Genomic DNA, 115,343 nt, shown 5'->3' with positions numbered 1-115,343 from the left:
ATGAAAAGTATTCTTTCACAAAATTCTTTGTAAAACTTTCAACTCCAGAAGTATTTATTACTTTTTCTTTTACAACCATTTTTACGTGAGTTGTATGCTGATCAATGGCGGTGAAATTTTTGTAGATACCAAAAGCAAGACTACATGACAGTAAAAGCCAAAGGGCAAGCACCATTTTTCGATGCTTGCCCACTGAAATTGTCCGCTCTTTTTTCTTTTTTGACATCTTTTCCTTTTGAATCCGTTCAATTTTTATCTTCATTATTTTTCCTCTTTTCTCTTAATTGTATCGGCCGGCTCCAATCAGATGCTGCTGCCAATAGCTTTCTGTAAGATTCGTCCAACCCACTGGATTTCCTGCGTGAAACATGCGATTCTCTCCTGCATAAATACCTACATGAGTCACATAAGTACCGGCATCATAGGTTGAGTGAAAGAAAATTAAATCACCAGGTTTGGCATCTTTTAAGTCAATATGAGTCATGACATCATACTGATCTTGAGCCACCCGGGGAAGTTTCAGACCAACTTTGGCATAACACCACTGGGTCAATCCACTACAATCAAAACCCGTTGCGGGACTCGAACCGCCAAATACGTAGGCAGTACCTTCATACTTAAAAGCCTCGTCAAAAATCCCTTGGACTGTTTTATCATCAAACTGTGTCGTGGTCAGGTATTGCTTCACTAATAGGCAATAAAACATATTGCCATAGTTATAGCGCCACCCGCCATTTTCTTTAATAGCTATGGGATTGGGATAATCGACTTTTTGACCACCCGATTTTTCCTTTGAAAATGATTCGGCTAAAGTAAAACTATGCTTCTTCCCGTTTTTTGCGACATAATCCAAATAGCCGCCACCATAGTTATAGGCTTGAATAATACTATCTTGATCACACCCTAGTTCTTTGGAGCTCTTAACCAAGGAAGCAAAATAAATACATCCCTGCTTGATAGATGCTTCGGTACTTAATGAATTTGGTGGTAAACCCGCAGACTCAGAACTTTGCATGACGTCCTCCATTGTGCCACCAGATTCGACTTGGATGATTGCCAAAAGAATTGGTACATAGTCTAATATGTCCGATTCTTTAGCATATTTTTCAACCATTGAGCGATGTTTCAAGACTTCTTCTGAGACACTATTTCCACCAGGAGAAATACCAGAAGTACCACTCCCCTCACTATCTTCCCCAAACAATAAGCTCACACACATCAAGATGCCCATAAAAGAGAGCATCAACATGGTTAACGAAATGACACTCAATTCTTTTAAATTCATTTTTTATCACCCGACTTTGGTTTTGGACGAGCCTTCATTATTCTTTGTACTTTTTGATTGGCTCTCTTCGGAAGAGTAGATCGTTGCTTAACTTGCTGGAAAGAATTTTTCTTACTTAATAGTTGGTTATTCTCTCTCGCAACCAAATTCTGTTTAACAAGTCTTCTCCTTACCTCAGAATTCGGTTTTACCATCACAATCCGTTTTGGAAGTTCATTTTTCAGTATCCTATCCTTCTGAGGTTTTGGATCCTCTTTTATCGAAACATTACTTCTTCTTTTTCCATGACGGTCTGTTACTTCGCCCAAGTTTTTTCGCTTTTCATCCATTTTCTCATCTCTGCGTTGTCGTTGTTTGTCTCGCAGCTTCTCTCGATCTGCTTTTTCTTGAACAAGCCCTCGCTTAAATTCTTTCGGTGCTTTTTTCGTCTTTTCCAGACCTTTATGGAGGATGTATTTTAAGTTGGTCGGCGTATTCCGTACCTGATCCTTTACTTGTTTTGTCTTATCTTTCACCAAAGCCTGGGTATCCAGAACTTTGCCGATTTTTCTCCCGGCCAAGTTCATTCGAGATTGTTTCTTATTATTTGAAATTGGATTTTCCTTATTCAAGTCAGATGGTAGCTCGTGATCGGTAGGTAATCGTGAATTCTTTCGTAGAGCAGAACCGGATGGCTTAAATTTGGATTTTGATTGTTCCTTTGCCAACTTATTTCCGACTGCTGCACCACCACCAAAAGCCAAAGTTCGTCCCACATTTCGACTGAGTTGCCGCAATTTACGGTTCATCAACATTTGCGGTTTTCGCATAACCCGTCTTCCCATTGACTGGCTATCATTACTTTGGAGATTGAACATACTCATGATGTCCCCCAATTTGAAATAGATACCGGCAAAAGTCACAATTTGTAGAAAAGCTACCATAAAGAAGGGATAGGTAGCCGAAATATTGAAAAACATGGTAGAAATACTAAAAGCAGTTGTAATCACCAAGGTCACTCCCGCTCGCATCATAATCGTATTAAACAAGCGAATAATCACCTTCTTTCCTAAACTTTCATAAGTCGGCAACATGGACAATAAGAAACTGATAGGAAGAAACATCGCAAAGATAATGAAGAGAATTTGCGAGAACAACATAATCCCAGTCAGAAGAAAGACAAAAAAGGATATGCCAATATTGAACAACACCAAAAAGACCACGGTCCCTAAGCGGTTCATGGTCTTGGTAATACTTAGATTCGCATTATCATTGTCTTCAATCTCGGCTTTGACCGCTTCTTCCCGATCTTTGCCTTTATTTTCATCCGGACTCACGGATAGAATCTTATTGATCCGATCTTCGCCAATTTCTTCTATGTTTGAATCATCAAATTGCAAGAGTAACCAAGGTTGTTGGACTTGAATCGAAAACAAACTATCCCGAATCAAATCCACACTATCTTTTCCTTGGCTTTCCGAATTCGGTACAACAATCTCGGTCCCAAGGCTAAGAGCCGCTTCACTAACGTCTGAGCTAAAATCATTGATTTTTGTGATATAGGTAGGCGCATACGCAATAAAAGAACCCGAAAGTAGAAAAATCATCACAAAATTAATCACGGCTCTGACTGCCTTTGTAGTTTCTCGTTTGAGTAGGCCTGTATACACCATATAAACTCCTAGAGCTAAAATCATCAATAATAGAAACCCAAAGTAGAAGCCTGAAGTCTGTAGTCCATTTTCGGTAATGCCTGCCAAGGTTTGGATATTTTTCCCAATACTTTCAGCCGTATCTGAAATAAAATCTAACTTGTAAGCCTCTTGAACCACATAGCCCGTGGCATTTGATAAGTAGAGACTAACCGTCCAAATAAAATTGGTAATGGCATAAAGACCATACATCACACTCTTCCCTAAGCCATCCCCCCAATTCCAAGGCAACCAATCCCAGGAGCTATCTACAAAGAAATCCAACTGATAGTTACCAAGAGAATATTGGGAATAGAGATTTCCTGATTCAACTGTATCATCTACCAGACCTGTTGCCTCAGCTACCGTACCGACTAAACTCAATAGAACTGTCAGAGTGATGATGCTAATAAAAACGACTCCCACAATCCGAAAAAGTTTCTTTTTCATCTCCTCACTCCATTCTCTCTTGAACAGGTGGACGGGTATCAAAGGCATGGAAGAGTTCTTCAAATACAGGGTGAACTTGTACAACACCTACTCGACCATACAAATCTTGCATCAAGCATTGCCCATTTTCCAAATCTCGCAAGCGTTTTTGATTGCTTTCATCTTCTTGATCTAAGCCAAAGAATTCCAAAGTCTTCTTGATTTCATGAATATCGGTACTGCGAAACGCAAACTTCAACCCGATATTATTCTTCAAGCGTTCATCCAGTAAATCGTCACTGTTTTGCGTGACAAAATAAACACCGGCATTCATGGCCCGACCAGCACGCACTAATTTATTCGATAAAGTCTTTCCTTGCGCTACTTGAAGAAAACTCCACGCCTCATCCAGGTCCACAATCTTGAAGATTTCTCGATTACTATGGATAAAGTCCAAGGCAAAAGTCGAAATGACAATTAGCATGGAAACACTAAGCAATTCCATGGTGGTGTATTCTTCAAAAGTCGTTTCTGCATCTGGTAAAACCAGATCCGCCACTTGAATGATATTTAATTGTTTATCTAAACTAATCGACTGGGTAATCGAACCGTCTGAGAAAAGCAAATGGGCAAAATCATAATCAGTAAAGGATTCAATATGATTGGCGATGTTTTCCGCGACTGGCGAGCCCTCTTTACGCAATTCAACGATTACTTGTAACAACCCTCGCTGATCACTTTGGGTAACAGTCCGAATGGCTTTGCGCAAAACAGGAAACTTCTCTCCATCTCGACTAGAAATTCCTGTTAAAAAGGTCAGAATATCAATCGCTAGACTTTCCGAGTCCTTCTTTTTCTTCATGATGACATATGGATCAAGTAAGCCTTGATTTTCTGGCTTACTAGTTAAGTTGAGAATATTAATCTCCTCCGCAATTTCTGGCAAGGTTTCTTTCCAGCCACCTCGCTCACCTTTTGGATCGACAATCACAGCTTGACCACCAAAAAGGACAGCATAATAGACTAAGAGATTGTTACTAAAGGATTTCCCACCACCTAGTGAACCAAGGAAAGCTGCGGCAAGTGCATTGGTAACTGAACCCTTGACTCCTTGTGAAGCCAAAGCCGGCTTGAGATAAACATTACGACCCGTATCTACATTGTAGCCAAAGTAAATGCCTTCTAATTCTCCTAGCATCTGAGTAGCCCCAAAACCAAGTCCCGCCAAAAAGTCAGACGTAAATAGCGATAGGTAACCCTTTGAAGTTATCTCTAGGTTTTCCCCCGCTCCACACCGTACGTGCAACTTTCATCGCATACGGCGTTCCAACTTGTTCGTATTTCTTTAGTGAAATTCAGTTAAATTACATTCTAAACGATATTTGTTTAACTTCTTCATTTGCTTATTTGTTAGTTGAAGAAGTTGTAGATACTCTTTAATCGTTTGTTTTGGCATGGATGAGTCTGTGTACCCATTTATGGATAATAACTAGGTTATCAAACTCATCTGTACCCCCAAATTTACGAGGAATAATATGATGACAATGAACATCTTGCGTTCTTAGAAAAATCCCTGTAACGGAACATTTTCCATTTTGCATAGAATATCTTGACAGTCGATTGTCTAAGTATTCAAGACTTTCATCTGTTTCCATCGTACTAAGGGTAACCAATTCAGAATAAACCGAAGGTTTTAATTTCCTCAGTTTAGCCAATCGTCCATCTTGCGTATAGTTGTTGATGTGAGGTTTGAAAAATTCTAACCTTTTCCATTTCACGCTATCTAATGGAAATAAATAATTCTTCCTAACACAAAACGTTCTTTTTGTGAGAGGATAAAACTTTTTATACGTAATGGGTGGGCTTCTAGGGATTTCATATTTTCCGAATGGTTTTAAACGATTATATAGTGCTGGTAAGCAGGAATAGTAGATAGAAGAAAAGTCATGGTTAATCAAGGTGGCTTTTTGATAATAATTCTGAATACCTCGTACATACTGGTTGTATTGGTTAACAGTTTTTCTAGTAGGAGATTTCTGAATTGCTTTTATCTTTTCTCTGATTTCCTTCTTAATTCTACTTTTTGATTTCTTTGAGACTCTCGAAACAGTAACATATTGTTGTTTCTTTTGTTTTATGACCTTTAGCTCGAATCCTAGAAATTCTGAATAATTTCTTCTAAGATTTGTAATTTTTGATTTGTCTGGTGAAATATCTAGGTTCAACCGTTGTTTAATATATCCCTTGACCGCATGATAGATTTTTACTGCATGTTTATGATTTGTTGTAAAGATTTTAAAATCATCACAATAACGTACGATGTGCATTTTCTTTAATTTCGACTTTACCAAAGCATGGTGCATATTATCTACACTGCTATATTTTCTTTTTGTTTGAAATGTTTCCCATTGATTGGCAATCCACCAATCTAAGTCATTTAGAACAACATTCGATAATAATGTAGATAACACGCCACCTTGTGGGACGCCAGAAGTGGAAGTGCCTTGTCCTGCTACTGTCACTTTTAACATTTTAGAGATTATTGCTAATACGCGTCGATCTTTTATACCGATGGTATAAAGCTGTTTGATTAACTTTCCATGATGGACGTTATCAAAGAATCCCTTAATGTCGACATCTACCACATGATGACATTTGCATTTATGTGCAATAAAATTACATCTTGCTATTGCATGTTCTGTAGAGCGATTAGGTCGGAACCCATAGGAATGTTTGAAAAATTTTGCTTCACATATGGGTTCTAACACTTGTTTAAACATTTGTTGTATCAAGCGGTCTTTCATAGTGGGAATGCCTAGAGGACGAGTTTTCCCATTACTTTTTGGAATGTTGACTCGTCTAACTGGCTGCGGCTGATAATTTTCAATTGTTTTTCGAATATCATTTACAAACTTTTGTTTGTTTTGAAATTTGAAATCACTGATTGTTTGATTATCTATCCCAGATGTTTTAGAACCAGTATTTGATTTAATAATTCTATATGCTAGTAGGATATTTTCCTCTGACATAATTATTTTATAAAGGTCAATACCTTTTGTTGCTTGTTTGCTACTTCTTTCATAGAGCCAATCAAAAGTTTCTTGCATTTGATAGTATTCATAATATCGTAATTCTGTACTCACTGATGGATTATTTCTCCTAACTTTAAAATTAGTCCCATCCTCTTACCAGATCTTGTGAGTTTCATTTAACTGTATTCACTTTTCAAAGAACAAGTCTTGGGGCTATCCCTCCACGTTGATTAGACGCTTCACAGGTACTGTGCCCCTACTCTCGCAGAAATTAAGGATTTTCGACTATTAGTCTTATATCCAACGCTCCAATAACAGTTGTTGAATAAGTGTTTTCTGTTTTCCTCGTTCCAGTTATTCTAGCCATACATCTATCCTTAGGTGCTTACTTTGAGCCTGAATATTATATAAGGTCATTGTTCCTTATCCCGAATTTCATAAATACGACTCTTACTTTTCGGTAATATTCGTTGCTTTTGCAACCCAATTATCTTTCGATAAAAGTCATCCTTTAGACCCGTACATTCGCAAGTTCGTCAGTTCCGTAGGAACATTCTCACCATAGATAGTTTGTGGCGTCCCGGCATATCCTTTACCATATAAGTTATTACTTACTTAGGTATTGTTCTGCCGACTTTACCTAGCTTCACACGAATATTCACTGTTATGAATATTCGCATGTAGGAGTATCAGACCAGTTGCTTCAACCAACTTGACGGTTTTCATTTCAACTGTGAAATAACTAGTTGTAATTATCTTTAGTTCTTGATAATTCTCCCATTTCATGCCTATGCACTTATAGGGAAACGAGTCGCACCATACTGGATATAGTCATTCATATACCGTTTACTAGCTGGTAGGAATTCTTCATGTAGCCCCATCGTATCGCCAAAGGGCCGGACTAGTTTCACATTGGTATCATCATAAAAATCGAACACTTCATCACAACGGCGTTTTAGTTCATCCACTGATTCTGCACTCACCCGGACCACATAGCTCAATTTGTACATGGATTCTTTTGACTGATCCAAGGTGGTCTCCAATTCATCAACGGAATCCAAAGCATCCAAAACATTGGAATTCGTTTCATTGTCAGATTGGTAAGCGTGGTTGTCTAAATCTTTTAATTCCTTTTTCTTGTTGCGAACGGTAGCTAATGCCTTTTTATTGGTGACAATTTCTACATTCATTGAAGTATCAATCGGAAAAGCAAATTGTTGTTGCTGGTAATAGAAAAGCTCTGAGGAAGGAAACTCCATCTCCCCGACAATGGTATTAATTGTCAAATAGGTTACATAAGACTCATGATTCTCATGTTCAATCCTTAAGTAACGAGGTTTCTCTTCAATCAAACAACGACTGGGACGTAATAAGTCATAGCGTTTCACCAAAGTTTCTGATTTCAATTTTTTCTTTGGTAACTGAAAGGCGTATTCTTCAAACGGTGTACCTTTTTCGCCATAAATATGTTCAATCAAGTAAGTAAGATCACTGGGATTCACTCGTCTGACTTTGAATCTCCGCGCTAATTTACTTTCCATCAGTTTTTCAAGCTTGGTATATCGGCGAATTTCTTCATTTGATAATGAAACAAAATCGCCCATCAAATGATGATTGACCTCATAGATAAACTCTTGAAAGCCGGAAAAGAAGGATTTTTTGAGACTTTTCAAATTCACTTCTTCATCTGTAGCAATCAGTTTGAAACCAATAAAAAAGCGATAATCAATCTGACTATCGCCAATCATGGATACTAATGCGTCTGTCTGTAAATCAATCCGTTGTAATGCTATTTCTTTGAGTCTACCTATAACTTCCTTTTTAGATCGTTCCTGAGTGGCACGAATACTACTTTCTGTCGCAATTTGTAGCGCATGAATCTTACCTTCTCGATTTTGGGCAATCAATTGGCGGAAATTATCATGCACTTGATATTTTTGTTCAGGAGATAAGAAGGAATAGTTATAAGGTATTAACTCATAATAAGCAAAACACTCTCCTTCTTGATTAAAAACAAGATTATTTTCGATATACTTAATCGGGTACATAGTTCACACTCCTCACTAATGTAATGGGTTCATCCCATCGTTTTTTCTGTTCTTTAACTTTTTTTCCTGCAAAAGTGACCTTAAATCGTAAATGATAACTGATAAAGGATCGTAAAAATCCCAATGGTTTCTTGCCATCAAAAGTCTTTTGCGACATAAACCAAGTAATCGCCACCGGGATGCCAAAGTATTTTAAAAATGCCCCCTCTATCACAGATAGTGGAGGCACATGGGCAAATACAATGACAAACAGCAAGGATAAAACAAACCAAGCCATTTGGTTAAAAGTTACAGGAAAAGGCAGATGAAAGTCATTGATTGCGTAAATGACTTTTTCAACTGCCCAGATACTGGTGTAGCTTTTTATTTTTTTCATTAACTCATCTCCAAATATATTGTTTTTTAAATTAAATATTCTGTTATAATTAAAATTAATTAGGGGGTAGATAAGTTTGAAACAAGAAGAGCTTAATCTTAAATTATATGAGTTGCTATTGAAAATCCAAAATGAATCTGACACACTAACAAATGCTGACATTTCAGAATCAGACGCAGATTTTTATGGATATCTTATCTCTAAAGAATTAGTTTATAATTTAAAAATAGAACACTATTACAGCGGTCCAAATATAGATGCTAGCCAAGCAATAATCACAGATAAAGGATATGCATTTATTAATCAAATTGGTGAAGCAGATAAACCTATTAAAATGAATCGTGAGAATCGATACAAACAACTTCAGATATTTCTCAAACGATTAGATGACCATGACGCTGATTTAAGAACTCCAAATTATCGTGTTCAAGAAATTGACTACTACGACTTAATTAAATATGCTATTGATTCAAATTTCGTTAAGGGAATTGCTATTCGATATGCTAGCAATAAACCCCATCTTTTTTTATCTCAATTTGCAAGGGTTACTACAGAGGGATATGATGTATTAGATACTCCCTATCCAAAAAATAATACACCCGGAGCAACCATCAGTAATACATACAATATCTATGGTGGAGATCAAAAGGGTGCGAGTTTTGGCAGTAACAACACAACCAATAATAATTAAAAGGAGAGATTAGTATTGGACTATCGAACCAAAGAAAAGAAGTTAAAGCAGCTCTTAAACTTCATTTATGATGGAACTACAGTTACGTCAGACTTATTGGAGTTATCTCAACAAGAATTCGCATCATTACTGGAAAGCGCAACAAAATCTGGCTACATCCGAGGTGCATCCATAACAAAAACCAAAATGTACCCCATAATTTGGACTGATGATGTCGAACTAACAGAAGAGACTAACTATATAGAGTCAAGTAAAAATTAGCCAAATCAAAAAATATTTTATAACAGATAATTCCGAAAAAAGGGTACAACAAATAAGCTTCTTACCATTAGTTTTTTTGAATGTTCAATAGCTAATCAGAAACAATTATATAAGGCTCGTTTTTAGTCAAAATAGCATGAATCACGTAACAAAGCTTACGAGAAACCGCACCTAAGGCAGTTAGATGATGTTTTCCTTCGGAAACTTTTTTCTGGTAAAACGCACTAAAAACAGGATCACATTGAGAAGCTACTAAAGCCGCCGAAAACAAGGCTTTTCGCAAATATGGAGACCCTCGTTTACTCATAACATTATGCGTTGCCTCATATTGCCCTGATTGTGTCACGGAAGCGTCTATCCCAGCGTAAGCAACGAGTTTTTTCGGGTTAGAAAATTTTTGAATATCTCCGATCTCACCAAGAATAGTCGCACCGTTTATAGGACCAATTCCAGGAATTGTGAGAATAACAGAATTTAAAGTGTCCATTATGTGCTTGATTTCTCTTTCCGTTTCCTTTATTTGGCTTTCAATGAATTTTAATTGTTCAATCATTGAACGTAGTTGGAAGGTGAACGCTTCTTGAGCAAATTTTACTCCAAAGGAGTTAGAAGCTGCTTGCTTCAATTGGTCCGCTTTTTCTGCCTTGATTCGGTTCCTGCTTAACTCAGCTAAGTATTGGGCCAAAGTTTCTGAGGAAATGTTTTCTAAGTCGATCGGGGCACTAAACGCCAGCAATAACTCTTTAGAAGCTTTTCCGAAAACGCCCTGCTTGGTAAAAATCGTCGCGTATTCTGGAAAGACTTGATCCAATACGGCTATAATTTTTCTTTTGAAGTCGCTCGCTGTACCTACTAAATAAGTTCGGTAACGAGAAAGTTGTTTCAAAGAAAAAACATTTTCATCGGATAAGACCGTTTCGACAAATGAGCCATAGCGCATTAAGTCAGCAATCAAAACAGAATCAATAATATCGTTTTTTCGTTTCCGTATTTCTGTACCTTTACGCCATCCGTCTGTTTGAAGGGGATTCACAACGTGAATCAAATAATCTGATTCGTGAAGGTATGAAAAGATGGACAGCCAATAGTGCCCCGTGGCTTCCATCCCTATAACAAAGTCACTGGGTGCTCCGGAATAGTCGACCATTCGCTCAATTAATGACTCTGCTCCTTCAGTGGTGTTAGGAAATGAAAAACCTTTTAGTAATACCTTTCCTTCCTCGTTCATGATAGAAGCAACGTGAGTGCGTTTACCGATATCAATGCCTAAAAAGTACATGTATATCTGACCTTTCAAAAAAAGAATTTTGGATTGAAATCCACTCAACTGAAAAGCGTCACTACCTTGTACGAGATACGGAGTAAAGTAAGGACTTTCAACATCTAACTCATACGCAATCCACTTATCAGAGAGAGGAGCCAGTCTCTCGAGTGCGGGTTCAATGACCCAAGGGGGGAACGGCTTAGCCTCTCAATCCAATAAATATATTATCTCAAAAGAAATGAGTTAATACCAAATTAAAATAACGATGGTTCATAGGGTTATCCAATCAAAACCGGAAGGTTAAAACCCTAACTCTAATATACAAGGGGGCAGAGAAAATTCATCCTTCAGAAAAAAATAGTCAATCGATTCAGACGACAAATACCTTTAATTTTAACTCTTCAGGTGACTATAGAGGAGCGACATTCGGAAACAATAATACCGTTACAAACAATTGGAATAATTCTCTTGATGAATTAAAAGAATATATTGATGCTTTAGCAACAAGTTGGCAAAGAGCTTATCAATATCGTAGAAACTAAAGATTTTAAACCTAACGTTTTAGAAAGATTTTCTGATTTTCTCGAAAAACATCCTAAAATTGTTACTTTAGCAGGTAATGCAATTGTTTGGGCGCTTTCTAACACTGATAAACTTCCACTAATAAATTGAGATATAAGCCATTCAAGTTGAATGGCTTATATTTAGATTGGATATTCAAAAATACCTCGATTAGTAACTAAATAGTTTCCCTCAATCTCCAAGTCGCGAGCAAAAGAGGAATAATTGAAATACCTTACAAAATTTTCTGGAGCATCTCCTAAATACCCCTCATTTACCATTTGATAAGCTAAATCTTCCATATCATTACAATCTGGATAATACACAATATCATCCACATGCTCCACCATTTCCTCGAAAGAATTAAAGAAAGCGTGCTGAATCTCTGAAGCAACCTCACCAATTGGCGTTCCTTCTAATTCCTCCGCTAAGCCACACAATCGATTAATTTCCTCAATTGATGTATACTCATCAATCTCAAAGGGTAGTTCATAATCATGAATCGCATATTCTTCATAATCATCATTTAACCCAATTCGTTCTTTGACTTCATCAAAATCGACAGGTGGAGTAAACCACGCCCCCACCAACTCTCCTTCATTGTATTTTCCAAGGTTCGCAATATAAACACGCATCTGCTCCATCGTGATTCCCCCTTATGCACCAACAATTCGGTTAAATAAATTGAGTAAGACATCCTTCACACCAGAAGCATTAAAGACCAAACCTACCGCAATCAAGGCAATCACCAAAAAGCCAATTAATTTAGAAAACTCCCGCTTAAATCCTAAAAATAAACCAATGACTACAATCGCTAGTAAGACTAAGGATTGAGCATTGGTCAAAAACCATTGATATAAATTTTGTCCAAAATTCATCTCGTCACTTTCCTTTCTTTTCCATTACTCGGTCTGCTGCTGTACTTGCATGCATCAAGCACATCACAGTAACACCAAGCATACTGCCACCAAATACCAATAAAATATCTTTTACAATTCCCATCAAAATTCCTCTTTTCATACAATCAAATTTTCGATTGCCATACTTTGTTGTTCCAAAATTTTTTTATGCTGGTCTGATAACCGTGCATTCCGTACCATATCCTGGATATACGTTGTCTGATTCAGCCGATCCAATTCCTTTGCCATCTTCCACGTAGGGGCGACTTGACGTCCAAGCCAATTCAAGGTTCGTTCAATGGTATAAGGTTTCGGTTCAGAAGTTAATTGAATTTCCTTCCGATTCCGTCCAATAAAGCGACCCCATTGTTCATTCAAGGGCCAGTTGGTTCGCCGTTTGCCTTCCACCTTATCCGCAAATCGCAAGTAACGATTGATAATAGAAAACGTGGTGCTCTCAATGCTACGACCTTTTAACAAATCTTGAATCGCATGATAAGCACGGTCATTTTTCAGTCGAATCTCAAAACGATTTTTCGTCTCAGTCTGGTCTAATGGAATCCCTAACTTGATATATTGCTCGTAATCTTTTTCGTACAAGCAGAAATAAACCTCACTCTTGAGACTGCCGATATATAAGGTATTTCCCATGCCATCCTTTTCATCAGCTTTTAAAAGTTCCCCGGAACGATAACTTTTAAAGGTACGAAACAAGGAGATACATTCTTCCTTCTGACATTTTTTCGTTAAATCAGAAATATCCAGTAGCCCCACTCGATCATTGATTGCCAAGTCCAAGCGTTTCATCACACCACCGGTTTTTAGACAATCTTCGAAAAAGTCGTACCAGCTACGCTTTTGAGCGAGTAAAAAAGTTTCAAACTGCCGGCAACCACGACCCTTTAATTCCAAAAGAACACCTTTATCTTCTTCATGAGACAACATCACTACAATATCTCCCATGACATATTGTTCCTGATAGGAGTAAAAGGCGTAATCTTCATGAAGCATATACTCAAATTTCAGATGGAGAAGCTCTTGAATAATCTTCCGCACATCCGTTGTGGAAAAACGAATCCTTACATAGTCAAACAGTAACGTTAAAGGTAAATCGGGATTAAAACTTTCCAGTTGGTCAAAAATTTTTCTCATGGTTTTTGTAGAGGCAGTTACGCCACCGTTTTCTATCAGATTTAAATAGGTCCGACTAAGCCCACAAGCGATAGCTAATTTATTTTGTGAAACACCATATTCATTACGTCGGTCTTTTAATAATCGATAATCTAAATTCCGTTGTGCCAAGTTCTCACCTCCAAATTCAAGGTGTTAACTTTTTTTAATGAGTTAACACCTATGCAAATTACTTAATATCCTTGCTACACCAATAATTCTTAATGATTACTTGCTCATTTTTTGTGTTTTTGTACCCCCCTGTTAGATACGGGGGGTGAGACATCATGGCCGGCTAACGCCGTCCATGAACAGGCACAGCACCACGGAGGATTTCTGCTTCGCAAATCCCCCGCGGTCAGCGCCTATCAGTGGTTTATCTGGTTGTCACTCCGCGCTAATGCCCTCAATTTCCAACTCTGCTTTTATCTCAAACAAGTACTGACGTATATCCGGTTCTTTCGCAAGGTCCGCAATCCGTTCAAGTTCCGTGATTACTTGATTTAGTTCAATTCGAGCATCGGTTTCCTCGTCCATTACATATGAATCACCAGGGACTTTCACCCCATTTTTGCGAATATCAAAATTGAGCCGGTACAGTTCTTCTTCCAATTCCGGATCTGACTGAATCTTGCCAATCACCCAATAGACTTCCCAAACAACTCATCATAAATCATCTATTTTTACCTCCTTTAATCTTCTGGCAATATCAAAAATGACCGGAACTGTTACAGAGTTTCCGGCCTGCTTATACAACTGACTATCTGAATTGACTTGAGAAGCTCGGTCAAAAGCCCAGTCCGGAAAACCCTGAAGCCGCCAGCATTCTCTAGGTGTTAGCTTCCGAATCTGGTACTGATCTGTGACGACTGCTTGTTGGTCTCCTGTTAGTAAGGTATGCACACTTTGTTTTCCCAAACGGCCTCGACGACTTGTGGAATTAGGAAAAGCCAGGTTCACACTGTCCCCTGGCTTTACCTCTTGATATTCTGTTTTATTTTTCCGAATCATAATCTTCGTTCCCCTTTGTTTCGTTGACAAGGTGGGAGCTGTTCCGGTTACCTCATAGACCCGATTTCCTTGTTCAAAATTCCCCGGCAACATACCCGCTATAGAAATTCCCTCGTTCGTGGGTAAGGCTATTTTGATTCCTTCATCACCAGTTAAGGTGGGCGCTACCCCATCTGAACCATAGACTTGGCCACCCATGCCTCGATTGGAAGGATTGATATTTAACAAGTTTCGGATGTTTTGATCAGATGTTGGAGACGCTCCAATGATAGGAAATACTTGTTCGGTACATGCGTCTCGAGAATGTCCGATAAGGAAGACCCGCTCGCGGCTTTGGGGAACGTAGGCCTTTGAGTTAAGCACTTGCCATTCCACATCATACCCCAGTCCATCCAGCGTTCGGAGGATCGTCTCGAACGTAGCCCCTCCTTCGTGATTGAGCAATCCCCGGACGTTCTCAAGGAATAGAAACTTAGGTTGGAGAAGAGTGGCGAACCGAGCGATTTCAAAGAATAAAGTACCTCGAGTATCGGAAAATCCTTGCCGCTTTCCCGCAATTGAAAAAGCTTGGCACGGAAATCCGCCGCAAAGGATGTCCACTGGTCCGAGGGATTGAACAAACTCGTCTGATACACTTGTGATGTCATGCATTTCCACCTCCTTCCTTGTATCATGAATTGCCTTATAACTCCGCCGAGCAAATTCATCAATTTCACAAAAGCCGATACACTGGTGACCCGCTTGTTCCATACCTAAGCGAAAGCCACCAATCCCGGCGAATAAATCTAAAAATGTCATAAATCACCTCAATAAAAAAGCCTAGAATTATTGATACTCCTAGGCTACATACTATTATTTTCTCTTTCCGTATTAACGCTTAATCCAACAATATCGCTAATTTCCCTCAAGAAATCATACCCTTTTGGTACAAGTGGCGTATAAAACTCACTAATCACACTCCCTCCTGTATCCACATATCCTCGACCTTTGATGCGTTTCATGAAGAAATTTTTATCAACTTCCCCAAACATCATGGAATACCCGAGCTCACTCATACGCCCCAAAGCTACACGAAAGTTGAATTGATCGCGAATCCCATCTCCTAAATATTTCGCATCTGGTCTTTGACAAGCCAAAATCAGAAAGAAACCAGACTGACGACCTAACATCACAATTTGCTTGAGCTTATTCAAAATCACCGCACTTTCCTTTGTTGTTAACATTTATAGCGATAGGTAAGAATTTGATATAATCTCCATCTTTTCCCCCGCTCCACACCGTACGTGAGACTTTCACCTCATACGGCGTTCCATCTATTTATTTTCTATTGAATGTTTTGCAGATTACACATCTTTCGATAAAGGTTGATTTTTGCTATTTGCTCTGGCACCAGTTTCAGTTCATGCACGTAGTGATCGATTATCATTTTATTTGTTGTATGGATCAGAAGATGGATATCCTTATGAATAATTCTCAAGTTATCGAATTTGTCGTCTCCACCAAGACTTTTTGGCAAATAGTGATGACAGTGAACGGCTTTTGCTGGCAAAAATTGTTTTGTAATCTCACACTTGCCTGATTTCATTGAGTAACGAGATATTCTACTATCTAAATACTCAACCGTTCTATTCGGTATTTTCGATTCCATCAATTTTCTTAATTCTTGGAACACAAGAGACTGTAGGCTTTTGTGCTCCAATCTTTGACGACCAAACGGAGTAAACGGTGTATCCTCCGTATTAAATCCGTAAATTGTTTTTGTAGATACGTCGCAAAGAGGGTACAAATAGACTCCAGCTACTTTATACGTTTTCATCGTTGTTGAGTAAAACTTTTTGTAAGTTGGGGAAGCTTTGTTGGGGTAACATCTTGTACTACAATTTGATAATCGGTTGTAAGTAGTGAATGAAAGAACGTAGTTCATCCTATTCAAATCTAAATTAATATGAGTGGCATACCTGAAATAATTATGAACACCGAGCACGAGAGCATTAAACAGGAGAGCATTTTGTGCTGTAGGACTCTTTTGAATATCTTTGATTCTTTGTTTAATCTCTTCTTTAATCTGATCCTTTTTTTTGTTAGAAATACGTGAATTACAAACCCATTTTTTCCCTTTTTGTTTCACGCAAATAGCGAATCCTAAAAATTCCGACTTACATTTACGCAAATTGACGATTTTAGACTTCTCATTGGAAATATCTAATTTAAGTCTGTCTTTTAGGTAAAGCTTGACAGCGTGGAACCATTTTAATGCTGTCGGATAATCATTAGTCATGATTTTAAAGTCATCTGCGTACCTGACAATATAGCCTTGCTTTAGATTTGTATCTCTTAGAGCACGAAATTTATTGTAACCTTTAGTATAGGGATACTTTGTTTCAAAGGTATGCCACTGCTTTGAGACCCAATGGTCTAAGTCGTTTAGAACAACATTAGATAATAGTGGAGAAATGATACCTCCTTGGATCGTTCCTTTGCTCGGGATACCTTCTCCTTGAATGGGTGATTTCAGAGATTTTGAAAGAATAGCTAAGACTTGTTTGTCACAAATTCCTATATTCCATAATTGTTTTATCAGTAAACGGTGGTTTACATTATCAAAGAAACCTTTGATATCAATGTCTACTGCATAGTGCATTTTACTGATGTTTATGAGATACATAATGCGACCTAGAGCATGCTTTGCACTTCTCAATGGTCTGAAACCGTAGCTATGTTCATAAAACTTAGCTTCACATATTGGCTCCAGTATCTGCTTGAACATCTGTTGGATCATTCGATCAATCATGCATGGAATTCCTAATGGGCGTTTCTCACCATTGGGTTTAGGTATCATTACTCGCTTTATGGATTTTGGTTTGTAATTTTCTAAATGACTGAGAATAAGATGGATAAACTCTGCTTGGTTCATTTCCTTATAGTTATCAATTGTGAAGGAATCCGTTCCTGGTGTCGAAGACCCCTTGTTTGCCTTGATAGTACGGTATGCTAAAAGAATATTATTTTCAGAAATGATTAACTCATATAATTGATAAAACTTTTTCCCGTTTCTACTTTGAGTAAATAGCTGATCGAATGTTTCTTGTAGATCATAATATTCCCAGTAACGTATTTTTGTGTTCAAGCGTGGCACCTCCATAACGGATTTTCCCACGTTCTTACCAGATCCTTGAACTTCATCTGTTTCAACATTCATTGTTATTAAATAGACTTAGGGCTATCCCTCCACATTTGTTAGACGCTTCATCGGTACTGTGCCCTTACTTTCACAGAAACAAAGCAATTTCGTTATTACTTATATGCACCTATCTAGAAGTAGTCATTTAATTGATAGTTTTCTGCTTACATCGTTCCAATGTTTTTAGCTATCATGTATAACCTTAGGTATCTACTATGAGCCTGTGAAATTATAGCTTCTTCGTTAGCTATCCCGATTTTCATATCATGGAACCTTACTTGTCGGTATCTCACCATACGTCCGTATGTTCCTATCTTTCAATAAGATCAGCCTTTTAGACCCGTACATTCGCAGATTCGTCAGTCATTTTCAGACATTCTTACCATAGTTATCTTTTTCAGCCGCCCGCCCTATAGTCAGCCTTATGCTCAAGCACTTAGGCAGATTTCAGACGACTTCACCTAGCTTCATACCAAAACCAATCTACTTCATTGATTAGAGCATGTAGGAGTATTAGCGGGGATGTTTCAGCTCAACTTGAAGGCTTTCATTCCATCTCTCAAAACATTAGTTGTCACTATTGATAATCTCAATAGGCTTCCATTTCACATCTATTCGATGCTTGTAGGAAAACGATTCGCACCCATATAAGCCACGTATTCATCAAAGATTAAAAAGTTGGGCGGAAGTCCGAGATAGGCATAATTCTCTCCTGTTTTGTAGTTGGGCATTTCTTTCATTGACCTACTACGAGCCATCATGCGTTCGTAAAAATCTTCCACACATTTAGAAATTTCTTCTTTTTGAGAATAGACATGAGGCATTACCGTACCTAAATCGGCGAGGTCCGCATTTTTGGGATCGAGGATAAACAATTCTGCATCTGACTTCAATAGTGCTTGAATAATGGTGAGTAAGAAATAGGTCTTCCCACCACCTGTGCCACCAGCGATTAACATATGAGGCAAGGAATCATACGCCCATACTTGATTTTTCATCAATCGCAACGTCCCATTTTCTGCCACTACTTCTTCTATCCCAATTCGATTGGCAATCATATCGTATAACAAGGTGTATTCCACATAGGAGTCTTTGAGTTCCTTTTCTACTAACTCACAATACAGTCCGCTTTCTAACTTCTTTTCCAACTTCAATAGCTGATCTTGATATTTTCCCAGTGAAATTTGAACGCGAATAGACAGTAAGCCATCTTTCATTCGATAATAAACTTTGGGGAAGTAACTGATAGTCTCTTTGGTTCGACTCCTATTCAAATCTTTGAAAAAGCCATCACTTTGAGTTTGCTTCACTTCGTACCAATGGTTTTCTAGAATCATTCTGGCTAGCTTTTGTCGATTCCACAAACTTCGCCAATGATCAGGAAAAAAATGAATATAAAGCAACATCATACTTCCTGAAAGAGCGAGACTTCCAAGCAGACATACTAAATCTTTCATGGACCAAGCGATTTCAATAGTGGAAAATGATACCTTAGAAAGACCAAATTGTCTAAGCTCTGGAAAATAAAAGACGCCCATCCAACCGATGAATAAGGCACTTAGCCAGCCAAGAACAAAGTGATAAATCAAGTGTTGATCTCCTGCGCGTATGCGATGTCCTTTGTACATTTTGATGATTTCTACCTCCAGTCGAAAAAGCCCAATAGGATTTCATTGGGTAATTTCAAAAAGTTATGCTAGTCATTTACTACTACGGGAAGTTGTTTCGTTTCCACCAATTGTTTTAAAAAGCCTTCAATGGCATCCGGCATCTCCACACCGATTTCTTCCAAGACAGACTCTGCCTGTCGACATAAACTTTCATTTACCTCGACAACCATAAAGAAAGACTCTTCTTCTCCTAACCAATCCGGTATATCAAAGTCTTCTTTGGCATCGTTACCTACTTCCAGTAACCCTTGATGCATAATCAGAAACATTTTTTCATCATAGGTTAATGCGTTAGTGAGTTGTTCCTCCGTTAGCTCACCTTTTCCATATTGATCGAGACAATCTAAAATATGTTCAACATTAATTTCCATAATCTTCACCTATTTCTTTCTTTCATTTTGGTTCGTAGGATTTCCTTGATTCGGCTGCCGCTTCAAGACTAAATCATCTGCTTTAATAAACCAATTAACGGTAGTTCCTTCTCGAAAAACATAATTGGCAACGGTATCCACGATTGGATTGACCAACTCTACCTCTGCATCATAAGCAAACTCGCGTAAGGGTACATTAGCCGGGATACTAACTTGAATCATTCGCCCTTGTGCAGAGGATTTTAAATTATAGGTTCGTTCTTTTACCTCATTACCAATTGTTCCATCCTCATTTTGCTTCCGTACTTCTCGGCGTAATGCGGAAAAACGCAACTTCCCAAATGTTAAACCTGAATCTACGACAATACCTTCTGTTAATCTCATCTTCTTTTCCTCCTATGCTTTCACTAAATCATCAACATACAACACGTAATCAGTAAACCCACGATTCTCAATCTCATAGCCTTTGGCAACCAAATGGGGATTCACGGCTTTTAGCGGTTGGTCTTGATCAAAATCCTTTTCACCGGCTTCCGCAGCTACTACCACCTCAATATCATCGGCCCGTTGCTTACTGGAATACAAATGATAACTGCGACCAATCACCGTAGTATTCCGTCCATATCCTTCTGTTAAAACTTCGCCTTCTCCGGCATAACTTAACTTTCCAAAGGTTTCAGCCATATCTGGCACGACAAATTTCAATTCCATCTTCTTTTCCTCTTTTCATTGTTAGTTTTGGATACAAAAATAGCGCGACTACTTTTTTAGGAGGCGGTCGCGCACGTTGGTTCTTAGGATTTACTTGTATCATCTCATCACCTTAGTTCCGGCGATTCCAGAAATAATAGCCCGCCGTCGCAAAAATCAAAGTAAAACCAATGAACAGTAACACATTGGAATTTTTCTCCCCAGTTTGAGGGAATGTCTTCACTGTGAGACTAGATTCTTGAGAGCCACTTGGAACAGTTGGTGTTTCCGGTTGTTTCGGCGTACTTAGTATGGTTGGAACTTCTTTTGGTGTTAAGGTTTGAGATTTTTCTTTCAAATCTTCATTGTGTTTTCCATTGATAGTCCCATCTTTATCGTAATTGATTTCCGCAAAAGTAAACTTGGTTCCTTCTGGATATTTTCCGGTATCTACTTTTTTCGCAAGCACAGTTTTGGTGAATTCTTTATCATTTACTTCATACTCAATCTTGCCAGATTTCCAAATTTCTTTGTTTGTACCATCCGGTAATAAAGCATACAGAATTGTTTCGAAAGCTTCTTTTGAGCCATCCAGTACATCATGAGTAATCGACACATCATCAAACATATCCACCACATCACCGTGAGTAAAGGTCTGAGAACCGTTTTCTAGGTGGGCCTTTGTTTGGATCGAAACATGACGTTCCACCGTACAATTAACAGTTTGGGCTTGATTATTCAAGCTAACATCCTTCGCTACTGGCTTATCGCCTGCTTCAAAAGCTTCCTTATTTTCATACACATAGTTGAATAAGACAATAGTTTTATTTAAAACTTGTTCGGCGGTTAATTTATGCTGAATTTTCCAAGTTCCTGTTTTCTCTTTGTTCGCCAACGTTGCGCTTGTTTCTGCAATCACCACTGGTTTGGCTTTTTCATCTTTTTCTTGGGCAGCTTTTGTCGCATCCACATCAATGGCTTGCGCTACCACATACCAGTCTTCTTTGATTTCATGTAGATTGTAACTCAATTTATCAACTAGCTCGGTAGAATCCAGAGAAGTTAATTCTTTGTTTCCGTCTTTCCAAGTCGCAAGAGAAGTTAAACTATCTTCTTCCTCAGGCAAATCATAGAGCATTAAACGGTTCAAACTAACAGAAAATGCTTTGTTCGTCAGCTTCTCGTAAGGAACGGTCACCGTTTTAATTGGTTGTTTTTGGTCTTGTTCGGTAATGGTAAAGACATACTCACTCTTCACAAAGTCTTCTTTGTTTTCCTTAAAAGTAGAACGGATTTCTAATGGCGTAATCTTTTGAAAACCTTCTGGGGCTTCTACTTCTTCAAGTAAATAATCCCCATAAGGAAGATTTTCAAACTTGCCATAACCATCAAACCCTAATTGCTCGTTATAAGCTGTGGTCGCTTCATCTTCGGCACCTGTGATTTCATTGGTCCCTTCCAATGGCGACACTTTAAAGGTCAGATCATTGAAGCCAGTTTCGGCAGTGCCAGCGGCTGATCCGGCAAATTTGAAGAAATCAAACCCAAAACGAATAATCTGTTCTTTTGCCGTAACATCTCGGGTAATCACGGCATTTTTTTCGTTATCATCTACTTTTTTGATAGAAACAGGATACTTCGTTTCATCCAAGGTATATCCTTCAGGTGCTTTGGTTTCTTGCCAGTAGTACTCGTTGATGGCTAAGTGTTTAACGGCAGCTTGATTCTTTTCATCTAAAGCCAGAGTCACTGTTTCATCAGAAGCTTTCGTTCCCTTTACCATTTCTGGTTTAAAAGCTTCACTCCATTTAACCGCTTTTCCATCCTTAGCAGTAAACAAGGTATATTCAGTCCCCTCAAAGACTGCCTTACCTTGTGCTTTATCCCCAGTATCTTTGTCTTCTTTCGTCAAAGTGGTTTCGCCAGTGACTTCTTGATTTTGCCCTTTTACGTTACTGGTAACAAGGGCTACGGTTTGATTGGCATACTTCAATTCGACTTTTACAGGTTTGAACGTATTCACGAACCCATGACTAGCTTTAGTTTCGGTCACATAATAGGTTCCCAATTCCAACGCATTAGCAATCTCTTTTGGTGTTTCCGCATGACCGTTTTCATCCGTGGTCATTTCTTGAACGATTTCACCGGTTGGACTGTCTTTGCGAATGGCAAACGTATTACCAGCTAAGGAATAATTGTCATTCCAAAGATCACTCCCTGTTTCAACTCCGCTTTTATCCAGAATGATTTGACCTTTTTCCTGTGCGTTTTTTGAAGTCACGTAAATGGTTTCACCTGCTTTAATGGTGGTAGTCATGGGGGTGGTATCAATCGTATAAGGCGCCGGTACTGATTTTTCGGTAATGGTTACCTTTGTACCATGAGGAATCTCATCCAATGTAGCAATGCCTTCTTTGTCAGTAGTCACGTCTTTTGCAGGTAAATTTTTTCCAAAGTCTAAATGGAAAACCGTTCCTGGTACAATAGCACCTGATTCTTTATCAACTTTTTTGATTTTTAAAGAACCCTCGGTTTCTACATCAATTTTGACCGTGTAAGTGTTCGGTTTATCAATCGCCCCAGCCATCAGGGTTTGTTGGCCAACCTTTTTATAGGCGACAGGTGTTCCGGTGCCAGCAGATTTCTTAAGCGTCAGCACACCACTTTCTTTTGAACTCGCATTTGGGGTGATTATCAACTGATTGCCATTCACACGATAATCAATGTTTGCGGTATTTTCCACCACTTCATCAAACTCTGACAAATTCAGATTATTCGTATCCGTCATAGTAGTCGATTGCCCTAATACTATTTTAGCCGTACTATTATGGAAGCTTGGTTTCTTCTGATAATCGGCAATGGCTTGATTGATTTTTGCCTCAATGGCTGCGATATTTACGGCACTACCATTCAATCGTTTGATTGAGTGAAGGGTATACCCATTAACTTCTTGCCAGATCATCTTCTGTGCCACAATATGAGTATCTACATCTGTACCGGCTTTTTTCCATAGAACGGAAACTAGTTTCGCTTTCTCTGGCATATCAGGCAATGGATTTTTCTCATAACCCGGCGTGAACTCATTGTCAATTGGGACTCCTGGCTCAATACAGAAAATATCTTGTTTCACGCCGTTGTACACAGCATAATGTGGAACAGTGACTTCTGACATTGGACGACCGTCACTGAAAGTTCCTTCAACAACATATTGATGCGCTAAATCTAATTCAACCGTCACTGTTTGTGGATGAGTAATTTCATCAGCAAAGACAATCATAGGACCAATCGCTCCTACAATTGTTTGATCCAGACCCAACAAAGCTAAAGCCGCAAACAATCGCCATTTTTTAAATCTCGGTTTTTTCATAAAGTAAAATCTCCTTTCGTTTTTTGCAGTAACACATCCACCCGTGAGAACGGGTGGCTTTTTAACACCTCTAGAAGAGGTCACTACTCGCCTACTCCATAAATGGAGCTTTCTAAAAGACCACCAACCGCTCTTCGCTCGCTACTTTATTTCTTTTTCTTCATTTTGAATGGATCAACGTATTCTCGTTTACTTATACTATCTCGGATTCGATCATCTGATTCTTGCTCTCGTATATATTTTTCAATTGTTTTCTGGTTCAGACCGACTGTGCTCACGTAATACCCCTTTGACCAGAAACTTTTATTTCCATATTTATAGACTAAGTTTCCATGCTGCTCATGGATAAGCGTCGCACTTCTTCCTTTCAAGTAGCCCATGAACTGCGAGATACTTATTTTTGGTGGTACTTTTACCAACATGTGAATATGATCTGGCATTGCGTGTGCTTCGATTATTTCTACCTCTTTCATCTCGCAAAGCTTCCTCAAAATTCTTCCAATATCTTTTCTTAATTCCCCATAGATTACTTTTCTTCTATATTTTGGGGTGAAGACTATGTGATACTTACAATTCCATCTAGTATGTGATAAACTTTTGTCGTCTTTAGACATAGAAAAACTCCTTTCGATAAAATAAGCGGTTGGTAGCCACTTATTAGTATATCGAAAGGAGTTTTTATCGCTAAAGCTATTCCATCCACGCGTAGAAGCGCGCGGTTTTCTTGTTTCGTACGCTCCGCGAACGAAACTGACTAAAGTCATTAAATAAAAAAAGACGTTCAAATTTTTAGTTTTGAACGTCTTTCTTAAATTTGATACTATTAACTTTTCTTTCGAGATAGATTATTTCTTTGTTTATAAATTTTGATTTTACGATAATCAAATCCAATTTCTTCCATTAATTCCTCCCAAGTTTTATTTGTCCTTCTCAATATTGTTATCGCCGAAGGAAGCTTATCCGATTTTGATAGCTTACGAAATTTCGTCATCGATAAATCTTCTTCAAGTCCTAATCGAATAATTTCTTCCCTAAGCTCCATCAATAATTGAAAATTAGTTAACAAATTTTTCTCTTCCTTTTTTCTAAATAGTGGTCGTACATCACCAACTATTTTTTTCAACGTACTTAGAGAAGGGACATCTCTTCCAACTGCTTTTTTTTCGTAATTACGCTGTGACCGAATTTTTTCATCACTTATAAACTTTTCTACTATTTCAATCAATTTGTCATATGGCATCTTAGTCCATTTTCCATAATCATTTTTTTTAAGTCCAATACTATCTAGTAAGTTGTCCCATGATCCATATTTCTGATTAATGAACCAAATACTTGGTGACTCATTGGGGTATTCTGCTAGCTTTTTTTGGTATTGTCTTGTAGATGTAATTCCGTGTTTTTCGATAAAATTATTAATTGTTAAAATCAATTTTAAGTCACTTTGGTTCTTCCAAATAATTCGACCATCAATCTTATCCATTAATGAATCTCCTAAAAAAAATTTAGAGAATATCTATCACAACAACTTTTTATCACCAAAGTATATGTTTTGCCTTTTTTTGAGAACTGACACCTTTTTATCCTAAGGGGTTAAAAACATGATAAATTCGGTAAATGTTTTGGTATTTTTCGTATTATATTTGCAGTCAAGTTGACTACTAAATTTTGTCCTATTTTGACGACACTGTTAGTCAATATCGGACAATCTAGGGGAATATGAGTAAAAAATAGCCCAAAACAGCCAATTCAGGCTTAAAACTGCGATAGAGAAAAAAGAAAAAGCCCTTGATATACAAGGACTTTTCACAGATTTTAGAGATTTCAGGAGTTTTTCCGTTATTATCTTCTAATTTCTTTGATACGAGCTGCTTTTCCGTGTAATGCACGTAGATAGTAAAGTTTTGCACGACGCACTTTACCGTAACGAACAACTTCGATTTTGGCAACACGTGGAGTGTGTAGTGGGAAAGTACGTTCCACACCAACACCGTTAGAGATTTTACGTACTGTGTAAGTTTCGCTGATGCCAGCTCCACGACGTTTGATAACAACGCCTTCGAATAACTGAATACGTTCGCGAGTTCCTTCGACAACTTTCGCGTGAACGCGAACAGTGTCCCCAGGACGGAATGCTGGGATATCAGTACGTAATTGTTCTTGAGTTAGTTCTTGAATCAATGGATTCATCTTTATCATTCTCCTTATTCCAAACATTCATAGGACCACCTGTCCCAGCGGAATATCGTATAATAGATGAGCTTTACACTCACCTGAATATTCTAACAGAGGAACTTCTATCTGTAAAGATAAAATTCTTGTCAGAAGATGATTATTTCAATTTCCGGCGTGTTTTGATGAAGTGATTCTCCGCAAAATCAAAGCTGTCTTCACTAACATCAATTGTCAATCTGCGGGTAAGAAGCTCATTTTGAGTGATATTGATCAAATAATAGATTCCCTTTTCTTTAATTAAATAGTATTTGCTAGGATCACGCCAATGATCCTCCACTTCATGGATACCCGGAAGCAGTAAGAAATCGACAATCTTTTCTTTATTCGACATTTTTCTTTTACGGTATAACTCACAGATTGTTTCCGCGTTCGGAAATTTTTCTAATACGATTTGATCTTCCAACAAAGCATTTCCTTTAGGCTTTGTATAATTCGAGCGATCAATTGATTGTTTGATTAAGTGATTATCAATCGGTTCCTGATCATTAACTAAATAATCAATGCTCACTTGAAAAAGCTGGGCAATTCTCTTTAAATTATCGATATCTGGAATTCCGCGGTTGGTCTCCCATTTGGCAATCGCCTGTCTTGATACCTCTAGTTTTTCTGCCAAATCCTTTTGCGATAACTCTTGCTCTAATCGCAGTCGTCTAATTTTTTCTCCACTAAGCATCTGCTTTCCCCCCACTACCTTTTCTGATTCAATCATACAATTAATCAGTCGGTTATAGGAAGAAACTCTTTGTAGCAAAATAGTTACGTAACGTAACAAGGCTGATTTAATAGCATTTAATCAAACCACTAAAAGAGGGTTCTATAATATTTTGTGTTGGTGGAAAATCGAAGGCGATTTTCTACTAACACTTTTTTCTTCGTTTCAACTCAAAAAGAGACTCACTTTTGGTAAAATTTAGTCGACCAAAACGTCACCCTACCAAAGGAGTCTCTCAATGGATAATCATACTAGAAAATTACTCGGATTAACAGATAAACATTTATTTTTTGATGAAGAATGGCTGATTGAAAAAGAATATAAAGGCGTTCAAGCGCAGTTTATTAAAGGAAAATTGGATGACTCTCCTTCCTGTTGTGAACACTGTCGATCGGTTCGTATTATCCGCAACGGTTCCTATACGACACGCACTCAGATGTTGAAAGTCAAAGAAAAGTTAACTATTTTAGAATTAAAACGTACCCGTTTTCTCTGTCATGATTGTGGAAGGACCTTTTCTGCGAAAACGGACTTAGTTGATGAACATCATCAACTAACAAAGGAACTGAAGCAGGCGATTCTCATGGAACTGTACGAAAATCAATCACGTAAACTAATCGCTAAGAAGTACTTCGTCTCGGATGGGACGGTGACACGGATCTTGCGTGAAGCAACGAAGCATTACCAGCCACGTATGAACTTCCTTCCGACGGTGTTATGCATGGATGAGTTCAAATCAATGAAGTCTGTTTCTGGTTCCATGAGTTTTATTTGTGTTGATGGAACAACCAATCAGCTATTTACGATCCTTGAAGATCGTAGACTTTACAAACTAACTCAATACTTCCTGCGCTTTCCTAGAAAAGCTCGTTTAAAGGTCAAGTACCTAGTGATGGACATGAATGCCAGCTATTGTCAGCTGCTTAAAACGGTCTTTCCAAATGCGGAGATCGTAACTGACCGCTTTCATATTGTCCAACATATCAATCGCAGCTTCAATCAATTGCGTGTCCAGATCATGAATCGTTTTCGAACCTCACACTCTGAAAATCAGAAGAAGTACCGTCGGCTCAAGCGATATTGGAAACTCTTACTCAAAGATTCCACGACATTGGAGCCACTCAAAAGACATTATCACCGACTGTTTAAACGACCGATTAGTCAAACAGAAATCGTCGATGAACTGTTAAGCTACAACGAAGAATTGCGAACAGCGTATCATTTTTGTCAATTATTACGCTATTATTTCGTTAAACGAGATACGGAAGGCTTTCAAGAAACCCTTAAAACAATTTCATCTACGTTACCTCAGTCGTTTAAAAAGAAATTTACGATCTTCCATCGCTACCAATCGGGTATTTCAAATGCCTTTAAGGTGTCCCACTCAAACGGCGTCACTGAGGGGCTGAATAACAAGATCAAGCTGATTAAACGAATTGCGTTTGGTTATCGCAACTTTTATAACTTTCGGGCACGGATCTATTTACAACAAGGTCTGATCTTTGAAAACTAAAAATATGCGGCGCACAGAACGCGCCGCATATCGGACTAAGTTTTATTCAAATTTGTCTTCACCAACACGATTTGACGAAGAGCCTAAAAGAGCCCTTGATATAAAAGGGCTCGACATACACTATTGTTCTTCTTGTTTGATCTCTGCTAAGAATTTTTCCATCTCAGGAGTCAATTCTAATTTTTCCAACATATCTGGTCGACGCAAATAAGTTCGGCGCAATGATTCTTTTAATTGCCATGCCTCAATCAAACGATGATTGCCGTTCATTAAAACTTCTGGAACTTTCATCCCCGCAAATTCAGCTGGTCGCGTATATTGCGGATGCTCCAGCAAACCTGTGGAGTGAGAATCTGTTTTTGCCGAAATCTGATTGCCTAACACTTCTGGTAACAGACGAACAGTTGCATCGATCATTACAACAGCGCCAAGTTCACCGCCAGTTAAAACATAATCGCCTAGTGAAACCTCATCAGTTACTAGCGAGCGAATGCGCTCATCATAGCCTTCATAATGTCCACAAATGAAGACTAATTGCTCCTCCTGTGAAAATTCCTCCGCCATATTTTGATTGAAAGGTTTTCCGGCAGGATCAAGTAAAATAACTCTTTTTTTCTGCTCACCGGTTTCCTCTTCAATCGCCTTTAAATTATCATAGATAGGCTGTACCTTCAGCAGCATACCTGCGCCTCCACCATATGGATAATCGTCGACTTGCATATGTTTATTCCCCGAATACGCTCGAAAATCATGGACATTGATCTCCAGTAACCCTTTCTCAATGGCCTTGCCGATGATCGATTCTCCCAGCGGACCTTCAACCATTTTTGGAAAAAGTGTCAGTACATCAATTCGCATCATCCAACAACCCTTCTGGAATTTCAACATGGACGATTCCTTCCGTTAAATCAATGTCTTTAACGACTGATTCGATGTAAGGAATTAATGCATCTTTTTGCCCTTTACGCTTAACTACCCAGACATCATTGGCTCCAGGAGATAAAATTTCCGTAATCTTGCCGATTTCCTTATCGTCTTCATCTACAACCGTTAATCCGATGATCTCATGGTAGTAATATTCATGTTCATCCAATTCCCTCAGCTGTTTTTCTGAGATTTTCAGAATGCCGTCGCGAAAGGATTCAACATCATTGATATTTGGATAGCCTTCAAAGCTAAGCAAATCAAAATTTTTATGTCGGCGATAACTTGCGATGGTTAGTGGAAGAACATCTTGCTTTTCGCGAAATAAGAAAAGCTGCTCCCCTACTTGGTAACGTTCCTCCGTAAAATCAGTCGTAGAAATCACGCGAACTTCACCGCGAATTCCGTGAGTATTGACGATTTTTCCAACTTTGTAATAATTAGTCACGTAGTTTCCTCTTTCTTTTCATCTATTTTGCCATTGAGACAGCCATTTTCAAGGCACTCATTGAATCGTTATTCATGATTGTGTATACTGTTTGATTGTTTTGCCAAACCACACGATTGGATTGATAATCACCTTTAGCCACACGTAATGAGATCTGGCCAGCATCATACGGAACTGGCAAGAAAGCTTCCTCTAAATATTCAACTGTTTGTTTGGCTAATGGAACAGGATCTTCTTGTTCAAGATTGTTTGCCTGTACAGCCAAGCTCCAATTGCCTTCTTTCCACATAACAAAACTAGACCCGGCACCAGCACTTCGGTAACCTGTGATAGTATGACCTAGATCAACCTGTTGACCATTTGCATCATAAGTCTGACCAACTTCATTTTTGGCAGTTTCCTTTGAGTCAAAGGACTGGCGCTGGAAATAAGCCACGGGTGTCTGATTCTTCAACGATGGATCATTAAAGGGGGTTGCTTCATTTACAATATAAAAATTGATCTTCAAAATACCTTGCTCTTCAGAAGCGCTGATTCCAATCTCCTTCCCGCTGCTGATAGTTGCTGGGTCGGGAAAATTATCATTTGGATAATTTGCCTTTAATTCATCGATTGCCGCCATCCCATGATTGCCGTGAGTGGAATCTGTACCAGAAGAATTCGTTGCTGCCTTTGTACTTGAAATGGTTGACGAATTTTTACTTGAATCACTTTTTTTCGAACTCACTGTGCTGGTATTCTCAGTCGTAGCAACAGTCGATTTCGTCGAGCTATCTTTTGAATCATTATTTCCAGAATTACATGCCGATAAAACAAACAATGCACTTAGCAAAATTAAATATTTTTTCATGATGGAACACCTCCACCCATAGTTTATCGTACTTCTAATGAAAAAACACCCGAATCAAACTGACTCGAGTGTTCTTACTTTATTTACCATCCACGATGTTGAGACGAACTTTTTTCGGTCCATTCGTTCGAACACTGTAAACGATCGTACGAATCGCTTTTGCTACTCGACCTTGTTTTCCGATAATTCTGCCGATATCCTCTGGTGCAACGACTAGGTTGTACTCAAAGAAATCTTTAGATTCTTCAATCTCTAACTTCACTTCTTCAGGCTTTGTCACCAAAGGGTGAACAATAGTCAACACAAGGTTAGTTAAATCTTGCATAATTGATCACCTTACTTCTTAGCGAATTTAGCTTCGTGGTGTTTTTGCATGATGCCTTCTTTAGAAAGAATGTTGCGAACGGTATCAGAAGGTTGTGCACCTTTTTGTAACCAGTTTAAAACATCTTCTTCTTTTAATACGACTTCTGCAGGGTTTTTCAAAGGATTGTAAGTACCCACAGTTTCGATAAAACGTCCATCACGAGGAGAACGAGAATCAGCAACAACGATACGGTAGAAAGGTTTCTTTTTAGAACCCATACGTTTCAAGCGAATTTTAACTGCCATTGTATAACTACACCTCCATATAATTAATCACAAGATGTAGTCTAACACGCTTTTAGTTAGCTGTAAAGAGTTTTTTCTTTACAGGTCTATTTTTCTTTCAAAGCATATTTTTTGCACATTTTACTTATTTTTTGTAAGATAATAAATGTAGATAACAACAGCGATCGTAATGATCGAATTAGGAGGAATTATTATGACAAAAACAATTGGTATTTTAGTCGGCAGTCTGCGCAAGGATTCTTACAATAAGATCGTTGCAAAACAATTTGCAGAATTACTGCCTGACGGCTTTGAAGCAAAATTTATTGAAATTGGCGATCTTCCATTTTACAATGAAGATCTTGAAGTGGAAGGCTCTGTTCCTGAAGCTTGGACACGTTTCCGTAACGATGTAAATAGCGTCGATGGATTATTCTTCGTTACTCCAGAGTATAATCGTTCTGTTCCAGCAGCGTTGAAAAATGCGTTAGATGTTGGTTCTCGTCCAATGGGCAGCAGTGTTTGGGGTGGTAAACCTGGTTTAGTCGTGACTGTATCCCCTGGTGGCCCTGGCGGCTTTGGTGCAAACCACGCATTACGTCAATCATTAGTTTTCTTAGACGTTCCTACTTTGCAACAACCAGAAGCTTACATCGGCGGCATTATGAATCTTGTTGATAATGACGGACATATTGCTGATGGTACGGTTGAATTCTTTAAAACAATCACAGATAAATATATCGAATTCTTCAATAAATTAGTTAAATAATTTCACCAGAAGACTGCGGATACTGTTCTTAAATGAACAATGTCCGCAGTCTTTTTTGATGCACTTATTATGCTATACTCAATTTAGAATTAGATTGGAGGATATCATTTGACTATTACTATTAGACTTGAAGAAGAACGAGATTATCGCAGGGTTGAAGAAATTACTCGCGAAGCTTTTTGGAATTTATATTTACCTGGAGCTGAGGAACATTACCTTGCACACACACTTCGCAAGCATCCGGATTTTATTCCAGAGCTGACCTTTGTCATTGAACTAGATGAAAACATTATTGGCAGCATTTTTTATAGTAAAGCTAAAATCGTTGATGCTGATAACAACGAGTATCCAGTCATTTCCTTTGGTCCCGTTAGTATCGCACCAGAGTATCATCGACAAGGCTATGGTCGAATGCTGAACGAACACTCCATCAATGAAGCAAAACGCTTAGGCTATGAGGCAATCGTACTGGGTGGCTTTCCTTATCACTACCATACATATGGTTTTATTGGCACAAAGAAGTACAACATCTCCATGCCGGATGGAAAATTTTATACTGGTATTATGGCCTTACCGCTAAAGGATGGGGCGCTTGATGCTATTAGCGGCCATATTGTCTTTTCAGAAGGGCTATATCCTGATCCCCAAGGATTAGAGGCTTTTGATCAAACCTTTCCTGAAAAAGAGAAGAAAGTATTGCCTTGTCAAGCAAAGTTTGAAGCAGCTGCAAGCGAAATCGATGAACATGAGTATTAAGACAGAACGCTCCTATTCTTTCCAATTTGAAAAGGAATAGGAGCGTTCGAATTTATTTTATAAAGAAATTTCGATTAAGCTTGCTTTAAATGTAGCTGTGCAAACTGACCGAACTGTTCTGTTTCGATCAACTTTAGTTTTTGTTGGTTGATTTGTGGCAAAAAGAGCGGAACGCCCTCGCCTAATAGTATTGGTACGATTTGAATCCACCACTCTTCAATTAAGCCAGCTTCAATCACTGGTTGCAACAAGGCACCGCCGCCAACAACCCAAATCGTTTTCTCTGATGGTAGATTTTGAATAAACGTTATAGGATCTTCATTAACCACTTGAAGATTGTCATCAACGTCTAAATCCGTGTGACTAAAGACAAAGTTTTCCTTCTCTGGATAAAGAATTTCTAACTGTGCATCACGTTTTACTACTTCATAGGTTCTGCGTCCCATCATCGTATAATCAATCGCTTGATAAAATACATCATAAGGTACTAGTTCGCCACCTTCTTGATGATACAACCAATTTAAACCGTCTTCTTTATCCGCTAAATATCCATCTAAACTCATTGCTCCGTAGAATACTGCGTGTGCCATCTAATCCCACCTCTTTCTTCTATTCATTTTATCAAGTGGCAAGACCAATTCAACTTTATTGCCTATCTTAGTCGTTTTGCTTCATCCCAGTGTTCAGCTCTTCATATCGGAAACATGCCATCTCATGATCGTTTACAATTCCAACTGCCTGTAAAAAAGCATAAATCGTTGTACTGCCGACAAATTTAAAGCCGCGTTTCTTTAAATCTTTGGCAATTCGGTCAGACAGCTCTGTTTTCGCCGGTACTTCTGAAGCATTTTTTATCTTATTATCTACCACTTGATGGTCGGTAAAGCCCCATAAATAATCAGAAAAGCTGACTCCCTCAGCTTGCATCGCTAGTATCTTTTGCGCATTGTTGATCGCCGCTTCGATTTTTCGACGATTGCGAATAATTCCTGCATCCTGCATTAGCGATTCGATCTTTGCTTCATCAAATTCTGCAACCTTTTTAATCTCAAATTGTTCATAGGCGTTGTCAAAATTATCCATTTTATTTAAAATCGTTTGCCAGCTTAATCCAGCTTGGTTCATATCCAAAACTAACTTTCGAAAAAGACGTTGATCATCGTATTCTGGCGTACCCCATACCGTATCATGATACACCTGCATATTTTCATTATTTCCTGACCATTGACACCGATACATCCGCATCACTCCTATTTTCAAATTTAAAAAACGAACATACGCTCCCCTTGAGTATACCAGAAAATGAAAAAAAGTCATTGCCTAACTGAAGTGTACTATGTATACTAGCACACGTAGATACATGGAGGTGAGTGTATGGTTCATATCGATAAAAACAGCAGCCGTGCTTATTACGAGCAATTAGTATTAGGAATCAAAGAAGACATCTTACATGGTATTTTACAGCCCGGAGATAAAATACCATCTGTCAGAGAAATGGCGAAGCAATTGTTAATGAACCCGAATACCATCAGTAAAGCCTATAAGGTATTAGAAACGGAAAAAGTACTTGTTACCGTCAAAGGCAAGGGTACTTTTGTACGCGCGATTGAAGAAACCCCTAGAGATGAGATTCGTATCCAAGAATTAAAAGAACATTTGAATGAACTTGTTATCGAGGCACGACATCTACAAATCTCGCAGAGTGAATTGATTGCTTGGATATATGAAGCAGAAAAAAATTTGGGAGGTCTTACCATATGATTGTAAAAAATTTGAACAAAAAAATTGATCAGCAACCAATACTCACAACGGTTGAGTTTGAATTAGCTGAACATGAGATCGTTGGGCTTGTCGGTCGAAACGGTTCTGGAAAGACCACCTTATTACGCGTAATTGCTGGACAATATTTACCTGATAGAGGAGATATATTGATTGATCAAAGATCGATTTATCAGCGACCAGAATTAAAACAGGAAATCTTTTTTATTGATGAAAAAGAAAATTTTTTCCGTCTCTATACTCTTAAAAAAATTGCGCGATTCTATCAACTAGCCTATCCAAAATTCGATTTTGTCTCCTTTAAAGAATTGGTAGGAATGCATGGGCTTCCATTGAATAAAAATTACCGCCAGCTTTCAAAAGGACAGCAAGCATTGTTCCAAATTATTTTAGCTGTGTGCTCTAATGCGCAGTATTTATTATTAGACGAACCTTTTGATGGGTTAGACATTATCGTGAAAAAAGAAGTGATTGGTTTACTGATGAGCCATTTAAGCGAAAATTCTTGTACGGCATTGATCGCTTCTCACAACTTACTGGAGCTGGAAAATTTGATTGATCGTGTATTGCTGCTAAAAGATCAATCGATCATCAAAGACTACCGTTTGGAAGATATGCGAGAAACAGCGAAAAAACTTCAGTTGGTCTTTAAAACAAAAAAAGTACCTATGGTAATCAAAGAAAATTCTAAAATGCTGGATTTTCAAGGTCGTGTCGTTACTGTTGTATTTGAAAATTTCACAGCAGAATTAGAAACAGCCATCAAAGAATTTGATCCGTTAGTATATGAAGAATTGCCTTTAACTTTAGAAGATCTTTTCGAAGCCAATTTAAAAACACGTAGAAAGGGGATTTTGAGATGATCCGTGCTATTATTTTTGAGCGTTATAAGAAAGTACTGATCGCCGCGTGTCTACTGGTGATTGGTGTGGGTGTATTTAACGCCTTAACTGAAAATAAACAATGGAAAATGATTTATCATGAACCTCATGCCAAAGAAAACTTTGAAAAAAATCGCGCTGGAATCACCTATTGGGATGAAAAAACGGAAAAAAATGTTCACTATACTTCTTATCACCAATTTCAAAAAGCTCAACTGGAATTTTATCACTCCGATTCAGGCGGTTTCGAAACACTTGAAGCCTCAAATTATTCTGAGAAAACTTTTTATTATTCAAATTTTTCAACCTATTTTAATGGTGCTTTATTGCTACTCGTTCCCTTATTAGGATTCTTGCTCTTCTTTATTGATCAGAAAACAGCTTTTAATCACTATCTTTTTTCATTAGGATGCTCACGAAAGATTCTATTTCAGAGTAAAATTCTCTATGTCGCCCTTCCTTTTTTATTGGTAACCCTGATTAGTCAATTTGTGTACGCCTTGCTGATCCATGCGCTGATTCCAGCTCCTTATATGAATGCGACCTTAGGACAATTAGTTACTTCTATAATTAGTCATTCTTCATTACTCTTTTTTTTATTTTGTGCAGGTACTTTTATTGGGTCTATGGTTGGAAATGTATTTTTTGGTCCCTTGACCTTATTTGTATTTCTCTTTTTGAGGAGTTGGCTGCCAAATGCGATCTATTCATTGAGTGACATTATAAACTTAGTAAAAGGATCAAGTCATTCCTCATTACCAAGAACTTTATTTGTTGATTCGGTTGGAAAAAACGGTGGCAATATGTTGGTAAACTGTATTTTGGTTGTCGTTGGTCTGCTTTTAATTTTTTGGACCTATCAAAAATTCCAGTCATTATCATTAGAAAACGATAATGCCTATTTGCTTCATAAAGAATCGCGCTGGCCGATCTGGGGAATGATGACGCTGTTTACTTCCTTTGTTCTCATTTTTAATTTCTTTAATCCTTGGATGATCTTTTTGACTAACCGAATGAGTCGGATCGATACGTCAATTAGCCAACCGATTCTATCGACTGTCCTAGTTACTCTAATCGTCGCCGGAATCTGTGGCCTTATACTGTTTTTCGGCGAAGTGACGAAACATCTAGCAAAGACTCTTAACAAGTTCAATCATCAAATGAGGTGATTCTATGGGTGTTTTAGATATTTTATTTTCTCTTTATCGAATCGGATGTGTCTTTCTACCTTGTCTGATTTATCAATATTTTTCGCTGAGAAAGAAACAGGAGAAAATTTTCATTTCATCAATGCTTTGGCGTTTTATTTTCTTATTTTATCTCTATCTGGTGATTGACGTGACCGGTGTCGGTACGTTGGAAGACCTTTTAAGTTATCCAGAATTGATTCGCCCCGAGGAAATTAATCTGGTTCCCTTTCAATCAGGCGTTGGTCTGTTGAATCTTTTGAATATCATTATGTTTACACCGTTAGGCTTTTTATTGCCGTTAGTTTGGAAACAGTGTCGCAAACCTGTGGTGTCGGTTTTGCTGGGTTTCCAATTTTCATTGATGATCGAATTGCTCCAATTGTTTAATCGTCGGGCAACTGATATTGATGATTTATTGATGAACACGTTAGGTGCATTTGTCGGTTTCCTAATTTGGTTGCTTTATCGCAAATTATTCAATAAAACTCCGAAAGAAATCCAGTCTTTCTCGCAAAGAGAACCACAGATTTATCTCATTTTGAGTCTTGCCGGCGTCTTTTTCCTGTATCATTGGCGTTTCTTTTTAGAGCTAGCTTATTTTTAACTTAGAAAAATTGATTTTCTCTATTATGGAATAAAATCCACAAAATAGCGTCTATCTCAAAAACGAGATAGACGCTGTTTTACATCGTATTTCTAACAAATTTCTTCTATTATTTACGCTTCTTTTTTCTCTTCTTGTTTTTCTTGACCATCCGGTTCATCGCCATCTTACCCATTTTGCCTTTGATACCATTGCCAAACATTTGATCCATCCCAGCAGGCATGCTGCCTTTACTCATTTGCTGCATCATTTTCCGAGATTCTTTGAATTGCTTAATCATGCGATTGACTTCGACAACTGAGTTTCCTGAACCAGCAGCGATCCGCCGACGACGGCTAGGATTTAATAAGTCTGGGTTTTCACGTTCAGCAGGGGTCATGGAGTAAACCATCGCTTTTTTACGTTCAACATCCTTTGGATCAACCTTGACATTTTCTATCCCTGGCATTTGACTCATCCCTGGAATCATCTTCAGTAAATCTTCGATTGGTCCCATGCCCATCACTTGGTCTAGCTGCTCAATGAAATCATTGAAATCAAAGCTGTTTTCCTTCATCTTGCGAGCAAGTTCTTCAGCTTTCTTTTCATCGTAATCTTGCTGTGCTTTTTCGATCAAAGTCAGCATGTCACCCATACCTAAGATTCGGCTAGACATCCGATCTGGATGGAAGACTTCTAGGTCGGTTAGTTTTTCACCTGAACCGATGAACTTGATCGGTGCTCCCGTCACAGCACGGATCGACAGTGCCGCACCACCACGAGTGTCTCCATCTAATTTGGTAATAACGACCCCAGTGATTCCTAATTGTTCATTGAAGCTTTGCGCCACGTTAACCGCATCTTGTCCAGTCATTGCATCAACGACTAATAGAATTTCATTTGGTTGAGCGATTTCTTTGATTTGTTTCAACTCATCCATTAATGCTTCATCAATATGTAGACGACCAGCCGTATCAATTAGAACATAATCATTTTTATTTTCGCGGGCCTTTTCCATCCCTTGACGGACGATTTCAACAGGACTGACATCTGTACCCATATCAAAGACTGGCACGTCTAATTGTTGGCCTAATACTTTTAATTGGTCGATAGCCGCTGGACGGTAAACGTCTCCTGCGATCATTAGAGGACGCGCTTTTTCATTTTTAATCAATTGGTTGGCAAGCTTTCCAGCAAAGGTTGTTTTACCTGCCCCTTGCAAACCTGCCATCATGATTACTGTCGGAATTTTTGGTGATTTCTCAATTCCAACCGCTTCTGATCCCAATGTTTTGGTTAATTCTTCATCAACAATCTTCACGATTTGTTGTGCGGGAGTTAAGCTCTCTAAAACTTCTACGCCCAAAGCACGTGTGCGCACTTCTTTGGTAAATTGCTTTACAACTTGTAAGTTAACATCGGCCTCTAATAAAGCGAGACGAATTTCTCGCATCATTTCAGTAACGTCAGCTTCTGTAACCTTTCCTTTTTTACGTAGTTTCCCCATCGCAGCCTGCAGACGCTGCGTCAAATTTTCAAATGCCATTGCTTATTTTCCTTTCTATTCATCTAAATCTTGTAAGCCGGTAATTGTTTCGGCTAAAAACTCATCCTTGGGATAATGCTCCGTCACATATAACGCCAACTTATCCAGTTGTTCTTCTCTTACGATGTAATCAGAAAACAAATGAAGCTTGCGCTCGTAATCCTCTAAGATTTTTTCTGTTCTTTTGATATTATCATAAACCGCCTGACGACTCACCTGATATTCCTCAGCAATCTCTCCTAGAGAAAAATCATCGGCGTAATACAACTCCATATAATTCATTTGCTTCTCAGTTAAAAGCGTCGCGTAAAATTCAAACAACGCATTCATGCGATTCGTTTTTTCGATCTCCATTACGTTATCCTCATTTCTTGCCAGTTTTCTTCAGAATAAACAGGTAAGCCTTGTCGGATAAAATACGCGGTTGCCACACCCATTCCTTTGATCCGAGTTCCAGAAAAGCTGCCATCATAAATCAAGCTGCTGCCACAAGATGGGCTTCTCTCCTTTAAAACCAGGCCCGTAATCTTCAGCTTTTGTATTTCTTCAAAGGCCTTGATTGCTCCTTGTTTAAATTCCTCTGTCAAATCATTGCCCTCTTTATCTAGAACTTTTGCTAGGCCTTCCCACACAGCGAAACCATCACCGCCCTGTATCTCAGCAGGATGTCTAGGTGTCGGTAAACCGCCTAAAACCTCTGGACAAATCATGATTGCCTGATTCTTCTCAACTAGCTTTTTCAGCTCTGTAATTTCATTTGATCCACCATCATAACGACAAGCTACCCCGCCCAAACAAGCACTGATCCCTAGCATTGTTATTTCTCCCAACAAATTAATAGAAAATAGGTGACAAAACTGCCTTCCCATTATACCATTTATTCAGGTATGGAAATAGTCTTTCACAAATGTTCTTATAAAAAAGGAGACACATATGAAACGTGTATTAGTTGTAGACGATGAGATTTCAATCGTAAAGTTATTGAGCTTTAATTTAGAAAAAGAGGGCTACACTGTCACCACTGCTGAAGATGGAAAAGAAGGCTACGAATTAGCCTTAAATGAAAAATTTGATTTCATTATTTTAGATGTGATGCTGCCGTCAATGGACGGTCTGGAGATTGCAAAAAAACTGCGTCAGGAAAAAGTCGATACCCCGATTTTAATGTTGACCGCTAAGGATGATGCCATTGATCGCATCCTAGGCTTAGAGATCGGCGCTGATGACTACCTGACCAAGCCCTTTTCTCCAAGAGAAGTCCTAGCCCGCATGAAAGCAATCTTTCGTCGTGTAGAGCCGCGCCAAGAACCTGTTGAACACGAGTTTTTAACTGCTGGCGATATTAAAGCGGATTTATCAAATTATCAGGTCACAGTACGAGACAAAAAAATTGAACTGACACCAAAAGAGTTTGAACTTCTAGTCTATTTCATGAAACGTAAAGAACGTGTGATTGATCGTGATACCTTACTTGATCGCATCTGGCAATATGATTTTTCTGGTCAAAGTAGAATTGTCGACGTTCATGTATCACACCTGCGGGAAAAAATCGAGATAGATCCTAAACATCCACAATATCTACAAACCGTTCGCGGCTTTGGCTATAAGTTTCAGGTGCCAGCACAATGAAACGCAAACACTTAGATTATCTTGTCCCTTTATTGCTTATTTGTTTGCTCTTTCTCGGCAGCTGGAAATTAGCCAACCATTTTTATACAAAAGAATTGTTAGAGCAGCAAGAGGAGTTTTTGAGTAGTAATGGTGAACTAATGATCCATCGATTGGATCTTGCTCAACTTGATTCTAACGAGAATAAAAAGGCGATAGAGAGTTTTTCTAGAGAGGCCAATGATCGGATCACTCTGTTAGATGCTAAGGGGAAAATTATTTTTGACAGCTCCGAACCGCAGCTTTCTGGTAGCCGGGAAAATCGACCAGAAGTAAAAATTGTTTTAAACAGTAATATTGTTGGTTCTTCCGTTCGATACAGTGCTACCTTAAAAACTGAATTGCTCTATACTGCTCAACCCATTAGGTCTGGCGATAAAACAGTTGGTATTTTAAGAGTAGCAAAAAGAACCTCCGCCTTTCAGCCGAAAACACGTAACTTCCAGCGAACGATTTTTGTTATCTTACTGCTATTTTATACATTTATCTATTTAATTATTTGCTACTTGACCTATCAACGGAATCGACCAATCGAAACCGTTCTCCCAGTTTTACAGCGGATGTTGAAAGAACCAGAGAAAAGCAATTACGTGATGCAGGATTCGCCGCAATGGCAGGAGCTCTATGTTACTGTGAATCAGATTAGTGAACAGTTGAATGCAACCTATGCTGCCTACACATCGACAGAAGAACAATTCTCCACACTTTTCCATGAACTGACGATTGGTGTCTTCATCATTGATACCGATGGGCGCTTTATCATGATTAATCCGTCTATGGAAGAGCTACTGCAAATCGGCGGGATTAGTCAACAATATTATTGGCAGGTGATTGAGGATCATAAGTTCATCCAATTGATCCAACAGGTATTAGTCGATAAAAATCAAGTCCATCAGGAAATCTCGACTAAACTACCAAGCGCGATGAATTTGGATATTCGTTTACGCTATATTGAAAATGAAGTCGAGGGCGATCAAATTATGGGAACCGTCTACGACTTGACACATGTTCGTCGTTTAGAAAAAATTCAAAAGGATTTCGTTGGAAATGTCTCCCACGAATTGAAAACACCGGTTACCTCGTTACTAGGATTTACAGAAACGCTCTTGGATGGTGCGAAAGATGACCCCGAGCTGACCGCAGAATTTTTGACAATCATGCAAAATGATGCCAAACGATTGCAGCGACTGATTCAGGATATCATCGAATTATCAAAGGATAGCAATGATCTAGCAGAAGATCGGCAAACAATTGAGATAAATTATTTTTTGCACCAGCAAATTGAGTTATATCAGCATCTACTAAGGGAAAAACAGATCACTGTTTCAATTGAGGGCATGGAAAATTGTTTTTACCAGACACGTTTGACTTTCTTTCAACCGATCATAAAGAATCTTTTTGAAAATGCAATTCAATATTCTCCCGAAAAAAGTCAAATTGAAATAGCCTATCATCTAACCGATCAATTAGAAATAACCGTAACAGATCATGGCATCGGTATTTCAAAGGAAGATCAAAAACGAATTTTTGAACGTTTTTACCGTGTAGACAAAGCCCGCGCTCGTCATTCTGGCGGAACCGGATTAGGTCTTGCAATTGTTAAAGAATACAGCGAGATCCTCGGCGGTGAAGTCAAGGTCGAAAGTCACCCTCGCTTAGGCTCCACCTTTACAATTAGATTGCCAAACAAATAATTGACAAGTAACACATCCACCCGTGAGAACGGGTGGCTTTTTAACACCTCTAGAAGAGGTCACTACTCGCCTACTCCATAAATGGAGCTTTCTAAAAGACCACCAACCGCTCTTCGCTCGCTACTTTATTTCTTTTTCTTCATTTTGAATGGATCAACGTATTCTCGTTTACTTATACTATCTCGGATTCGATCATCTGATTCTTGCTCTCGTATATATTTTTCAATTGTTTTCTGGTTCAGACCGACTGTGCTCACGTAATACCCCTTTGACCAGAAACTTTTATTTCCATATTTATAGACTAAGTTTCCATGCTGCTCATGGATAAGCGTCGCACTTCTTCCTTTCAAGTAGCCCATGAACTGCGAGATACTTATTTTTGGTGGTACTTTTACCAACATGTGAATATGATCTGGCATTGCGTGTGCTTCGATTATTTCTACCTCTTTCATCTCGCAAAGCTTCCTCAAAATTCTTCCAATATCTTTTCTTAATTCCCCATAGATTACTTTTCTTCTATATTTTGGGGTGAAGACTATGTGATACTTACAATTCCATCTAGTATGTGATAAACTTTTGTCGTCTTTAGACATAGAAAAACTCCTTTCGATAAAATAAGCGGTTGGTAGCCACTTATTAGTATATCGAAAGGAGTTTTTATCGCTAAAGCTATTCCATCCACGCGTAGAAGCGCGCGGTTTTCTTGTTTCGTACGCTCCGCGAACGAAACTGACTAAAGTCATTAAATAAAGTAACCCCGCTAGTGTTTTCATGATGAAAACACTAGCGGGGTTCGACTTTTTTCTTTTTAGTTATTATTTCACTGTTCCATCAGCAGCGCGTTCAACCTTCATTGAAGTAATTGGCAGATAACCTAATTCCTTCACCGGTCCATTTTGCACATCATCGCTAACCATGTATTCTAAGAAATCGGCTAACGCTTTTTCCGGTTTGCCATTTGTATACATGTGTTCATAAGACCAGATCGGCCATTTGTTGGTCGTAATGTTTTTATCGTTTGCTGTAACGCCGTCTAATTGTAGCGCTTGTAAACTATCATCAACATACGATAACGCAAGGTAGCTAATTGATCCTGGAGTCTCCGCTACAATTTTTTTCACTGTTCCTGATGAATCTTGCTCTTGTGACTGAATTGGCTCTTTTCCATCTAAGCCCCATTTCTCAAAAGTCGCACGGGTTCCACTGCCAGAAGCACGGTTAACCACCTGAATGGCTTCATCCTTGCCTCCCAGTTCTTTCCAGTTTTTGATTTTTCCGGTAAAAATATCGATTAGTTGTTGTTTAGTAATATCTTTTACACCAACATCTTTATTAACCACTGGAACAAAACCAACGACTGCTACTTTATGATCAACTAACTTGCTGGCATCTACGCCATCTTTCTCTTCAGCAAAAACATCGGAATTTCCAATTTCAACCGAGCCGCTCTCAACTTGACTTAAGCCCGTGCCGCTACCGCCACCTTGCACAGAGATTTGGACATTTGGATGATCCTGTGTGTAGCTTTCTTGCGCCGCATCAACTAGCGGTTGTAGAGCTGTTGAACCTACTGCTGTAATTTTTGCGGTGTCCTCTTTCGCTGATCCTGAATCCTTTGTTGCGTTTCCGGTACCGCACCCTGCTAAGAGAATTCCTGAAAATGCTAATGCTAAAATAATTTTCTTCATCATGTACACTCCTCAATTTAGATAGTAAACAGTTTTTATAAGGGAAGCGACAGTATGCTTTTGCCGTGTCTCTTATTTTTAGTACACCGTTACTTTACCAATGGAACGTAAATATCTGATTGAAGCTATGTAAACGATTCGTAAAGAACTGTAAATATTGAGTAAAGACAAAAATGCTTACTTTTAATTAGTTTTGGTGTACAATACTTTTGTAATGAAAAGTATAATCGAGAGAAGCGAACCAACATGTTAGTGATTACTTATGCAATAAACAACTCAGAAAAAGAAACAACTTATCCTGGTACCGACGATTTTGTTGCGGCACAACTAAAAGAGGTGCCTGATCTGCCTGATTTTTATCATGTTGTAAAAGCGACTGTTGATAGCAACGAGATTGCTTTGAAGGACAAAACGATCAGCGGTCTATTCAACTATCTAAACAAGTAAGTAGTATTCGGCAAAAAGAAACGATCAAACCTAAAAAGATTTGATCGTTTCTTTTTATTTTCCTAGGTAGGTTGACAAACGGTTCATGGCTTCAACCAAACTCTCCATTGAAGCAGCATAACTAATCCGAACATAGCCTTCACCTTCAGGTCCGAAGGCAATTCCTGGGATAATTGCTAATTGATTTTTTTCAGCTAAATCAATACAAAAAGCCATTGAATCTTGCTCATATTCAGCTGGAATCTTCGCAAAAATGTAGAAGGCTCCTGACGGACGTGCCACCTCAAATCCCAGTTTCGTCATTGCTTGATAGACATAATCCCGACGTTCTCGGTATTCTTCCCGCATGACCTCTGCATCAGAAATTCCCTGAACTAATGCCCGAACCGCGGCCTTTTGCGAGATCGTTGAAGCCGCTGTAACTAAATACTGATGAACTTTAATTATTTGTTCTACCAATTCTGCTGGAGCAAAAATAAATCCGATTCGCCAGCCTGTCATCGCATGAGATTTTGATAACCCATTGATGACGATTGTTTGGTCGCGTAAATATTTTCCAAATGAAACATGCTTCGTTTCATAATTTAATTCACTATAAATTTCATCACTGATCACAAAAATTGGGTACTTTTTCAAGGTTTCACTTAAAGCAGATACTTCTGCTTCATTATAGGCAACGCCTGTAGGATTTGATGGCGATGTAATGATGATTGCTTTCACCTTATCGCCGTGTTCTTCCATTGCCTGATCGATTTGTTCCGGCGTTAAAACAAAACCTGTTTCCCGCGTATCAATATAAACAGGTTCAGCACCTGCTAATAAGATTAATGGCTCATAGCCTGGATAAGTCGGAGCCGGAAGCAATACCTTATCACCAGCCTCCAAAATTGATAACAAACTTGCCGACAACGCTTCCGTTGCCCCTACTGTCACCAAAACTTCAGTTGTAGGTTGATAATTGACCGTATATTTTTCAGATAAAAATCGACTCGCTGCTTCTCGAACATCAATTAGACCCGACATGCCAGTATAATGACTAAAATTATCTTTAATCGCCTGTTGCCCTGCTTCTTTCACGTGTTCAGGGGTATTAAAATCCGGCTCTCCTAACGTCAACTTCAACATATTAGGAATTCCAGAGACTTTTTCATCAAATTGACGAATCAATGAGACGGCGATTTCATAGACATTTTTGTTAAATCGATCTTGCAATTTATTCATATAACCCCTCCATTTCTAATCATATTATCACAAAAGCTCAGATAGTAAAGGAAAAATATCGGCTCCATGCTAGTGATTTGAAAAGAATCGTCATTCTTACATGATTTATTTCAATACTTACACTCCCTTTTTAGAAGTTTACTAATTTAATGTCTCTTTCTTTTTTAGAATCGTAAAAACCATTTTAAAATAAAAAAATTTAGCTCTAAATAACTTATGATTTATTGATAACAGTATAAAAGAACTTTCATTATCCATAGTATTTTACTGTTTTGTGTTGAATTGACCATTTAACAATCATAAAATAACCATACAATAAATGATTGTCGAGGTGATCCCTACAATGAGTAAGAAAACAATCATGCGTGTACCCTTTGTTTTCTATTTAATTCCCTATGTTCATCTATCTTTAGCAGTTGATTACTTATTTGATTCAATCATAGGGATTTTTCTATTTCTGCTCCTTACCATACTGATTGGCTTTTATGCAAAAATTACTAAGCAGCTATCCTTATTGGTTTTTGGTAATCTCGTCAATATCATATTGAGCTGCTCATTAATTATTTTTAAGAGTCCTTTAGTCAGCCTATATCATTCCACTTCGCCTTTTATAGCGGCAATCCCATTGATCGTTCTCTTTTTGATGACACAATTAACTGGTATTTTTTGGGGCTATGTCCTTCATAAAGAAATGTCGATTTCAATCAGTAAAGAAAAGAAGAATTAAAAAGCTTCGGATCAGTATGAATGATCCGAAGCTTTTTTGTATCAACTTACTTCTAAGTCTTTGGTTGGTTTAATCCATATTTCGATCTTTGGCTCATCTGTTACATTTACATATTTTTGCACTAGAAAAGGAGCCATATTCTCCATTTCTATTCCATGCCTTTTGAGCCAAGTCCCAAAGAAATAGTCGTTTGCCTTGTACAAAGCATCTTCTACCAGATACTTGAAGTTTTCCGCTTCAAACGTGCAAACATAGTAGATTCCAGGGTTCATTTGATAGTGATTATAATTCGTCAAGGTTTGAGCATCCGATAATCCACCTACAAAATATTGGACTTTTTCAGGAGTGGTATCACTCGTAAAGCAGTCAATCTGTACCCCATTCTCAATTAAATTAGGAATCGTTTCTTGTTTCTCATGAAATTCATCCCATAACTCAATCAATACATTGACTCCTACTTTGTTCATTTCACGCGACTCGACTTGTCTGGAAAATCCAGTATAGTATTCGGTTTTTGCCAGTTCTCGCCTGTTTACTTCAAGAACTAGATCGTCTACCACTAACGGCACCCCTTCATCCACCACCGTATAATAAATCGATAGATCCGGCTTTAAAAAATCCGTCAATAACAGATCATTTTTACGATAAGTCTCCGGCGTAACACCATATATTTCTTTGAAAGCTTTTGTAAATGTCTCATGACTATTAAAACCGAATTCACAAGCTATGTCAGCGATCCGTTTATCGGTCTTCAACAACGATTTAGCATTTGCTACTCTTCTCGCTTTGATATACTCATTAACTGTTTTTCCAACCAAACGGTTAAATAATTTTTGAAAATAGTATACCGATAGATAAGATACCTTTGCTAATTCTTCGATTGATAGCTCTTCCTTGATATTTTCTTCCACATAATCCACTGACCTTTGAATAGCATCCCAAGCATGCATCTAACTCACCCCTTATTTAAATAAATCTGATTTTCATGCCGCCATCATCTTTATAAGAAAATAGTAGCATATCTTTTAGATGCAGGCTTGTTCGCTAGTGCTATCTGCTATTTATCTAACTCTTCAATCGGTGTGATCACTGGTTTGCCATCTTTAACTAACAACGGTGTCAATCCCCCAGCGTAGCCTACTTTATTGAACATATAATTCACACCCGTCTTTCGATCAACAAAAATCATGATCGCATCCAATTTTCCTTGAGAATAAACCCTTACAAACCGATCCTTTGTCATTACAATTCCTTCTTTCTGTTTTTTTGTAGAACGTTTTCATGAAACTAAATTTAGCGTAACACAACCAATTTATCTGGACAATTGCTAATATTCATTATTCTTCAAAAAATGTGAAAAAAATTGCTATAAAAGATGGTTAAATGAACTTATTCTTGCTTTAATTAATGAATTAATTAACCTTCACGAACTATTCTTGCTAAACCTTAAACTGTCATAATCAACGAAATCAATCAAAAAAGTTCCAAACTCAAAATATGAGTTTAGAACTTTTTTGTCTATAATCTGAGAGAAATTATTGCAACGATTTCTCAGTTTTTTTTACAGGTATTTGAATTTCCGTCAGCCAATCATCTTCACTATCTTTATTCCACATACCATCGATATAACTTTCTCGAATAGAACCAATAATCTCATAATCATTATCCTCAACAAATTTAATCGCTGCTGCGAATGCTCTAGGAATATTTTCATAAGGACCTTTGTGCATTGTACAGACTGCTTGAGGCACTTCATCCATCCTCTTAAATTTTAATTCATCCGTTTCTTCTTTCATTTCAACTACGGATTCACAGACTTCAATATCGATGTTCTCTTCTTTATATCCAGCATCATGATAAATATTGAAGCAGTATTCAGGCAATGCACAGACACAACCAGCCTTCTCCATCTGTGAGCCCATCTCAGGAATCATTGATGAAAGAGCTTCAAAGCTGGGAATGATTTTCCTCATTGATGCAACGATGACTTCTGGTAATCGTTTAATCACCATATGATAATTATCATCCTCTTGCTGCAAATACCCTTCAATCTGAGAAAGCATCGACATTCGATCAGAAATTTCCTTCATCAGCTGCTGCTTTTTTCTTTGTAATATCCGCTGCTCACTTTCGCCATCTTGTACACGTTTAATTTCTTCTATACTATAGCCAATTCTGCGTAATGCGAGCAAACGATGCAGAGGTTCTAATTGACTCGAACTATAGTAGCGGTAGCCGTTATCAGGATCGATAAAACGGGGGCGAAGCAGCCCCACTTCATCGTAATAGCGTAGTGCTTTGATTGTAACCTGATTCATTTTAGAGAACATACCAATGCGGTATAATTTTTCTTCAACTTTTTCACATTCGTGATCCACTTCTTTTCCCCCTAATTTCTGGCTATTCCCAGCGAAAGAATTTCGCTGCTAAACCGAATCCCACAATCGAAATTACACTCAACAATATTATGACAAATTGTGGATTTCCAACTGGTTGATTTAGACTGACGCTTTTTAACAATTGAACACCTTGGGTTAAAGGAAGCACGCTGGCTACTTTCTGCATCCCTCTTGGAAAAATTTCAAAGGGAATCACTGCGCCAGATAAAAAGAGCATCGGAAAATAAACCAGACTGCACACAAGGTTTGCGATCTTCATATTTTTACATAGACTTGCAATCAATAATCCCAAACTGTACATAGCAATCATAACTAAAAAATAACTAGCAATCAATAAGAGCCAATTACCCTGCATTCGATAATCAAGAAAGACGATGGCTGCCAATGCAACGAGTCCTGCAGAAATAATCGCCGTTGTCATAGCTACTAACACCTGAGTTGCGATTAAATGTCCAGGTGAAGCGGGTGTCACGAAAAAGTGCTTCAATATTTTCTTGTCGCGATAATCACAAATTGTTAATGGAATTCCCATAAATGCAGTGGCGCAAATGCCAACGACTAAAAGCGAGCTAAAACTGCTGTCTAAAAAAGTATAGGATGTATTTCCCGCCTGCTTATTTCCAGCAATCATGGTCGTCAATAGCAATACACCTAGAGGCATTCCAATCCCGAATAAAATCCCATCAATAGAACGAATCGCCAATTTTCCTTCAACCTTTGCCAAATTGATTACCTTATTCATCTTCGTCCTCCCCTACAAACCAAAGATACGCGTCTTCTAAATTACTCTGAGAACTCTCCGCCAATAATTCTGGAATACTTCCTTCAACGACAATGCTGCCATTCTTAATGAGGCAAATACGATCACATAGAATTTCAGCTTCTTCCATATAATGCGTCGTCAAAAAGATTGTTAAATTGGTCTTCTTTAATTTTAGCAAAGTCTGCCAAACCGTTCTGCGTGCCTCCGTATCTAATCCAGTCGTTAACTCGTCCAAGAAAATAATCTCTGGATCAGGAATCAAGGCTAACACGATCGAGAGCTTTTGTTTTTCTCCGCCTGAAAGCTTCTCAACAGGTTGCTTTTTAAACTTCTCTAATTTAAACAATCTCAACAACTCACGGTAATCTCTAGGTTTTTGATATAAACTAGCCAATTCTCGACATAGCTCATTCACGTGAATATTATTTTGATAGCTGGAAGATTGCAGCTGAACTCCAACTTTTTCGAAAACTTCTCGTCTTCGCTTACGTGGATCTAATCCTAAAATTTTTGCTGATCCATAATCAGGCCGTTTAATACCCAACAGTGTTTCAATAGTGGTCGTTTTCCCCGCTCCATTTGGCCCCAATAAACCAAAAACTTCACCCTTATTGATGGTGAAGGAGAGTTGGTTGACGATTTTCCTACCTTTGATTTCTTTAGTTAATTGATCAGCTGTAATAGCTACACTCACGATGATCCTCCCCTTTCATTAACAGAATACTGTCTCCTGTTAAGGGAGAGTCAACAGCTTTTCATACTTTTATTGCGGCCTTACTATGAAAATCGTTCCCTCTTTTTGATAACCTTGCTTTTCGTAATAGGGATCAACATCGCTCATAACATATACCGTTTGTTCAGGGAAATCTTTGCAGGCTTGCTCCATTAAAAAGCGACCATAGCTCTTTCCACGACAATCAGCATCTACTAATAAATCATAAACATATACGCCAAAACCATCATCTTCTCGGCAACGAACATACCCACAAATCTTTTCTTTCTCAAAAAGTAAATAAGTTATTGATGTCAATAAAACTCGCGCGTATTTTTTCTTCCCTTCACCATTACAATAATCTGTCCAATCAGACTCCTTTTCCATCATTTTAAATAAATCCTCTGCATCCTCCTCTTGATAAGGGCGAATATACCAAGAATTTTCCATCAAAAAAACTCCTTTTTATTTTATACTAACAAATAACCATCAAAATACTAGAATTTACACAATTTAATAGATTGCTATTCTCTAATAAAAAAACGTTAACTATAAATGGTGGAAACAAAAAAGGACACTCATTTTTGAATGTCCTACTTACTTAACCCTTAAAATATTCTCTGGTGGCCTTTTCGTCTATCTCAAGCTGCTGAATCAATCCTTCAACGGATTCAAAAGCTACTTGTCCCCGCAACATATGATACCAACGTACCTTAACTTTTTCACCATAAATTTCTTCATTAAAGTCTAAAATATTGATCTCAACTGTCAACATACGATTGGTTCCAAAAGTATCATTATGACCTATCGAGCCCATCGCTGGATACCATTGATCGCCAATTTGAATTTCATTGACATAAACGCCTTCTTTTGGCAATTTCATATCATCGGGTACTTGGATGTTGGCTGTCGGATAACCAAGTTTTCGACCCCGTGCTTCGCCATGAATCACCGTTCCGCTAATCTCATAAATATAGCCAAGTAAATGATTGGCCTCGTCTAGACGCCCCTCAGACAATAACCGGCGAATTCGCGAAGAACTAATTTTTTCAGTCTCGTGTTCTTCTGTTTTTTTAGCAACAATTACTACCTCAAAGCGCTCTTTCGCATAGTTAGGTAAGTTTTCGGCATCAGCCGTTTGGTCTTTTCCAAAATTGTAATCAAAACCTGAGACTGCCACTTTTGCGTGTAGCCCTACGATGTATTGATCGACAAACTCTTGAGGACTTAACGCAGCGAACGAAGATGTGAAGGCTACCTCGTATAACAAATCAACACCCAGCTCGGACATCCGTTCTTCTTTCTGCTTCAAAGTCGAAAGATATTGAATCGGCTTGCTCTGTACTTGTTGAAAAACAATTGCCGGATGCTGATTAAACGTCATCACAGCTAATTTTAAATTTTTTTCTTTCGCAATTTTTTTACCAGTATTGATGACTTCTTGATGACCACGATGAACACCATCAAAAAATCCTAACACCAACACACAATCTCCAACAGGAATTTCCTCTGATTTATATGGATGCCGTAATTTAACAATTTCCATTTAGTGTGCCTCCTAATTCATATTATTGTATTTATTTTTCTTGAAGAAAAATAAGTCTGATTTTCATGCCGTATATCATCCAACTATACATACATTTTTCCTAATCGTAATCAGATTGGGCTTTTCCTCTTTAATCACTGCCAAAAGTTGGATTGACATCCTAATTCATATTATTGTATTTATTTTTCCTCAGCTACTAAGCCTGAGGAACTTGAGCAATCTCGTTTCGAATTACTTTGCTTGGTTTCAAAAGCCAGTTTTTTTCTGGGTGTTGTCCGTAAAGACTAACTAATTTTCCTTGATAAAAAAATGCGATCAGATCAGCTGGCATCTTTTTGATTCCAAAAGATTTCATAGATAGAACTTGTCCATTTTTTACCTTTTGCCAAGCAGCATCTGTTAAGTCAATTCGCGGAAATTCCTTCATTGCCTCTTCAATCGGTTGCAATGCTTGATTGATCTGACCTTTTTCCATCAATTCGCTAACTTGCGACAATGTGACTGCCTGTCCCACTGAAAAACCGCCGCTGACTAAACGAGTAAGATCGGACATATGAGCAGGATAGTCTAGCTTTGCCCCAAGATCAACAGCCAAGGTCCGTACATAAGTACCTTTCCCGCAAGTAACTTGAAATCTCCAACTCTGAGTTTTTGCTTCTTCATTATAAATCGGAGCAGTCGTACGTTTAAAACTCTCAATCTCCGCTTCCCGTTCAGGGCGATCTACCGTTTCACCAGCACGCGCATACTCATACAATCTTTTCCCGTTGACTTTAACCGCTGAATACATTGGTGGTATCTGCTTGATTTTCCCGATAAAAGCAGCCATTACTCGATCAATTTCAGCTTCAGTTAAAGGGCGGTCTACTGCTTTTTTCTCTACTATTTCACCACTGCGATCTTCTGTAGTTGTAGAAAAGCCCAACGTAATCTCACCTTCATAAATTTTCCCACTATCTTGTAAATATTCGATCACCTTGGTTCCCTTACCAATACAGATAGGTAATACCCCATCGACGTCAGGATCCAAAGTTCCCCCATGACCAACCTTTTTTGTTTGTAAAATTTTTCGTAATTTAAAGACACAGTCATGACTTGTCATGCCGCGCTCTTTCCATAACGGCAAGATACCGTCCATCGCTGTTTCCTCATTTCTATTTATAATCAACGCTCCCATTATAGCATAGCTAATCTAAGAAATAACCAGCCAACTCTCTGAAGATATTTACCTGATCTTTTATTAATGCCAAAGAAAAAACCGCCAAGTTGACGGTTAATATTTCTTTTCTTTTGCTTTTTTCTTTTGTCGTTGTCGACTGATCACAAATGAAATACTTGGTTCTGATCGCTGCTGCATAGCGTAAGACTCTAATTGATTAACTTGATCACGATAATTATTTGCTGAAAAATTGGTGATATCTTCGCTTACTTCATATTTATCAATAATCTTTCTCTCTAAATAAAATCCGCGTATCAATTCTTTCGCATAAAGTGGATCTTGCTGAATCAAATAAGTACCAAATAAACCATGTCCACTGACCTGATTCATCAAATTTTTTCGTTCATCCACAAAGAAATCAATCAAGTCCTCATCATAAACATCCCGTAGATTTTCCAAACTATCCAAAATAGCTTCACTATTGCGAATAAAGATTTTTCTAAGAGTTGAAATATCTTCGTTATCAACCGTCTCTTTACGCTTTTGCCGACGTTCCCAAAACATTTTTGGATGCATGATAATACGAATAATCCGCCGTACAAAAATTAACCAAAAGCTAAGCAATGACAGCATCTGTTTTGTCACTGACTCAGACACATTTGAAATGAAACGAGAATACAACCGATACGCACCTGAATTGATCTGATGTCTTCTAAAACTTTCATCTAATCCATCTCGTTCAACTGAAATAATCAACGCTTGGATTTCTTGAAATTCTTGTTGCGCACTTTCCGGCATCGAATTATTGAAGAGCGTTTGGATTCTTCCTTGATAATTTGCGATCACCGCAAGCAGTGCAAAGCGTTCTTTTTCATTCAATTTTTTATTATCCAAATCTTCGTAAAGCTCGCTAATTACTTCCCGTAAAATTAACATTCGTTTAGGATCAGTTGGCGGTACCACTTCACCTTCAGATAAGATTGGTAATAAAATCATTCCGATAATCAATGTTAGAAAAGTCACACAGGCGGTGATAAACAGCAGTAAAGATCTCTCAGGAAACTCCAATCCATTGATCGTTGTTGGTAAAATAAAAATAGTTGCGATACTAACTGTTCCTTTGACACCACCAAAGGTTAACAGCAAGCGGTCTCTCAGCTGTTCATGATTTTTCTTCCAGCCTTGAGTCACAATGTAATAGCCGCTAACGAATAAAAAGCGTAAAACAAATAGTAAGGCTGTCAATAATAATACAATCCCTAACAAATGCACATTGGAATAATTTCGACTATTCCACACAGGAGAAAAAACTTGAGAAAGTTCAATTCCCAAAAAAATGAAAACCAATGCATTCAACATAAAGCTAATCGTACTCCACGAGCTTTCAGTTACATTGGAAAGCTGTGCCTCAAATAGATTTACACGACGGAAGCCGGTGGCCTGCAATACACCCGTCACAACCGCTGCGATAATTCCTGACGCATGAAACAATTCAGCAATAAAATAAGCGACGAATGGAAGTATTAATTCAATCAGCAGATACGCCGACACATCTTGTGCAGAGATTCGCTCAATAATTTTTATGACTTCATTTTTGACCCAAATGATCACTAGACCAACCAGTACACCTACAACGCTTGATTCGAGCAAGGATATCGAAGCATCAGCTGCCGAAAATTGTCCGGTTAGCAATGCGGCTACGGCAAACTGAAAGGCTGTAACACCTGTTGCATCGTTGATTAATCCTTCCCCTTCTAAAACGTGCATGACTGATTCAGGAATATTTAAGCGCTTTGCTAACGAACTAACTGCTACTGCATCGGTTGGACCCAAGGAAGCCCCAAAAGCCAAACAAGCAGCCAATGGAATCGCTGGCAAAATACTATGCAGAACAAATCCCAATCCAAATAATGTAAAGATGACGCCGCCAAAAGCCAGCAGCAATATTAAGCCAAAATGCTTCAAGATTGAAGGGATATCAGCAGTTTCCCCTTCACGAAACAAAAGCGGGGCAATAATCATTACAAGAAATACCTCTGGTTCAAAATTGATCGAGCTACCAACTTCCGTAAGTCCGAGGATAATGCCGAGGATAATCTGGATCATAAAAATCGGGAAAGACGGGAAAACTTTTGCTAAAACATTCGACAAGGTAATGGCAATGGCTAAAATGATGATAATCTCAATTAGGCCCATTCACTCACCTCTTGGAACAATTTTCTTTTGCCTTAAATAATAATTTTAAGAACTCTCTTTTCTTATTAATAATCCGATCTTCCAATTCGGACAATTCTTGTGATTCGCCATCTAACGAAAGCTGTGCACGCTTGGTTTCCATACGCAGTAAATCATGTTTCATCCGCTCTAATTTACGAGAGGTTAAAACATTAATTCTTTTTATTTTTTGTTTAACGGCTTTGCGTTCTTCTGGACTTAAGTTTTCAAATTCCTTATGGAGTTCCTTCATCCGTTCTTCAAATTCCGTGGTCATTCTAGACTCTGCCTCCTTGAAAATATCCAGCAAAAGGATTATTTACAAACTGCATACACTTTAACAGGATTTACTCAATAATGCAAAAAAGAACCTGAAAAAAATCTCAGGTTCTAACAAATTTATTCTTTATTTAAGTCGCGGATCATTTGATCAATCTTAGAGCCATATTCAACTGATTCATCCAATTCAAAAAACAATTCTGGTGTCTTGTAGATTGACAAAGCATGGCCTAGTTCGCGCCGAACCAATCCCCGTGCTTTGTTCAAACCTTCTTGTGCCTTTTCTTTATCTGATGCTTTATCAGATAACAAACTGTAATAAATCGTCGCTTGTTGCAAGTCTCCAGTCACGTGAACATCTGTAATGTTCACGTCTTGAACGCGTGGATCACGAACTTTTTTTCGTAAGATGTCATTGACTTCCTTCAAAATTTCTTGAGCCAGACGACGGTCACGATAATTTGGCATAACGACTGCCTCCTTCTATTTCCACTAACTAAAATTTTAATAGTCACGAATAATGGATGAAATTTCAGCAGATACTGTTCCACTTCCTACATTTATCAGTAGGAAGTGGAATTGTAATACTATTTAGGCTTGATTTCTTCCATAATGAATCCTTCGATCACATCATCAACTTTAATATCATTAAAGTTTTCGATCATAGCACCACATTCATAACCCATTTTAACTTCTTTCACATCATCTTTGAAACGTTTCAAGCTGGCAAGTTTGCCCTCGAGAATTACGATTCCATCACGAATAATACGCACACCGCTATCACGTTGGATAGATCCTTCGTTAACGTAACATCCTGCGATTGTACCAACCTTAGAAACTTTATACGTTTCGCGTACAGTCATTTGACCAGTAATCTTTTCTTCGTATTCAGGATCAAGCATACCTTTCATCGCTGTCTCGATTTCTTCGATTGCTTTATAGATAATTCGGTGTAGACGAATGTCAACTTCTTCGGTTGAAGCTTGCTGTTTTGCTTGTGGTGTAGGACGAACATTAAACCCGATAATGATCGCATTACTTGCTGCTGCCAGGGTAACATCACTTTCATTGATAGCACCTACAGCTGAGTGAACGATCTTCACACGCACACCTTCAACATCAATTTTTTTCAATGAAGCTGCTAATGCTTCGGCAGATCCTTGCACATCGGCTTTGATGATTACATTGACTTCCTTCAATTCGCCCTCTTTAAGAGATTCAAATAGGTTGTCCAATGTTACACGAGCACTTGCACTGCGATGTTCAAGCAACGCACGTTTTGCCCGTTCTTCACCGGCTGCACGAGCTGTTTTTTCATCTTCAAAGATCGCAAAACGATCCCCAGCTTGAGGTACATCATTCAACCCAGTAATTTCTACTGGTGTCGCTGGTCCAGCAGATTTTTCACGACGGCCAATATCATTCGTCATAACACGAACACGACCATATGTGTTCCCAACAACGATTGGGTCGCCGACTCTCATCGTACCTTGTTGAACCAATAATGTTGCTACAGGTCCTTTTCCTTTATCTAAGCGAGCTTCGATAACTGTTCCGATTCCGTGTTGCGTTGGATCAGCTTTCAAGTCTTCTACTTCAGCAACCAATAGAATCATTTCTAATAGTTCGTCGATATTTTGATTGAATTTTGCTGAAATTTCAACAAAAATTGTATCACCGCCCCATGCTTCAGGAATCAGTTCATACTCACTTAATTCTTGCATTACATGTTGTGGATTGGCACCAGGTTTATCAACCTTATTAACTGCTACAATAATTGGTACTTTCGCTGCTTTGGCATGGTTGATTGCTTCGATTGTTTGCGGCATTACACCATCATCAGCTGCTACGACTAAAATAGTAATATCTGTGATACTTGCTCCACGCGCACGCATACTTGTAAAGGCAGCATGCCCTGGTGTATCCAAGAAAGTAATCGGTTTGCCGTCAATATCAATTTGATATGCACCAATATGCTGTGTGATTCCACCTGCTTCTCCGCTTGTTACGCGAGAATGACGCAAGGTATCTAGTAACGTCGTTTTACCATGGTCAACGTGCCCCATAATAGTTACGACTGGTGGACGAGAAACTAAATTTTCTTCGTTTACATCTTCTGCATCGAAGAATCGATCAATATCAGCTATATCAATAGTTACTTTTTCTTGTGGTTCAATTCCATAATCCGTAGCTAACAGTTCAATTGTATCTTTATCTAATGGTTGGTTTTGATTGACCATAACTCCCATCATAAATAATTTTTTGATGATCTCAGCTGGTTCGCGATGAATCTTCTTCGCGATGTCTGCTACGTTCATGCCTTCTGTATATTCCAATACTTCTGGCAATTCGCGGAATTTACGTGGTGGAACAGCAGGCTTATTACTTTGTTGCTGTCTACCTTTTTTACCTTTTTTATTGAATTTGTTTTTATTGCGATTTTGATTGCCGCCAAAATTATTGTTACGGTTTTGGTTGCCATAATTGTTTTTGTTGCGATTTTGGTTGCCGCCTTGCGTTGATCCGCCTTGGTTCGAACGTTGGCCCTGATTTGAGCCATTTTGATTTGGTCGCGCTCCTTGACTATTTTGTGCTGAACGCTGTCCTTGGTTTTGGCGTTGCGCATTATTTGCGTTGCCTTGTGTTGGGCGCTGTCCTTGATTTTGACGCTGCGCATTGTTTGTATTGCTTTGTGATGGGCGTTGCCCTTGGTTTTGACGCTGCGCATTGTTTGTATTGCTTTGTGCTGGGCGTTGCCCTTGATTTTGACGCTGTGCATTGTTTGTATTGCCTTGTGCTGGACGTTGCCCTTGATTTTGACGCTGCGCATTGTTTGCATTGCCTTGTGCTGGACGTTGCCCTTGATTTTGACGCTGCGCATTGTTTGCATTGCCTTGTGCTGGACGTTGCCCTTGATTTTGGCGTTGTGCATTGTTTGCGTTGCCTTGTGCTGGACGTTGGTGTCCTTGGTTTGAACGGTTTGCGTTCGCTGAGTTGTTCTGTCTATTGTTTTGTGTCAATTCTTTATTTCCTTTTCTATTCTGGAAATTTGGGTTGTTCTTCGAGCTCTTTCCATGGAATTTTGGTTTTTCGTGCTGGTTAGCTGATGGTTTTGCCTGAGTATTTTGTTTCGGTTTGCTAGAAAAAGCTTGTTTCAATTTTGATTCATCATCCCCGGATAATGAACCCATATGATTTTTCACATCAATCCCCAAAGTTTGTGCTTTTTCTACAACATCCTTACTTGATTGATTCACTTCTTTTGCAAATTCGTATACTCTTTTATTTCCCATGCAATCACCTTCCTAACCTGTTATTAACGTCATAATTTTGTCGGCGAATCCTTGGTCTAAAACCCCGATTACTTTTCTAGGTTTGCCAATCGCGCCTAAAATCTCCCCTTGAGTAAATTCGACAAAACATGTCGTTTGATAATACTTACTTTTATCTGATACTTTCTTTTGAGTGTTTTCACTCGCATCAATGGTGACAATAACGAGATTTACTTTCCTTTTGCGAATCTCATTAATTGTCATTTCTTCTCCTGTGATCAGTTTGCCTGCACGCATTGCAAGGCCTAACATGTTCAAGGCCTTCTGTTTATTCATTGCCGAAGAGCTCTTTTCTGGCTTTTTGGTGTTTCACATAATCAAGTAGTTCTTGATAAAAATCATCACTTAATTCGGTGCCAAGCGTACGGTCCAAGATATGTTTTTTCCATGCTTCCTCGACTTCAGCTGGTTCTAGCGCAACATAAGCACCTCGTCCTGGTTTCTTACCTGAAGGATCAATGGAAACTTCTCCTTCTTTGGATTTAGCGATTCGAATCAATTCTTTCTTTGGGAACATTTCACCGGAAACGACCGATTTTCGCAAAGGAACTTTTCTTTTTTTCATTTGCTGTCCTCCTAATGAATTATTGGTCCGTTTGATCAGAAGCAATGTTTTCTTCGTCTTCAATCATATTATCAACTGTAACTTCCGCTTCTGATTCAATATCTTCAACTTCAGTTTCAATCGCTTCTACTTCTGAAGTGATTTCTTCAATCTCAGTTACGATTTCTTCTACTTCTGATTCATCATAGTTCGCATAAAATTCTTCCATATCAGACTCTGATTTAATATCAATCTTGTGAGCCGTTAATTTAGCCGCTAAACGAGCGTTTTGCCCACGCTTACCGATAGCTAACGACAACTGATAATCCGGAACTACTACGGTGCAAACTTTTGGATTGTCGATATCAAAGATAACATCTTCTACTTGCGCAGGATTTAAGGAGTTTGCGATAAATACTGCTGGATCTTCATCCCACTCAACAATGTCCATGTTCTCACCTTTTAATTCATTTACAATTGCTTGTACACGTTGTCCTTTTGGTCCCACACAGGTTCCAACTGGATCAATGTTAGGATCTGTTGAACGAACAGCAACTTTTGCACGATCACCAGCCTCACGAGCAATGCTGACAATCTCTACAATTCCATCATAGACTTCTGGAATTTCCTGTTCAAATAAGCGGCGCAACAAATCAGGGTGACTACGACTTACAAATACTTGCGGGCCTTTTGACGTATTTTCTACTCGTGAAACATACACTTTAATACGATCATGAGGTTTATAATGCTCATTTGGCATTTGGTCTTGTTTTGATAGAACGGCTTCAATCTTCCCTAAGTTTACATAGATGTAGCGATTATCTTGACGTTCTACTACACCTTGCATAATATCTTTTTCGTAGGCGCTGTATTCGTTATAGATAATACTGCGTTCTGCTTCACGGACACGTTGTAAAATTACTTGTTTTGCCGTCTGAGCAGCAATTCGACCAAAATCCTTTGGTGTTACTTCAAAACGGATCGTATCACCAATTTCATACGCTGGATTGATTTCCATCGCATCTTTCAATGACACTTCCAATTGTGAATCCATGACTTCTTCCGTTACTTCTTTCACGGCATAAACATGAATATCACCTTTCTTTTCATTGAATTCCACTTCAACATTTTGAGATTGTCCGTAATGACGTTTGTAAGCAGATACTAATGCCGCTTCCAATGCATCAATTACGATTTCTTTCGAAATACCTTTTTCTGCTTCTAGAGTATCCAACGCATTCAGCATTTCTTTACTCATTTTAACTTTCCTCCTAATTCATATTAACGAATCTATTCTTCAAAGAAAAATAGGTTTGATCTTCATCGCATGTATCATTCCACTAAAGCGGTAAAACTGAATCGTTGTGAAAAGCGGAATTGACATTCTAGTTCCTGTTAATGAAACGTTTCATTTACTAAAACTCGATCGCAAAACGCGCCTTTGCAATATTTTTACGATCAAAGACCATATCTTTCGTACGCGTTTTAATTTTGACAGTTAATGTCAGTTCATCATCAGTCAATTCTTTTAAAAATCCTTGATATTGTTTTTCTCCATCAATATTTTGATAAAGTGAAATATTAATGTATTCTCCCATCGCTTTTTGGTAATCCTCTTCTTTTTTCAATGGGCGTTCGGCTCCTGGTGAAGAAACCTCAAGGAAATATGCTTGTGGAATTGGATCAGGATCAATCGAATCCAGCTTTTCACTAAGCTTTTCGCTAACAAAAGCACATTCTTCAATGTCGATACCACCTTCTTTATCAATAAATACTCTTAAAAACCAACTTTTCCCTTCCTTGACAAATTCAACCTCGACTAACTCAAAATTTTGTTCATCCAAGATCGGTGTTACTAAGTCAGTCACTGTTTCGACTACACTGCTCAAACTGTCAGCCTCCTTTAATCCATTAAAAAGAGTGAGCGAAAATTCCGCTCACTCACCATCAGTCTATGATTACATTGTTATACTAGCACAATTCTATTGAAAATTCAACCGTGTCATTTTCATGATGGAATTTTCTTTCATTTTTTTTATTGAACTTATCCTTTTCTTTACATATCAAAGAGTGACAGTTGGTTTTCATCTGGCAAATCTTTCAAAACACCATGAGTATCCATATACTCAATCAAGGTCTTCGAAACTTTACCACGTGAGGCCAAATCTTCCTTCGATAAGAAAATACCGTCTTTACGTGCTTCAACAATTTGTTTGGCCACGTTCAAACCAAGTCCAGGTACGGCACGAAATGGCGCAATCAATGTGTCCCCGTCAATCACAAAATCTTGAGCATCTGACTTGTATAAATCGATCATGCCAAAATGAAAATCTCGCTCCAACATTTCATTACACAATTCCAAGACAGTCAGCTGATTTTTTTCCTTCGTGGATGCGTCCATACCTTTATCTGTGATTGCCTTCATTGCGGCCTTCACCGCATCTTTTCCTTTAGCCATCGCAACCAAATCAAAATCATCCGCACGAACAGAGAAATAGGCACAATAATAAAGAATTGGGAAATACACTTTAAAGTACGCTACCCGTAATGCCATCAACACATAAGCTGCCGCATGGGCTTTTGGGAACATGTACTTGATTTTCGAACAAGAATCAATATACCAATCTGGAACGTTGTTTTCTTTCATTGCAGTCAAATACGTTTCACGTAACCCATCATCAATTTTATTCCACTGGCCTTTACGCACAGTTTCCATAATCTTGAAGGCCATTCCGCTATCTAATCCTGCATGAATTAAATATACCATGATATCATCCCGACAACCGATAACCTCAGCTAAGTTTGCTTCCCCACGGCTGATCAATTCTTCCGCATTTCCTAACCAAACGTCAGTACCATGAGACAACCCAGAGATTTGCAATAATTCGGCAAAAGTCGTCGGGCTCGTTTCTTCCAACATCCCGCGAACAAATCGTGTTCCAAACTCAGGAATTCCCAACGTACCAGTCTTCGAATAAATTTGATCAGCTTCCACACCTAAAACCTGTGGCCCAGCAAAAATCTTCATAACTTCTGGATCATCCGTCGGAATCGTTTTAGGATCGACTCCAGATAATTCTTGCAACATTCGAATCACTGTTGGGTCATCGTGTCCCAGAATATCGAGTTTTAAAACATTATCATGAATCGAGTGAAAATCAAAATGCGTTGTTTTCCATTCAGAATTTTGATCGTCTGCTGGATACTGAATCGGTGTAAAATCATAAACATCCATATAGTCTGGAATTACGATGATCCCACCTGGATGCTGTCCTGTTGTTCGCTTAACCCCAGTAGCACCTTTGGCAAGACGATCGACTTCAGCATTCCTAAAATGCAGATTATGATCTCGTTCATAACCCTTGACGAATCCGTACGCCGTCTTATCCGCCACTGTACCGATCGTACCAGCACGATAAACATAGTCCTCGCCAAACAGAACCTTCGTATAATTATGAGCCTCAGCCTGATAATCGCCCGAAAAATTCAAATCAATATCGGGCACCTTATCACCATGGAATCCTAGGAAAGTTTCGAATGGAATATCATGTCCATCTTTATTTAATCGAGCGCCACATTTTGGACAAGCTTTCTCCGGCATATCAAAGCCCGAACCATAGGAACCATCTTCAAAAAACTCAGAATACTGACATTCAGGACAATAATAGTGCGGCGGCAAGGGATTCACTTCGGTAATCCCTGTCATTGTAGCCACAAAGCTTGAACCTACAGACCCACGCGAACCAACCAAATAACCGTCAGCATTACTCTTATGCACCAACTTTTGAGCAATCAAATAGATAACCGAGAAGCCATTCCCGATGATCGAAGTAAGTTCTTTTTCTAAACGTTTCTCAATAATATCTGGTAATGGATCGCCATAAAGCTCTCGTGCCCGATTATAACTTAGATCCTTGATCTCTTCTTCAGAGCCAGGAATTTTAGGAGTATACAAGTCATCCTTGACCGGAATGATTTCTTCACAGCTCTCGACAATTTTATCAGGACCATCAACAACAATTTCTTTTGCTAGTTCTGGACCTAAGAAACTGAATGCCTGCAGCATTTCATCTGTCGTACGGAAGTGAACATCTGGTAGACTGTGACGGTTCAACGGATTAGCCCCACCCATTGAACTGATCAAAATTTTCCGATAGATTGCATCTTCCTTATTTAAATAATGAACATCTCCTGTAGCAACAACTGTTTTATTTAAGTCTTTACCAATTTGAATTAGATTACGTAAAATATCTTCTAAATCCGCCTCATTCTTCACCAGCTCTTGTTCAATCAAAGGGGCATAAACAGCCTTAGGCATCACTTCAATATAATCATAAAAGGCGGCACGATTTTTAGCTTCTTCTACCCCTTTTTGCATCATCGCTTCAAAGATTTCACCTTGTGAACAAGCCGAACCTATCAAAAGATTTTCTCGCAATTTATTTAATTGTGAACGCGGAATTCGTGGAACTCGTTCAAAGTATTCCACATTAGACATAGAAATTAGTTTGAATAGATCTTTTAAACCTGCCTGATTCTTCGCCAAAATCGTTGCATGGAATGGACGCGCTCGTTTATACGAATCCCCTTCACCAACGTGATCGTTTAGCTGATCATGGTAATTCATCCCATGTTTTTCGATTGCCTCTTTAACAAAAATCCAAGCTAAATGGCCAGTTGCTTCTGCATCATATACTGCTCGGTGATGTTGTTCCAGATTAACACCGAATTTCTTAGTTAAGACACCTAAACCAAATCGCTTAAACTCAGGGTATAAGAAACGTGCCAATTCCAATGTATCAATTACCGGATTTGGAGTTTCGGGCATATTATGTCGGACATATGTTGTATTAATAAAGCCAATATCGAATGTTGCATTATGGGCGACTAAAATCGCTCCTTCGCAAAATTTTTCAAACAGCTCCATAACTTCTTTTTCTGGTTTTGATCCACGCACCATTTCGTCGGTGATTCCAGTTAAATTGATCGTTGTTTCTGATAATGGGTGACCTGGATCAATGAATTCTTCAAACGTATCAATCACGTTTCCTTTATGCATCTTAACCGCGGCCAATTCAATGATTGTGTCGTATACCGCAGATAACCCAGTTGTTTCCACGTCAAACACAACATAAGTAGCGTCTGTTAGTGATTCATGCGCATCATTGTAAGCAATTGGTACCCCATCAGAAACGACATTTGCTTCAACGCCGTAAAGAATCTTCACACCAGCCTTTTTTCCTGCCGCATGAGCTTCGGGAAATGATTGGGCCCCCCCATGATCTGTTATAGCAATAGCTTTATGTCCCCATTTTCCAGCTTGAGCGACTAGGTCACTAGCACTGTTGATAGCATCCATCGTACTCATATTCGTATGCAAATGCAGCTCAGAACGTTTTTCTGTCGCAGTATCCTGACGCTCTGGGTGTTTAACCTCTTGAATGTCTTGAGCATTCATGACAAGGTCACGCATAAAGGTATCTTCCTGAACACTTCCTCTTACACGAATCCAGCTTTTATTTGCGATAGCTTCAAAAATTGCTTCATCTTTTTCGCCGTTAGAAAATTTCTTTACTACAAATGAGGAGGTATAATCAGTCATCTTTAAGATCAGAATCTTTCGTTTAGAACGTAACTCGCGGACTTCCTTATCAAAGATAAACCCTTCAATCGTAATACGTCGTTCCTCTTCAATGATATTTCCCATCGGAGTAATGGGTTCATCTGCTGGAATATTCCGACCCATTTGGATAGGTCCATCAAAATGAGCGGCACTTTCTTTCTGCTCTTTTTTCTTCGATTCATATTGAGCTAAGCTAGCAGCAGCTTGTTCTTGCATTGCTTGCGCCTGCTCTTGTTTTCGTACTTCAAATTCCTGTAATTTTTTATCTGCCTGTTCCTTATCAACTTCAGGATCGATTCGCAAATGTGGAAATCCATAAGAAACTAAATTTTCTTCAATCAATGGTAAATACTGCTGTTTCAAAAATGGAATGACTGTTTCATTATCAATTAGCAAAACAATTCGTTTTCCTTGAATCAAAGGCAAGGGTTTACTCAAAACCTGCTTAACTAACGGTGTATCGCAATCCTGTTCAGTCAAAGCCATTTGCCAATAGTTTTGCAGAAGCTCTTCCTCAAACTGATTGTCTTCTGGAATAATATGTAATTTCACTGACGCGATTGATTGAAATGCTATTTGCAGCTTTTGATGGAATGCATAGAATAATTTTGCTGGCAAAATTTGTGGTGTTTGAATAAAAAATTCCCACACACGTGATTTCTCATGAACAATCACTTCTTTGATCTCTGATCCCTGGATCATCGGATGTTGCTGTTCCGTCTCGGCCAATTCAATTTGTCGTAATAAATTTTCAAATAGTTCACGATTCTTAGACAAAATGACATCTCCTTCACTTTTTCAAGTATGTTTCAGTATACCTGTTTTTTTTTATGATTGCATTAGAAAAAGGACCGAAAAAATTTCGATCCTTTCATTTTAAAAGAAGAAACGCTGAATATCGTTCCACGTAACTAGAATCATCAGAAGCATAATAAAACCAAAACCGATCATAGTAATCATGCCTTCCTTATCTGGATCAAGTGGTTTGCCGCGTATCCCCTCAATTAGATTTAGAAGAATTTTTCCGCCATCAAAGGCGGGTATAGGTAACAGATTGACAATTCCCAAGTTAACCGATAATAAAGCCATCAAATAAATAACCGTTTTAACCCCTGCTCGAGAGGCTTCTGCCGACATCTGGTACATCATTACTGGACCACCTAGTTTATCTAAACTAAATCCTGTGAACAAAGACCCTAAAGCACTAAAGATTCTCTTGACCATGTCCCATGATTGAGTCAATCCTCCAATGACTTTATCGCCAAAGCCCGTTTTCATATAAGGTCCGACGCCAATTTGCCCGACCTTTTCACCATTGCTTTTTATTGTCTTTGGTGTCATTTGAACAGTCTTTTCTTTGCCATCTTGCTCAATCAACACAGTTAATTCTTTCCCCGGCTTTTTTGTAACTGTGTTTGTTAGATCATCCCATGAAGAAATCTTCTTCCCGTCAACCGCCAAAATCGTATCATTATCCTCTAAGCCAGCCGTAGCAGCTGGACTATTTTCCTGAACCTCACCAATTTGATTAGTGTTATAAACCGCTACACCACCTTGCAAAAACGCTAGCGCAATAAATAATACCACGGTTAAAATAAAGTTATTCATCGGTCCAGCGAAATTGGTCAAAATACGTGAACCCAGCTTCGCTGATTGAAACTGAACGTCTCGTGGTGCAATTCGAACTTCTGTGCCGTTCTCTTCAATCACAGTCGCATCATGTTGAACCTTGTAAGTCATCTCTTGACTTTCATCACCATTTACATATCCTTTAATTACTAAATCATCAACAAGATCAGCTGAAATCAGTTCCATCGGGATACTGTTAGGCAATTGAACTTTCTTGCTGACGTTAATTCGCCTCACTTCATTTTTAGGAGTCAATTCAACCGATAATGGCATTCCCGGACTTAATTCAGTTTCTTCATCTTCAAGACCAGCCATCCTTACATATCCGCCAATTGGCAATAGACGTAGTGTATAAGTTGTTCCATCCTTGCCCATGTGAGCAATCAATTTTGGCCCCATTCCGATCGAAAATTCTCGGACTAGAATCCCTGAGCGTTTCGCAAAGAAAAAATGCCCGAATTCATGAACGATCACTAGAACACCAAAAACGATTAAAAACGTAATAATCGTACGCATAATTTTCCTACCTTCATTAGTTTCTTAGAGACAGTTTATCACAATCTGACAATAAGATATTCATTAACTGACCAATTCATAGAAAATTTAAAAAAAGAACTTCGGTAAAAAATAGTTTCTTTGAGTTGCTGCAACAAAACAATATATTTTACTATTTTTCAGTTCAAGCAAATCTATTAATTGTAAATCAGAAAGAGACGCTGCTTGAAAATAATTTTATAATAAATTTTTTCAGAAAAATTTTTGGTTGTCGCAGGTATTTAAATTTACTCAAAAAAAAAGAGTGTTGCCACTCTTTTTAAAATACTCCTAGTAAATGCATCATGGGAAAAACAAACAGCATACTGTCGAAACGATCCAAGATTCCACCATGACCAGGTAAAATAGTCCCTGAGTCTTTTACATCATAGTGACGCTTGATTGCTGATTCCACTAAATCTCCAAATTGTCCAACAACTGAAAATACTATTGTGAAGAGAATCATTGTCAATAAATTATGCTGAAAAATCTCTGGTTGCACTAAGAAAAACACTATAGCTACTACAACCGCACTAGCAATTCCTCCTAGAGCGCCTTCAATCGTTTTATTGGGAGAAATTTCTGGCCATAATTTATGTTTGCCAAATTGACGTCCCACCATATATGCACCGATATCTGTTGCCCAAACAACAAAGAACGCAAAAAGTAAAATAGATAATCCCTCTGCTCGTGCTGTAACTAAATTTTGAAACCCAACACCGACGTATAGACTTGCTACGACGGGAAAACCAGCTTCATCTATAGTGTAAGTATTTTTAGAAACAACTGAAAAACCTAAAATAATCATTACTGTTAAATAAAATAAAAGAAAATTACTATTGTTGCCGCTTAAAAATGGCAGCCAACGCTCCGCTGGTAAGACCAAAAAGATTGCCCCAAAAATTGCAAGAACACCTTCAAAGCTCAAAATTGCAAGTCCTTTCATGCGAAAAAGCTCATACACTCCTATTCCTGCCAAAACTGCTGCCGCTAATTCGACTGCAATACCTCCGATATACAGAATTGGAATAAAAATCGCTAGGGCGACAACTGCGGTAATGACTCGCTGTCTCATTTCTTATCCTCCTTGTTAAACTCAAAGTATTCATTCTATAATTAAGTTAAAGTATCAACTATTTTACTGATGACCCAAAACTTAGGTGGAACTTGTATCCTTATTCAATCCACCAAAACGCCGATTTCTTTGTTGGAAGGAAGCAATCGCCGCTTCTAAATGGTCTCCGTCAAAATCTGGCCATAAGGCTTTGGTAAAATATAATTCGCTATAGGCCAATTGCCAAAGTAAGAAATTACTAATCCGTTCTTCACCACTCGTACGTACGACTAGCTCAGGGTCTCGAAGTTCGTTAGGTAGAAATCCTGTCATCAAATGATCTCCAACAATATCATCGTTAATCTCTTGAACTGCAAGTTCTTCATTTTTAACTTCTTCAGCGATTTGTTGGATCGCCGTAATGATCTCAGCGCGACTACCATAATTAAGAGCAAAGTTTAAAACCAACCCATCATTTTGTGCTGTTTGCTCAATCGCCCGTTTCACTGCGTCTTGTGTGTGGGCAGGCAAATACTCCTCATATCCCATCACGTGAACCTGTACATTTTCTTCAATTAATTCTGGAACAAAAGTATCAAAAAAATCTACAGGAAGCTGCATTAAAAAATTTACTTCCTCTTCTGGACGTTTCCAATTCTCAGTTGAGAAAGCATACAGCGTTAACACTTTTACCCCAAGGCGATTGGCATGCTTCGTAATTTTTTTTACTGTTTCCATGCCCTCTTTGTGCCCAGCGATCCTTGGCAAACGACGATTTTGTGCCCACCGGCCATTTCCATCCATAATGATTGCAATGTGTTTTGGAATTGCATTATTAGGATCGAAAGAAAAGGACGATTCTTCTGGTGTATATTTTTGCTTTTGTGGAAAAAATCGTAACACCATGTTTTTCCCTCCTTTATTAAGTCAATAACTTAAAAATACTTTTAAAAAGTCATCTGCCATTATAACAATAAAATGCAGTTATTCCTACGAAAAATAAATACCTTTAGCCTTTTTCAATGATTTTTCTTAGCAATAAAAAAGCCTGAAGAACGATTCTTCAGGTTTTTTTGGATTAAACTTCTAGTAATTCTTTTTCTTTTTCAGCAACGATGGAATCAATCGCTTTGATATTATCATCTGTCAATGTTTGAATATCTTTTTCGGCATTACGCAAATCGTCTTCTGTCATATCGCCATTTTTTTGTTGTTTTTTGTACTCATCCATTGCATCACGGCGAATGTTACGGACAGCAATTTTTGCACCTTCTGATTCTTTCTTTACTTCTTTAGCTAGTTCTTTTCGTCGTTCTTCTGTTAGTTGAGGAATTACTAAACGAATCACATTCCCGTCGTTAGCCGGATTCAACCCAATATCACTAGCCAAAATAGCTTTTTCTACGTCATTGATCATATTTTTATCAAATGGTGTAACCATTAACACACGGGCTTCAGGAATCGTAATTGATGCCATCTGATTAACAGGCGTTGGCACCCCATAATAATCAACTGTGATGCGGTCAAGTAAACTCGCATTCGCACGTCCTGCACGAATTTGACCTAGTTGACGTTGCAACGCTTCTTGGGCCTTCTTCATTTTGTCTCTTGCTTCATTCATTACTGCATCTGCCATGTTATTTCCCCCTTACCGTCGTCCCGATGTTTTCACCGAGTACAACACGTTTGATATTTCCTGGTTCATTTAAATTAAAGACAACAAGTGGAATATCATTGTCCATACTTAATGAGCTCGCCGTTGAATCCATCACTTGCAATCCTTTAGCGATGACATCTAAATGAGTTAGTTCTTCATATTTCACTGCATTTTCATCAAGTTTTGGATCAGCTGAATAAACACCGTCGACGTTATTCTTAGCCATCAAGATCACATCAGCATTTACCTCTGCTGCTCTTAATGCCGCTGTCGTATCAGTTGAAAAATAAGGATTTCCTGTACCACCAGCAAAAATGACAATACGTCCCTTTTCAAGATGACGCTCTGCTTTACGCCGAATATAAGGTTCAGCAATTTGACGCATTTCAATTGATGTTTGAACACGAGTGGGTACGTCGATATTTTCCAACGCATCTTGCAACGCTAAAGCATTCATTACTGTTGCCAACATGCCCATATAATCCGCTTGTGCACGTTCCATCCCCATTTCAGCACCAATTTGTCCACGCCAAATGTTTCCACCGCCAACAATAATTGCCATTTCAATCCCTAGATCGTGAACTTCTTTTATTTCCTCCACGATTTCTTGGATCACCGGCGGTTTGATACCGAATTTTTCATCGCCTGCCAATGCTTCTCCGCTGAGTTTCAATACTACACGTTTATACTTTGGTTCATTCATCACAATACCTCCACTGTCACTCTAATGATATTTTAGCATACTCTGTCTTTGAAGCCAGCCAAATTTGAATTTGCTTAAAAAAAGGGAGCGCACATTTGCCGTGCGTTCCCGACTGTTTAAAAACAGAATTATTTTTTAATTTGACTCATAACTTCTTCTACAAAGTTGTCTTCGCGTTTTTCGATCCCTTCACCTACTTCAAAACGAACGAAGCTTGCAACTGTCGCACCTTTAGAAGATACATATTTTTCAACAGTCATGTCTGGATCTTTAACGAATGGTTGGTCAACCAAAGCGATTTCTGATTTAAATTTATTCAAACGACCAACAACCATTTTCTCAACAATATTAGCTGGTTTACCTTCGTTTAATGCTTGCTCAGTAAGAACAGCTTTTTCATGTTCTAATTCTGATTCTGGAATTTGACTTTCATTTACGTAACGAGGGTTGATTGCTGCCACATGCATAGCAACATCTTTTGCAACTGACTCGTCAGTTGTGCCGTTCAATAGAGCTAAAACAGCGATACGTCCACCCATGTGCAGATATCCGCCAAATGCTGCATTGTCTTCTTTTTCTACAACTTCAAAACGACGGAAGTTGATTTTTTCACCAATAACTTGTGTTGCTTCGATCAAAGCTGCTTCTAAAGTTTCACCTTTAGCGTTTGTTAATTTCATTGCTGCTTCCATGTCAGCAGGTTTATGTTCAGCAACTAAAGATGCGATTTCTTTCACTAAGTCTTGGAACATTTCGTTTTTAGAAACGAAGTCCGTTTCAGAATTCACTTCCACGATTGCTGCAGTGTTTCCATGAATCGCAACTGAAGCTAAACCTTCAGCAGCAATACGGTCATTTTTCTTAGCTGCTTTAGCCATACCTTTTTCGCGTAAAAGATCCACAGCTTTTTCAATATCGCCTTCTACTTCTACTAATGCGCGTTTTGCATCCATCATTCCTACGCCAGTCATATCGCGTAGTTCTTTTACCATTTTAGCTGTTACGTCTGCCATTTTTAAGGGCCTCCTTAGATTTTCTAAAAAAGCTGCTTCAAAGGAAAATATTTACTTTGAAGCAGCATATGCTACGAAATTATTCAGCTGATTCAGTAGAAGCATTGTCGCCTTCCACTACATCAACGATTTCTTCGATTGAAGTTGCTTGTCCGCCATCTTCAGCAACGAAGTCTTCTTCTGCTACTTGATCTTCCCCTTGGTTTCCTTCGATGAAAGCATCAGCCATTTTAGCAGTGATTAATTTCACGGCGCGAATAGCATCATCATTTGAAGGGATAACTACGTCAATTTCATCTGGGTCGCAATTTGTATCAACCATAGCAACGATTGGAATGTTTAATTTTTGAGCTTCTTGAACAGCGATACGTTCTTTACGAGGGTCAACGATATACATAACATCAGGGATGCGAGGCATATCAGCAATACCGCCTAAGAATTTTTCTAAACGTTCACGTTCTTTGTTCAAACCAACAACTTCTTTTTTAGGCAATACTTCAAAAGTACCGTCTTGTTCCATAGCGTTGATTTGTTTCAAACGAGCGATACGTTTTTGAATTGTATCCCAGTTAGTTAAAGTTCCACCTAACCAACGGTGGTTAACATAGAATTGTCCAGCGCGAACTGCTTCTTCTTTGATTGCTTCTTGAGCTTGTTTTTTAGTACCTACGAACAATGCAACGCCGCCATCTTCGGCAACATCTTTCATGTAATCGTAAGCAGCATCTACTAATCTAACTGTTTTTTGTAAGTCAATAATGTAGATTCCGTTTCTTTCTGTGAAGATGTATTTCTTCATTTTTGGGTTCCAGCGACGAGTTTGATGACCAAAGTGTACGCCGGCTTCTAGTAATTGTTTCATAGACAATACTGACATTTGTGTTTCCTCCAATTTGGTTTTTGTTTTCCTCTCCTGCTCTCTTCTTTATAAGGAACTGACAAGCAGCACCGCCTTATAAATCAAGTCAGAATGTGGATTTTTTTGTGTATAGTCGCCTACACACAATTAGTAATTATACAAGACTCTTTTTAATAAATCAATCTTTTTTATTTAGCTTTCTGTTAATTATTATTTAGTTAGGAATACTGTTTAAAAAATCTTTTTCTGCTATACTGAGTGCATAATTATCATTTATACCGTTCCTATCTCAGAAAAAGAATCCCAAAATAAGTGAATGATATTCACTTTATCCCTTAAATCATTTTTTAGAGTTTAAACGCTCTACTATTACACAGGCAAGGAGTTTTTTTATGCGAAAAAAAGATCGACACGAACTAATTAAAAAAATCATTTCAGAAAATGCAATCCGAAATCAAAATGAATTGATGGATTATTTACAACAATATCAAGTCTCGGCGACTCAAGCTACGATTTCACGTGATATTCGTGACCTAAAAATCGTAAAAACAATTGATGAATCCGGCAAGCCACGTTTTGAATTGTTCCAAGATCAGCAAGAACCGACTGAGGATGATGATATTAAGCGACTTATACGTATGACAAACAATGTTATCGTCAAGGTTGATACTGTTCAATTTATGACTATCGTCAGTACACTTCCTGATAATGCGCATTTATTGGCTTCTGTCCTAGATGATCTTTCGAGTGAATTGATTGTTGCAACAATGGCAAGTTTTGATACTATTATTATTATCTCAAGGACACCTGCAGACGCACAACAAGTCACTGCTTTTCTGCAAGATCCTTCACAGCGGTCAATTTTCTCTTAAAAGTAAGGAAGCTCCCTATATCTATAAAAGGCTGCGCGAAATCCATCAGCTTTTGAGCAATAAGAAAAAGCTGATGGATTTCAGACATGCATGTATCTGCTGTAAAGCGATTTATTCAATTTTGTACTTTCCATACAGTTCAAAAACAACGCGCCCCTAATTCATAGGAGCGCGTTTCACTAATTTTCAGGTACTTTGATTTTTCCATCTATAATTTGTTTTTTAGCCGTTGTTACAGCTTCGTAGGCTTCTTTAGATAACTGGCCCTTGGTTAGGTTTACTCCGCCTTCCTTTAAACCAAACTCTAAATGCTCACCACCAGGAAAATCTTTTTCATATGAGGCTGCTGCAATTTTTCTAACTGCTGCTCCAACATTCTTTTTAGTTGAAGTCAAGGTGAAATTTCCAATTTTATCTTCAGTCATATGGTAATCACCCTCATCTGTTTGATCTCGATCTACTCCAATGACCCAAACCTTCTGAGTTTTATCGTTTTCATTTCGAGCTTTCGCTTCTTGAAAAACGCCAGCTCCAGTGCTTCCTGCAGCTTGATATATAATATCTGCTCCTTCTTTATACATAGAAGCAGCAATAGCTTTACCTCTATCTGGAGCGTCATAAGAAGCTGCGTATTGTGCGTCAAATGAAATCTTTTTTCCTAGATTCTTAGCCCCGGCTTTGACTCCCGCCTCGAACCCACTCTGAAACCGTTGGATTACTGGACCTTCCATTCCACCAATAAAACCAACATGATTCTTTTTAGTGCTGTAAGCAGCTGCTAATCCAGCTAAATAAGCACTTTCCTGATCCTTAAATGTAGCAGAAACAATGTTCTTTTCATTTGAAATCTCACCATCAATCAATGCAAAATTTAATTTTGGATTTTGTTCGGCCGCTTCTTTAATCGCATCCGCTTGTAAATAACTTAGACTAATAATTGTCGTAAAGCCATTTTCAACTGCCTGACTAATATTCGTACTGTTTTCCTGCGGATCGTTCGTTTCAAGATAAGTGAAATCCTTCTTGGCTTTTAAATCCTTTTCTTCTCCCCATTTTTCAAGGCCTTCCCAACCAGCCTGATTAAAAGAACGATCATCTACGCCACCAAAACCTAAGATCAAAGCTATCTTCTGATCAGGTTCTTCTTTTTCCGACTTATTTTCAGCTTGACCTCGACCGCAAGCTGCTAATAATCCTACCATTCCGAGACAACCTAATCCAAAAAGAATTTTTTTCATACAATGCGCCTTCCTAGGTGTCTTGACACCTTTTTTATTTTGTCAAAGTATACCACAGTTTGTGTTGTTTCAGCAAAAAAATTTGAAATACAAAAAGAAGTTGCAAGGTTATCCTCACAACTTCTTTTCCAAATTCTATGACACTACATTTTATTAGGTGCGTGAACTCCTAACAAACGTAGATCCTCTTTCAAGATTATTGTTACAGCATGAACCAATGCCAAACGAGCCTCTTTTTGTTCATCTTCAACTAAAATTTTCGTGTGAGCATAGTATTTATTGAACGCTTGAGCTAGTTTAATCGAATGCTTTGCAATCACAGATGGTTCATACTGATCAGCCGCTTGCATCACTACTTCTGGATAGCTTTGCAATAACTTGATGATTTCCCAACTATCAGAATCGTTTAAAGCATATATTGCTTCTGAATCAACAGCAAAATTTCCTTTTTCCAAAACAGTCATAGCACGTGCATGAGTATATTGAACGTAGGGGCCTGTTTCTCCTTCAAAGCGTACTACTTCTTCTAAACTAAAATCGAAGTTATTTAAACGATCATTTTTTAAATCATGGAAGACTACCGCGCCAACGCCCACTTGATGAGCTACTTCTTCTTTATTTGGCAAATCGGGATTTTTTTCTTGGATTTGTGCAAGTGCGGAATCTTTTGCTTCATTTAGAACTTCTTCTAACAAAACGATTTTCCCTTTACGAGTAGACAATTTCTTCCCATCTTTTGTAATCAAGCCAAATGGGATATGAACCATTTCGTCTGACCAATCAAAATCCATTTCCTTCAAAACAGCTTTCAATTGTTTGAAGTGCCCACTTTGTTCATTTCCAACAACATATAGTGATTTAACAAAATTATACTCACGCTTGCGATAAAGTGCCGCTGCTAAATCACGTGTAATGTATAAGGTTGCCCCGTCGGATTTTTTAATCAATGCGGGATTCAAATCGTATTTTTCAAGATCGACGATTTCGGCTCCCTCGTTGGTTTGTAATAAATGTTTTTCTTCCAACATTGTGACAACTTCATCCATCTTATCATTATAAAAAGCTTCGCCATTATAGGAATCAAATTCTACTTCCAGCATACCGTAAATTTTATTGAACTCTTTCAACGATTCACTGCGGAACCATTTCCATAGGTCTAAAGCCTCTTGATCATTTTCTTCCAGTTTTTTGAACCAAGCTCGCGCTTCATCGTTCAACTCCGGTTCATCTTCGGCTTTTTCATGAAATTCTACATATAGACGTAGCAGTTCATTGATTGGTTCAGCTTTAACCTTCTCTTCTGATCCCCATTTTTTATAAGCAACAATCAGTTTCCCGAATTGGGTTCCCCAGTCTCCTAGGTGATTGATTTTGATTGGATTATAACCAATTTTGCTTAGAATCAAGCTGATAGAATTACCAATAACGGTCGAGCGTAAATGCCCCATTGAAATAGGTTTTGCAATATTTGGTGAAGACATATCAATCGTCACATTGCCTTCATTTCCAATATTACTATCACCAAAATGATTTTCTTCCTTCAGAATTTGTTTTAAGACCATACTTGAAATAACTTCTTTTTTCATAAAGAAGTTTAAATATGGGCCGACCACTTCAATTTTTTCAAACGCTTCTGGATTGATTTGTTCTACTAATTCTGCAGCAATTTGCTGTGGCGCTTTACGAAAAACTTTTGCTAAAGCAAATGTGGGAAAAGCAACATCCCCATGATCAACTGATTTAGGATTTTCTAGTAAACGTTCAACTTCTGGCAATGTCAGATTTTCCTTAACTGCTTCAAAAACAGCTTGTGCAACGATATCTTTATTATTCATCCAAATTCCTCCTTATAAATACTTTTCTAAAGATAAAAAAGTGACTAGTCCTCAACGCTTCGTTGATGAATTGAAGAGTCAAAATAAAACAAAAAAATCTCTGATGTATAAATACATCAGAGACGAGAATTCCCGCGGTACCACTCTTATTGTCATAAATGACCAGCTTAGGCTATAACGGTAGCTGCCGCTTCATCTCAAAAGTGCGCCCTCTATTTTTGTTTATTCGGCTCCCACCTGCCCGAACTCGCTAAAAAACTGCACAATAGACTTCTCTTTTTCATCGATGAAATAATTATCTGGCATTTATATTAACAGAAAAAACTTCATCTGACTAGTCGGGAAAAATACTTTATGCTTTCGGAATGAACAAATTTCCTAATGTTGCTGCCATCACCGCCTTGATCGTATGCATACGGTTTTCAGCTTGTTGGAATTGTAATGCATTCTCGGCACGAAAAACATCATCTGTCACTTCCATTTCAGCTAAATTATATTTTTCTTTGATTTCTTCGGCAACTTTTGTTTCAAGATCATGAAATGCTGGTAAGCAATGTAAGAAAATCGTTTCCGCTTTCTGAGTTTTTTCCATTAGTGTTTGATTGACCTGATAAGGCAACAATAAATCAATTCGCTCTTTGAAAGCCGCCTCTTCGCCCATCGATACCCATACATCGGTATAAATAATATCAGCCTGCGCTACTCCCTTGTCAATGTCATCTGTCACTAAAACCTTTGACTCGGATTCTTCAGCGTATTTTTCAGCGATCGTAATCAAATTTTGTTCTGGAGATAGTTTTTCTGGAGTTACGATTGAGATATTTACACCCAAAATGGCACTGGTAATTAGCAGTGAGTTTGCTACATTGTTTCGTCCATCACCCACATAGGCCAAAGTCAGATCCTCCAACTTTCCAAAGTGCTCCTTGATCGTTAAAAAGTCTGCCAACATTTGAGTTGGGTGCCATGCGTCAGTGAGGCCATTCCAAACGGGTACCCCAGAATGTTCTGCCAAAGCTTCAACTGCCGTTTGTGAAAATCCTCGATATTCAATACCATCAAACATACTGCCTAACACTTTTGCTGTATCCTCTACAGACTCTTTTTTTCCCAATTGAATATCATTTTTACCTAAATATTCGGGATGAGCACCTAAATCATTAGCGGCTGTCGTAAAAGCCGCCCTCGTACGCGTAGAGGTCTTTTCAAAAAGTAACGCAATATTTTTCCCCGCTAAATATTTATGCGGAATATTTTGTTTCTTTAATTCTTTTAAATGTGCTGCAAAATCAATCAAATAAAGCAACTCATCTTTAGTAAAATCCGTTTCCTTTAAAAAACTTTTCCCTTGAAAGATATTCATCATCATAACGCCTCCATTTTTGAATATTCATTCGTTACATCCAACATTATTTCATTTTTATTCATAATAACTGAATAAAATGAAAGTATCAACCTCAATTTTGAAATATTTATATAAAAAAGCTTCCTTAGAAGAATTTCAAGGAAGCCATCTATTTGTTCGTTTAACGAGTTTTGATGAGATTCAGCTTACAGATGAATACTCTTGCGCGACAAGCTCGCTTTCAAGTTGAAGACCGTATGTCATCTAGAAATCAAAGGTTTCACTGCAATGAAAGCATCAATTAGTTCGACAGATAAGCCTAAAGTAAACAAGAAATTTTAAAGCCTAGAACCAACATAACCAAAAGAGAACATTCTTATTCTCTTTTCCTAAAAAAAACAGCTGCTTAAGTGACTACTTTTTTTGCAATTTTCGAATACGCAATGTAATTAGATATTTAAGATCAGTAAATGCTTGCTCGGAAGTAAGTTCAACGACAAACCAGTGACCGCCCATAACTGGTTTGTCCTCTTTAAACGTTTGCTGAACGGATTGTGACATTGAAGCAATGTTCTCTGCTAATTCTTCCTGATAGAGATCAGATACAACAACCATCATTCTAGCGTTGTCATCTAGAAAATAAATCGTGCCTATATTACCACCGTACTTTTTCGCTTTTACATGCCACCCGCCGAATCGGCCTTTCTCCTTCGAATATTCGATGGAAAATTTAGGCTGATATTCTACTGTCAAATAATCCATTAATTTTTCAAAATAAGTGGCAGTTACATATTCTTTCATCTGTTCCATGGTTGGCTGTAGATCGATTGGAAATTGCTCTTGCCAAGAATTTTTCATCTAATCGCCTCCTTGACCTCATTATAGCAAGGCGTTAGATGTGTTGGAATGCTAAACTTGGATTAGCATTTAAGTTCATTTCTGCAAAATGATGTTTTTGCAGCTCAATATGAGCCGCGGCTCCAATCATTGCTGCATTATCGCCGCATAAGCGTAGTGGCGGTACAATCAGTTTCATGGTAGGTAATTCCTCGCTAATTGCAAAGGACATTTTCTCCCGTAGCCCTTTATTAGCCGCAACACCGCCAGCAACGATCAATTGTTTAACTGGATACGTTTTGCACGCCTTAATTGTCTTTGTCACTAAAACCTCAACGACACTTGCTTGAAAGCTTGCTGCTAAATTTTTCTTATCTAATTTTTCTCCGCGTTGTTCAGCGTTATGAGTCAAGTTTATAAAAGCACTCTTCAACCCACTAAAACTAAAATCAAAATTATCTTCTTTGATCATGGCACGAGGAAAATCATACGTATCTTCTCCTTGGTGTGCCAATTCATCTATTTCTTTACCACTGGGATAGCTTAATCCCAATACACGCCCAACTTTATCATAGGCTTCACCAGCTGCATCATCACGAGTCTCACCGATAATCTCAAACGAGCCATCTTTTTCCATATAAACCAATTCAGTATGTCCGCCACTAACTAACAAAGCCATCAAGGGAAACTCTAATGGTTCAACTAGACGCGCTGCATAAATATGTCCTGCCATATGGTTGATTGGTAATAATGGAAGTCCATTGGCCCAGGCAAAAGCTTTGGCTGCACTCAAACCAATCAATAGAGCTCCCACAAGCCCTGGTCCATAGGTAACTGCTACAGCACTGAGATCTTTTGCTGTTACATTTGCTTCAATCAATGCTTCTTCGATACAAATAGTAATTTGTTCCACATGATGGCGGCTAGCCACTTCTGGAACAACCCCGCCAAAACGTTTATGACTTTTAATTTGCGAAGCAACAATATTGGATAGAATTTTTTCGCCATTTTCGATTACTGCCACACTCGTTTCATCACAGCTGCTTTCGATTGCCAAGATAAGTTCTTTTTCATTCATCTGCATTTCCTACTTTCAAAGACATCAGTACCGCATCTTCTTGAGGGTGCTGATAATATTTTTTTCGAATTCCAATTTCTTGAAAGCCGAACTTCTCATAAAAAAGACGCGCCTCTCGATTCGAAGCACGTACTTCTAGAAAAATACTCGCTATTTTCTGTGACTCTGCATAACGAATCAAGCGTTTCATTAGCTTTTTGCCATGTCCTTGACCCTTTATTTCAGAAGCGATATTCGTAATTTCGATTTCATCACATACTTGATGAAATCCCAGAAAAGCGATAATCTCTGTTTCTTCTGAGAAATAATGGCTATGAGATTGTCTCATATCGCTGACAAATTGACTGATCGTCCACGGAGAGTCAAAAGCATACGCAGTTTGGCTGATCTCCCAAAATCTTCTTGCTAACTCTTCCAACTATCCCACTTCCAAACGTTTAATCATGTCCAAAGCATCCTCGTTATTCTCAGTGTAATAATTTTTTCTAATATTCCGTGCAGAAAATCCCAATCGCCGATATAAACGCTGAGCATCGGTATTACTGAGACGTACTTCTAAGGAGAGTGTTTCACAATCGTTCATTATAGCGAAATTTTCGACTTCGTCAATCAATAGCTTACCAATCCCACGATTTTGAAATGCAGTTGCTACTGCTATATTGGTAATGTGGGTATCGTTACCAATCAAACGACTACCAATAAACCCCGCAATAGTTGATTGTCTCGTTACCATGCAGATATACAAATGAGGGATCGGCGAATGAATTTCTGAAAGAAATGCACTTTTAGTCCAAGGGGTTTCACCAAAATAAACATCACGCTCTAGAGCAATCAATTCTTTGATATCTTGGTCAATGATTTCTCTCAATAAAAATTCTTCATCGCCTAAAATCACGCTTTTAGCATTGAAAGGGTATTGTTTCCCATAAAGGATCGTTCTTACTAATCCGCTAAATTTTTTCAACATAGTTTTCGTCCTCTGGCTGATGATTCTCCAACCATTTTTCTTCTGCCTCCACTCGCTTCAAATATTCTGGTACCAATCCATGAACATTTTCAACAGGTTGCGCAAGAAAACCTAGATTTCCTAAAACAATACCATTAGGCAAGTTCAACTCATCCGCTTCAGAAACTTCCGCGGTTGGTATCGCAGACATGATTTGCTCATTAAACTTATAGGCCTCACCAACAAAATACGCTGGTTCTTTAATCTGCTTCAACAAATCGATTAACGCGATATGCTGATCAGCTAAAATATTAACTAGTCTATGATTTTCCCAGCGATATGCACTCGCGTAGACATTGTTACGACGAGCATCCATCATTGGGATAATTAATTTATCTGTATGTATGTTTCCAGCAATCACCGCCAAACTAGAAACTGTGGTCAATTCAATTTTCAGTGTTTCTGCTAAAGTTTTCGCGGTTGTTACAGCGATTCGGATACCCGTGTACGATCCTGGACCCTTGGCTACGACAATCCGGTCCAAATCAGCAGGCTCTAATCCGCTTGCCTGCATCACCGACTCGATCGCCGGCATTAAGGTCAAACTATGATTCATTTTTCGATTTAATTGAAAGTGAGCTAACAGCTTTTCATTTTCTAAAACTGCCACAGCTAATGTTTGATTGGATGTATCCATCGCTAATAATTTCATGAAATTTCATTTCCTCGCATTTAAGATAGCAATATTTTAACACAAACTATATTTGCTTTCCTACTAACTGTTCAAAGATTTCTGCTTTCCTTAAATTGACAGAAAAAAAGCCGAACAATCATCCACTATCATATTTGATAGGAAAATGATCATTCGGTTGCTAATTGAATTTTTTTCATGAAAATTTTACAGTTTTGAAAATTATTTTGTAGAATCTCGTTGAATCAATTTAGTTCCCAACGTAATTTTTCGTGGTACCGGAGAAACTTCTTTTGCTAACTCCAAAATTGTTGAGACAGCTAGTTCACCCATCCATTCAGTTTCAACTTTAACAGTTGATAAAGATGGAGATACATATTTCGCCACACTGACGTCATTGAAGCCAATCACAGAAATATCTTCGGGAATTTTCAATCCTGCTTCTTGAATCGCTTGCATCGCCCCCACAGCCAATGCATCACTGGAGGCGAACAATGCATTTGGATACTCTTTCGTTTCCATTAAAAATTTTGTCATCGCTGTTTTTCCAGCTTCCATTGAAAAAGCAGCCGTCAAAGTGAATTCCGGTCGATAGAGATTGATTTGTTCTAGCTTCGTTTTAAATGCATGCAATCGTGGATCTTCGATTGGCTGCAAGTTGTGTTTAGTTGCCTCTTTGCCAGAAAGTATCCCGATTTTTTGATGTCCTTGCTGAATAAAGTAATCAATCACTAAGTTCAAACTTTGGTCAAAGTCCACGACTATTGAATTTAAGCCCATATTCATCCCGTCAAAATCAACAAATAATAAATTATCATCAACTTTTCTTAACTGTCGTATTTGTTCGGCATCGAATTTGCCTAATGCGATTGTTCCGCTGACTTGAGTATCTGACAAATCATTTAGGGTTTCTCGGCGAATTTGGATGTTTAACTCTTCAGCTTTTTTCTCAATCCCTAAACGAATTGATAAATAATATAAATCTGCTAATTCCTCCGCTTCGTTGTACCATTGTACAAGACGGATCACAGATTTCACCGCCTTGTTAGCACGCTTATGTTTCGTGTAATTTAATTCCTCCGCCACTTCAAAAATGCGCTGCTTTGTTTCTTGGGCGACGGATAATTCTTGATCGTAATTCAGCACACGAGAAACTGTGGCAGGTGAGACACCTGCTAATTTTGCAATATCTCGAATAGTTGCCATCGCTGCCCCTTTCTACAAAGTTTTAATAAAGCGTGTAAATCCTTCTTGCCCTTCGACATCCCGTTTAAAAACTCCTGCATCTTCCAAAACGCGAGCAAAAACTGCTCCTACTGCTTTTTGGACAACTTGAGTTACATTTTCTTGTGTAATTTGAGCATCGGCTTTTAATTCCTCTGCCCATTTTAGGTGATAATCAGCAATATCATTTTTTTCAGCTAATAAGTATTTTTCAACTTCTTTTAACTCTGATTCTAGACGTGGAGGTAAAACAGCCAATCCCATCACTTCAATCAGTCCAATATTTTCCTTCTTAATATGTTGAACATCTGGATGAGGGTGAAAAATACCGTCAGGAAACTCTTCAGAGACATTGTTATCTCGTAAAACTAGATCCATTTCAAATAAATCGTCTTTTCGGCGAGCAATTGGCGTAATTGTATGATGAGGTGTGCCATCTGCAGTTTGAGCTACGATTTGCAATGCCTCGTCCGAATAATTTTGCCATTTTTCAAAAATTAATTGTGATGCTTCAATCAAATCTTCTTGATTTTTTCCTTGTAAACGAATCACAGACATTGGCCACTTAACAATACCGGCTTTGACATTTGGAAAATCTTTCAGCTCAAAATTTCGTTCAATCTCGGCCACAGCCATCGGAAAAGTATGTCGCCCACCTTGGTAATGATCATGAGAAAGAATAGACCCACCAACAATTGGCAAGTCCGCATTTGAGCCAACAAAATAATGCGGCAGGACTTCTATGATTTTTAACAGACGTCGAAAAGTTGCTTTTGTTATCTTCATTGGGCGATGTTCTTCCGATAAAATAATACAGTGCTCATTGTAATAAGCGTACGGTGAATATTGGAAGCCCCAGCTTTCGCCATCAAGATTCATTCGAATAATACGATGATTGGTCCGTGCAGGATAATTCATTCGTCCTTTGTATCCTTCGTTTTCCATACACAACATGCAATCTGGATAATTGACTTGCTTCAGTTGTCTTTCTGCGGCAATTTGCTTCGGATCCTTTTCTGGTTTTGATAAATTAATTGTAATTTCCAACTCACCGTATTCTGTTTTAGCAGGAAAAATAATATTACGAGCAATTTCTCGAGTTTTGATATAATCATTGTCTTTGCTTAACTTGAAGAAATAATCTGTCGCTTGGACAGGATCCTTTGAATAGTACTGAGCGAAATAAGCATTTACAACAGAGGGTGGTGGAGTCATCAAATCCATCAGTTGAGCTTCTAACATATCTCTTTCAGCCTGTAAATCCTTAATTACTTGATTCTTTTCTGCTTGAACTAAAAGTTGATCGACTAATTCAACTGCACTCTCTGATACTATGCGATTTTCGGCTTTTGATAAGGAGTTCTCCCCAATCATCGCAATAACCCGATTTTCTAAATATAAACGATCCATCTCCATCCAACCGCCTGATTGAATAGCTAAAGTAACAAAATCTTTTACCGTTTGACTGACTGACACGCTACTTCCTCCTAATCCTCATATCCATGCGGATGGCTTACGTGCCAGTTCCACGCTGTTTTGATAATTGTCTTAATATCCGTATATTCTGGTTCCCAGCCTAACGTCGCTTTCACTTTATCACTGGAGGCTACCAAACGGCTTGGGTCACCAGCGCGGCGCGGACCAATTTTTGCAGCGATTTCTTTTCCTGTAACTTCACGTGCCGCGTCCAGCATTTCTTTGACTGAGTATCCATTGTTTGAACCAAGATTGAAGAAATTACTTGGATTTCCAGCTTTTAAATACTCTAGAGCAAGGATATGCGCAGCAGCTAAATCCTCTACTTGAACGTAATCACGAATGCATGTGCCATCTGGTGTATCATAGTCATCACCAAAAATGGTTAGATGATCTCTTTGTCCTAGTGCTACTTGTAAAATAATCGGAACTAAATGGGTCTCAGGATCATGGTCTTCGCCGATCGTCGCATCCGCTTTTGCGCCAGCAACATTAAAATAACGCAACGCAACGTATCGCATACCATAGGCGTTATCGCACCACTTCATCATTTTTTCCATCATTAATTTACTTTCACCATATGGATTGGTTGGATTTGTTTGAATCTCTTCCGTAATTGGTGAAACTCCTGGCTCACCATATGTAGCCGCAGTAGAAGAAAAGACAATGTTCTTCACGTCAAACTCTTCCATGACTTCTAATAGGCTTTCCATTCCAACAACATTATTGTTGAAATATTTTAACGGTTTTTCAACCGATTCACCAACTAATGAGCTGGCTGCAAAATGCACAACTCCCTCGATCGATTCTTTCTTGAAGACATCCCGCATAAATGCCTTATCGCGACAATCCCCTTCATAAAATTTCGCTTCTGGATCTACGGCTTCACGATGACCCGTCAATAAATTATCGACTACGACGACATCGTAATTTTTTGAAATTAATTTATCAACCGTATGTGATCCAATATATCCTGCCCCGCCTAGAACTAAAATTGCCATTTAATCGACTCCCGTCTTTTCTGTTTTATTTAGTAAACAAATTATAGTTTGTTTACTAAATAAAAGCAAGTGAATTTTCCGTTCGTTAAACTTTCTATTTTTGCGTTTTTGCTTCATAATGAAGATATAAAGAGAAGGAGTGATGAAACGATGCGTAAATTTGCTTCAGGATTCGTTACTGGTACTTTAGCTGCTGCAGCAGTAGTTGCTGGTGTAGTGATGGGCGTGAAAAAGAAAGTCATCGACCCAATTGAAGAAAAAAAATCAAAAATCGATGAAAATCGTAAAAAAGCTCGTAGAAAACGAATTGCACGATAAAAAAAGAAAGCCGCGGCTTTCTTTTTTTATTGATAAAGTGCATTAACAATTTGATTTGCTAAATAAAATACCCGATCATCACTTTTCGGACGTGGTGAAGCAGCATTTAACCAATCCAAGCCTTCAAGTGGAATCCCATAGCAGAATATGTTCGATAATATATTTCCCTCTTGGTCAATCACCTGATGTGTTTTACGACTGACTTGCAATGCTCCAGTAGGATATTCTTTCCCTTCAATTTCTACTTGATGCGGAGTTATATAACCTTTTTTACGCATCTGAATCAACAAGGTATTCGTTGTGCGTTCGAAACTAGTCGCTGGCAAACGAGCTTCAATTAAGTTTTTACAGCTATATGACTGTTCGGGTGCCTTTTTGCTAAAAGCTAAGAAGGTGCCATCTTTTCTTTCAACAGTCATTTCAGGTGCAAGAAACTCAATAAAGCCAGCCTTGACCAAGGCTAACAACTGCTTTTGTCGAATCACTGGTGCACCAATCGTCAGAAAACTATAGTTACGATTGAAGCTTCCAAAAAAATCTTCAAAATATTCCTTCGGCGAAAATTTATCATGATCCAACATATAGTTAAAGGGGTTCTGGATTTCTTTATAGGTATCAATTGTTGCAGCCAAAGCACCGGTCAAATTTCCTAATTCTGCCTCGTTAATATCGTTTTTTAAATAGTTTTGAATAAATTCAGGAAACTCTCTTGGCAAAACATTTTTTGTGGGATCGAAAAGCGCATCCCAATCTAAACGGTCTTCAGCAGAAATTTGGTATTTTTGCAAAACTGTTTCTCGATCACCATCACGATATTCCTCTAAAAAATTATCTAAAACTACTTCGGACTCAGTCAATTTCTTTTGATAGAAAACTAACTCAGCTTCCTTTTTTAATAAATCAAACAATTCTTGCGCACTGCCAGAAAACCGCTCCATAAAAGCTTGGGTCAGAATCTGTGGCTGCGCGTCCTCTCCGGCTTTCTTCTGATTATTAGGTCGAGCATGGTAGGGTAATCCTCTGCCCGAACCGACTATCAAATGCTGTTCCCTGCCAGAAGCTTCATACTCCAAGCAACCCTTTTTATCAATGAAGCGGCCACTCCATTTAGCAACGAACAACGCAATATAATCAAAAAAGCTCAACCCCAATCCTCTAAGAATTACATCGCCTTCTACTAAATGATCCAGCTGAGTATCAGAAGGATTTCCCGGTCCTTGATAAAAAAGATTATTTTCTTTTGCATAGCTTTGATTTTCTGCTTCTTTTTCACTCAGATAGTTTCGTGAATGTCCTGTTGCTAAAATCACATCGGTCACTTGATAGATATGGGAAGCCTCAAGCACTATATTATTTTCTTCTATAGTCAGATCTACTACTTTTTCTTTCATTAATTCGACAGTGATGTTTTCTGGCAATCCTTTTTTTAATTCATCGAAAAACCAGCATTGATAGACACCGTAATAGCGACGCTGACAATAATCGTTTTCACCTAATTCGGTCTCTGAGAGAAACGTTTTTTCTAGATCAAAATCAGTTAAATACTTTAATGCTTCGTCTTGATTCCATTCTGCTAAATTCGGTCCTTCATCTTCAGAAAATAGAGTCACATGTTGCATTACAGTGTTCATGATAACCTGATCGCTTTGATTTTCACGCCAAATATTACCTCCCGGTCCATCTGGATCAAAAAGTAAAAGTTCAATCTTTTCATTTTGAGGAGCTTGTTTGATTAAGCGATCCAAAGCAATCAATCCATATGGGCCTGCTCCAATAACTGCAATTTTTTTCATACATATTCCCCATTTTTTCATTCATTTCTTTAAGAGTAGAGAAAATTTGAGGAATAAGCAATAAAAAAAAAAAAAGCTTCTGATGAATATTTCATCAAAAGCTCGTAGAACTATTTTAACACCCAGCGATCAAAAGCTTCTTTTACACCGTCTTCTAGATTGGTTGCAACAGTATAATCTGCAGCTGCTTTAATCGTTTCACTGGCATTGCCCATCGCTATTCCAGTTCCAGCAAATTCAATCATTGAAAGATCATTTTCTGCATCACCAATGGCCATCACTTCAGATTGTTTGATTCCCAAATGTTCACTCAACTCTTTCAGCGCTATCCCCTTACTAGCATTAGGATTTAATACTTCAAGAAAATATGGCGTACTGCGAACAAGTGTATATCTTTCAAAGTAGTCAGCTGGGATTTTTTTGAAGGCTTTGTTTAAAACCTCGGGATCGTCAATCATCATCATTTTAATCGGCAATACATTTTCTGCAGCAATTTCTTCCGGTGTTCGATAATGTAAAGGCATATTTACCAAATAGGATTCTAAAATCGTGTAAGGACTAATGTCACGATTAGATGTGTACATCTCCTTCTTATCTGCTAAATGTAGGTGAACGTTCAGCAAGCGTGCTAAATGATCAATCTCCAAATAATTTTCGCGAGTCAAGCCATGTTCAGCTACGATATCCCAAGTATTTGTATTCAGAACTAAAGCACCGTTATAAGTAATAATATAATCATCTATATTGTTTAGTCCCAAAACATCTAATTGCGCTCTTGTTCCTGATAATGGCCGCCCAGTGGACAAAACTACATAGACACCCGCTTCGCGCGCCTTCTTGATAGCGTCAACTACAGGCTGATTGATTTCATGATGATCGTTTAATAATGTGCCGTCCAAATCAATGGCAACTAATTTGATACTCATATATTTCTCCTAACTACTTCTAAATTTATTGCTGTAAATTAACTTGTTTAGGCTATCTAACTGTGGACATATTTCTTTCACTTATAAACTCAAGTGACTCAACAGTGTTTTGATTTTAACAGACAACGTAAAAAGTTCCAGCTTTCATAATAAGCGTAATTCGCTTTTCAGTCAATTTTGCTAAAGAGACATTGCAAGTTTTGTCGCCCTTATTCATAATCTGAATGGATATAACTATGTTAATTAATCATTTCTATTCTCACACAAAAAAACGGCCAGATATTTATCCAGCCGCTTTTTTATTAATCATTCTTTTTCTGTTTAACTTTTCCAGTCCATTCCTGCATGCCGCCTTTAAGAATGTATAAATCCTTGTACCCTTTTTTACGAAGCAGATTGGCTGCACGAGCGCTGACTGCCTTATTATGATCATAAATATAGATTGGTTGATCTTTCCGCAAAGAACTAAAGGTTTCTTTTAACATGCTAAACGGAAAACTACGAGCTCCCAAAATATGCTTTGCGTTGAACTCATCGCGTTCACGAACATCGATGACTTGAGCTTTCCGCATTCCTGCTTGAAACTCTTCTTGCGAAATAATTTTCGCGGAACGTCTCATCATGATCCGAACAAATAATTCATATAGACCAAATAAAACAATCACCGAAATTAATACAATATTTATCTTCCACCAAATTGACATACCTTGATTCCCCTCTTACCTTTTCTCTATTTTGCTAATGAAGCCGCCCCAATAACACCAGCTTCATTTCCTAATTCTGCTAATTTGATTGTAGTACTTTCTCGTACTTGTGGGAATGTAAATTCTTTGAAATAGTTCTCAATACGGCTGCGGAGAAATTCTCCCGCAGCAGAAACACCGCCACCAATGATAATTGTTGAAGGATTTAACGTATTCCCAAGATTTCCACAAGCTAATCCTAAATAGAAAGTTACTTTATCAACTACCATTAAGGCAAGATCATCATTTTCTTTTTCGGCCAATTCAAAAACATCTTTACTTGTGATATCTTCACCGTTATCCAAACGCGCTTTTAATTGTGAGCCGCCTGCATATTCCTCAGCCAATTGACGAGCAACGCGTACAACACCCGTCGCACTTGCAACTGTTTCTAAACAGCCACGCTTACCGCAGGTACATTCAAAACCATTAGGATCAACGGTGACATGTCCGATTTCACCAGCACAGCCAGCAATTCCGTGAAGTAGCTGACCGTTCATCACGATACCGCCGCCAACGCCAGTTCCTAGTGTCATAAAGACCACATCTGGTTCGTTGTCGCCAGCACCCTTCCAGCGTTCGCCTAAAGCAGCGACATTGGCATCGTTATCGATACTAAATTTGATTTTTGTTCCTTTTTCGATCTCACTTTTAACATGTTGCAAGGTCGTCCAGTTCAAATTGTAGGCGCCAATTACTGTTCCCGCCTCGATATCGACACTGCCGGGAGTACCCATGCCAATTCCGATAAACTGTTCTGGTGTCATACCATATAATGATAAATGATGATTAATAGAATCAATAATATCTGGAACGATATGTGAACCATCATCTAAAATATTTGTTTCAATACTCCATTTTTGCTGTATCTCCCCGGCTTCTGTCAAAATCGCAAATTTTACTGTTGTTCCGCCTAAGTCAATACCTAATAATTTTTTATCCACTCTAGTCACCTTCTCGACTTTCTTCAATGTGATGTTCCCGTTTTAAAATGCCCCAAGCCTGCAAATAAGTGTCTCGATCAATTACACGACTCTCATACAAATTTTTCAATTCGATTTGCATCAATTCGATATCGTAAATTCGTTTACCAACGTAAACATAAATACCAAATTGTTTTAGCAGTTGCTGCACATCATATAAACTTTCCATAAAAACACATCCCTAGTATTATACAGAAAAAAGAGCTCTTTTTATAGCCTAATTTCTATTTCCTAGCTTATTTTTTAATAAGTCATCTAGTCCACCATTCATTTTATAGCATTCTCTTAATAGTCGCAAATCAGTCATGAGGATTTCACCAGACCTGTGCAAACTTTAAAAAAACACCATGCAAAAAAATTGTTCTTTAATTGTAGACAAGCTTTTCTTCATAACGTCCATAAGAAAACCTCAGGAGAAAACCGCTCCTGAGGACTTTTTGTTTAGATAAATCATTTTATTGTCGATCACTGATTCTAAATTCGTATCCAAGTACGTTCTTATAGTATTCTGGATACATCTCTCCACCACATTTTTCGCAATCAAATTGCGGAGCGTTCTCAGGATCAAATGCAACATCTCCTGCATCCAAAAATTGAACTACTTCCTTTGGAATTTTTTCCTTTATCCCACATTCAAGACAAATGTAATGAACCACTCCATTGGAATCGAAGTTTTTTAAAAGCTGCTTCTTTTTCTTTTTCATACTTACGTTTCGATGCTTCTTCCCCAATTTTTTTATTCTCCTCTCGCATGAATCGTTCCGATTCTTTATTCTTCGCATATTTCACTACAAGTCGTCCATTTTTAGACACACTAACTCCACTAAATTCATAATATTCGCCACATCTAGTACATTCCAATGGATTTACTCCGAATTCTTCGGCTATTCGTTCACACCATGATTTTGGTTTAAGTGCTTTCTTCACATTCACAAGCATTCGTTGAATCTCTTTCTGGTAATTACTTAATACTTTTTTCATGATTGTCTTGATCCGCCGACTATAAATGCCGTATCTACGAATTGTTTTGAACTGGTTCTCTGGAATATGACGAATCAGTGCACCAATAAATTCCTCTGCCGACATCGTCTTTATCTTATCCGTGTTAGTTCGTTTATCATGATACTGAAACATCACTATTTTCCCATCGTACAAAAGGATACGATTTAAAGCAATGGGACCACGTTTCATATAACGACTGATATATTCTAATATCTTTTTGAGAGAAGTTCGGCTCCTTTTGGGTGCATGCACGTAAAAACCCTCTGCATTTTTCGTGTACGCCGCTTGTAAAAGCGGCTGGACTCGTGCCTTATCCCATTGGGATAAGGTTCTTCGAATGAGCTTTAGGACCGCATTCTGCCAATATTTCCTCAACATTGCGAACGGAAAATAGTCATAGTCCTTCCATTTTCCATCCTTCGTCAGTCCACCCATGGTGACGACTAAATGAACATGCGGATTGTATTCTAGCTGAGAACCGAAGGTGTGGAGTGTTGCCACAACCCCAGCTTGTATATGGTGCTTTCTAAAAAAATCTAATAGTATCCGTGCAGCTTCATCCATTAATCCTTTTAAAAGCTCCTTACGATACTTCTCCTTCAGAAAAATCTCACGTAAACCTTCATCGATCGTGAAGATGACGTGTCGATGCGTCACTGTAAACAGATCATTCGCCGCAACCTCTGCCCACCGTTGACTTTCCCCAGTTGCACAAGTTGGACAAAATTTCCCTTTACAACGAAAAGCCACTTTCTTTACATCATGGCATCCTTCACAGACAAATAGACGATAACCTTTTTTAAGGTCACCACAATCGCGAAACTTCTTCACTTCTCTTTTCACAACGGATCGAATCCTTCTTGTGTACCTTTGATTGAATTTCTCCCAGTTTTGATATTCATCAAAGAAAATGGCGTGTAAAATATTGGGTTTCATATCTCCAGTTTAATAGGAAAAAGACCAGATGAAAAGCGGTCAAAAGATTGATGTATCAATCCTTTGACCGCTTAAAATGTTATACTTCCTTTAATGTTAAGAAAACCTCAGGAGAAAACCGCTCCTGAGGACTTTTTGTTTAGATTTAGATAAATCATTTTATTGTCGATCACTGATTCTAAATTCGTATCCAAGTACGTTCTTATAGTATTCTGGATACATCTCTCCACCACATTTTTCGCAATCAAATTGCGGAGCGTTCTCAGGATCAAATGCAACATCTCCTGCATCCAAAAATTGAACTACTTCCTTTGGAATTTTTTCCTTTATCCCACATTCAAGACAAATGTAATGAACCACTCCATTGGAATCGAAGTTTTTTAAAAGCTGCTTCTTTTTCTTTTTCATACTTACGTTTCGATGCTTCTTCCCCAATTTTTTTATTCTCCTCTCGCATGAATCGTTCCGATTCTTTATTCTTCGCATATTTCACTACAAGTCGTCCATTTTTAGACACACTAACTCCACTAAATTCATAATATTCGCCACATCTAGTACATTCCAATGGATTTACTCCGAATTCTTCGGCTATTCGTTCACACCATGATTTTGGTTTAAGTGCTTTCTTCACATTCACAAGCATTCGTTGAATCTCTTTCTGGTAATTACTTAATACTTTTTTCATGATTGTCTTGATCCGCCGACTATAAATGCCGTATCTACGAATTGTTTTGAACTGGTTCTCTGGAATATGACGAATCAGTGCACCAATAAATTCCTCTGCCGACATCGTCTTTATCTTATCCGTGTTAGTTCGTTTATCATGATACTGAAACATCACTATTTTCCCATCGTACAAAAGGATACGATTTAAAGCAATGGGACCACGTTTCATATAACGACTGATATATTCTAATATCTTTTTGAGAGAAGTTCGGCTCCTTTTGGGTGCATGCACGTAAAAACCCTCTGCATTTTTCGTGTACGCCGCTTGTAAAAGCGGCTGGACTCGTGCCTTATCCCATTGGGATAAGGTTCTTCGAATGAGCTTTAGGACCGCATTCTGCCAATATTTCCTCAACATTGCGAACGGAAAATAGTCATAGTCCTTCCATTTTCCATCCTTCGTCAGTCCACCCATGGTGACGACTAAATGAACATGCGGATTGTATTCTAGCTGAGAACCGAAGGTGTGGAGTGTTGCCACAACCCCAGCTTGTATATGGTGCTTTCTAAAAAAATCTAATAGTATCCGTGCAGCTTCATCCATTAATCCTTTTAAAAGCTCCTTACGATACTTCTCCTTCAGAAAAATCTCACGTAAACCTTCATCGATCGTGAAGATGACGTGTCGATGCGTCACTGTAAACAGATCGTTCGCCGCAACCTCTGCCCACCGTTGACTTTCCCCAGTTGCACAAGTTGGACAAAATTTCCCTTTACAACGAAAAGCCACTTTCTTTACATCATGGCATCCTTCACAGACAAATAGACGATAACCTTTTTTAAGGTCACCACAATCGCGAAACTTCTTCACTTCTCTTTTCACAACGGATCGAATCCTTCTCGTGTACCTTTGATTGAATTTCTCCCAGTTTTGATATTCATCAAAGAAAATGGCGTGTAAAATATTGGGTTTCATATCTCCAGTTTAATAGGAAAAAGACCAGATGAAAAGCGGTCAAAAGATTGATGTATCAATCCTTTGACCGCTTAAAATGTTATACTTCCTTTAATGTTTAAAAAAAGCGAACTACATTCGTCCGCATTATTGATACATACTAAATTTTCTTAATCCAAAAAATACAAAAATGACCACCGCAAAAATGAAGAATAAAATGGAGGTAACTCGTCCACGAGTTGAAAAACGATCCTGTGAATATGGAACTGCTAGTGCCCAACCAGATAACGCCCCACCGATAATACCGCCTAAGTGCCCCCAGATATCAATCGTTGAATCAAACAGACCAAAAGCAAGATTCATCAAAATGAAAAGGGCAAATTGGCGTGTCAAGGCCTGAATCGCTCCATTATCACGATAATGCAACCCGACTACTAAAAAGGCTCCGAACAACCCAAAAATTGCTGTACTTGCCCCGCCGGATAATGTCGTAGGCTGATTGAATGCAAAACTAGCAAAATTTCCCATGATGCCGCTTAATAAGTAGATTATTGCAAAACGCCAATGACCAAAAATAGCTTCACATTGTTGTCCCATATAATACAGAACCACGCCATTCAAGGCAAAATGCATCAACCCAAAATGAATAAACATAGGCGTGATAAAGCGCCAATATTGTTGCTGCCAAATGATTGATGGTGCAAACATTCCTAATTGATTCTCGATCGATAGTCCCGGTAGTAAATACTGCATCAGAAATACGATCGTATTAATCGCAAAAAACGTATACATCACATAAGGTCTATCTTTTCTCATATATCTACCTCTCTCATTTTTCGTCTTTTTTTGTTACATTGAAAGAAACAATTGCTGGACTGGTTGATCAAAATCTTCTACCTGCCAGGCTTCCATTAATTGTTCAACAAAAACCAGACTGCAGGTTTTTCCTTTGTAATTTGCCAAATAGCGATCATAGTAGCCACCACCAAAACCGACACGATATCCTGCACGATTAAATGCTAATCCTGGAACAATCAATAAATCTAACTCATTAGATCTTGCAATGTCTTCCGTTTCAGGTTCAGCCACGCCAAATCTTGTTGTGTAAAATACCGTATCCGTGTCTACCCAATGGAAAATCATCTCTCCTTTAGGCAGCGACTTAGGAACAGCGACTTTTTTTCCCGTCTCAAAAGCACGTTGAATCACCGATGAAGTTGGAAACTCAAACTGAGTTGACATTGTAACACCAATGCTGGTAGCTTCTTTCCAAGCATTACTTTGAAATAATTTCTCAAGAACGCATTCAACTTGATTCATTCGCTCTTTGCTATCAGCCAATTTTTGCAAACGAGCAATCGCACGTTTTCTAAGTTTCTCTTTCTCCATACATATTCACCTTCTTATCTAAAAATACTAACAAAATCGAACCAAAATAAAAAGAGGATTACTCCCCTTTAACAAAATCACTAGAAATTTGACGCGCGATAGCTAATCCAGCGACTGCATTGAAGTGCAAATGATCACCGCTATCAAATAATGAATATAAATGTCCAGAAGCTTCCCCCACAATCTTAGAAAAATCCCAAACTTGTCGATAATTATCGAGCAACCACTGATTTATTTCTTTACGCAGGTTCTCTTTTGTTTGATTCATTCCAGGATAGCCCAAACACGGTGTTAATGTACACAATTGGTAGTCTACCCCACTGACGTTGCAAAGATGAATCATTTCTCTGATTCCTGTTTTGAAAGTCTCCAGTGTAAGTTCACCGTTGATTAGGTCATTCACGCCAAGAGATAAAAGAACTTTGCTAACATTGCTATGGCTAAGCAAACACTCTTCCAATCGACGTAATCCACCAAAACCATAAAAAAGATTTTGTTTCTCAGTGTTCGCGTTATCACTGCTTGGCTTCAATAAGCAGCTACCATTTATCCCTTGATTAACTAAATAAGTATTTTGCTTCCGCAGGTTTCTTTGCAATGGCGTTGTCCAAGTAGCGCCTTCAGTTAAGGAATCCCCCAAAGCAATAATACATTTTCCATCGAGCTCTGCCTCAATCGCTAATAATCCTGAACAAAAATCGATTTTTTTCGATTCTGGCAAAAAATCAGCATCATTATAGGCAAAGCCGCTTTCAATTGAAGTAATATGAAAAGTGAGCTGCCATGTTCTCGCACTAGGATCAATCAAAATAGATTTTGTCTTGAAAAGTTCATTTGGAGCAAGCGAAAAGTCAGAAATAAACTGACAACATTTATCCGTTTTTACTGATAAATTTTGAACCTTCTGTGTTTGCTGACCATATTCATTTGCAAATACCAAACGAATTTTCTTAACTGGGGCAATTTGCTTCAACGTTAGATTGATCACTCCTTCTGCTATACTGTGCTGAGCGATTCCTCGTTGTGCATGACTCCATATCGTAGTCCAAACCATCCAATCTCTCCTCATCTTTCATTACTTTTTTTTAGAAGCTTTAAAATGAAGTATGGAGCGCCTATCAAAGACACAATAATTCCCGCCGCCATTTCACCATCTGGGAGAATAATCCTAGCCAAAACATCGCTAAATAGTAACAAAATACCACCAATCATAGCAGTCATCAGCAACGTTTGATTATTTTTTCGTTTAACGGACTGTTGAGCAATATGAGAGGCGATTAATCCAATAAAACTGATACTGCCAGCAATCGAAACACTAACAGCTGCTAAACAAACTGCACAAATTAAAAAGAACAACTGTGTTCGTTTCAATTTCACTCCCAGGCCAACGGCTATCTCATCTCCTAACTCCAAAACCTCCAAAGAACGTCCCTTTAATAATAGCAAAGGCACTATACAAATGATCCAAGGAATCAGAAGTAAAACATGCCGCCAAGTCGTTCCCCAAATCGTTCCTGCCAGCCAAGCTGTTACGAATTGATAATTATCTTTAGAAACTCGTATAGTGCCTATCAATGTTAAGGCCGAAATACCAGCATTTACTGCAATACCCGCTAAAAGCAGTCGATTGGGAGTAATACGCTTTGATTGACGCCCAAAATAATAAACCAATCCTGTCGCTGCAAAACTACCAGCACAAGCAATCAGTGGTAAAAACCAGCTGGTTTCGCCTGATGCAAAAAAGCCTAAATAAATGAGAACTATTAAACCAGCACCAGCATTAATTCCCAAAATTCCTGGGTCAGCCAAATCATTGTGTGTGATTGTTTGAAATAAATAACCCGATACTGCTAAACCCATACCTGCTAATATCGACACTAGCATTCGAGGAAATCTAAAATCAAAAACAATTAATTGTTGTGCAGTCGTAGCAGTTCGATGAAAAACTTGCAACAGTTCGGATATTGTTAATGGAATCGTCCCTACCGTAAGACTGAGTATCATCCCAATAATCAGTAAAAGAAGCACTATCAGCCAACTAATTTTTTTCTTCATAAGCTATAAGCTTCCCTTCCTAATTTGTAAAAGTAAAAACGGTACTCCAATAATCGTAATAATTACTCCAGTCGGTGTTTCTAAAGGTGGTGCGATTAAACGGGAAGCAATATCAGCTATAACGAAAAATAGGGCACCAAATAAGCCGGAAGCAGGAATGACATAACGATAATCATGTCCGACAAAAAAACGAACGACATGAGGAACTATCAACCCAATGAAACCGATTGTTCCAACTAAAGCTACAGAACTCCCTGCTAATAGTAAAACAAGTAACATGCTTAGTTGTCGAATCCGACTGGGATTTTTCCCCAACGAAATTGCTGTTTCATCTCCTAAACTCAGTAACGTAATTTGTGGGCTGATTAAACATGTACCAATAACACCCACTACAATTACTGGAGTGATTACCTGCAATTGATTCCAAGTAAGATTAGACGTTCCTCCCACAAACCAAAAGGTCATATCTTGATTCAGATCAAAAAGCAAACTGATACTTTGGCTTATAGCTGTAAAAAAAGAACTCAAAGCAGCACCCAATAAAATAATTCGGACTGGAGATAATCCAAATGAGATTTTAGTTGAAACTAGATAAATCAAAAACAGCGAGACCGAGGCTCCGATAAATGAACCTAGCACTCCCATAGTTGGTGAAGGATTTGTATTGAAAGCAAAAACCAAGGCAAGACCTAGACCTGCTCCTGAATTGATTCCTAATAACCCAGAGTCAGCGATTGGATTTGAAGTGATTCCTTGGATCAATGCTCCAGAAATAGCAAAGGCCGCTCCAACCGAAATAGCTCCTAACATACGCGGCAGACGCAGATATCGAATCAATTGTTCCCCCTGATTATTCGAATCAAAGTGCAGTAAAGCCTGAGTGACATCTGACCACTTGCTGGTAACCGCTCCATAGCGCAGGGAAAAAAACATAGCTACTAATAGTAACAGAAAAACAATCGGAAAAAAGTATTTTCGTTTTGCCATTTCTAGTGCTCCTTTACTAAATCATAAGCAAGAACTAACGGTTTGTCGCTATTAGGCATCGTGGCAAAGGTTGCTTGAATGTCAAAAAGATTCAATAATTTCTCTGCAGTAAAAATCTCCTTTGGTGTACCTTGAAAAATCAACTCACCATTTTTCATTCCTAACAAGTAATCGGAGAAACGCGAAGCATGATTCAAATCATGAATTGTCATTAAGATTGTTTTTCCCTGACGATTGATTCCTTGTAACAACTCCAATATTTCTAATTGATGAGCAGGGTCTAAAAAAGTAATGGGTTCATCCAAAATTAAAATATCCGTGTCTTGAGCTAAAGCCATAGCGATCCATACTCGTTGCTGCTGGCCACCAGATAACGTAATTAATGTCCGCTCTTTCAATTCTTGTAGATTCGTTGCCTCTATCGCCCAATTAATCAAATGATGATCCTGTTCTTTTAAGCCTGAAAAACCTTTCTGATATGGGAAACGACCATAGGCAACTATTTCTTCAACAGTCAGCCCGCTGATTTGTGTACTGGTTTGTGATAATGAAGCGATTTTTTGTGCGACTGTTTTGGTATCTAAACGTTGAATATTCTCACCGTCAATAAAAACTTCACCTTTGGCAGGCTCAAGAATTCGAGCTAAGGTTTTTAGTAAAGTCGATTTTCCACTACCATTTGGACCAATCAAACTAGTGATCTGACCTTTAGGGATTTCTACGGTAATATCGTTTACGACAATTTTTTTATCATACCCGATTGAAAGATCAGTGGTATTCAATTTTGTCATAGACTTTCCTCATTTCTCTGATAATCGTTCTCAATTATGAGCTTATTTGTTATCTACGTCAACTATCATTTAGAAAAAATTACGGTTGACACCCTTATGTCTTTCAGTAATAATAGCAATTGAGAATATTTCTCAATTAACTTCAAAGGAGTTTTTTTATGCTAAAAAAAATAATTTTAGGTACATTTTCTCTGCTGGCTTTAATCAGCTTAACTGCTTGTGGGCAAAGCAGTGAGAGTAAAGATAAAAACAATGACGTGCGAACGATGACCGATGCGCAAGATCATAAAGTGAAAATCCCTAATAAACCGAAACGTATCATTGCCTCCTATTTAGAGGATTACTTAGTGGCTCTAAACGAAAAACCGATTGCTCAGTGGACAGTCGGTGAAGGAAAAATTCAAAATTACTTACAAGATGAACTAAAAGATATTCCGACTATTAATTACGACTTACCCTATGAAGCTGTATTGAAATTTGAACCTGATCTGTTATTAATTGGAGCAAACGGGTCACTTGAAGGCGGAAAATACAAAGAGTATTCTAAGATTGCACCAACCTATGTTGTAAAAAATGGTGGGAACGTCACTTGGCGGGAGCAATTAGAAGATATCGGCAACGTTTTGGATAAAAAAGACCAAGCCAAAAAAGTGGAAAAAGACTATGATCAACTCATTGACCAAACTAAAAAGGATCTGAAAGAGCAAATCAACGGCAAGTCAGCTGCCGTATTATGGGTAACAAATAATTCAGCCTTCATGGTAGCGGATAATCGTTCAAGTGGGCAACTACTATATAAAGAACTTGGATTTGAAGTTCCTCAACTGACAAAAGATATCAGTAAAAAAGCAACGGCAGATTTTTCTCAAGTCTCTTTAGAAAGCCTGTCACAACTTGACGCGGATTATATTTTCTTAGTCAATAGCGATTCTGGTGCTGCGATGTTTAAAGATCCGTTATGGAGCAATATTCCAGCTGTCAAAAACAACCGACTATTTGAATTTGATGGAGAGTCAAGCTGGTTGTACAATGGTCCCATCGCTTATACAAAAATGGTGGAAAATATTCGAGATGTCTTAAAATAAAAATACCGTTCTGATCAAAGCTCATTCTATTTAGAAAGCGGCTCTTGATCAGACGGTATTTATTTTTTACTACGGCGAGTTCGTGTAGTGCTTTCTTCTACTCTGACTAAAAATTTTAAGCGATAAGGTTCATGGTATCGTATGCCCTCCTTAACAAAATCTCCACCGACGATAAATAATCCAATCGGTTTTAGTGGTTCGACATGTCGAATGGTTCCAATCGTTTCCAATTCACGATAATTTCTACCAATCTGTAACTGATATATCCCTGTATCGACTTGCTTAACATAATAATAGGGATACAATGTATTTTCGTCGATTAAAAATCCTTCTTCTTTAGAAAGATCTCGCGTTACAATCTCTTTTTTATCAATTAGTGATTGGATGTTTTCAGCGAGTTTTAATTGATAATCTTCATTGAAGTCAACTGAAATTTCTTTGGCCTGACCAAAAACTTTCTTATTTTTTCTAGGTTGTTCATTTTGAATATTGAAGGCATCATCCGGTAGATATTTAACAAAAAGCTGTGTAATATCTCCCTTCACATTTCTATCCAAAAAGTAATAAAAGAAATTCAAAACGAAGAAATACACTAAAACAATAAAGATTAACCCATAGAGTACTAATTGCAGATAGTTTTGATTAAGCCACAATCCATAAACAATTCGTAAAATATACACAGTTGGAATAATACTCAACAAAGTGTATGCTCGATTTGAGTACTTCGGACTGATATCTAAAAATCCTAAAAACTTATTTAGCCCATTAATAATATCTAAAAGTATCGTCATTGATTACCACCTGCTTCTGAACCAATTGGAGCATCAGCTGGCTGCTGTGTGGGCGTCGTCTGCGATGCCTCCGTTGAGGTTTGAGCTGTTACAGAGCTGCTTTCTGTTGAAGGTTGTGTATTTTCAACCTGATTGTTTCCAGCCGTGCTTTCTTGAATAGTATTATTAGCCTTCGACTCTTCAGTCGGTGTCACTTCATCGGCTGTACTTGTTTCATTGGTAATGCTATTTAGATCACGAGAAGAATCGGTCGTAGGATTCGTAGATTCTGTCGTCGAAGTTGTCGGTGTCGTTGCTTTAACCTGTCGATAACTCGAATTATTTAAAATTCCTGTAGTCGTCGCTATCAAGATTGACAGGGTCAGAAGAGCGATTGGCTTTAAAATCGGTGGAACTTTACGCATTGGATTCTTCCTTTCTATGTTTAGTTTATTTAATACTTAGTTTTAGCACTGGAAGGTTAGCTTTTGTTTAGGATTCTGTGAAGATTTCATGTAGATTTCTGAAAATGATTTGCGACTCTAACATTCTTTATAAATTACCCTTAGCTAAAATTTTTACTAAAAGCAGATAGACTCATCTTTACCTACGGATACAATTATACTGATAAAAACGTGTAACTTTAAAAACACAAAAAAGCCAGCAATCATAAGTGATCGCTGGCTTATTGATATGACTATTTTACTTCTTTATGCAAAGTAACCTTACGTTCGCGTGGGCAATATTTCATTTTTTCCAAACGATCTGGATTGTTACGTTTGTTTTTATTAGTTAGGTAGTTACGTTCTTTACAAGAAGTACATTCTAAAGTGATATTTACGCGCATGATTTTCCCTCCCCAGTTAAGATCAGTTTTCCAAGATATTTCTCAGACTTTGATATCATATCATGTTTTTATTTTCTTGACCAGTCTTTTTGTCAATTTTGTTAAGTAGTTCTACTTGACGTTTTTAAAGTTGGGCTTCAATATCTTTTGCAATATCTTCTGGCTTTGTTTGTGATGCATAGCGTTTTATTACGTTTCCCTCACGATCAATCAGGAATTTTGTAAAATTCCATTTGATAGCTTTGTTAAGTAAACCACCTTGCGCACTCTTTAGATAGCTATACAATGGGGCTTCATTTTCGCCGTTCACATCGATTTTTCCAAATGTTTCAAACGTCGTATGATAATTCATCTGACAAAAATCTGCGACTTCGGCATTGGTGCCAGGTGCTTGATTTCCAAATTGATTGCAAGGAAAATCCAGAATTTCAAAGCCGCTATCTTTATAATGGTCATACAAGTTTTGCAATCCTTCATATTGCGGTGTAAACCCGCATCCGGTTGCTGTATTAACGATCAATAAAACTTTTCCTTGATAATCCGCTAAAGATTTTTCTGTCCCATCCGTTTGTTTCACTTCAAAGTTATAAACTGTCATAGTGTCTACTCCCTTTCATACAAAGTCCATTTATCCTTTTTAGGAAAATACTTTTATGCTATATTTCTCTCAAAACTATGGTTAAGAATTCTCTCTACTCTTCTTTCACAAGAATAATAGAGAAAACTAAACAAATAAAGCTAAGGAGCAAAGCTCCCTAGCTTTATTGTACGCCATATGTGTCTGCAAATGCATTTATTATGTCTTTTGCAATTGCTTTATTTGTATCGTCATGCTCTTCGTCTAAGTTTGGCAGCATCACACTAATAGCTATTTGTGGTTTATCGTGGGGAGCATAGGCGACGATATTACTGTTAATCGTATTAACCGCCTGACCGTTGACCGATACAACTGTTTCGGCTGTTCCGGTTTTTGCCGCAGGATCAAGTTTTGCCGAAGCTAAGTCTCTAGCCGTTGTATAAGGATCACTTCCGTGTACTGCCTGATAAAAACCTTGCTTGATAATCCCCATTTGCTCTGCTGTGATATTCACTTGATCCAGTTTTTTGCCAGTAATCTCTTGCTGCAATTCTCCAAGACCACCGCTGTCATTATTTCCATAAATTCCCTTAACAACATGCGGAGCAATTCTAGTACCGCCATTCGCAACAGTGGACGCATATTGTGCTAATTGCATGGGTGTATACGTATCATACTGCCCAAATGACAGGTCAAGCAAGTTTCCGCCCCCAGGAGCATGATCCGTTCCAAAGTCTTCATTAACTAGCCCACGCGTTTCGTTTGGCAAATCAATTTGCGTCTTCACGCCCATCCCGTATTCTGCAAAAGCGTTACGTAATTTATCGTACATTTCTTTAGAAGAGGCGCTCTCTGGTAAGGACATTTCTTGTTGATATTGAACTCCTAGCATACGCAACACAATTTGCATCATATAAGCATTAGAGGACCATTCCAACGCTTTTACTGTATTCAATGGAATTTGATTTCCTAATACTTTATTATAAATCGACCCTTTTAGCGCTGTACCGGATAATTTAATCGGTTGATCAATTAATGTGTCATTTCCAGTAATGGCACCCGTCTGATAACCAGCGGTCACCGTACCGGCCTTCACCACAGAACCTGGTTCAAACGCGCTGGTGATTGTCCCTAATGTGTTTTCTTCTATCTCTTTGCTGTTCACATCATGTGTAAAGCCAGTCATAGCTAAAACTTCGCCTGTATTTGGGTTCATCGCTACAGCATAGGCCCCTGGAGAATACTTTGCAACACCACTATCAACTAAACCTTGATAATGCTTTTTCAGAATATCTTCGACTTTTTTCTGGAAGTCGCTATTAATAGTCAAAACGAGATTCGATCCCTTTTCACCTTTTTTTACTTCCTTTTGTTTTTCAATGTTTCCTTCACTGTTCAAGGTGACCTTGTATTCACCTTTCTTACCTTGAAGCTGCTCTTCATATTGCTTTTCTAGATAGCTCTTGCCGACACGGTCATTCCTTGCATAACCTTTTTTCAATAATTCGTCCGCTTCTTCGGCAGGCAGTCCTTCTTTTTCCGTTGTAATTTTCCCTAGGATACTTCTTAATGAACCATCTAAATCCTCATTATAAGAACGATCCCAGTCAGTACCTGTAGAGACTCCTGGCAAATCGGAGGCACGTTCAGCTACCACTGCCAACTCCTCGTCTGTCACACCATCATTTTTAATGAATACAGTGCTAAGCGCGGAGGCACTATTCATTCGTTTAAAGATCGTTGCAATTTTCAACTGGTCTTCGGTGAATTGAATTTCACTATCTTTAACTTTATCTACAAGTTTTTGGTATTCATTTGTATTATCAAGATTTTTTTCCTTAAAGGATAACCGATCCTCGGCTTCTTTTAAATGATCCTTATCCGCAAGCCAATAGTCCTTTTTGTCGCGGGTAGTTAGATTTTCATCAGCCGGTACATCGATTAACTTATCCAACTCAATCGCTAACTTGAGAATATCTGATGCTTCCATTTGATTACCACGGGTAAAGGTGATTGCTGGGTTAGCCTTATTATTAACTAACGCTGTTCCTTTAGCATCATAAATAACCCCACGTGGTGCATTTTCTTTCACAGTGATTGTGGTAGAAGCCTTCATTTCGGCTTTCATTTTATCGCCCTCAACAATTTGGAGATAACCTAGTCGTGTAACCAAAATAACGAATAAGCCGAAAATCACAAAAAATAGAAAATTCAACCTGAATGGAATATGACTCTTATTTTGATTACGGCCTTTTTCATCCGCAAGTTTTAATTTCTCAAAAAAATTCTTAAATGGATTCGTTAGTTTCATTCATCTGTTCCTTCCACTTTGACAGTTACTTGTCTTATTGTAGCCGAAAAAGTGTTTTTTCAAAAGGATTAATCGTGGTTCCTTTAATATAGTTTAAGAACTTCCGCTTACTTTACCTTGAAAACAGTAATGTGTTTCACGAGCATACAATTATTTTTTTAAACAAAAATTAATTTAGCTTAAAATATGGTTTTTCAGCTAATTACAAATCCTTCTTTTGTGAAACATTAAATTCAGCGATTTTCTGTGGAAAACTTTTAAAAATAAAAAAGCGTCTATTACGCATTTTCTTTAAAAAGTTTTCCACAAATGGTTCGTTCTCTCGTTTCCCATAAATTTGAGCTTATTCATTTATGATAAGACTATTTTTCCAATTTGAACCTAAGAAAAAACCGGTGGAGGAACCCACCGGCATTTTCTTAATTACGACTCATATTGTCAATGTCTGCTTTAATAGCATCTACGAACATATTCAAATCCTGTATCTCTTGTTCCTCACTACCATAGCGACGAACGTTAACTGTCGCATCATTGACTTCTTTGTCACCGATTACTAACAGATACGGAATTTTTTTAGTTTGTGCTTGACGAATCTTATAGCCAAGTTTTTCATTACGATCGTCAACTTCAACCCGGACACCCTCACGAACCAAACGATCTTTCACTTCATACGCATAATCGCCATGATGTTCTGGTGATACTGGCAGAATTGCTACTTGCTCTGGTGCTAACCAAGTTGGAAAAGCTCCTTTGTATTGTTCAATCAAGTAAGCAGTGAAGCGTTCCATTGTTGAAACAACACTACGATGAACAACGACTGGACGATGTTCTTTTCCATCTTCACCAATATAAGATAAATCAAAACGTTCTGGTAATAGGAAGTCAAATTGAATTGTCGATAATGTTTCTTCAGTCCCTAAAGCCGTTTGAACTTGCACGTCTAGTTTAGGACCATAGAAAGCTGCTTCGCCATCTGCTTCAAAATAATCAAAACCAGATTCATCCATAACTTCTTTCAATAGACGTTGAGAATTTTCCCACATCGCATCGTCATCAAAATATTTTTCAGTATTTTCAGGATCACGATAGCTTAAGCGGAAACGATAATCTTCAAAGCCAAAGTCTTTATAAACTTCCAAAATTAAGTCCAATGTACGACGGAATTCTTCTTTGATTTGATCCGGACGAACAAAAATATGCGCATCATTCATTGTCATTTCACGAACCCGTTGTAAACCAGACAACGCACCAGATTTTTCATAACGATGATCCATTCCTAGTTCAGCTAAACGAATTGGCAATTCACGGTATGAGTGAATATGATTTTTATAAATCATCATATGGTGTGGGCAGTTCATCGGACGAAGTACTAATGATTCCTCACCATCTCCCATGTCCATAATTGGGAACATGTCTTCTTTGTAATGATCCCAGTGACCAGAAGTTTTGTATAGACCAGTATCGGCTAATACAGGAGTATAAACATGTTCATAGCCCATTGAGATTTCTTTATCAACGATATAACGTTCGATGATTCGACGAATTGTTGCGCCTTTTGGCAACCAGAATGGCAAGCCTGAGCCTACTTCTTGCGAGATCATAAATAAATCTAATTCTTTACCTAGTTTACGGTGATCACGTTCTTTGGCTTCTTCACGCATTTTTAAGAAATGATCAAGATCTGCTTGTTTGAAGAATGCTGTTCCGTAAACCCGTTGCATCATTTTATTATCGGAGTTTCCTCGCCAATACGCACCAGCCACTGATAATAATTTGAAAATCTTGATTTTACCTGTTGAAGGCACATGTGGCCCGCGACATAAATCAGTGAATTCACCTTGAGAATACGCCGTGATAACTTCATCTTCTGGCAAATCTGTGATCAATTCTACTTTATATGGATCATAACTGAAGAAATCTAACGCTTCCTGACGACTCATTACTTTGCGTTCAATCGGCAGATTTTCTTTTATGATCTTCTTCATTTCTTTTTCAATTGCAGGGAAATCCTCTTCGCTGATTTGTTCTCCATCACCGTTGTCAGTATCATAATAAAACCCTGAATCAATCGCCGGACCTACACCAAAGTGCATATTTGGAAATAAACGGCGAATTGCTTGTGCCATTAAATGCGCGCTTGAATGACGAACTAGTGGTAGTGCTTCTTCATCTTGTTCAGTCACGATTTTTAATTCCGCATCTTCTTCGATTGCTCGGTTTAAATCTTCCAACTCACCGTTTACAACAACCGCTAATGCTTTTTTTGCCAATGAACTAGAAATGCTTTTTGCGATTTCTAAGCCAGTAATACCGTTGTCAAACTCTTTTACTGATCCGTCTGGAAATGAAATTTTTACCATCCTATGTTCCCCCTTATTCGTTTTGATTGATAAAAAAAGTCCTAGTACCGAAATCGGTACTAGGACGAATTAACGTGGTTCCACCTAATCTTTGGACAGATTTCCTGTCCCTCGCAAGCGATAACGGCGCTGTCCGCTCCTGCATTTAACAAGAGTCTTCTGAAAGTGGTCATCCCTTGCGCTTGTCTGGAAAAAGTTTCAGCCGAGCTTTTCCTCTCTGTTAAACAGCCTTCAAGTTCAGGTGTCTTTCTTCATCAATCAATTACAAAGTCATTATAAACACTTATTGGATTGAAATGCAAGTATAAATAGGAAATCTTATTTCCATTTACCACCTTGTGCATATTTGCCCTTTTGCATCTCATTAATGATAACATGAATATTTTCTTTTGGCGCTCCTGCTGTTCTTGAAACTGCCTCAGTTACTTCCTCCACCATTTTAGTCAATTGCTCTTCTGTTCTTCCTTCAATTAACTCGATGTGCACGAATGGCATAATAAATCGCTCCTTTAACATTTGTTTTTATCGCCTTATTTTATCATATTTCATCTAAAAACATGGTGCTACAGATTACCTTTTGCTAACTTAAGGAAATAATTGCAGATGATTAACGAATCAGAGCTTATTTTTTATACATAGAAAAATTTTTAAATTAGCAAAAAAGCTTCTAATTTAACCACCCTGAGCAGATTCACGACAACTATTTCAGCCATTCTTCAAAAAAATCAAGCATCTGTCTCTTCAGTAAGTCAAATTACTATTGATAGCCCTTTCTTCGTGTTAAAGTATCAGCATAAGAATGGAGGAAAAATCATGGATATTTACTTGCATTTCAAAGATCAAGCTGCTGAAGTAATCGCCTTTTATGAAAAAGTTTTCGAAACAGAGCCAGCTCAAATTATGACTTTTGGGCAGATGCCCCAAGATGACGAGCATCCGATTGATGATGGTCTCAAAGATTTAGTGATGAACTCCAATTTAAAAATTAATGACACGAATGTTATGATCTCAGACAGTCCTGAAAATTTGGCACCTCCAATAATTGTGGGGAACAACGTGGCCTTAGTATATAATGCGAAAACAACAGAAGAAGCTACAGATATTTTTCAGCAATTAGCAGAGAATGGTACTATATTGCTCCCGCTTGAAAAAACCTTTTGGGCAGAATTATATGGAATGGTTAAAGATCAATATGGTGTAATTTGGCACATCAATCTTTATTAAAAAGAGGAGGAAATTCCATGGAACAGCAATTTGGCTGTTGTCTCTGGTTTAACGGACATCTTAGTGAAGCTGCTGACTTTTATTCGTCCACCTTTGAAGATAGTAGGATTGTGAATCAAACACATTTTATTACAGATGAGCACGGTGAAATTGGTGACTTATTAACGATTACTTTAGAATTAGCCGGCTGCGAATTTCTTTTATTGAATGGAGGGGATGATTTCTCCCCGTCACCTGCAATCTCCTATGTTGTTAATTGTGAAAACGAAGAACAACTTCTTAATGTTTGGAAACAATTAAATCATGACGGTGAAACATTAATGCCACTGACAGATTATCCTGAGCTTGGCAAATTTGGCTGGACAAATGATCGCTATGGTTTTTCCTGGCAGGTCCGTTTGGGAGAAAACTTGCAAACAATCATCCCTTGTATCATGTTTGCCAACAACAATTATGGCTTGGCTCAAGCCGCAATTGATGAATGGATCGCCATCTTTGGTGGAAAACAGACTTTTGTCATCAAAGGAAAAGAAGACCGTCTGCGCGCTTCAGGATTTCAATTACGCGGTCACGATCTGATTATTATGGATAGCCCAGAAAAGCATACTTTTACTTTTACGATGGCAAATTCTTTTTACTTCTATTTTAAGGATCAAACGGATATTGATAAGGTATGGGAGGCTCTTACGTATGATGGCAAGGAATGGCCTTGCGGCTGGATGGAAGATCGATACGGAGTCTTTTGGCAAACACTCAATAAGGATCTGCTAAATTGGACCAATAGTTCGGATTCCGAAAAAGCTCGTCACGCGACGCAAGAAATGTACAAAATGAAAAAAATTAATCTTGCACAAATTAAGCAGGCTTTTGATGGAACTAATTGACTACCTATAAAGAAGTTTAGGTAAAATACCTAGTAAAACGAACACTTATGAGCTTTCATATTGAAGTGACCCCCAAATGTTAGACTTTTTTCGGAGTAGAGAAATCTACTCCGTTTTTTGTTTCTTAAGCTAAGCGATTATGCCGCCTTCTGTGCTGTTTCTCGAAACTGAACAGGGCTTTTCCAGTTCAATTTCTGTTTCATCCGGTGATTGTTGTAGTAATAGATAAAATCATCAATCGCCGTTTTTAGTTCATCAAAACTGTGATAGGTTTCTCCATGAAAAATTTCTTGTTTTAGAAGACTGAAGAAATTCTCCATGATGGAATTATCTAAACAATTTCCTTTTCGAGACATACTTTGAAAAATTTTCTGTTTCTTTAGTTTTCGACGGTAGGCTTTCATCTGATAGGCCCAGCCTTGATCCGAGTGGAAAGTGCGACGATACGGGCAATCATTCGTGATCGCTATGGCTTCTTCTAAGCCTTCCATGATTGCCAAGGCATTTGGCTTTTCCGAGATGCGGTACGAAAGAATCTCGCTATTATACATATCCATAAACGGGTCCAGATATAACTTTCTCTGACGGATCACGCCTTTGGTGTCCACTTCAAGATATTTGAACTCTGTTGTATCTGTCGTAATTTTTTGGTGACAAATAGTCGTATAAAAGTGACGACGAATCCGGTGTTTCGCCACTTTCCCGACTTTTCCTCGGTAAGAACTGTAGCGCCGTGATTTCCGCGTGTATGAACGCACTTCGATTCCTAGTTTTCGAATCAAACGTTGGACTTTCTTTTTATTAACATGGAATCCACGATTCTTTAGTTCGTTCGTCATTCGTAAACAGCCATAATTTTTATGTTCTTTACGAATACGAAGCATTTCGGCTTCAATTTCTTGATCAGGGTTTTCTCTGTCAAATCGTTTTTGCCAGTACATAAACGTTGCTTTAGGAAAGTCCAAGGTCTCAAGAAGCTCAACTAATTTGAAGGATCCTCGGAGGCTGTGGATGATTCGTGCGATTGATTCGTTCGTCTTTGTTGGGCTTCCTGATTTCGCAGCTTCCTCAGTTCTTTTAAAAAGGCATTTTCTATCTGAAGTGAACGGACTTGTTTTTCTAATTCTTTAATACGGTCGCGTTCTTCCGATGTTACTTTAACAAAATCTTTCTTTGGCTTTTCTTTTTTCTTAGGCACGGTAGGTGGACGTCCTTTCGGTTTTGAGAGTCCCTTGATACCATCATCTCGAAAACTCCGCATCCAACTGGCAATCAGAGCATGATTCCTCATACCGAGTCTATTGGCAACTTCACGATAGGACAACTCACTCGTTTGATATAACTCTATCGCATCCATCTTGAATTGAACAGAGTAAGTATTATCATAATGTTTTCGAAAGAGTCCTTCCTCACCAAATTGTTGATAGGAATTAATCCAGCTTCTTACTTGATCCGCGTTCTTAACTCCATACTTTTTCGCTAGATAGCGATAGCCACCTTTTCCATCTAAATAATCTTGAACAACTTTCAGCTTGATTTCAAAGCCATATTCAGTCATAAAAATACCGACCTCCAAAAAGTTAGATTTTTGGTCTAACTTTTGGGGGTCGGTTCATATTTTAAAGCCCTTAGGTGTTCGTTTTTTATTAAAAGTCCTTCGTTTTAGAATTTCTTTGACCAAATAATTGAACAGTTCAATTTTCTTTGTCATTTTGCATTCCTCTAATCATCTAACAGCCTCACATTTGTCTGTTTCTCGACCTCTCTTGTTTATCTATATATTTCTTCCACTTCTCTCTAAAATTCAATGTTTTTCACGTTTAACATCAACTATTCAAATTATAAAGTTACTAATTCCATCTCCTGCTAGTCAAAACGAGCTCTTTGCTTCTCTTTGACCTTATATGCTATACTATTATGCTGTTATAAACAGCTAATGGAAAAACAAAGGGGGATGCTCAATGAACGCAAGAGAGTACGAACAAGAGCACGTCCAACAGACAAGCGCTTTGATCCAACAAGAAATAGTTTTTTTGGACAGCCAAAAGAAAAAAACAAAAGAAAAATTTGATACTGATATGTTAGAAAATGCCGGACAAAGAATCCAAGGTGGTTCTTTTGAAGCTTTGGCTGAAACAATGGCCGATACTCGGCAGCATGAAGCAGAACTACTTGTACGCTACCAATCTTTAGCCTCTCAGGAAAAACGGCAACGAGCTTTAAGATTGATGTTGGAAAATCCTTATTTTGCACGAATCGATTTTAAAGAAGATCAAGAAGCTGAGACGCTTTATTTAGGAATCGCTTCTTTACGGGACCTCCAAGAAGAAACCGTAGTAATTGATTGGCGAGCACCGATTGCTAACCTTTATTATGAGGGGACATTGGGACAAACTCAGTATGAAGCTCATGATGCTATCATCCCGATTGAGTTATTGTTAAAGCGCCAGTTTAAAATCCGTGAAGGTCACATACTATCAATGGTAGATACATCAGAAGCAATCAATGATGATTTTCTATTGGAAATTTTGGACGAAGCCTCTTCTAATCATATGAAGAATATCGTAGCTACGATTCAACGTTCGCAAAATGAAATAATTCGAGATACGAGAAGCAAAGTTTTAGTAGTAGAGGGAATCGCCGGAAGCGGAAAGACCTCCGCATTACTCCAGCGTGTTGCTTACCTGCTGTACCACAATCGTAAGTGGTTAGATAATGAGCAGGTCTTATTATTTTCTCCTAATCATATTTTTTCTGATTACATCTCAACAGTCCTACCTTCACTTGGTGAGAGTGGTATTCCGACTGAAACATTTAAAACCTTTTTAAGCGCCCTACTTCCGTCCTATCAAATTCATACAGAAGAAAGCCATGAGGAAGTTTTTCTTTCTGGACAAGATGACCGAGTATTGCGAACGAAGAGTAGTTTTGCGATTGTTCAGGAATTGTACAAGTATGTCGATCGTATTACTGAGTTTGGTCCACTCTTTCGTGATCTTAAGTTGAATCAGGAAGTATTAATTTCTAAGAAGCAAATTCGCAATTGGTATCAAGAAGCTAATCTAGAGCTTCCAATGTATCAACGGATGCAATTATTGCAAACCAAGCTTTTGAAAAAAATTGGTGGCTTAGAAAAAGACGAAATGAAAAAAGATTGGGTTAAAAAGGCTGCAGATGAGTTGGTTGAAGCTGTATTTGTTAACAACCCTAATATGGAAGATTCAGAAAAGGCTGAACGCCGCCTACGCCGACAAATGGCACAAAAAATTGTACGTAAAAAAATGCGTCCGATCCGTAGAATGATTAATCGATTTGGATTTATTAATTACGCCAAACAATATCTGCATTTCTTACAGAGCATTCCAAACCAGCTCTTAACTCGCTATCAATTGACTGATGAAAATTGGAAAGATATGCTCGAGGCACTTCGAACCGATTTTAAACAAAAAGATATTAGTTTAGAGGATGGTACGTTGATGTTTCTTTTGATGAAATCCATTCATCCATTAGATGTGAAACAAAAAGCCCGCTTCATCTTTATCGATGAAATGCAGGATTTCTCACCTGCACAAGTGGCGTTATTGCGTCACCTATATCCGAAGGCGACGTATACCTTATGCGGCGACTTAAATCAAAAAGTTTTTGGAAATGAAAGTATGGTTCATTCATTAGAGGAGATTTTTCCAGAACAATCACTGACTCATTTTGAATTAACTACAAGTTACCGTTCAACAGAAGAAATCACCAACTTCGCCAATCAGTTTTTAACGCAAGAAAATCGCGTGGAACTAACTGCTCGTATTGGTAACCTGCCACAAGTCTATTATGCTAATGAATCTAGCCAAATGATTGAAGGCTTGATTCATCAAATTGAAGAAACAGCTGAAATGGCGAAATATTGGCGAACGGCTATTATTGCCAAAACAGTAGAAGAATGTCAGGCATTGTATAATCAACTGACTACAGCTCAAAAAGAATACGTGCAACTATTGACTGATGAAGAAGACTTCATGAAGAAAAGTCTGATTATCATTCCTACTTATTTAGCAAAAGGATTAGAATTTGATCGTGTTTATGCGTGGAATATCTCGCCAGAAAATTATCATACTGAACAAGACAAATTAATTCTCTATACTGTCTGCACACGCGCGATGCATGAATTGAATTTATTAGTTATTGGGAAAAGAAGTCCTTTATTGGAAATGATTCCAGAAAATTTATATAAAGAACAATCTCTACTATAAAAAAAGGCCAGAAAGAAAAATGATTCTTTCTGGCCTTTTTTCTATTAATCATCTAATTCGACATTGTGATAAACTTGTTGAACATCTTCTAACTCGTCCAACACATCAATCATTTTCTCAAATTTTTCTAAATCATCACCAGTTAAAGTGACTTCATTCTGAGGAATCATTTGCATTTCAGCAACGGAAAATTCTGTAATACCTTTTTCTTTCAAGGCTTCTTGAATCGCATTGAAATCTTCAGGTTCACCATAGACAATGATCTGACCTTCTTCATCTACTACATCGCGTACATCGATTTCTTTGTCCATTAAGTATTCCAAAATTTCGTCAGCATCTTCTCCAGTAAAACCAAATAGTGCCGTATTGTCGAACATATAAGAAACCGCACCAGAAACACCCATGTTCCCACCGTTTTTACCAAAAGCAGCACGAACATCTGAAGCTGTCCGATTTACATTATTTGTTAATGCATCTACGATTACCATTGAACCGTTCGGGCCGAAGCCTTCGTAACGTAATTCTTGGAACGTTTCATCGCCAGAACCTTTTGCTTTTTCAATCGCTCGATCAATAATATGTTTTGGAACATTATACGTTTTCGCACGTTCGATAACAAAACGCAATTTTTGATTGGCATGCGGATCAGGCTCACCCGATTTAGCAGCTGCATAAATCTCAATTCCAAATTTAGCGTAAATTTTACTGTTGTTTGCATCTTTCGCAGTTTTCTTAGCTACGATATTCGCCCATTTACGTCCCATGTTTTCACTTCTCTTTCGTTAATTTCATACTTTCTCATTATAACGACTCCCTTGCGCTTTGCAAAGTATTTTTTATACTCGAATCGGAAATCGACCAATCGTTTGTTCCATAGGGTGAACTAATTGGTAAACTTGATCCGCACGATAAGTTAAGAAATGTTTTTCTTTTTCCTTTTGACCTATTTTCGCGGCCACTGGTAACGTAAATTTTTTCTTCATATTATTTAAATAAGTCTGTCCCTTTTCAGTAAAGCCCAAAATATGCAGCATTGTATTCTCCTGCTCCATTTGTATCTCAACTTCTTTGACTTGTAGCAAAACATAGGTTAAAAGACGTTGTAATCGAGGCTGTGTGTAACGTTTCGTACTGATTTCTCTTAAATAATTCGAAAAACTACCAAGATCTCGCTCAACTAAGCGATGCTCTAGACCTTCCCTCATCTGATAAATATCTCGCAGTTTGTCCAATGAACTTGCCCGTAATTGATAATTTAAATACGGCCAAAAATCTGACCATGAGATATGACACTGACTCACTTCAGCTTGTGTCTCCTTTGGCACAAATGCTGAGATATCTTCTCCCGTCAGAACAGCTTGTCGAATCCCTGTTGCACTTGCAAATTGATCAATAACTAACTGCTCATCATGGTAGCCTTGATCTTTACGCACTAGCGGAAAAATTTCCATTGGCTGTTCGTACATTGCATTTTCCTTTGCATAGCTTAATCCTAAAATATGGTTAGGAGGAAACGCCTTCGCTTTTGGATACAAACGTGAAACAACTTCAGCCATTTTTTCCGGATAACTCCAGCCAATGGGAAGTTCGTGAAAAAGCTGATCAATCGCTGTCTTCTCTTCAATAAAAAAACGACCGTATTCGGCGTAATCAAAAAGAGAATCACTATCTGTACCAAAACATAGGGCATCACACTTCAAAGCTTGCAGTAGCTTAATACTGCCTCTAGCGAAATAATCTGCAGATTGTACCGCCCATGAAAAGGGCAGTTCCACCACGAGATCAACCCCATTTTGCAAGGCTGTCTTTGTTCGTGCCCATTTGTCTATGATCGCCGGTTCTCCTCGTTGTAAAAAATTCCCACTCATTACAGCCACCACCACATCAGCACCACTTAATTCACGTGCCTTTTCAGCATGATATCGATGTCCATTATGGAAGGGATTGTACTCTACTACGATTCCACAGCTGCGCATATTGATCCTCCTTCTCTCTTTGTTAACGCTAAGCAGCGAAGATAAATTCACAAAAAAACCGAGATTTCTCTCGGCTATTTTTGACAGACAAAAAACCAACGTTTACTTGTCTTACTCGGTGCTTCATCTGTAAAGTCTGCAAAGACTTCAAACTTAAAACCAACCTCAGTTAACATCTTCTGATATGTTTCTAATGGATATGTCCGTTCCTTATGCAATTCATCGATTCGTTCAAACATTTCGTCTTCTCTTTTAACAAAGAATGTCAAAAAATGTTCAACACTATGAGGAAAATCGCCTGAATAGCTATCCCACAGAAAGGCAAAATCATCAGTTTGATCATGAAAACTATAGTCGGGAAAAATTTCATCTATTTGATGTGTCGAATGGACATCAAAAACAAATGTTCCTGAAACTTCTAATAAATCATATACACCCTCAAAAACTTGTTTGACTTGTGTTACGTCCCCCATATAGCAAAGGGAATCTGAAAAACAGGTAACTGCTTGGTAGTTTCCAATATCTGTTAAATCCAACATATCTCCAGCAATCCAATTAATAGAGACATTTTCTTGAATAGCACGATTACTGGCCAGTGTCAGCATTTCCTCAGATAGGTCCAATCCTGTTATCTCAAAACCATTTTTAGCAAATTCTACCGCTAATGCCCCAGTCCCACAAGCTAGTTCCAAAACTTGGTTCGTTGTTTTTGGCAGATGACGCATTGAAAAGTCCAACCATTTCTGGTATAAAGAATCGTCCA

The 115,343-nt window shown here is 38.2% G+C and carries 114 protein-coding genes and 6 pseudogenes (2 of these 120 cut by a window edge); 21 read left to right on the top strand and 99 right to left on the bottom strand.

All coding sequences use genetic code 11. From position 1 onward, the window contains the following. The 7 genes and pseudogenes from AUF14_RS03535 to AUF14_RS03505 form a co-directional block, all read right to left on the bottom strand. A protein-coding gene (locus AUF14_RS03535; protein ID WP_060789634.1) for a conjugal transfer protein crosses the window boundary here: on the bottom strand, positions 1-262 show its start. The gene continues 650 nt to the left of window position 1, outside the view; only the first 262 of its 912 coding nucleotides appear in the window; it begins with the start codon at positions 260-262; the stop codon falls past the left edge of the window. A gap of 18 nt (positions 263-280) precedes the next feature. Further along, the gene (locus tag AUF14_RS03530) at positions 281-1,285 is read right to left on the bottom strand and encodes a bifunctional lytic transglycosylase/C40 family peptidase (protein WP_049220674.1); all 1,005 of its coding nucleotides are present in this window, start codon (positions 1,283-1,285) and stop codon (positions 281-283) included. Next, positions 1,282-3,405, bottom strand: coding sequence for an FUSC family protein (locus AUF14_RS03525; protein ID WP_049220676.1), 2,124 nt, complete (start codon positions 3,403-3,405; stop codon positions 1,282-1,284). Before AUF14_RS03525 ends, AUF14_RS03530 begins: the two co-directional genes overlap by 4 nt. Before the next feature lie 4 nt (positions 3,406-3,409). Then, positions 3,410-4,639: pseudogene (locus AUF14_RS03520) on the bottom strand (ATP-binding protein); the annotation flags it as partial. A gap of 181 nt (positions 4,640-4,820) precedes the next feature. Then, positions 4,821-6,527 carry a group II intron reverse transcriptase/maturase gene (gene ltrA / locus AUF14_RS03515; RefSeq protein ID WP_227656324.1) on the bottom strand — a complete coding sequence of 569 codons (1,707 nt, stop codon included), beginning with the start codon at positions 6,525-6,527 and terminating at the stop codon, positions 4,821-4,823. A gap of 692 nt (positions 6,528-7,219) precedes the next feature. Beyond that, a pseudogene (locus tag AUF14_RS03510) lies at positions 7,220-8,464 on the bottom strand (ATP-binding protein); the annotation flags it as partial. Next, positions 8,451-8,840 (bottom strand): conjugal transfer protein, encoded by a 390-nt coding sequence (locus AUF14_RS03505; protein WP_049220677.1) that lies wholly within the window; start codon positions 8,838-8,840, stop codon positions 8,451-8,453. The gene AUF14_RS03505 and the pseudogene AUF14_RS03510, both read right to left, overlap by 14 nt. Before the next feature lie 76 nt (positions 8,841-8,916). Between AUF14_RS03505 and AUF14_RS03500 the strand changes: the two genes are divergently transcribed. Together AUF14_RS03500 and AUF14_RS03495 are read left to right on the top strand one after the other, a co-directional pair. Beyond that, entirely contained in the window at positions 8,917-9,531 is a 615-nt protein-coding gene (locus tag AUF14_RS03500; RefSeq protein ID WP_060789635.1) for a hypothetical protein, read from the top strand. Between the two features lie 15 nt (positions 9,532-9,546). Then, positions 9,547-9,759, top strand: a pseudogene (locus AUF14_RS03495) (hypothetical protein); the annotation flags it as partial. 124 nt (positions 9,760-9,883) lie between these two features. On the opposite strand, the gene AUF14_RS03490 reads toward AUF14_RS03495, so the two are convergent. Further along, positions 9,884-11,071, bottom strand: coding sequence for an IS110 family RNA-guided transposase (locus tag AUF14_RS03490; protein WP_002297293.1), 1,188 nt, complete (start codon positions 11,069-11,071; stop codon positions 9,884-9,886). Positions 11,072-11,382: 311 nt separating this feature from the next. On the opposite strand from AUF14_RS03490, the pseudogene AUF14_RS22435 reads away from it, so the two are divergent. After that, positions 11,383-11,728: pseudogene (locus AUF14_RS22435) on the top strand (hypothetical protein); the annotation flags it as partial. 32 nt (positions 11,729-11,760) lie between these two features. Here AUF14_RS22435 and AUF14_RS03485 read toward each other — a convergent pair. From AUF14_RS03485 to AUF14_RS03395, 17 genes and pseudogenes are all read right to left on the bottom strand, one after another. Further along, positions 11,761-12,261: an antirestriction protein ArdA gene (locus AUF14_RS03485; protein WP_002359817.1), complete on the bottom strand. Its 501-nt coding sequence runs from the start codon at positions 12,259-12,261 to the stop codon at positions 11,761-11,763. Between the two features lie 12 nt (positions 12,262-12,273). Further along, entirely contained in the window at positions 12,274-12,495 is a 222-nt protein-coding gene (locus AUF14_RS03480) for a hypothetical protein (protein WP_002298822.1), read from the bottom strand. Positions 12,496-12,499: 4 nt separating this feature from the next. After that, complete coding sequence (locus AUF14_RS03475; protein WP_002359816.1) at positions 12,500-12,637, bottom strand: DUF3789 domain-containing protein; 138 nt, start codon at positions 12,635-12,637, stop codon at positions 12,500-12,502. Further along, a complete protein-coding gene (mobT, locus tag AUF14_RS03470; RefSeq protein ID WP_002359815.1) occupies positions 12,634-13,818 on the bottom strand; it encodes a MobT family relaxase in 1,185 nt (394 codons plus the stop codon). Before mobT ends, AUF14_RS03475 begins: the two co-directional genes overlap by 4 nt. A 255-nt stretch (positions 13,819-14,073) precedes the next feature. Then, positions 14,074-14,328 (bottom strand): hypothetical protein, encoded by a 255-nt coding sequence (locus AUF14_RS03465; protein WP_049220684.1) that lies wholly within the window; start codon positions 14,326-14,328, stop codon positions 14,074-14,076. Between the two features lie 24 nt (positions 14,329-14,352). Beyond that, positions 14,353-15,495: a DNA cytosine methyltransferase gene (locus tag AUF14_RS03460; RefSeq protein ID WP_102865877.1), complete on the bottom strand. Its 1,143-nt coding sequence runs from the start codon at positions 15,493-15,495 to the stop codon at positions 14,353-14,355. A 44-nt stretch (positions 15,496-15,539) separates the two neighbouring features. Then, positions 15,540-15,920, bottom strand: a pseudogene (locus AUF14_RS03455) (ATP-binding protein); the annotation flags it as partial. A gap of 101 nt (positions 15,921-16,021) precedes the next feature. Next, entirely contained in the window at positions 16,022-17,896 is a 1,875-nt protein-coding gene (gene ltrA, locus AUF14_RS03445; RefSeq protein WP_002330681.1) for a group II intron reverse transcriptase/maturase, read from the bottom strand. Between the two features lie 626 nt (positions 17,897-18,522). Continuing rightward, a pseudogene (locus AUF14_RS03440) lies at positions 18,523-19,506 on the bottom strand (FtsK/SpoIIIE domain-containing protein); the annotation flags it as partial. A gap of 68 nt (positions 19,507-19,574) precedes the next feature. After that, positions 19,575-19,928 carry a type II toxin-antitoxin system RelB/DinJ family antitoxin gene (locus AUF14_RS03435; RefSeq protein ID WP_002349676.1) on the bottom strand — a complete coding sequence of 118 codons (354 nt, stop codon included), beginning with the start codon at positions 19,926-19,928 and terminating at the stop codon, positions 19,575-19,577. Then, complete coding sequence (locus AUF14_RS03430) at positions 19,929-20,303, bottom strand: YdcP family protein (protein ID WP_002297365.1); 375 nt, start codon at positions 20,301-20,303, stop codon at positions 19,929-19,931. A 12-nt stretch (positions 20,304-20,315) separates the two neighbouring features. Further along, complete coding sequence (locus AUF14_RS03425; protein ID WP_002330684.1) at positions 20,316-20,630, bottom strand: YdcP family protein; 315 nt, start codon at positions 20,628-20,630, stop codon at positions 20,316-20,318. A gap of 112 nt (positions 20,631-20,742) precedes the next feature. After that, positions 20,743-23,976, bottom strand: a complete 3,234-nt coding sequence (gene fss3, locus AUF14_RS03420; protein WP_071875996.1) for a fibrinogen-binding MSCRAMM adhesin Fss3 — start codon at positions 23,974-23,976, stop codon at positions 20,743-20,745. Positions 23,977-24,122: 146 nt separating this feature from the next. Beyond that, positions 24,123-24,590, bottom strand: a complete 468-nt coding sequence (gene tnpA / locus AUF14_RS03415) for an IS200/IS605 family transposase (RefSeq protein ID WP_028020983.1) — start codon at positions 24,588-24,590, stop codon at positions 24,123-24,125. Positions 24,591-24,799: 209 nt separating this feature from the next. Further along, the gene (locus AUF14_RS22430; protein WP_028020892.1) at positions 24,800-25,456 is read right to left on the bottom strand and encodes a hypothetical protein; all 657 of its coding nucleotides are present in this window, start codon (positions 25,454-25,456) and stop codon (positions 24,800-24,802) included. A gap of 359 nt (positions 25,457-25,815) precedes the next feature. Next, on the bottom strand, positions 25,816-26,163 hold the full coding sequence (rplS, locus tag AUF14_RS03400) for a 50S ribosomal protein L19 (RefSeq protein ID WP_010746105.1): 348 nt from the start codon (positions 26,161-26,163) through the stop codon (positions 25,816-25,818). A gap of 142 nt (positions 26,164-26,305) precedes the next feature. Beyond that, entirely contained in the window at positions 26,306-26,917 is a 612-nt protein-coding gene (locus AUF14_RS03395; RefSeq protein ID WP_227656323.1) for a helix-turn-helix domain-containing protein, read from the bottom strand. A gap of 241 nt (positions 26,918-27,158) precedes the next feature. Here AUF14_RS03395 and AUF14_RS03390 point away from each other — a divergent pair, with 241 nt between their 5' ends. Beyond that, a complete protein-coding gene (locus AUF14_RS03390) occupies positions 27,159-28,433 on the top strand; it encodes an ISL3-like element IS1476 family transposase (protein WP_016252543.1) in 1,275 nt (424 codons plus the stop codon). Between the two features lie 120 nt (positions 28,434-28,553). Here AUF14_RS03390 and trmD read toward each other — a convergent pair whose 3' ends face one another. The 5 genes from trmD to rpsP all read right to left on the bottom strand — a co-directional run bounded on the left by trmD (position 28,554) and on the right by rpsP (position 31,267). Beyond that, positions 28,554-29,294: a tRNA (guanosine(37)-N1)-methyltransferase TrmD gene (trmD, locus tag AUF14_RS03380; RefSeq protein WP_016180745.1), complete on the bottom strand. Its 741-nt coding sequence runs from the start codon at positions 29,292-29,294 to the stop codon at positions 28,554-28,556. Then, positions 29,281-29,805 carry a ribosome maturation factor RimM gene (rimM, locus tag AUF14_RS03375; RefSeq protein WP_016180744.1) on the bottom strand — a complete coding sequence of 175 codons (525 nt, stop codon included), beginning with the start codon at positions 29,803-29,805 and terminating at the stop codon, positions 29,281-29,283. Before rimM ends, trmD begins: the two co-directional genes overlap by 14 nt. Positions 29,806-29,827: 22 nt before the next feature. After that, a complete protein-coding gene (locus AUF14_RS03370; protein WP_016180743.1) occupies positions 29,828-30,655 on the bottom strand; it encodes a membrane lipoprotein lipid attachment site-containing protein in 828 nt (275 codons plus the stop codon). Positions 30,656-30,734: 79 nt separating this feature from the next. Then, the gene (locus AUF14_RS03365; protein ID WP_016180742.1) at positions 30,735-30,980 is read right to left on the bottom strand and encodes a KH domain-containing protein; all 246 of its coding nucleotides are present in this window, start codon (positions 30,978-30,980) and stop codon (positions 30,735-30,737) included. Positions 30,981-30,991: 11 nt separating this feature from the next. Then, positions 30,992-31,267: a 30S ribosomal protein S16 gene (rpsP, locus tag AUF14_RS03360; protein ID WP_016180741.1), complete on the bottom strand. Its 276-nt coding sequence runs from the start codon at positions 31,265-31,267 to the stop codon at positions 30,992-30,994. A 193-nt stretch (positions 31,268-31,460) separates the two neighbouring features. Here rpsP and AUF14_RS03355 point away from each other — a divergent pair, with 193 nt between their 5' ends. Further along, positions 31,461-32,015: an NADPH-dependent FMN reductase gene (locus tag AUF14_RS03355; protein ID WP_016180740.1), complete on the top strand. Its 555-nt coding sequence runs from the start codon at positions 31,461-31,463 to the stop codon at positions 32,013-32,015. 108 nt (positions 32,016-32,123) lie between these two features. Continuing rightward, positions 32,124-32,771, top strand: coding sequence for a GNAT family N-acetyltransferase (locus tag AUF14_RS03350; protein ID WP_016180739.1), 648 nt, complete (start codon positions 32,124-32,126; stop codon positions 32,769-32,771). Between the two features lie 74 nt (positions 32,772-32,845). On the opposite strand, the gene AUF14_RS03345 is transcribed toward AUF14_RS03350, so the two are convergent. Beyond that, the gene (locus tag AUF14_RS03345) at positions 32,846-33,361 is read right to left on the bottom strand and encodes a dihydrofolate reductase family protein (RefSeq protein ID WP_016180738.1); all 516 of its coding nucleotides are present in this window, start codon (positions 33,359-33,361) and stop codon (positions 32,846-32,848) included. Between the two features lie 67 nt (positions 33,362-33,428). Next, the gene (locus AUF14_RS03340) at positions 33,429-34,010 is read right to left on the bottom strand and encodes a DNA-3-methyladenine glycosylase I (protein ID WP_016180737.1); all 582 of its coding nucleotides are present in this window, start codon (positions 34,008-34,010) and stop codon (positions 33,429-33,431) included. 135 nt (positions 34,011-34,145) lie between these two features. On the opposite strand from AUF14_RS03340, the gene AUF14_RS03335 reads away from it, so the two are divergent. Genes AUF14_RS03335 through AUF14_RS03320 form a run of 4 tightly spaced genes read left to right on the top strand, consistent with a single transcriptional unit; the run spans position 34,146 to position 37,225 of the window. Then, positions 34,146-34,532, top strand: coding sequence for a GntR family transcriptional regulator (locus AUF14_RS03335; RefSeq protein ID WP_048719812.1), 387 nt, complete (start codon positions 34,146-34,148; stop codon positions 34,530-34,532). Next, positions 34,529-35,413: an ATP-binding cassette domain-containing protein gene (locus tag AUF14_RS03330; protein WP_016180735.1), complete on the top strand. Its 885-nt coding sequence runs from the start codon at positions 34,529-34,531 to the stop codon at positions 35,411-35,413. Before AUF14_RS03335 ends, AUF14_RS03330 begins: the two co-directional genes overlap by 4 nt. Further along, positions 35,410-36,600, top strand: a complete 1,191-nt coding sequence (locus AUF14_RS03325; RefSeq protein ID WP_016180734.1) for an ABC transporter permease — start codon at positions 35,410-35,412, stop codon at positions 36,598-36,600. Before AUF14_RS03330 ends, AUF14_RS03325 begins: the two co-directional genes overlap by 4 nt. A 4-nt stretch (positions 36,601-36,604) precedes the next feature. Continuing rightward, on the top strand, positions 36,605-37,225 hold the full coding sequence (locus AUF14_RS03320; protein ID WP_016180733.1) for a VanZ family protein: 621 nt from the start codon (positions 36,605-36,607) through the stop codon (positions 37,223-37,225). A gap of 109 nt (positions 37,226-37,334) precedes the next feature. Here AUF14_RS03320 and ffh read toward each other — a convergent pair whose 3' ends face one another. Genes ffh through AUF14_RS03305 form a run of 3 tightly spaced genes read right to left on the bottom strand, consistent with a single transcriptional unit; the run spans position 37,335 to position 39,565 of the window. Further along, a complete protein-coding gene (gene ffh, locus AUF14_RS03315; RefSeq protein WP_016180732.1) occupies positions 37,335-38,750 on the bottom strand; it encodes a signal recognition particle protein in 1,416 nt (471 codons plus the stop codon). Positions 38,751-38,765: 15 nt separating this feature from the next. Next, positions 38,766-39,104, bottom strand: a complete 339-nt coding sequence (locus tag AUF14_RS03310; RefSeq protein WP_016180731.1) for a putative DNA-binding protein — start codon at positions 39,102-39,104, stop codon at positions 38,766-38,768. Further along, positions 39,104-39,565 carry a DUF523 domain-containing protein gene (locus AUF14_RS03305; RefSeq protein WP_016180730.1) on the bottom strand — a complete coding sequence of 154 codons (462 nt, stop codon included), beginning with the start codon at positions 39,563-39,565 and terminating at the stop codon, positions 39,104-39,106. Before AUF14_RS03305 ends, AUF14_RS03310 begins: the two co-directional genes overlap by 1 nt. A 118-nt stretch (positions 39,566-39,683) precedes the next feature. Here AUF14_RS03305 and AUF14_RS03300 point away from each other — a divergent pair, with 118 nt between their 5' ends. Both AUF14_RS03300 and AUF14_RS03295 read left to right on the top strand, forming a co-directional pair. Continuing rightward, positions 39,684-40,379 (top strand): response regulator transcription factor, encoded by a 696-nt coding sequence (locus tag AUF14_RS03300; protein WP_016180729.1) that lies wholly within the window; start codon positions 39,684-39,686, stop codon positions 40,377-40,379. After that, a complete protein-coding gene (locus AUF14_RS03295; protein ID WP_016180728.1) occupies positions 40,376-42,112 on the top strand; it encodes a sensor histidine kinase in 1,737 nt (578 codons plus the stop codon). The genes AUF14_RS03300 and AUF14_RS03295 overlap by 4 nt, the downstream gene beginning before the upstream one ends. A gap of 125 nt (positions 42,113-42,237) precedes the next feature. Here AUF14_RS03295 and tnpA (AUF14_RS03290) read toward each other — a convergent pair whose 3' ends face one another. Then, on the bottom strand, positions 42,238-42,705 hold the full coding sequence (tnpA, locus tag AUF14_RS03290; RefSeq protein ID WP_028020983.1) for an IS200/IS605 family transposase: 468 nt from the start codon (positions 42,703-42,705) through the stop codon (positions 42,238-42,240). A 222-nt stretch (positions 42,706-42,927) separates the two neighbouring features. Continuing rightward, positions 42,928-43,800: a phosphate ABC transporter substrate-binding protein PstS family protein gene (locus AUF14_RS03285; RefSeq protein WP_034876272.1), complete on the bottom strand. Its 873-nt coding sequence runs from the start codon at positions 43,798-43,800 to the stop codon at positions 42,928-42,930. 246 nt (positions 43,801-44,046) lie between these two features. Between AUF14_RS03285 and AUF14_RS03280 the strand changes: the two genes are divergently transcribed. Continuing rightward, positions 44,047-44,247 (top strand): hypothetical protein, encoded by a 201-nt coding sequence (locus tag AUF14_RS03280; RefSeq protein WP_016180726.1) that lies wholly within the window; start codon positions 44,047-44,049, stop codon positions 44,245-44,247. Positions 44,248-44,301: 54 nt separating this feature from the next. Here the strand turns inward: AUF14_RS03280 and AUF14_RS03275 are convergent, their stop codons facing one another. Beyond that, positions 44,302-45,468, bottom strand: coding sequence for a pyridoxal phosphate-dependent aminotransferase (locus AUF14_RS03275; protein WP_016180725.1), 1,167 nt, complete (start codon positions 45,466-45,468; stop codon positions 44,302-44,304). 343 nt (positions 45,469-45,811) lie between these two features. Between AUF14_RS03275 and AUF14_RS03270 the strand changes: the two genes are divergently transcribed. Continuing rightward, the gene (locus AUF14_RS03270; RefSeq protein ID WP_016180724.1) at positions 45,812-46,195 is read left to right on the top strand and encodes a hypothetical protein; all 384 of its coding nucleotides are present in this window, start codon (positions 45,812-45,814) and stop codon (positions 46,193-46,195) included. Between the two features lie 41 nt (positions 46,196-46,236). Here AUF14_RS03270 and AUF14_RS03265 read toward each other — a convergent pair whose 3' ends face one another. The 24 genes from AUF14_RS03265 to rpsB all read right to left on the bottom strand — a co-directional run bounded on the left by AUF14_RS03265 (position 46,237) and on the right by rpsB (position 72,233). Next, on the bottom strand, positions 46,237-47,145 hold the full coding sequence (locus AUF14_RS03265) for a helix-turn-helix domain-containing protein (RefSeq protein ID WP_016180723.1): 909 nt from the start codon (positions 47,143-47,145) through the stop codon (positions 46,237-46,239). A gap of 107 nt (positions 47,146-47,252) precedes the next feature. Continuing rightward, positions 47,253-47,438 carry a DUF6440 family protein gene (locus tag AUF14_RS03260; protein ID WP_016180722.1) on the bottom strand — a complete coding sequence of 62 codons (186 nt, stop codon included), beginning with the start codon at positions 47,436-47,438 and terminating at the stop codon, positions 47,253-47,255. A gap of 292 nt (positions 47,439-47,730) precedes the next feature. Continuing rightward, a complete protein-coding gene (locus AUF14_RS03255; protein WP_082158476.1) occupies positions 47,731-48,573 on the bottom strand; it encodes a MerR family transcriptional regulator in 843 nt (280 codons plus the stop codon). A gap of 22 nt (positions 48,574-48,595) precedes the next feature. Continuing rightward, positions 48,596-49,336: an ABC transporter permease gene (locus tag AUF14_RS03250; RefSeq protein WP_016180720.1), complete on the bottom strand. Its 741-nt coding sequence runs from the start codon at positions 49,334-49,336 to the stop codon at positions 48,596-48,598. After that, positions 49,329-50,051, bottom strand: coding sequence for an ABC transporter ATP-binding protein (locus AUF14_RS03245; protein WP_016180719.1), 723 nt, complete (start codon positions 50,049-50,051; stop codon positions 49,329-49,331). The genes AUF14_RS03250 and AUF14_RS03245 overlap by 8 nt, the downstream gene beginning before the upstream one ends. 69 nt (positions 50,052-50,120) lie before the next feature. Beyond that, positions 50,121-50,519, bottom strand: coding sequence for a GNAT family N-acetyltransferase (locus tag AUF14_RS03240; RefSeq protein WP_016180718.1), 399 nt, complete (start codon positions 50,517-50,519; stop codon positions 50,121-50,123). Between the two features lie 151 nt (positions 50,520-50,670). Continuing rightward, positions 50,671-51,615, bottom strand: a complete 945-nt coding sequence (ribF, locus tag AUF14_RS03235) for a riboflavin biosynthesis protein RibF (protein ID WP_016180717.1) — start codon at positions 51,613-51,615, stop codon at positions 50,671-50,673. 196 nt (positions 51,616-51,811) lie between these two features. Continuing rightward, the gene (gene truB / locus AUF14_RS03230; protein WP_049220362.1) at positions 51,812-52,753 is read right to left on the bottom strand and encodes a tRNA pseudouridine(55) synthase TruB; all 942 of its coding nucleotides are present in this window, start codon (positions 52,751-52,753) and stop codon (positions 51,812-51,814) included. Positions 52,754-52,888: 135 nt separating this feature from the next. Beyond that, positions 52,889-54,970: a cation:proton antiporter gene (locus AUF14_RS03225; protein WP_016180715.1), complete on the bottom strand. Its 2,082-nt coding sequence runs from the start codon at positions 54,968-54,970 to the stop codon at positions 52,889-52,891. 4 nt (positions 54,971-54,974) lie between these two features. Beyond that, positions 54,975-55,265, bottom strand: coding sequence for a hypothetical protein (locus AUF14_RS03220; RefSeq protein ID WP_016180714.1), 291 nt, complete (start codon positions 55,263-55,265; stop codon positions 54,975-54,977). A 122-nt stretch (positions 55,266-55,387) separates the two neighbouring features. Then, entirely contained in the window at positions 55,388-55,735 is a 348-nt protein-coding gene (gene rbfA, locus AUF14_RS03215) for a 30S ribosome-binding factor RbfA (RefSeq protein ID WP_016180713.1), read from the bottom strand. 119 nt (positions 55,736-55,854) lie between these two features. After that, entirely contained in the window at positions 55,855-58,560 is a 2,706-nt protein-coding gene (gene infB / locus AUF14_RS03210) for a translation initiation factor IF-2 (protein WP_016252569.1), read from the bottom strand. A 12-nt stretch (positions 58,561-58,572) separates the two neighbouring features. Further along, positions 58,573-58,875 carry a L7Ae/L30e/S12e/Gadd45 family ribosomal protein gene (locus AUF14_RS03205; RefSeq protein WP_034876266.1) on the bottom strand — a complete coding sequence of 101 codons (303 nt, stop codon included), beginning with the start codon at positions 58,873-58,875 and terminating at the stop codon, positions 58,573-58,575. Continuing rightward, a complete protein-coding gene (rnpM, locus tag AUF14_RS03200; RefSeq protein WP_010780369.1) occupies positions 58,868-59,164 on the bottom strand; it encodes an RNase P modulator RnpM in 297 nt (98 codons plus the stop codon). The genes AUF14_RS03205 and rnpM overlap by 8 nt, the downstream gene beginning before the upstream one ends. 19 nt (positions 59,165-59,183) lie before the next feature. After that, on the bottom strand, positions 59,184-60,401 hold the full coding sequence (gene nusA / locus AUF14_RS03195; RefSeq protein WP_016180709.1) for a transcription termination factor NusA: 1,218 nt from the start codon (positions 60,399-60,401) through the stop codon (positions 59,184-59,186). A 157-nt stretch (positions 60,402-60,558) separates the two neighbouring features. Beyond that, positions 60,559-61,032, bottom strand: coding sequence for a ribosome maturation factor RimP (rimP, locus tag AUF14_RS03190; RefSeq protein WP_016180708.1), 474 nt, complete (start codon positions 61,030-61,032; stop codon positions 60,559-60,561). Positions 61,033-61,199: 167 nt separating this feature from the next. Beyond that, positions 61,200-65,543, bottom strand: coding sequence for a PolC-type DNA polymerase III (locus tag AUF14_RS03185; protein ID WP_016180707.1), 4,344 nt, complete (start codon positions 65,541-65,543; stop codon positions 61,200-61,202). A 99-nt stretch (positions 65,544-65,642) separates the two neighbouring features. Continuing rightward, complete coding sequence (gene rseP / locus AUF14_RS03180) at positions 65,643-66,911, bottom strand: RIP metalloprotease RseP (protein ID WP_016180706.1); 1,269 nt, start codon at positions 66,909-66,911, stop codon at positions 65,643-65,645. A 298-nt stretch (positions 66,912-67,209) separates the two neighbouring features. Then, positions 67,210-68,004, bottom strand: coding sequence for a phosphatidate cytidylyltransferase (locus AUF14_RS03175; RefSeq protein ID WP_016180705.1), 795 nt, complete (start codon positions 68,002-68,004; stop codon positions 67,210-67,212). Between the two features lie 81 nt (positions 68,005-68,085). Beyond that, positions 68,086-68,886: an isoprenyl transferase gene (locus AUF14_RS03170; protein WP_034876389.1), complete on the bottom strand. Its 801-nt coding sequence runs from the start codon at positions 68,884-68,886 to the stop codon at positions 68,086-68,088. 175 nt (positions 68,887-69,061) lie between these two features. After that, positions 69,062-69,619 (bottom strand): ribosome recycling factor, encoded by a 558-nt coding sequence (frr, locus tag AUF14_RS03165; RefSeq protein ID WP_016180703.1) that lies wholly within the window; start codon positions 69,617-69,619, stop codon positions 69,062-69,064. 1 nt (position 69,620) lies between these two features. Next, on the bottom strand, positions 69,621-70,343 hold the full coding sequence (gene pyrH / locus AUF14_RS03160; protein WP_048721031.1) for a UMP kinase: 723 nt from the start codon (positions 70,341-70,343) through the stop codon (positions 69,621-69,623). 128 nt (positions 70,344-70,471) lie between these two features. Next, the gene (tsf, locus tag AUF14_RS03155; protein ID WP_049220473.1) at positions 70,472-71,356 is read right to left on the bottom strand and encodes a translation elongation factor Ts; all 885 of its coding nucleotides are present in this window, start codon (positions 71,354-71,356) and stop codon (positions 70,472-70,474) included. Between the two features lie 79 nt (positions 71,357-71,435). Next, a complete protein-coding gene (gene rpsB / locus AUF14_RS03150) occupies positions 71,436-72,233 on the bottom strand; it encodes a 30S ribosomal protein S2 (protein ID WP_016180700.1) in 798 nt (265 codons plus the stop codon). Positions 72,234-72,607: 374 nt separating this feature from the next. On the opposite strand from rpsB, the gene AUF14_RS03145 reads away from it, so the two are divergent. Beyond that, positions 72,608-73,087: an arginine repressor gene (locus AUF14_RS03145; RefSeq protein WP_016180699.1), complete on the top strand. Its 480-nt coding sequence runs from the start codon at positions 72,608-72,610 to the stop codon at positions 73,085-73,087. Positions 73,088-73,266: 179 nt separating this feature from the next. Here the strand turns inward: AUF14_RS03145 and AUF14_RS03140 are convergent, their stop codons facing one another. The 3 genes from AUF14_RS03140 to argF all read right to left on the bottom strand — a co-directional run bounded on the left by AUF14_RS03140 (position 73,267) and on the right by argF (position 77,526). Further along, on the bottom strand, positions 73,267-74,325 hold the full coding sequence (locus AUF14_RS03140) for a BMP family lipoprotein (RefSeq protein ID WP_016180698.1): 1,059 nt from the start codon (positions 74,323-74,325) through the stop codon (positions 73,267-73,269). A 143-nt stretch (positions 74,326-74,468) separates the two neighbouring features. Then, the gene (argS, locus tag AUF14_RS03135; RefSeq protein ID WP_016180697.1) at positions 74,469-76,160 is read right to left on the bottom strand and encodes an arginine--tRNA ligase; all 1,692 of its coding nucleotides are present in this window, start codon (positions 76,158-76,160) and stop codon (positions 74,469-74,471) included. A gap of 352 nt (positions 76,161-76,512) precedes the next feature. Continuing rightward, positions 76,513-77,526 (bottom strand): ornithine carbamoyltransferase, encoded by a 1,014-nt coding sequence (gene argF, locus AUF14_RS03130; protein ID WP_016180696.1) that lies wholly within the window; start codon positions 77,524-77,526, stop codon positions 76,513-76,515. Positions 77,527-77,602: 76 nt separating this feature from the next. On the opposite strand from argF, the gene AUF14_RS22425 reads away from it, so the two are divergent. Further along, positions 77,603-77,755: a hypothetical protein gene (locus AUF14_RS22425; protein ID WP_172481256.1), complete on the top strand. Its 153-nt coding sequence runs from the start codon at positions 77,603-77,605 to the stop codon at positions 77,753-77,755. Positions 77,756-77,919: 164 nt separating this feature from the next. Here the strand turns inward: AUF14_RS22425 and AUF14_RS03125 are convergent, their stop codons facing one another. The 8 genes from AUF14_RS03125 to galE all read right to left on the bottom strand — a co-directional run bounded on the left by AUF14_RS03125 (position 77,920) and on the right by galE (position 84,758). Further along, positions 77,920-78,363: a DUF3788 family protein gene (locus tag AUF14_RS03125; RefSeq protein WP_016180695.1), complete on the bottom strand. Its 444-nt coding sequence runs from the start codon at positions 78,361-78,363 to the stop codon at positions 77,920-77,922. A 34-nt stretch (positions 78,364-78,397) separates the two neighbouring features. Beyond that, positions 78,398-79,420: a tRNA (adenosine(37)-N6)-threonylcarbamoyltransferase complex transferase subunit TsaD gene (gene tsaD, locus AUF14_RS03120; RefSeq protein WP_016180694.1), complete on the bottom strand. Its 1,023-nt coding sequence runs from the start codon at positions 79,418-79,420 to the stop codon at positions 78,398-78,400. Continuing rightward, positions 79,413-79,838, bottom strand: a complete 426-nt coding sequence (rimI, locus tag AUF14_RS03115; RefSeq protein ID WP_016180693.1) for a ribosomal protein S18-alanine N-acetyltransferase — start codon at positions 79,836-79,838, stop codon at positions 79,413-79,415. The genes tsaD and rimI (AUF14_RS03115) overlap by 8 nt, the downstream gene beginning before the upstream one ends. Continuing rightward, positions 79,839-80,387, bottom strand: coding sequence for a ribosomal protein S18-alanine N-acetyltransferase (gene rimI, locus AUF14_RS03110; protein WP_016180692.1), 549 nt, complete (start codon positions 80,385-80,387; stop codon positions 79,839-79,841). Further along, positions 80,371-81,078, bottom strand: coding sequence for a tRNA (adenosine(37)-N6)-threonylcarbamoyltransferase complex dimerization subunit type 1 TsaB (tsaB, locus tag AUF14_RS03105; protein WP_016180691.1), 708 nt, complete (start codon positions 81,076-81,078; stop codon positions 80,371-80,373). Before tsaB ends, rimI (AUF14_RS03110) begins: the two co-directional genes overlap by 17 nt. A 201-nt stretch (positions 81,079-81,279) precedes the next feature. Next, the gene (locus AUF14_RS03100) at positions 81,280-82,263 is read right to left on the bottom strand and encodes a LacI family DNA-binding transcriptional regulator (RefSeq protein ID WP_016180690.1); all 984 of its coding nucleotides are present in this window, start codon (positions 82,261-82,263) and stop codon (positions 81,280-81,282) included. 12 nt (positions 82,264-82,275) lie between these two features. Next, positions 82,276-83,757 carry a UDP-glucose--hexose-1-phosphate uridylyltransferase gene (gene galT, locus AUF14_RS03095; protein ID WP_016180689.1) on the bottom strand — a complete coding sequence of 494 codons (1,482 nt, stop codon included), beginning with the start codon at positions 83,755-83,757 and terminating at the stop codon, positions 82,276-82,278. 11 nt (positions 83,758-83,768) lie between these two features. After that, positions 83,769-84,758: a UDP-glucose 4-epimerase GalE gene (gene galE, locus AUF14_RS03090; RefSeq protein WP_016180688.1), complete on the bottom strand. Its 990-nt coding sequence runs from the start codon at positions 84,756-84,758 to the stop codon at positions 83,769-83,771. A 150-nt stretch (positions 84,759-84,908) separates the two neighbouring features. On the opposite strand from galE, the gene AUF14_RS03085 reads away from it, so the two are divergent. Then, positions 84,909-85,076, top strand: a complete 168-nt coding sequence (locus tag AUF14_RS03085; RefSeq protein WP_016180687.1) for a DUF3042 family protein — start codon at positions 84,909-84,911, stop codon at positions 85,074-85,076. 26 nt (positions 85,077-85,102) lie between these two features. Here the strand turns inward: AUF14_RS03085 and AUF14_RS03080 are convergent, their stop codons facing one another. The 15 genes from AUF14_RS03080 to AUF14_RS03010 all read right to left on the bottom strand — a co-directional run bounded on the left by AUF14_RS03080 (position 85,103) and on the right by AUF14_RS03010 (position 98,302). Next, positions 85,103-86,869, bottom strand: a complete 1,767-nt coding sequence (locus tag AUF14_RS03080; protein ID WP_016180686.1) for an FAD/NAD(P)-binding protein — start codon at positions 86,867-86,869, stop codon at positions 85,103-85,105. Between the two features lie 110 nt (positions 86,870-86,979). Beyond that, positions 86,980-87,795: a sugar-phosphatase gene (gene yidA, locus AUF14_RS03075; protein WP_016180685.1), complete on the bottom strand. Its 816-nt coding sequence runs from the start codon at positions 87,793-87,795 to the stop codon at positions 86,980-86,982. A 302-nt stretch (positions 87,796-88,097) separates the two neighbouring features. Continuing rightward, the gene (locus AUF14_RS03070; RefSeq protein WP_016180684.1) at positions 88,098-88,499 is read right to left on the bottom strand and encodes a rhodanese-like domain-containing protein; all 402 of its coding nucleotides are present in this window, start codon (positions 88,497-88,499) and stop codon (positions 88,098-88,100) included. 26 nt (positions 88,500-88,525) lie between these two features. Next, positions 88,526-89,482, bottom strand: coding sequence for an ROK family glucokinase (locus tag AUF14_RS03065; RefSeq protein WP_016180683.1), 957 nt, complete (start codon positions 89,480-89,482; stop codon positions 88,526-88,528). A gap of 1 nt (position 89,483) precedes the next feature. Next, complete coding sequence (locus AUF14_RS03060) at positions 89,484-89,690, bottom strand: YqgQ family protein (protein ID WP_016180682.1); 207 nt, start codon at positions 89,688-89,690, stop codon at positions 89,484-89,486. A gap of 286 nt (positions 89,691-89,976) precedes the next feature. Then, positions 89,977-90,177 carry a hypothetical protein gene (locus AUF14_RS03055; protein ID WP_040005624.1) on the bottom strand — a complete coding sequence of 67 codons (201 nt, stop codon included), beginning with the start codon at positions 90,175-90,177 and terminating at the stop codon, positions 89,977-89,979. After that, on the bottom strand, positions 90,155-91,459 hold the full coding sequence (locus tag AUF14_RS03050) for an IS91 family transposase (protein ID WP_071879978.1): 1,305 nt from the start codon (positions 91,457-91,459) through the stop codon (positions 90,155-90,157). Before AUF14_RS03050 ends, AUF14_RS03055 begins: the two co-directional genes overlap by 23 nt. 159 nt (positions 91,460-91,618) lie before the next feature. After that, the gene (locus AUF14_RS03045) at positions 91,619-91,819 is read right to left on the bottom strand and encodes a hypothetical protein (protein ID WP_040005624.1); all 201 of its coding nucleotides are present in this window, start codon (positions 91,817-91,819) and stop codon (positions 91,619-91,621) included. Then, positions 91,797-93,101 (bottom strand): IS91 family transposase, encoded by a 1,305-nt coding sequence (locus AUF14_RS03040; RefSeq protein ID WP_071879978.1) that lies wholly within the window; start codon positions 93,099-93,101, stop codon positions 91,797-91,799. Before AUF14_RS03040 ends, AUF14_RS03045 begins: the two co-directional genes overlap by 23 nt. A gap of 126 nt (positions 93,102-93,227) precedes the next feature. Further along, positions 93,228-93,896 (bottom strand): rhomboid family intramembrane serine protease, encoded by a 669-nt coding sequence (locus AUF14_RS03035; protein WP_016180679.1) that lies wholly within the window; start codon positions 93,894-93,896, stop codon positions 93,228-93,230. A 33-nt stretch (positions 93,897-93,929) separates the two neighbouring features. Further along, entirely contained in the window at positions 93,930-94,469 is a 540-nt protein-coding gene (locus AUF14_RS03030) for a 5-formyltetrahydrofolate cyclo-ligase (RefSeq protein ID WP_016180678.1), read from the bottom strand. Positions 94,470-94,527: 58 nt separating this feature from the next. Continuing rightward, the gene (locus AUF14_RS03025; RefSeq protein WP_016180677.1) at positions 94,528-95,523 is read right to left on the bottom strand and encodes a GDSL-type esterase/lipase family protein; all 996 of its coding nucleotides are present in this window, start codon (positions 95,521-95,523) and stop codon (positions 94,528-94,530) included. Between the two features lie 11 nt (positions 95,524-95,534). After that, a complete protein-coding gene (locus AUF14_RS03020) occupies positions 95,535-96,524 on the bottom strand; it encodes a FecCD family ABC transporter permease (RefSeq protein WP_016180676.1) in 990 nt (329 codons plus the stop codon). A gap of 3 nt (positions 96,525-96,527) precedes the next feature. After that, a complete protein-coding gene (locus tag AUF14_RS03015; protein WP_049219942.1) occupies positions 96,528-97,511 on the bottom strand; it encodes a FecCD family ABC transporter permease in 984 nt (327 codons plus the stop codon). Between the two features lie 2 nt (positions 97,512-97,513). Next, entirely contained in the window at positions 97,514-98,302 is a 789-nt protein-coding gene (locus AUF14_RS03010; RefSeq protein ID WP_016180674.1) for an ABC transporter ATP-binding protein, read from the bottom strand. A gap of 158 nt (positions 98,303-98,460) precedes the next feature. Here AUF14_RS03010 and AUF14_RS03005 point away from each other — a divergent pair, with 158 nt between their 5' ends. After that, complete coding sequence (locus AUF14_RS03005) at positions 98,461-99,387, top strand: ABC transporter substrate-binding protein (RefSeq protein ID WP_016180673.1); 927 nt, start codon at positions 98,461-98,463, stop codon at positions 99,385-99,387. A gap of 59 nt (positions 99,388-99,446) precedes the next feature. Here the strand turns inward: AUF14_RS03005 and AUF14_RS03000 are convergent, their stop codons facing one another. The 7 genes from AUF14_RS03000 to AUF14_RS02965 form a co-directional block, all read right to left on the bottom strand. After that, the gene (locus AUF14_RS03000; RefSeq protein WP_016180672.1) at positions 99,447-100,178 is read right to left on the bottom strand and encodes a DUF6681 family protein; all 732 of its coding nucleotides are present in this window, start codon (positions 100,176-100,178) and stop codon (positions 99,447-99,449) included. Beyond that, positions 100,175-100,582 carry a hypothetical protein gene (locus tag AUF14_RS02995; RefSeq protein WP_016180671.1) on the bottom strand — a complete coding sequence of 136 codons (408 nt, stop codon included), beginning with the start codon at positions 100,580-100,582 and terminating at the stop codon, positions 100,175-100,177. The genes AUF14_RS03000 and AUF14_RS02995 overlap by 4 nt, the downstream gene beginning before the upstream one ends. Before the next feature lie 272 nt (positions 100,583-100,854). Further along, complete coding sequence (rpmG, locus tag AUF14_RS02990) at positions 100,855-101,004, bottom strand: 50S ribosomal protein L33 (RefSeq protein WP_010740369.1); 150 nt, start codon at positions 101,002-101,004, stop codon at positions 100,855-100,857. Positions 101,005-101,128: 124 nt separating this feature from the next. Then, on the bottom strand, positions 101,129-101,602 hold the full coding sequence (locus tag AUF14_RS02985; protein ID WP_016180670.1) for a glutathione peroxidase: 474 nt from the start codon (positions 101,600-101,602) through the stop codon (positions 101,129-101,131). Between the two features lie 163 nt (positions 101,603-101,765). After that, on the bottom strand, positions 101,766-103,892 hold the full coding sequence (locus tag AUF14_RS02980) for a penicillin-binding transpeptidase domain-containing protein (protein ID WP_016180669.1): 2,127 nt from the start codon (positions 103,890-103,892) through the stop codon (positions 101,766-101,768). A gap of 419 nt (positions 103,893-104,311) precedes the next feature. Beyond that, complete coding sequence (gene thrS, locus AUF14_RS02975) at positions 104,312-106,252, bottom strand: threonine--tRNA ligase (RefSeq protein ID WP_016180668.1); 1,941 nt, start codon at positions 106,250-106,252, stop codon at positions 104,312-104,314. 318 nt (positions 106,253-106,570) lie between these two features. Beyond that, positions 106,571-106,747 carry a 2-hydroxymuconate tautomerase gene (locus AUF14_RS02965; RefSeq protein WP_016180667.1) on the bottom strand — a complete coding sequence of 59 codons (177 nt, stop codon included), beginning with the start codon at positions 106,745-106,747 and terminating at the stop codon, positions 106,571-106,573. A gap of 318 nt (positions 106,748-107,065) precedes the next feature. Here AUF14_RS02965 and AUF14_RS02960 point away from each other — a divergent pair, with 318 nt between their 5' ends. Both AUF14_RS02960 and AUF14_RS02955 read left to right on the top strand, forming a co-directional pair. After that, the gene (locus AUF14_RS02960) at positions 107,066-107,476 is read left to right on the top strand and encodes a VOC family protein (RefSeq protein WP_016180666.1); all 411 of its coding nucleotides are present in this window, start codon (positions 107,066-107,068) and stop codon (positions 107,474-107,476) included. A gap of 17 nt (positions 107,477-107,493) precedes the next feature. Then, positions 107,494-108,360: a VOC family protein gene (locus AUF14_RS02955; RefSeq protein WP_016180665.1), complete on the top strand. Its 867-nt coding sequence runs from the start codon at positions 107,494-107,496 to the stop codon at positions 108,358-108,360. 137 nt (positions 108,361-108,497) lie between these two features. On the opposite strand, the gene AUF14_RS02950 is transcribed toward AUF14_RS02955, so the two are convergent. After that, a protein-coding gene (locus AUF14_RS02950; protein WP_225844249.1) for an IS3 family transposase occupies positions 108,498-109,918 on the bottom strand; the annotation gives its coding sequence in 2 pieces (ribosomal slippage) (positions 108,498-109,441 and positions 109,441-109,918; 1,422 coding nt in all). A 403-nt stretch (positions 109,919-110,321) separates the two neighbouring features. Between AUF14_RS02950 and helD the strand changes: the two genes are divergently transcribed. Next, a complete protein-coding gene (gene helD / locus AUF14_RS02945) occupies positions 110,322-112,604 on the top strand; it encodes an RNA polymerase recycling motor HelD (protein ID WP_016180662.1) in 2,283 nt (760 codons plus the stop codon). 44 nt (positions 112,605-112,648) lie between these two features. Here the strand turns inward: helD and AUF14_RS02940 are convergent, their stop codons facing one another. The 3 genes from AUF14_RS02940 to AUF14_RS02930 all read right to left on the bottom strand — a co-directional run. Further along, entirely contained in the window at positions 112,649-113,368 is a 720-nt protein-coding gene (locus tag AUF14_RS02940) for a YebC/PmpR family DNA-binding transcriptional regulator (protein ID WP_016180661.1), read from the bottom strand. A gap of 72 nt (positions 113,369-113,440) precedes the next feature. Continuing rightward, entirely contained in the window at positions 113,441-114,580 is a 1,140-nt protein-coding gene (locus AUF14_RS02935; protein ID WP_016180660.1) for a nucleotidyltransferase, read from the bottom strand. A 74-nt stretch (positions 114,581-114,654) separates the two neighbouring features. Continuing rightward, positions 114,655-115,343, bottom strand: the 3' portion of a protein-coding gene (locus AUF14_RS02930; RefSeq protein WP_016180659.1) for a class I SAM-dependent DNA methyltransferase. 40 nt of this gene lie beyond the right edge of the window; the window shows 689 of its 729 coding nt (coding positions 41-729); its start codon lies beyond the right edge, outside the window; the stop codon is at positions 114,655-114,657.

It is taken from the genome of Enterococcus avium (genome assembly GCF_002891025.1).
Taxonomy (GTDB): domain Bacteria; phylum Bacillota; class Bacilli; order Lactobacillales; family Enterococcaceae; genus Enterococcus_A; species Enterococcus_A avium.
This window is presented reverse-complemented; position numbering and strand designations above follow the sequence as displayed.

Bases quoted from the DNA above. Each gene is read 5' to 3' on its own strand.
- tsf (WP_049220473.1), bottom strand. From the start codon at position 71,356: ATGGCAGACGTAACAGCTAAAATGGTAAAAGAACTACGCGATATGACT.
- argF (WP_016180696.1), bottom strand. From the start codon at position 77,526: ATGATGAATATCTTTCAAGGGAAAAGTTTTTTAAAGGAAACGGATTTT.
- AUF14_RS03060 (WP_016180682.1), bottom strand. From the start codon at position 89,690: ATGGAAAGTTTATATGATGTGCAGCAACTGCTAAAACAATTTGGTATT.
- AUF14_RS03285 (WP_034876272.1), bottom strand. From the start codon at position 43,800: ATGAAGAAAATTATTTTAGCATTAGCATTTTCAGGAATTCTCTTAGCA.
- tnpA (WP_028020983.1), bottom strand. From the start codon at position 24,590: ATGTCTAAAGACGACAAAAGTTTATCACATACTAGATGGAATTGTAAG.
- AUF14_RS03015 (WP_049219942.1), bottom strand. From the start codon at position 97,511: ATGGCAAAACGAAAATACTTTTTTCCGATTGTTTTTCTGTTACTATTA.
- AUF14_RS03025 (WP_016180677.1), bottom strand. From the start codon at position 95,523: ATGGTTTGGACTACGATATGGAGTCATGCACAACGAGGAATCGCTCAG.
- AUF14_RS02965 (WP_016180667.1), bottom strand. From the start codon at position 106,747: ATGCCATTCGTGCACATCGAGTTAATTGAAGGAAGAACAGAAGAGCAA.
- AUF14_RS02995 (WP_016180671.1), bottom strand. From the start codon at position 100,582: ATGCGTAAAGTTCCACCGATTTTAAAGCCAATCGCTCTTCTGACCCTG.
- AUF14_RS03460 (WP_102865877.1), bottom strand. From the start codon at position 15,495: ATGACATTTTTAGATTTATTCGCCGGGATTGGTGGCTTTCGCTTAGGT.
- AUF14_RS03530 (WP_049220674.1), bottom strand. From the start codon at position 1,285: ATGAATTTAAAAGAATTGAGTGTCATTTCGTTAACCATGTTGATGCTC.
- AUF14_RS02980 (WP_016180669.1), bottom strand. From the start codon at position 103,892: ATGAAACTAACGAATCCATTTAAGAATTTTTTTGAGAAATTAAAACTT.
- AUF14_RS03365 (WP_016180742.1), bottom strand. From the start codon at position 30,980: ATGCAAGATTTAACTAACCTTGTGTTGACTATTGTTCACCCTTTGGTG.
- ribF (WP_016180717.1), bottom strand. From the start codon at position 51,615: ATGGAAATTGTTAAATTACGGCATCCATATAAATCAGAGGAAATTCCT.
- nusA (WP_016180709.1), bottom strand. From the start codon at position 60,401: ATGAGTAAAGAAATGCTGAATGCGTTGGATACTCTAGAAGCAGAAAAA.
- AUF14_RS03390 (WP_016252543.1), top strand. From the start codon at position 27,159: ATGGATAATCATACTAGAAAATTACTCGGATTAACAGATAAACATTTA.
- AUF14_RS03355 (WP_016180740.1), top strand. From the start codon at position 31,461: ATGACAAAAACAATTGGTATTTTAGTCGGCAGTCTGCGCAAGGATTCT.
- rpmG (WP_010740369.1), bottom strand. From the start codon at position 101,004: ATGCGCGTAAATATCACTTTAGAATGTACTTCTTGTAAAGAACGTAAC.
- AUF14_RS03320 (WP_016180733.1), top strand. From the start codon at position 36,605: ATGGGTGTTTTAGATATTTTATTTTCTCTTTATCGAATCGGATGTGTC.
- infB (WP_016252569.1), bottom strand. From the start codon at position 58,560: ATGGGAAATAAAAGAGTATACGAATTTGCAAAAGAAGTGAATCAATCA.
- truB (WP_049220362.1), bottom strand. From the start codon at position 52,753: ATGGACGGTATCTTGCCGTTATGGAAAGAGCGCGGCATGACAAGTCAT.
- trmD (WP_016180745.1), bottom strand. From the start codon at position 29,294: ATGATGCGAATTGATGTACTGACACTTTTTCCAAAAATGGTTGAAGGT.
- AUF14_RS03265 (WP_016180723.1), bottom strand. From the start codon at position 47,145: ATGCATGCTTGGGATGCTATTCAAAGGTCAGTGGATTATGTGGAAGAA.
- frr (WP_016180703.1), bottom strand. From the start codon at position 69,619: ATGGCAGATGCAGTAATGAATGAAGCAAGAGACAAAATGAAGAAGGCC.
- AUF14_RS03175 (WP_016180705.1), bottom strand. From the start codon at position 68,004: ATGAGACAGCGAGTCATTACCGCAGTTGTCGCCCTAGCGATTTTTATT.
- AUF14_RS02955 (WP_016180665.1), top strand. From the start codon at position 107,494: ATGGAACAGCAATTTGGCTGTTGTCTCTGGTTTAACGGACATCTTAGT.
- AUF14_RS03345 (WP_016180738.1), bottom strand. From the start codon at position 33,361: ATGGCACACGCAGTATTCTACGGAGCAATGAGTTTAGATGGATATTTA.
- AUF14_RS03030 (WP_016180678.1), bottom strand. From the start codon at position 94,469: ATGGAGAAAGAGAAACTTAGAAAACGTGCGATTGCTCGTTTGCAAAAA.
- AUF14_RS03080 (WP_016180686.1), bottom strand. From the start codon at position 86,869: ATGAAAAAAATTGCAGTTATTGGAGCAGGCCCATATGGATTGATTGCT.
- rplS (WP_010746105.1), bottom strand. From the start codon at position 26,163: ATGAATCCATTGATTCAAGAACTAACTCAAGAACAATTACGTACTGAT.
- AUF14_RS03085 (WP_016180687.1), top strand. From the start codon at position 84,909: ATGCGTAAATTTGCTTCAGGATTCGTTACTGGTACTTTAGCTGCTGCA.
- rnpM (WP_010780369.1), bottom strand. From the start codon at position 59,164: ATGAAAAAAAGAAAAGTTCCTTTGCGAAAATCGGTCGTTTCCGGTGAA.
- AUF14_RS03205 (WP_034876266.1), bottom strand. From the start codon at position 58,875: ATGAATAAACAGAAGGCCTTGAACATGTTAGGCCTTGCAATGCGTGCA.
- AUF14_RS03220 (WP_016180714.1), bottom strand. From the start codon at position 55,265: ATGACCACGGAATTTGAAGAACGGATGAAGGAACTCCATAAGGAATTT.
- tsaD (WP_016180694.1), bottom strand. From the start codon at position 79,420: ATGAATGAAAAAGAACTTATCTTGGCAATCGAAAGCAGCTGTGATGAA.
- AUF14_RS03280 (WP_016180726.1), top strand. From the start codon at position 44,047: ATGTTAGTGATTACTTATGCAATAAACAACTCAGAAAAAGAAACAACT.
- AUF14_RS03310 (WP_016180731.1), bottom strand. From the start codon at position 39,104: ATGGAGATCGAAAAAACGAATCGCATGAATGCGTTGTTTGAATTTTAC.
- AUF14_RS03300 (WP_016180729.1), top strand. From the start codon at position 39,684: ATGAAACGTGTATTAGTTGTAGACGATGAGATTTCAATCGTAAAGTTA.
- AUF14_RS03340 (WP_016180737.1), bottom strand. From the start codon at position 34,010: ATGTATCGGTGTCAATGGTCAGGAAATAATGAAAATATGCAGGTGTAT.
- AUF14_RS03070 (WP_016180684.1), bottom strand. From the start codon at position 88,499: ATGTCAATTTGGTGGAAGATAAATATTGTATTAATTTCGGTGATTGTT.
- helD (WP_016180662.1), top strand. From the start codon at position 110,322: ATGAACGCAAGAGAGTACGAACAAGAGCACGTCCAACAGACAAGCGCT.
- AUF14_RS03480 (WP_002298822.1), bottom strand. From the start codon at position 12,495: ATGAATTTTGGACAAAATTTATATCAATGGTTTTTGACCAATGCTCAA.
- AUF14_RS03125 (WP_016180695.1), bottom strand. From the start codon at position 78,363: ATGAAAAATTCTTGGCAAGAGCAATTTCCAATCGATCTACAGCCAACC.
- AUF14_RS03525 (WP_049220676.1), bottom strand. From the start codon at position 3,405: ATGAAAAAGAAACTTTTTCGGATTGTGGGAGTCGTTTTTATTAGCATC.
- fss3 (WP_071875996.1), bottom strand. From the start codon at position 23,976: ATGAAAAAACCGAGATTTAAAAAATGGCGATTGTTTGCGGCTTTAGCT.
- AUF14_RS03035 (WP_016180679.1), bottom strand. From the start codon at position 93,896: ATGAGAAAAGATAGACCTTATGTGATGTATACGTTTTTTGCGATTAAT.
- AUF14_RS03505 (WP_049220677.1), bottom strand. From the start codon at position 8,840: ATGAAAAAAATAAAAAGCTACACCAGTATCTGGGCAGTTGAAAAAGTC.
- AUF14_RS03370 (WP_016180743.1), bottom strand. From the start codon at position 30,655: ATGAAAAAATATTTAATTTTGCTAAGTGCATTGTTTGTTTTATCGGCA.
- AUF14_RS03000 (WP_016180672.1), bottom strand. From the start codon at position 100,178: ATGACGATACTTTTAGATATTATTAATGGGCTAAATAAGTTTTTAGGA.
- AUF14_RS03295 (WP_016180728.1), top strand. From the start codon at position 40,376: ATGAAACGCAAACACTTAGATTATCTTGTCCCTTTATTGCTTATTTGT.
- AUF14_RS02935 (WP_016180660.1), bottom strand. From the start codon at position 114,580: ATGCGCAGCTGTGGAATCGTAGTAGAGTACAATCCCTTCCATAATGGA.
- AUF14_RS03250 (WP_016180720.1), bottom strand. From the start codon at position 49,336: ATGAATAAGGTAATCAATTTGGCAAAGGTTGAAGGAAAATTGGCGATT.
- argS (WP_016180697.1), bottom strand. From the start codon at position 76,160: ATGAATAATAAAGATATCGTTGCACAAGCTGTTTTTGAAGCAGTTAAG.
- AUF14_RS03040 (WP_071879978.1), bottom strand. From the start codon at position 93,101: ATGAAACCCAATATTTTACACGCCATTTTCTTTGATGAATATCAAAAC.
- AUF14_RS03490 (WP_002297293.1), bottom strand. From the start codon at position 11,071: ATGTACTTTTTAGGCATTGATATCGGTAAACGCACTCACGTTGCTTCT.
- AUF14_RS03100 (WP_016180690.1), bottom strand. From the start codon at position 82,263: ATGGCAACTATTCGAGATATTGCAAAATTAGCAGGTGTCTCACCTGCC.
- rseP (WP_016180706.1), bottom strand. From the start codon at position 66,911: ATGCGTACGATTATTACGTTTTTAATCGTTTTTGGTGTTCTAGTGATC.
- AUF14_RS03475 (WP_002359816.1), bottom strand. From the start codon at position 12,637: ATGAAAAGAGGAATTTTGATGGGAATTGTAAAAGATATTTTATTGGTA.
- AUF14_RS03330 (WP_016180735.1), top strand. From the start codon at position 34,529: ATGATTGTAAAAAATTTGAACAAAAAAATTGATCAGCAACCAATACTC.
- AUF14_RS03425 (WP_002330684.1), bottom strand. From the start codon at position 20,630: ATGGAATTGAAATTTGTCGTGCCAGATATGGCTGAAACCTTTGGAAAG.
- AUF14_RS02985 (WP_016180670.1), bottom strand. From the start codon at position 101,602: ATGACAGTTTATAACTTTGAAGTGAAACAAACGGATGGGACAGAAAAA.
- tnpA (WP_028020983.1), bottom strand. From the start codon at position 42,705: ATGTCTAAAGACGACAAAAGTTTATCACATACTAGATGGAATTGTAAG.
- AUF14_RS22430 (WP_028020892.1), bottom strand. From the start codon at position 25,456: ATGGATAAGATTGATGGTCGAATTATTTGGAAGAACCAAAGTGACTTA.
- rpsP (WP_016180741.1), bottom strand. From the start codon at position 31,267: ATGGCAGTTAAAATTCGCTTGAAACGTATGGGTTCTAAAAAGAAACCT.
- AUF14_RS03005 (WP_016180673.1), top strand. From the start codon at position 98,461: ATGCTAAAAAAAATAATTTTAGGTACATTTTCTCTGCTGGCTTTAATC.
- pyrH (WP_048721031.1), bottom strand. From the start codon at position 70,343: ATGAATGAACCAAAGTATAAACGTGTAGTATTGAAACTCAGCGGAGAA.
- AUF14_RS03260 (WP_016180722.1), bottom strand. From the start codon at position 47,438: ATGACAAAGGATCGGTTTGTAAGGGTTTATTCTCAAGGAAAATTGGAT.
- AUF14_RS03010 (WP_016180674.1), bottom strand. From the start codon at position 98,302: ATGACAAAATTGAATACCACTGATCTTTCAATCGGGTATGATAAAAAA.
- rpsB (WP_016180700.1), bottom strand. From the start codon at position 72,233: ATGTCAGTATTGTCTATGAAACAATTACTAGAAGCCGGCGTACACTTT.
- AUF14_RS03325 (WP_016180734.1), top strand. From the start codon at position 35,410: ATGATCCGTGCTATTATTTTTGAGCGTTATAAGAAAGTACTGATCGCC.
- tsaB (WP_016180691.1), bottom strand. From the start codon at position 81,078: ATGAAATTATTAGCGATGGATACATCCAATCAAACATTAGCTGTGGCA.
- AUF14_RS03020 (WP_016180676.1), bottom strand. From the start codon at position 96,524: ATGAAGAAAAAAATTAGTTGGCTGATAGTGCTTCTTTTACTGATTATT.
- rbfA (WP_016180713.1), bottom strand. From the start codon at position 55,735: ATGCCAAATTATCGTGACCGTCGTCTGGCTCAAGAAATTTTGAAGGAA.
- thrS (WP_016180668.1), bottom strand. From the start codon at position 106,252: ATGGTAAAAATTTCATTTCCAGACGGATCAGTAAAAGAGTTTGACAAC.
- ltrA (WP_002330681.1), bottom strand. From the start codon at position 17,896: ATGAATGTTGAAACAGATGAAGTTCAAGGATCTGGTAAGAACGTGGGA.
- AUF14_RS22425 (WP_172481256.1), top strand. From the start codon at position 77,603: ATGAAAGTATCAACCTCAATTTTGAAATATTTATATAAAAAAGCTTCC.
- AUF14_RS03395 (WP_227656323.1), bottom strand. From the start codon at position 26,917: ATGATTGAATCAGAAAAGGTAGTGGGGGGAAAGCAGATGCTTAGTGGA.
- AUF14_RS03430 (WP_002297365.1), bottom strand. From the start codon at position 20,303: ATGAGATTAACAGAAGGTATTGTCGTAGATTCAGGTTTAACATTTGGG.
- AUF14_RS02940 (WP_016180661.1), bottom strand. From the start codon at position 113,368: ATGGGACGTAAATGGGCGAATATCGTAGCTAAGAAAACTGCGAAAGAT.
- AUF14_RS03240 (WP_016180718.1), bottom strand. From the start codon at position 50,519: ATGGAAAATTCTTGGTATATTCGCCCTTATCAAGAGGAGGATGCAGAG.
- AUF14_RS03270 (WP_016180724.1), top strand. From the start codon at position 45,812: ATGAGTAAGAAAACAATCATGCGTGTACCCTTTGTTTTCTATTTAATT.
- ffh (WP_016180732.1), bottom strand. From the start codon at position 38,750: ATGGCATTTGAAAATTTGACGCAGCGTCTGCAGGCTGCGATGGGGAAA.
- AUF14_RS03225 (WP_016180715.1), bottom strand. From the start codon at position 54,970: ATGGGCCTAATTGAGATTATCATCATTTTAGCCATTGCCATTACCTTG.
- AUF14_RS03140 (WP_016180698.1), bottom strand. From the start codon at position 74,325: ATGAAAAAAATTCTTTTTGGATTAGGTTGTCTCGGAATGGTAGGATTA.
- galE (WP_016180688.1), bottom strand. From the start codon at position 84,758: ATGGCAATTTTAGTTCTAGGCGGGGCAGGATATATTGGATCACATACG.
- AUF14_RS03485 (WP_002359817.1), bottom strand. From the start codon at position 12,261: ATGGAGCAGATGCGTGTTTATATTGCGAACCTTGGAAAATACAATGAA.
- AUF14_RS02960 (WP_016180666.1), top strand. From the start codon at position 107,066: ATGGATATTTACTTGCATTTCAAAGATCAAGCTGCTGAAGTAATCGCC.
- AUF14_RS03335 (WP_048719812.1), top strand. From the start codon at position 34,146: ATGGTTCATATCGATAAAAACAGCAGCCGTGCTTATTACGAGCAATTA.
- AUF14_RS03305 (WP_016180730.1), bottom strand. From the start codon at position 39,565: ATGCTAGGGATCAGTGCTTGTTTGGGCGGGGTAGCTTGTCGTTATGAT.
- rimI (WP_016180692.1), bottom strand. From the start codon at position 80,387: ATGTTGAAAAAATTTAGCGGATTAGTAAGAACGATCCTTTATGGGAAA.
- AUF14_RS03050 (WP_071879978.1), bottom strand. From the start codon at position 91,459: ATGAAACCCAATATTTTACACGCCATTTTCTTTGATGAATATCAAAAC.
- AUF14_RS03145 (WP_016180699.1), top strand. From the start codon at position 72,608: ATGCGAAAAAAAGATCGACACGAACTAATTAAAAAAATCATTTCAGAA.
- yidA (WP_016180685.1), bottom strand. From the start codon at position 87,795: ATGAGTATCAAATTAGTTGCCATTGATTTGGACGGCACATTATTAAAC.
- AUF14_RS03275 (WP_016180725.1), bottom strand. From the start codon at position 45,468: ATGAATAAATTGCAAGATCGATTTAACAAAAATGTCTATGAAATCGCC.